Genomic DNA, 115,343 nt, shown 5'->3' with positions numbered 1-115,343 from the left:
TATGCATCAAATTCCTTCATTCGACGTAATCAACACACTGCAAATTGCTGATATTGGTTATAATGTTTAGCAGCTTTTCAATAAAAGCCATTTACACTTTATTGGATCAGCGTAAGCATGCAACAACCGAATAAACGCTACCCTTTAGGGGCTCACCTCATCGTAAAGCATCTCGGCTATAGCCATCATGGTATATATGCAGGGAGAGGTCGAGTTATCCATTATTCCGGCTTAGCTCATTTCGTCAAAAAACGCCCGATTGAAATCACCTCAATAGATGCGTTCTCACATGGCAAAAGAATACACGTTCGTTCTTATGATAGACCTCGTTATAAAGGAAAGATTGTCGTTCGCCGAATGCGCTCACGTATGCATGAAAATCACTATCATTTGATTATTAATAATTGCGAACATCTATGTAGTTGGGCAATTACGGGCATTGAAAGTAGCACTCAAGTTGAACGTATGATGCATCGCTTAACGACTATTGGCTATGTAAGCTCAATCATGAGCTATATGAATGGTATGATGCTGACCGTTGCAACTACATGTTTTGCTCTGGTTCTTTATATTAAAAAGAAACTGCGCGATCAGGCAAAAAGAAAAGTCCCTACTTACCAGTTTTTAAGAGAAAAATCGCAGAAAAGAAATATCGATCCTTCAGCACCCCTAGAATTTATAGATCCAGATAAAAAAGAGCCAGTCTAAATAAAAAAGCCCTCATATTTGAGGGCTTTTAAGAAAACTTATAACTTATTTTTTAGCTGCATTAGCGGCAGTTGCTTCTGTCGTAATATTTACAGTGATCTTATCACCAACGTTCGGTACATAACTTCCTAAACCAAAGTCAGAACGCTTGAATGAAGTTGTGGCATTAAAACCAATCGCTGGAACTTTAGCCATGGGATGCTCGCCCTGCTTGTTTAAAACAGCGTCAAGTACAACTGGCTTAGTTACGCCTTTAACAGTTAAGTCACCAGTAATTTTAAAGTGCTTTTTATCTTTGGTTTCAACTTTCGTACTTTTAAACGTAATATTTGGATATTTAGCAGCATAAAACCAAGCTTCTTCTTGGAACTCTTTATCTAAAGCAGGTACGTTTGTATTTACACTGCTTAAAGGAATAGTCACATTTACAGATGAGTTTGCGGGTTTAGCATTATCAACTTTAATTACACCTTGGATATCGGAGAAGTTAGCGCTTGGAGTAGAGAAACCAAAGTGATTCCATGAGAAAACAGTAGCCGTATGTGTTGAGTCAATTTTGTAGTCTACTGGCGCAGCTAAAGTAACTGAACTAGCCAATGCTACTGCCAAACCGAAGCTTAATGTTTTAAGATGCATTTTTCGTATCCTTTATTGATATAGTCGTTAGTGTATACATCAAGTAATTTAATTCACTATTCTTTATAAAACGATATGTTTCATCCATGCAACAATAAAAGCGTTACAGTTGTTATTCAAAAACAATATTATAAAGTTTAGATATTCTTCTATTCGAAGCTTCAGATTTATTAATTTTTATTACGATTTTATTGATGAATAACAAGGTAAAACATGGTTAATACAGCCCAAGCACAAAGTACTTCTACCCCATATCGAGTAACTCTTACCGATCCTTCAGGTCATCAATGGTTTGCAGATGAACCGACTGATAAAGGTGGACAAGATACAGCTCCGAACCCGGTTCAGCTTTTATTAGCCGCTTTAGGGGCTTGCACTACAATTACATTAGAAATGTATGCGAATCTTAAAGGTATTAAGCTTGATCATGTTCAAGTGGATTTAGCATTAAACCCTAATGGCGAACCTGAAAAAGGCCAAAATAATATTGAACGAAAAATTACACTCAAAGGTGAATTTACTGAAGACCAGCATAAGCGATTACTAAAAGTTGCAGAGAATTGCCCTATTCATAAGTTATTAACCTCTCAGATTAATATCCAAACAGAACTCACTATTTAACTTCTCAAATAAAAAAGCGCTCTATCTAAAGCGCTTTTTTACACTACTTTAATATTTAAGCAGTTAATTCTTTTACAGCTGCAACAACAGCTTCAGTCGTAATACCAAAGAATTGGAACAAATCTTTTGCTGGTGCTGACTCACCATAAGTTGTCATACCAATTACTTTGCCATCAAGTCCAACGAACTTCCACCAATAGTCAACATGAGCCGCTTCAACAGCAACACGCGCACGGATATGAGCTGGCAATACTGCTTCACGGTATGCGGCATCTTGCTTCATAAATTCTTCTGCACATGGCATAGAAACTACACGCACACCTTCAAGTTGTGCATAAGCTTCCATTGCTAAAGAAATTTCTGAACCAGTTGCAATAATAATCGCTTTTAATTCGCCTTTTTCTTGAGCAAGTACATAACCGCCTTTTGCAGCGTTTTGAATTTGCTCTTCAGAACGTGTTTGGAACGGCAAGTTTTGACGAGAGAAAATAAGTGCTGTAGGGCCATCTTTGCGTTCTAAAGCAGACTTCCAAGCAATTGCAGTTTCTACAGTATCCGCAGGGCGCCATGTATTTAAGTTAGGTGTACCACGTAATGAGGCAATTTGTTCAATTGGTTGGTGAGTTGGACCATCTTCACCCAGACCGATTGAGTCATGTGTATAAACATGAATTACACGTTGTTTCATCAAGGCAGACATACGTACCGCATTACGTGCATATTCCATAAACATTAAGAATGTTGCAACGTAAGGAACGAAACCGCCATGTAAAGCAACGCCATTAGCGATTGCAGTCATACCGAATTCACGTACGCCATAATATACGTAGTTACCCGCTGGGTTTTCTTGAACACCTTGGCAACCTTTCCAAAGTGTTAAGTTAGAACCTGCTAAGTCAGCGGAACCACCTAACAATTCAGGTAATAAAGGACCAAATGCTTGTAATGTATTTTGGCTTGCTTTACGAGTTGCAATTGTCTCGCCTTTCGCATTTGTTTCACGAATGAAAGCATCTGCTTGCGCTGCAAATTCTGCTGGTAAGTCACCACTGATACGACGAAGTAACTCAGCCGCTTCAGTTGGATATTTTGCTTGATATTGTGCAAATACCGCATTCCAAGCTGCTTCAGATTCACTACCTTTTGCTTTTGCATCCCATGCAGCATATACATCAGCAGGAATAACAAATGCTTCTTCGTTCCAGCCTAATGCTTCACGAGTTAAAGTAATTTCATCTTTACCTAATGGCGCACCATGACAGTCTTCTTTACCTTGCTTATTCGGTGAACCTAAACCAATAATCGTTTTACACATAATGATTGTTGGTTTCTGAGTTTCAGCTTTTGCTTCGATTGTCGCTTGACGAATCGCATCAGCATCATGACCATCTACACGAAGAACTTGCCAACCATAGGCTTTGAAACGCTCTTCTGTATCGTCGCTGAACCACCCTTCTACTTCACCATCAATTGAAATACCATTATCATCATAATAAGCAATCAATTTACCAAGTTGTAAGGTGCCAGCTAAAGAACATACTTCGTGAGAAATACCTTCCATTAAACAGCCATCACCTAAGAAACAGTAAGTGAAATGGTCAACAACTTTTAAATCATCTTTATTAAATTGAGCAGCTAATGTTTTTTCTGCTAAAGCAAAACCAACAGCATTAGCAATACCTTGACCTAAAGGACCAGTTGTCGTCTCTACACCTGGTGCATAGCCATATTCAGGATGACCAGGAGTTCTAGAATGCAATTGACGGAACTGTTTTAAATCTTCAATTGAAAGATCATAACCTGTTAAATGAAGCAAAGCGTATTGCAACATTGAGCCATGGCCATTTGATAAAACGAAACGGTCACGGTTTGCCCATTGTGGATTTGTTGGGTTGTGATTTAAAAACTCACGCCAGACGACGTCAGCAATATCTGCCATCCCCATTGGAGCACCTGGATGCCCTGAGTTTGCTTGTTGCACAGCATCCATTGCCAATACACGAATTGCATTTGCAATACGACGTTCGTTTAAAGGGGTCGTCATAGATCAGAATCCAATTTTAATAGATTGATGAAAAGAAGAAGATGAATAACCATTCAATGCCGCTATATTGTCTTAAAAAAAAGGCCTAGGGTAAACCCCAACACGGTATATTTCTTTATTTTTAACCGTTTCTTGGTTACACAAAAAACATTTGAATCTTTAAGTTATACAAAACAGTGTTCATTTTTCTGCACAACGACTAAATATAAGAACATTAATCTTGTTAGCTTTTGATATATAGATAAAATAGTTAGCCAATCCTGTATACGTTGATCATGTTTCTTTACTTTAAAATTCAAATTCTGATATTTAAGATTTTTATTAAGTTATATGTTTAAAAAATACACTAGCAACAAGTTGTTAAAATATAAATACTTTAAATTAAAGCTTTCTATATCAATTTTGCTAATACACTTATCAATTAAAACACACTATAAATGAAATAAATTCATGCTTTTTAGTCAGTATGAACTGGTCCTCAAGCTCAAGTCGATGTAACATATTATGTCTTTTGAAATAACCAAGATAGGACTTTCATGCGCGAGTACGCTGTTTTTACCTCGGAATCTGTAAGCGAAGGTCATCCCGATAAAATGGCCGACCAAATTAGCGACGCTATTTTGGATGCAATCTTAAAAGAAGACCCATACGCACGTGTTGCTTGTGAAACACTGGTAAAAACAGGCGCTGTTGTACTTGCAGGTGAAGTCACAACGACTGCTAATATTGATGTTGAAGCTGTTGTTCGTAATACTGTTAACGGTATTGGTTATCACCACTCTGATCTTGGCTTTGATGGGTCAACGTGTGCTGTAATCAATATGATTGGTAAACAATCACCTGAAATTGCTCAAGGTGTAGACCGTCAAAAACCAGAAGATCAAGGTGCTGGTGACCAAGGCCTAATGTTCGGTTATGCAAGCCGTGAAACAGACGTGCTTATGCCTGCGCCGATTTCTTATGCTCATCGCTTAATGGAGCGTCAAGCTGAACTTCGCCGTTCTGGTGCCCTGCCATGGTTACGCCCAGATGCAAAAAGCCAAGTTACTTTTGCCTATGAAAATGGCAAGCCTGTACGTCTAGATGCCGTTGTTTTATCTACTCAGCACGATCCTGAAATTTCTCAAAGCCAGCTTAAAGAAGCAGTTATTGAAGAAATTATTAAACCGATCATTCCTGCTGAAATGTTCCATGCAGCTACTAAGTTCCACATTAACCCAACAGGTATGTTCGTTATTGGCGGCCCTGTAGGTGACTGTGGTTTAACGGGTCGTAAAATTATTGTTGATACATACGGCGGTATGGCTCGTCACGGCGGTGGTGCTTTCTCTGGTAAAGATCCATCTAAAGTTGACCGTTCTGCTGCTTATGCTGGTCGTTATGTTGCAAAAAATATTGTAGCCGCTGGTCTTGCTGACAAATGTGAAATTCAAGTGAGTTACGCAATTGGTGTAGCAGAACCTACTTCGATTTCAATTAATACCTTTGGTACAGCAAAAGTTTCTGATGAGTTGATTATTCAACTTGTACGTGATCATTTCGATTTAAGACCGTTTGGTATTACTCGTATGTTGGATCTTCTTCAACCAATGTACAAACAAACTGCGGCTTATGGTCATTTTGGTCGCGAAGGTTCCGACTCTGCATTTACTTGGGAAAAAACTGATAAAGTTGATGCCCTTAAAGATGCTGCTGGCCTTTAAAATAAAATCGTAAAAAAGCCCGCCATTGAGCGGGCTTTTTTATTTATAGTTCAAATTTTATGGTATGCAGGGTTTAATCTTCTAGCAATCATCCTTGACGCCATATTATTTGTAGCTGTAATCAAAATCTATTGTCTTGTCGTTTTATCATCCTGATTTAATACATCCAGTAAAGTTGACTGCGTTGGAGTATCTTGATGGTTCTGGATATAAATATGGACAACTTTAAATACAACGACAACAGCTAGACAAGCCATCACACAAAACATCCATAAGCCATACGGGCTTCGAATATGTTGTGAACCACAATATGGACATGATTTATCAGTCGATGCCACAACTTTGTCGCAACACGCACAATGGTATTGATATAGCATAGGTAACCCTCCTTCCCTCATTTCAACCGTTGTTGTTTTAATAGGTTTGCTACATTTTTTAATTTATACATCCTTTATATTTATCCTATGTGAAATGAATAGATAATTCAATCTGGATGAACAATTGAGTCAATTAAAAAATATTAATTAAAAACATATATATAAGTTAAATATTATTTTTATAGGACTATTTTTCTTATTTTGATATTTTGCCAAATTTGTTAAAATAAGCGAATAATCTCACATTTTAGGCAAATGCATGTCACATACAAAGCTCATTAATAAAGGTGGCTTTCGCGAACGAGCCAACCGAAGCCGAGGTTATCAACAATCTGAAAATAAGCAAACAGCCTTAGCTTCAAACAAATACCAACCTCAAACAAAACCACAAGAAAGCCCAACTGAAGTGGCTCAAACAGATTCTGTTGTGACTGAACATCTAACTAAATAATTTATATCTTCTTAAAATAAAAAAGGCCTAAACTTTAGAGGTTTAGGCCTTTAGATAAGGTATTTATTAATCCCTATTTTTATGTTCAATTTTCTTATGATCTGGAGTGACTTCTCGCGCTTCTCCGTCAATAATGCTTGAATCACGGTATTGACCTTGACTGCCCCCACCTTGTTGATTCTGCATATCTTGCATTTGGCGCATTAGATCAGCAAATGGATTTTGCCCACCCATATTACCGCCCATACCACCCATCATTTTATCCATCATAGCTTGTTGGCGTTTTGCAAGAGTTCTCATGGCTATATTACGGAAAGCAGTTTGAACACCAGGGATCAAAATTAAAACCGCTAACACATCAGAAACAAGGCCTGGCAACATTAATAAGAAACCCGCAAAAGCATAAGCAAGTTTTTTAGTTACTGTTGGGTCATTACCGAGTTGGCCAGTCATCTGCATTTGCTGTAATTGAGGCATAATACCAGCAGTACTTCTGCGAATAAGCCCCAAACCAATAAAGAAAGCAAGAATGAACCAAAAGAACACATACCATCCACTGATGAACTGTGCTACACCAATCCATACGGCAATTTCAACAATCGCGCCCAGAACTACAATAAGAAGTAAATTCATGTAAAACTTTATCTATCTCAAAAAGAAAATTCATTGCAGTTTTATTTGACCCAACCCTACCTAAGTTATAAATAAGGTATAAGCGTTCCTCTTAGCTTTGATAGTTCTGTCTAATTCCTAAAAATTAACAACGCTATCGGATCAACAAGAGTCTGCAATACTGGAGTACATTTGATTTTAACTCGATAAAAACAAACATGCTTTATTATTAATGAGTGCTGTATCAAGTTTATCAAGTGCGACTTCAATTAGATTTTAATTTTTTTACTCTAGTTAAACGGAAAGTCCTTCAAGAAAGCAGTTTTTTAGTCTAGTTGAAAACTTAGGTTCTTAGAAAAATTGGATATATTTCTTTATTTATATAGTTGTTTTATAAAATTTTAAGAAGTAGTGCATAGATATAGAATTTCCTAAATAACTTACATTTTCTCTATCTAAAAGGACTTCTATTCAAGTTAAATTAAAGAATAACTCTTTTAAACCCACATAGACTCATGACTAAAAAAGCTCTTTTCTTTGCCATTGGTACGATGTTTTTATCGGCATGTTCTTTTAATACGGTAGAACAGCATCAAATACAGTCAATTTCTACCAATAAAAACTCAGAGAAAATTAAATCATTGTTTGATCAAGCACAAACTGAAGGTGTTTTAGTTATAAAACGTGGGCAAATAGAGGAAGTCTATGGCAATGATCTTAAAAGAGCATCAACCGAATATGTTCCCGCCTCTACCTTTAAAATGTTAAATGCTTTGATTGGACTTGAGCATCATAAAGCAACACCAACTGAAGTGTTTAAATGGGATGGGCAAAAGCGTTTATTTCCCGATTGGGAAAAAGACATGACATTAGGCGATGCGATGAAAGCTTCTGCTATTCCAGTTTATCAGGAACTAGCTCGACGAATTGGCCTTGATCTTATGTCTAAAGAGATAAAACGCATTAGTTTCGGTAATGCTGATATTGGTTCAACAGTAGATGATTTTTGGCTTGTTGGTCCACTTAAAATTACACCTCAACAAGAAGCCCAGTTTGCTTATGAACTAGCCCATAAAACTCTTCCTTTTAGCAAAAATGTGCAAGAACAAGTTCAATCTATGCTGTTCATAGAAGAAAAAAATGGACGGAAAATTTATGCCAAAAGTGGTTGGGGATGGGATGTGGAGCCTCAAGTGGGCTGGTTAACAGGCTGGGTCGTTCAACCTCAAGGAGAAATTGTAGCGTTCTCACTCAATTTAGAAATGAAAAAAGGCATACCTAGTTCTATTCGAAAAGAAATTGCTTATAAGGGATTAGAGCAGCTAGGTATTTTATAATTTGAACTTTATAGCCCAGCTTATATTCATCCTTATAAACTGGGTTATTTTAAAACTTGAAATTTGAAAACCTTATTATTTATCCGTCAACTGGCGTATGCGGTGTATTTAAATTTAACTGATAGAAAGCAGCATCTAACCATTGGCCAAACTTAAAACCGACTTGCTTAAAAGTACCTGCATGAATAAAGCCCATTTTTTCATGTAAACCGATACTTGCTTGGTTAGTTGCATCAATACAGCCTATCAATACATGTAAGTCTGCCTCTTGAGCACGCTTAATCAATTCTTGCATTAAAATTTTGCTTAATCCGCCGCCACGATGTTCATGATGAATATAAATACTATGTTCGACCGTATATTTATAGGCAGGAAAAGCTCTAAAAGTTCCCCAACTTGCAAAACCTAATAACTTGTTTGTCTCATCTACAATACCAATGACAGGAAAACCATTTTCCCTTTTAACCCCGAACCAATTTTTCATTGAGTCTTCAGAGCGCGGCAAATAGTCATACAAAGCAGTAGAATTGATAATTGCTTCATTCAAAATATCTAATATAGCCTTTGCATGTGTAGCTTCATGACAATCGATTAAACGTAAATTTGGATTAAGATTTTTAATCATGAAGATTCCTTAAGAATAGAGACGAGCTCATTACATACAACTAAAATATATCGAGCAGCTTTAGAAGAAGGATTGCTATATATGATCGGTTGATCTAATTGCATCGCCAAACAATCCCCCTCTTGTAAAGCATAAAAGTTTTCACCCAATTGAATATCAATTTGCCCCTCTATCACCCAAATTTGCTGTAATACAACTTTAGAATTCGTACTTGTTTCATAAGTAACTCGTGACAGAGCTGGAAATTCAATTTCAACGATTTGAAATGGAGATTTCCAATTTGGTGGCGAAACTTGACGGCGAATATATCCCGTTTCTGGATCTTTCCATTCTGCTTGTTGAGTACGCCGTACCATAGGTTGAGGCGATTGAGTATTCTGGGGGGAATCAAATAGCTGAGTCAAAGGCACCCCTAAACCATTTGCTAGCTTTTCAAGAACAACAGCTGTAGGGCTCGCTTCTCCTCTTTCAATGAGTGAAATTGCAGAACGGCTTACCTGACATCGACTAGCAAGAATATCTAGGGTATATCCACGCGCTAGACGTATTTCACGCACTTGCTGCGCAATGCGGATATTAATATCTTCCATCTACCGATAAACTTTAATTCCAAAATTATAGATAAGTATTCCATTAAAATAGAATTACATCAAATGATTTTAAAGATATAAATTGGTTCGATAAAAACCGAAAAATAACCATTCATCGCAGCATTCTTTAAATTACGCATGCAGAACCTTTTTGGCTATGTAACAATACTCTCTAAACTATTTATATAAGTATTCACATGGCATTGATTATTGGTATTGATCCGGGTTCACGCTTAACAGGTTATGGAATCATTGAAAAAGATGGTAGTAAACTACGTTTTGTTGATGCCGGTACAATCCGAACAGAAACTCAAGAAATGCCAGAACGCTTAAAACGTATTTTTGCTGGCGTTGAGCGAATTGTGAAATTCCATGGTCCAACTGAAGCTGCAGTTGAGCAAGTTTTTATGGCTCAAAACCCAGACTCTGCCTTAAAACTAGGACAAGCCCGTGGTGCTGCCATAGCCGCATTAGTGAATTTAGATTTACAAGTTGCAGAATACACTGCCCGTCAAATTAAACAGTCTGTGGTTGGTTATGGCGCTGCCGATAAAGAACAAGTTCAAATGATGGTCATGCGATTACTTAATTTGACGATTAAGCCTCAATCCGATGCAGCCGATGCTCTTGCTGCTGCCATTTGCCATGCTCATGCATCGGGAAGTATGAGCAAACTGTCTGTTTTAAATGCTTTAGGTGGTATGGCACGTGGGCGAAGTCGTTCTAGCAGTCGCAGACGTTAAAAATTTATTGATTTACGACTTGAATAATTGCCTGATTCATCTCAAAAGCCTGCAAGCCACGCATACCATTTTTAGCTAAAAGGTCTCCTGCTTGTGCATGAAGGGTAACAATCTCATGTAACGCAATATCTTGGTGGAATTGGGCTTTCAAGCTTGCAAGCATTCCTGCTAACACATCTCCCATTCCACCGGTTCCCATACCAGCATTACCTTGCGTACAGATATACAAATTATCTTCTAAAATTAAGCTACCCGCTCCTTTAAGTACCCACTGGCCTGCATATTTTTGTTGTAAGGCATAAATTGCAGCAATTCGGTCATTTTCAATTTGCGCTGTAGAGCAACCAAGTAAAGTAGCAGCTTCTCCAGGATGAGGTGTGGCATAAATATGTGTATTTAATTTTTCAGGCTGTTTAACCAGAAACCATAAAGCATCTGCATCTAAAACAACTTCTAGGCGTGTACTCTGATTTAACAAATTAAACCATTGTTGGTAAATCTGCTTTGCCCAATCGTCACGGCCTAATCCCATTCCAAAGCAGACTGCATCGACCTGAGATAGAATCTCTTTAATATTGTTTTCATCTAAAGCATTAATATCACGAAGCATAATATTAGGTGCCCGCGACAAAATGGCTTGATGATGGTTGCGATGACAAACCACTGTCACTTTGCCTGCCCCCGCATGAAAAGCAGCTTCAGCAGCCATAATAACAGCCCCGCCCATTTGCTCATGTCCACCCACCACTAAAACATGCCCATAACTTCCCTTATGGCCAAATGCCATACGCTGAGGAAGTCTAATATTTGTGGGTGACAAATAAGCTAAGGGTTTCAACTCGTGGTCTATAGGAATTAAATTAATTAAATGAACTTGTCCTGCGTACTCTTTACCTTGCCCTGTAAATAGTCCTGCTTTAAGACCTAAAACAGTAAAGGTATGATCAGTTCTTACTGAACAGGGTAAGACTTGTCCTGTATTTGCTTGTAAGCCACTCGGTATATCAATCGAAATTTTTAGGCCCACTTGTTCATTAAACTTTCGAATTACTTGTTGCCAACCTATATTTAATTCTCGGTTTAAACCTATGCCAAATAAAGCATCAATATGACAATCAAATGTTCTTTTAATATCAAAATTTGGATGAATTTGGGCTTTCATTTCTCTAGCAAATTGCGCTGCACAATGTAAATCGGTTGACTCACCCAATTGAGCTGCAAAGATTTCAACATTAAATCCAGCTTGCTTCAGATAACTTGCTATAAAGTAACCATCACCTGCGTTATTGCCTTGCCCGCACCAAACAGCAATATTCTTGATAGGCCGATCTTTAAAAAGCTCAATAAGTTGCTGGGCAATTGACCAAGCCGCTTGTTGCATTAAACCTAATGGGGAGTTTTGCGCAGCAAACCAGCGCCGCTCCCATGCTCGAATATCATCGCTATGGTAAACTACCGCCTGCATATTATTATCCTCTTGCATTTTGGTTTATGACATCTTCCGACACATCACGCATTGCAGTGCAACAAATTGATCCACATGAATTAAAAGCATGGATCAAAGCTCAAGCATTAGACTTGGGTTTTGCTGATTGTGTCATCGCAAAACCAGATGCTCAAGAGCAAATGCCACGTTTTTTAGAGTATCTTGAACGTGGTTATCATGCAGATATGACTTATTTAGAAGAAAATCTAGAAAAACGAGCTGATCCAACACTATTAGTGCCTGGCACAAAAAGTATTATTTGTGTCCGCATGAATTATCTTGTGGAATCGCCAAAACCACGATATGTACCTTTAGAGCCTAATTCTGCCATTATCGCCCGCTATGCACGTGGCCGTGATTACCATAAAGTCATGCGTGGTAGATTGAAAACCCTAGCAACACGAATTCGTGAAAAAGTTGGTGACTTTGAATCTCGTCCTTTTGCAGATTCGGCACCTATTTTTGAAAAATCATTAGCTGAAAGTGCTGGAATGGGTTGGACGGGTAAACATACTTTGCTCATTCATAAAAAGTCAGGTTCTTTTTTCGTATTAGGTGAGCTATTTACGTCACTCGATTTACCTTTCGACGAGCCTGCAACAGCACATTGTGGTTCTTGTAGCGCTTGTATTGATATTTGCCCGACGCAAGCAATTGTCGAGCCTTATATGTTAGATGCAAGACGTTGTATTGCCTATTTAACAATCGAATATAAAGGAATTATTGCTGAAGAATTACGTGCAGGTATTGGAAACCGAATATTTGGTTGTGATGACTGCCAGTTAATTTGTCCTTGGAATAGCTTTGCCAAAACAGCATCTATTTCTGATTTTAATCCTAGACATGGGTTAGATAATATTAGTCTGCTTGATATCTGGCAGTGGGATGAAGCCACTTTTTTAGCCAATACGGAAGGTAGCCCTATCCGCCGGACAGGTTATCAATCATTTAAACGTAATATTGCAATCGGATTAGGAAATGCTCCTTATTCAAAAGAAATTGTAGATCACCTACAAAATGGCAAAAATTTACATGACGAAATCGTCAATGTGCATATTGATTGGGCAATTGAACAGCAACTTAATCAACTTCAGCTATCAAATTAAAAAAATGATGTTTTTTGCCCTATAGCTTTAATACGAATTCTGTATGATTATGTATAGTGAATTAATGCCATCATCATGGATATGACAATGACTCTACGTAATGATTGGAATCGTGAAGAAATCCAAGCTTTATATGAACAACCTTTTTTGGATTTAGTTTTCAAGGCTCAGCAAGTACATCGTGAGCACTTCACTGCCAATTCAATTCAGGTCAGTACCCTTTTATCTATTAAAACGGGTAAATGTCCTGAAGATTGTAAATACTGCTCACAATCGGCACATTACGAATCAAAACTAGAAGCAGAAAAACGTATTGCTGTTGAAAAAGTGATTAGTGAAGCGAAAGCTGCAAAAGATTCAGGTTCTTCACGTTTTTGCATGGGTGCTGCTTGGCGTAACCCACATGAGCGCGATATGCCTTATGTTTTAGAAATGGTACGTGAAGTTAAAGCATTAGGTATGGAAACCTGTATGACTTTAGGGATGCTTAACCAATCTCAAGCAGAACGCCTAAAAGTTGCTGGTTTAGATTACTACAACCACAATTTAGATACATCTCGTGAGTATTATTCTCACATCATTAGTACTCGTACTTTTGATGACCGTTTAAATACCCTTGATTATGTTCGTCAAGCTGGTATGAAAGTTTGTAGTGGCGGTATTGTGGGTTTAGGCGAAAGTCGTGAAGACCGAATTGGTTTATTACATGAACTAGCTACCCTACCAATTCATCCTGAATCTGTGCCAATCAATATGCTTGTTCCTATTGAAGGAACACCTTTAGCTGATGTTGAAAAGCTTGATGTTATTGAGTGGATTCGTACTATTGCTGTGGCGCGTATTATCATGCCGCATAGTTATATCCGTCTCTCTGCTGGCCGAGAATCATTAAGTGATTCAGACCAAGCATTAGCATTTATGGCGGGGGCAAACTCATTATTTTCTGGTGATAAAATACTAACCACACCAAAAGCCGGTGAAGGTAAAGACCAAGCTTTATTTAATAAACTAGGTTTAACGGCTGAAAAACCAAAGCCAACAGTTGCTGATTTATCAGTAGATGCAATGAGTGCTTAACTCAAATTAGAAAATTTAAAAGCCCTGATTATTCAGGGCTTTTTTCATTTATATAGAAGTTACTAATATTCCGTAAGTAGCATTTAGAAAGGTTCCGACTCGAATAATATCCTTTCCTGCTGCATGCGTTACTGTGAATTCTTGGCTCAACACATCAAAATTAAAAGAATCAAAAACATCTTGATGGTGTAAAAGCCAAGTCACCGTATCTGCTACATTTTCATCCGCAATATAAGTTAAGGCCTTAAAGTCTTTACTCATAAATAACTCTTAAAAATAAATTTTATGAATTTTATATGAGTTAACTGTACCTTAAAAGAAAATCTAAGCTGCTTTAGGATTTACTAACGAATGACCTGACAATAGACTTGCCAAGGCTTGAGGTGTAAATTCTAAAGAAAGTACATGATTTTTGAGATTGACTGAATGCTTGCTAATTAATGGAAGTAAGCCATCTTCTGTTTCAAAGACATATTCATCTGCAATATTTAAGATACCTTCAAGGTTTGTCGTACTTGAAGCAAGATCATGGCTAAAGATGTCATAAATCGTTTGCAAGTTAAACGTTGTTTGCTGCTCCGTCGGATGCTTGATGAGATAATCCTTTAAAAATAAAACTAATTTATGAGCAAAGAAAAAGTAATTAGGTTTATAGCTATACTTCATAGTATTCATGGAACTGAACTCCAGATTATCTTTTATTGAATTACAACTAAAACAGTAGGAATTGAATCTTAAAAAATTCTTAAAAAATTAAATATATTTATAAGATATACACAAAATAATTTTATTTTTAAAAAACAATAACTTAATCAAATATATTAGATATTTATTATCTTAAATATTTTAAAATTACATTAATTCAATACAATACAATCACTTAGATATTACTAATTTTTAAATTCTATTTTAAACAAAAACTAACCAATTATTTTACCAACTGATAAAAAATAATTTATTTAATTTTTATTAATAAAAACAATTAATCAAAATATATATAAATATAATGTTTTCCTTGTTTTTTGATTGAAAAGTGATATATTTCCTTCGCCTTACTTAATCAGAATAAACTTACTGAAAAGTAATGGATTTTATTTTAAAAAGCTATTCTGGGGATTTTATGAAAAAATTTATTTTTGTGGCGGCAGTTTCTCTCTTAAATATAGCAAATGCACAAGCAGCAGATGGCACAATTACTATTAATGGTCTTGTCACGGATAATACTTGTACTATTGATACTGGAGATAAAAATTTAACAATCAATTTGCCTACTGTTTCATCTCAAACCTTAAAAAATGCTGGTGATGTAGCTGGTCGTACACCTTTTCAAATTAATTTAACGAACTGTACCGCTGCAGGTAAAGTCGCAACTTATTTTGAACCAGGCGCAACCGTTGACTTTAATACGGGTCGTTTGTTAAACCAAGCAACTTCTGGTGCAGCAACAAATGTAAATATTCAGTTACTTGGCAGTAATAACGCTGTAATTCCTGTACTTGCTACAAGCACAAATGAAACTCAAACGAACTCACAATGGGTAAATGTTTCAGCAGGCGGTAGTGCTGATCTTAACTATTATGCTGAATATTATGCTACAGGTGCTTCTACTGCTGGTACGGTAACATCGCAAGTAAAATACACGATCATTTATCAATAAACTTAAAAATGAAGCTTCTATTCATGAATAGAAGCTATCTCCTTCCTATTATTTGTTATTGAGAATATGACTGATGCTTTTTCGTGGTCGTAAATTTTTTTGGGGATTAGTTTGTCTGCAAGTAGCGCTCACTACTACAGGTCATGCTGAGATTGTTTTACATGGTACTCGTGTCATTTATCCTTCAAATGCCCGTGAGATCACATTACAACTGAGTAATAACGGCACGGCCCCGTCTCTTGTTCAAGCATGGATCGATGATGGAAATGCAAAGTCAACACCAGATGAAACAAATGTACCTTTCATTATTACCCCCCCAATTTCACGAGTAGAGGCAACTAAGGGGCAAACCTTAAGAATTACAGCTTTACCTACTACATCTCAACTAAGCCAACAACAAGAATCTATTTTTTGGCTTAATGTTTTAGATATCCCTCCTAAACCTGAAGGGAGAACTCAACAAGGTCAAACCACAACAACCTCTAACAATTTTTTGCAACTCGCTGTTCGTTCGCGAATTAAATTTTTTTACCGCCCTATAGATCTAAAAGAAAATATTGATCAACTAAGTGACAAAGTCGTGTGGGAAATAAATGATCAATATCTAATGATAAAAAATCCGACACCTTTTTTTCTTACTATTACCTCCATTTTTCAAGGAAGTGAAAGCCATAAAACAGACTTATTGCAACAAGGCTTAATGATTGCCCCTTTTTCAGAGGATAAAATTAAACTAAAAAATAAAAACTTAGCCGATATGAGCTTTGTATATATCAATGATTACGGTGGACGAGTTGAGCACCCAATAAAATTCTAACCTCATTGTGTTACTTAAGAAAATTTAAAACCTATCATGAATAGGCTCTAGAACTATGTCTAAATGGTTTATACCTTATATATGTTTAAAAAGCCCCTTTACTTGGTATTTCGTCTCAAGTATTACGCTATTCATGCCTGTGGCTATATATGCTGAAAATAATACTGATGCTCCACATTTTACAAAGGCTGAATTTGATAGCAATTTCTTAGTAGGTAATGCACAAAAAATTGATATAGCTCGCTTCAAATACGGAAACCCGATCTTGCCTAGTGAATATAGCTTAGATGTTTATATTAATGGTCAATGGCTGGGTAAACGGCGTATGCGATTTACTGCCTCAGCTCCTAACACAAATGCTGAAACATGTTTTACAGAGGCCATGTTGCTTGAATATGGCGTAAAAGCTGATGTTCTAAGTCAACATGACTCTAATTCATCTCTTTCATGTAAAGCTCTCGCTTCATGGATAGATAGTGCTTTTTATGTATTTGATAGTTCCCGTTTAAGAATTGATATTTCGATCCCGCAAGTCGTCTTAGAAAAAAATCCGCAAGGCTATATCGATCCACATTTGTGGGATCGTGGTATTAATGCAGCTTTTTTAAGCTATAACGCCACAGCATATCGAATAGTCAATGAACAACATGAAAATAGTTATGCTTTTATGGGAACCAATCTTGGAGCAAATTTAGCAAGTTGGCAGTTTCGCCATAATGGTCAATGGAAATGGCAAAGCCAATCTAATTCTCAATCTAATAATTCTTCTTATACCTCGACAAATACATATGTACAAAAGGCATTTCCAGATATCCATGGTGTTGTGACTTTAGGAGATTATTTTACTAATAGCGATTTTATTGACTCTCTACCCTATCGTGGAATGAATATTTCAAGTGATGACAGAATGCTTCCAAATAGTATGCTCGGTTATGCTCCAAAAGTTCGAGGTTATGCCAAAACCAATGCAAAAGTCGAAGTTAGACAACAAGGTAATTTAATTTACCAAACCACAGTCCCACCAGGAAACTTTGAAATTAATGATCTCTATCCCACAGGATTTGGAGGTGAGTTACAAGTTTCGGTACTTGAATCTAATGGAGTAGTTCAAAAATATTCTATTCCATATACTTCTGTGATTGAAATGCTACGTCCTCAAATGAGCCGATATTCATTCACCTTAGGACAATTTCGAGACCCAAACATTAAGTTAACTCCATGGCTAATACAGGGTAAATATCAACGCGGAATCAATAATTACCTTACAACTTATAGCGCAATTCAAGGAACACAGCAGTATTTCTCTGTATTGTTAGGTACAGCTTTTTCAACGCCTATTGGCGCTATTTCTTTTGATGCAACACATTCAAATGCCAATTTTTCCTATCAACCTAAAATGACAGGGCAAAGTTATCATCTAAGTTACAATAAGTTATTTTCTCCAACGCATACTAACTTAACACTAGCAACTTATCGTTATTCAACACAAAACTATCTCAAACTACGTGATGCAATTTTAATTCGGGACTTACAAGAGCAAAACATTGATAGTTTTTCGGTAGGTAAGCAAAAAAGTGAATTTCAGATTAATTTAAATCAAGCTCTTCCAAACCAATGGGGAAATTTCTATTTAGTAGGTTCGTGGACAAACTATTGGAACCAGTCTACTACTAATAAGCAATTCCAATTAGGTTATAACAACCAATTTAAAGATTTAACTTATAGTTTCTCTGCAATTAATAGTGAAACTATTGAAGCTGGTGGGCGAGCTAACCAAGATAGTCAATACCTCATTTCTCTATCCTTTCCCTTAGATTTTAAGAAAAGCTCTTTAAATTTTAATAGTCTTATAAGTGAAGATAGCCAAATTCTGAGTTTTAGCGGTTTTACAGGAAACCGGTTGAATTACGGCGCATCAATTTCCAGTCAAAACCATGGGCAAACGAATCTCAATATCAATGGTAACTATAAGACAAACTACACAACATTAGGTGCTTCATTTAGTTACGCTGACTCATATCAACAAGAAATGCTTAACTTGAGTGGCAGTATCGTTGCTCACTCCCAAGGAATTCTGTTTGGTCCAGATCAAGCTCAAACAATGGTTTTAGTTTATGCCCCAGATGCAACAGGAGCACAAGTCGGTAATACACCAGGCCTCAGCATAAACAAAAAGGGATATGCGGTTATCCCCTATGTTACGCCTTACCATATGAATGACATTAGCCTTGATCCGCAAAACATGTCCACACAGGTTGAGCTAGCTGAAAGTAGCTTACGTATTGCTCCCTATGCAGGCTCAATCACTAAAGTTCAATTCACAACAAAAAAAGGTTACGCACTTTTTATCAGCCCAACCACTTTAGATGGCTCACATTTACCTTTTGCCGCACAGGTATATAACCAAAATAACGAAGTGATAGGTATTGTTGCGCAAGGCAGCCGTATTTATTTACGAACCCCCTTAACCCATGACCTTTTATATGTGAAATGGGGAGAAAGGAGTACTGAAAAATGCGAACTTGAATACGATATCACGGATCAAATAAAGCATAACAATCAATCAATTATTATGACAAAGGCAGTCTGTAAATGAATAAGATTTTAAAAAAAATTGGATTTTTGGCAGTGAGTCTATTTGCTTATAGCCATACAAATGCAAATTGTAATTTAAGTAAGGGATTTACCACCGTCGATATCCCGATGAACATTGGTAAAATCGTCGTAAAACCGACTGACCCTATAGGGACTATCTTACAAAGGAATACTTTTACGATTTCTCCCAATAATTCTACTGCAACATGTAGTCGTGCTAGTGATCAAATTATTGCGGCTCTCCCCTTAAATTATCCAGTTAGCCCAATAGGTAATAATGTATATGCAACCAATATTCCCGGTATTGGTATTCGTCTTTATCGTGAAGCAGCAGATGCTTCAGATTTTTCTGGGTATTACCCATATAGACGTACTTTAACCCCAAATACTGCATATACCCTTTCACCGGGATATTTTGTTATGGAAGTCATTAAAACATCCATGACTACAGGTTCAGGAGCATTAGTAGCAGGACGTTACAGCACCTATTATGTATCAGGTCAACAAAATCGTCCATTTTTAACTACCACAGTATTAAGTAATGCTCCTATTCTGATCGCGTCTTCATCGTGTGAAATTCAAAATGGTGTAGATATACCTATTCAACTCCCGACTGTTACAAAGTCAGGTTTTAAAGCGATTGGTTCAACACAAGGTGAGCAGAGTTTTAATCTATCGATTTTATGTAACGGCGGTGAAAATAACTCGGGTATAGCAACAAGTAACACCATCAGCTTAAGTTTTGACTACAATTCTGATCCCCAAAATAATCAGGTCATTAATAATAGTGCCGCGAACTCAACCAAAGCCAATGGCGTAGGTGTAGAACTATTATGGAATATGAATGGTGCCAATAACCCAATTCAAAAAACAATAAAACAAAATATAGGCATAGTCAGCTCTAATCAGACTATAGAGTACGATATCCCCTTAACTGCTCGTTACTATCAAACAGCGGCTAATGTAAGCGCGGGTGAGGTTACGGCAACAGCAACTGTAACTATTCAATATGATTAATTTATCTCTTAAAATTTATTAAAAATAATTAAGCTTAGCTCAGCTAAATAATCTTAAAATTTAACGCTTCAAAAATTTTGTAGTTATATTAAAAAGTCACATAAAAAAATGCTCATAAGCAAAATAGCAAATGAGCATTAGTGATAACCACTTAACCTGAAATACAAATTGTGGGAAATAGATCACAATTTGCATAACTATAATTCCAAAATTTAGCTTAAAAATCAAGTCTTTTTTTTAACGAAAAATTAAATAAGCACAGTAAACTATTGTTTTATATTAATTAAAAAATTAAATTTATTTTTTACATTCCTATTTTATAGTGTTTCTAAAGAATTATCATTCTATTAATTAATAAAAACTTAATTTTAAGAAAAAATGAAAGAAATTGATTTATATGACCTAAAAATAATTTATTTATTTTTCAAAAGCTTAATAAAAAACGAATTTTATGAAATTATAAAGAATTACATAATCTATAATAAAAAAAACATAAATAAATTTAGAAATCCCCTTCAATTACAAACAATATTCTTAGGCTTTTATCAGAACGTAACATGCTCATTTTTTGGAAAATATTATGTATTGTTTTACTAGGTCTAGGAGCTGCAAGTATAGGTTACGCGATCAGTAAAATTGATCTTTTTCTTTTCCTCATAGGGCTACTTTTACTAATATCTTTTATTTTAGCTTTAAAACAGGCACGTGAAGATGCAGGCTTTTTTTCTGATAACTAGATGAAACCACTTGGGTGTAACTATCAATAACTACCTTGTTTATTAAAGAAAATTTATATTTTGAAAGGTTCGAAGCAGCTTACTAGAAAATCCATTACTGCACGTATTGCAGGGCTATGCCGTAAATCTTCGTGTGTGACTAACCATATTTCAGCACTCATCGGATAATCATCTTGTAATCTGACCAAATTGCTAATAGCTCCTAAAAAATCAGGTAAGACCGCTAAACCAATTTCTCCACATGCAGCTCTCCACTGTAACTCTGGATTATTGGTAACCATTATAGGTTCTTTATGATTTAACCTTTCTTTTAACTTTTTTTGTTTTTGACCATGCACTCCCCCCACTTCTACACTAATCCACTCATAATTTTCAGGATCTGTTGAAGCTAAATAATTTGGACCTCCATATATTCCAAAAGGTATTTCACCTACTTTGCGAGCAACTAAATTTTCATCTTTGGGACGTCCAAATCGTACCGCAATATCAGCCTCACTATGCTGTAAAGAAACATAATGAACATCACCGAGCACCCGTAATTTTAATTGCGGATAATGGCGATAAAATTTACCCAAATGAGGCATGATGAGATGTGCAGCAGTTAAGGGAGGCATACTAATAGAGACACTTCCCATTACTTCTTGCTGACCTGCTTGAGTTAAACGCTCGATAGAAAAAGTTTCTTCCATCATACGAGCAACTACTTGTGCAAGACGCTCTCCGTCAGGAGTCAGAATGTATGTCCGTGGTCTACGATCAACTAATTTAAGTTTTAAATTTTGTTCTAGCTGGGCAATTCTTCTAGATACAGTTGCATGATCTACTCCCAATTTTCTGGCAGCAGCAGAAAGTGACTTTTCTTCGTTAAAAACTGAAAAGTAATGCAAATTTTCCCAATCAATCATTGTGCAAATTTTCACATTAGAAGTGTATTAATATGGAATTGTACACCTTTATAGATTCGTCGAGAATAAAACCTTTCTTAATGGGAGCCTGTCCATGAACAGAACGGTGGCTTATGCCTATGCTGGTGTTGTCTTAACGATGTTTTTTTGGGGATCAGCATTTAATGCAATGTCTTATATTATTCAACATATGCCCCCGTTATCTGCTGCGTCTGAACGTTTTTTTATTGCAAGTCTAGGCTTACTCTTAATCTTTTCAATAACAGGCCAGCTTAGATGGACAGCCTTAAGACAGAATCTAGCTATCTATCTGATTATTGGTATTATCGGAATTGCGGGATTTAACATTGGCTGTTTTTATGGACTTCAAACCACATCAGCTGTTAACGGTGCTTTAATTATGGCAACCACGCCATTAATGACTCTATTAATGACAATCCTTTTAGATGGTGAAAAACTTACTACTAATAAATTCTTAGGCGTTTTATTTGGCTTAAGTGGCGTGTTACTAGTGATTAGTCAGGGACATATAACGACTTTGCTGCACCTCAAAATAGACATTGGAGATCTATTTATATTATTGGGTGCATTTGGGTTTTGTCTTGCAAATGTACTGTCTCGCCGTTATGTAAAAAATGCTACTCCCTTAGAAACAACAACTTTTTCTATGCTGTTCGGGGCAATAACACTTGGTTTGTTGAGTGTGATATTTGAAGATCCTCTTACAGCGATTACATCTGCCCCTATAAATGCGCACTTAGCCATGGGATATGTTGTTATCTGCTCTACCATGATTGCTTATCTATTCTGGTTTAATGGCATACAAAAGTTAGGTGCTGGTCGTGCTTCTGTCTTTTTTAACTTTGTGCCAGTGTTCAGTATGATAATTGCTCTACTTACTGGACAAGCCCTCAATATCTGGCAATTAGTAGGAACAGTTTTAGTAATGCTTGGTGTAATGAGTAGCGGAGGATTTTTTAAAATTAAAAGCACTCCACTTATGGCAAAACATTGTACAAAATAAGAAATATGCTGCTACATTAAAAATCTATACTTAATATGTAGCAGCATTTCAAGTATATAAATTATTTCTCAACAATTTCTTTAAATTCTTATATTTTCAAAATATTTTTTACATTTGTGATGGTTTATACAAAAGCTCATCTTAATTATTCCGTTGTAACAAATACTGTATGTTTCTTTAAAACTTAATAAAAGATTGCCATATATAGTTTTAAAACAACCAAAGGAGATATTAAAATGAAGCTGGATTTTACAACAATTGAAAAGCAAGCCAAATTGCTACAAGAAGAGCAAGAAAAGATCGAGCAACGAGATCATGAATTTCAAGTTGCCTTAGATAAACACAGAGAATCCCTTAAGAATTTATTTAAAGATCTTTTCTCTGACAGAGAAATTAAGACAGAAAATGGAGGCCACTTCTGTGTAACCTTCGGAGATTTCAAAATTTCCTTATTGATTGAAACTGCTAAATTTGAAAATGGCGTTCCTGTAAAATTAAACTCCGTAAATCCTGTTATTATTAAATGCAAGAAAGATAAGCCTATTGCAAAAGCACAGTTTACAGATGCAACCCAATATCTAGATAACCATTTAGACACTCCAAATTATCAGTATTATTTTAAGCAAGAAGATAAGACCCAACTGGTACAATTTTCTGAACTTCCCACTTATTTCCAACTAGTTTTAGACGCAAATGCATAAAATCGAGCCCTCTGTAGAGGGCTTTTTCATATATTATTTTTTTATCATTTAACTTTTAAAAAATAAAATCAGTCAAATACTTTTTCTATTTATCTATGAATTATTTAACTCAATTTTAACGTCCAATACTTCAAAAATATTTGATTCTTCTTAAATTTACTTGTATATACATGATTATATTTGCTTATACAAATATGAATAAATAAGAATAGGATGGCTCTTAAAGGATAAGGAGAGTGAAATGGACTCATCGGCTGGTAAACCTAATAGTAGTTTTATAGAAAACCGAAGCATCGACTTTATTCCTGAAAATGAAAGACATGGCGGAGTATTTGCTCAATTTACCCTATGGTTTGGTGCCAACTTACAAATCACAGCCATTGTGACTGGCGCGCTAGCCGTTGTGTTAGGCGGAGATGTTTTTTGGTCTATTATCGGCTTATTAGTAGGACAATGTTTTGGTGCTGCCGTCATGGCACTGCATGCTGCCCAAGGTCCTAAACTTGGCCTCCCTCAAATGATTTCAAGTCGTGTGCAATTTGGGGTTTATGGCGCGTGCATTCCAATCATACTTGTTTGCCTTATGTATATTGGTTTTACCGCAACTGGAGAGGTATTAGCGGGTAAAGCAATTGCACATTTGGCACATGTCAGCAACACAACTGGTATCTTAATTTATGCAAGTTTAATCATTTTATTCGCAACGATTGGATACCGTTTAATCCATTTGGTAGGCAAAGTAGCCAGTATTATTGGTTTGATTGCTTTTGTGATTATTTTGACTCAGATCTTCGCACTTTCTGATTTTTCTGAACTCTTAGCAGTACGTCATTTCAGCTGGTCTTCATTCTTGTTAGCAGTTTCCCTTTCTGCTTCTTGGCAAATCTCTTTTGGTCCCTATGTTGCAGATTATTCTCGATATCTTCCAACTAAAACATCTTCATCTCGTGTTTTTTGGGCTGTCGGCTTAGGTTCTTTAATTGGCTCACAAATTTCTATGAGCTTAGGCGTTTTAATCGCTCAGGTTGCGAACGGCAATTTTGTAGGAAATGAAGTTCAATATGTTGTTGGTATGAACCCAATTGCCCTCGTCGTGATCTTTCTATATTTTAGTATCGCTTTTGGGAAAGTTACTCTAACGACCTTAAATGCCTATGGCAGTTTTATGTGTATTGCTACGATTTGGAATAGTTTCAAATCGACAAATCAAATCTCAAAAATAACAAGATTACTGATTGTCCTTGCTATGGTTGTAGTCTCAACCTTTATTGCAATTATAGGTGAACATACTTTTTTAAGCGCCTTTAAAGCATTTATTTTGTTTTTACTCACCTTTTTTATTCCGTGGAGTGCCATTAATCTTGTTGATTACTACTTTATCTCTAAAGAAGAATGTGATGTAGATGCACTCTATGATCCAAATGGTAAGTATGGCCGTTGGAATCGGATTGGAATTACCTGCTACTTTCTAGGTATTTTGATTCAACTGCCATTTATTGATAGTAAATTTTATACGGGACAAATTGCGGCAATGCTAGGAGGAATCGATTTATCGTGGCTCGTAGGGCTTATTTCTACTGCTTTGATTTATTACATTTTCGCCAAGAAAGCTCAATTAAAGTTTTCAAAACAGTTAGTCATTGATCAAATCAAATAATGAAACTAGATAAGCTATCAACGTCGATTACCTTGATAGCTTTTTACGGTTATTCTGATAGCGCTTTAGCCTGTGCCGAAATAGGCAATCCAAATAACTTATCAAAACTCCAATTAAATATAAAAGTATAGATAGGAATAATGATAATAAAGGCCACATCTAACCAAAAAGCAGCAATCAAGGAAATATCCATCCACCATGAAATAAGAGGAATTAAAAACAGAACCAAAGTAAGCTGAAAACCGATGGCATGTCCAACTCTACGCTTAACTGTACGGATATGACTGCTTTGTTTAGCTTCCCATTTCTCATATAAAATATTGTAGATAAAATTCCAAGTTACAGCGATGGTCGTAATCATGACAGATAGTGGTCCAGTATGTTCAACACTATCACCTGCCAAAATCGCTAATCCTACTGATGAAATAACCATTCCGATTATTTCATAGGAAGAAACATATACTATTCGACGCTTTATACCTTGCATAATCACTAAACTCTGCTTAATTCCTTATATTTTAATTTCAGTCAAAATCATATATAAAGTTAATAGCTTTCAGTTTAGCTGATATCAAAATGAATTTTAACAGTGAAAATATTGAACTTTTCATAACCGTACTCGATACGGGTTCTTTCTCTGCGGCTGCTCGTAAACTAAATCGAGTCCCCTCAGCAGTAAGTATGGCCGTTGCTAATTTAGAAGCAGAATTGGGTTATATATTATTTGAACGGACTCCTCGAAAGGTCATTCCTACAGCTACAGCATTAGCCTTGGAACCTCAAGCACGGATCATTTCTGAACAACTTAGGCTATTTAGCACTCATGCACATGAACTTTCTTTAGGACTTGAAAGTAAATTGCGTATTGGCGTTGTTTCCGATGTAAATACAAAATTATTATTCCATTCAATAAAGAAACTAGCCGATAAATTCCCTTTACTGAACATAGAAGTTATTACTGCTCCCCAAGACGACATTGTTAATTTACTTTATACGGAGCAAATCAGTCTTTGCTTAGCGGGTTCAGACCTCAATATAAAAATGCGCGAGAATCTACAATTGGTAATGACTGAAACAGTGGCGGCTACGATTTCTTCTAACCATGCTCTTCTACAAGATAGAACAAAGCAGTTTTCTATTGAGGAATTAATCAATATTAGACAAATTGTTGTGGCGAGTAGTGAACATGAAATGAAAGATCCCCGTTCAATTATTGGTGCAATGCACTGGAAGACCAATAGTCTACAAACAGCAATTAATATGGTTGAAGCTGGACTTGGTTGGGGAAATTTTCCATTATCACTAGTACAAGATAAAATTGATCAAGGTCACTTAGTCCTTTTAGATTTTAAAAATACAAAAAATCATTTACCTCTATCTATTTATTTAATTTGGCTCCAAGACCGCCCTTTACCTAAAGCAGCTAGAGAGTTAATTCAAATTATTCAAGAAAATTTATAAAACTTTATAGGTTAGTTCTGAAAGTCTAAGGATTTTTATAATTTTGATTCTTGTTAAATCTAGTTTATTTAAAGCTTAAGCTCATTACTCTGTACCATATCTCTAAATACTACTAAAAACAAAAAGCCTACTTAGAAAGTAGGCCTCTTGTTGTATTTCAGGATTAAGCAATAATATTTTGTTTTGTAAAAAATACACTTATACTTTATTAAAACCAAGTGTTTTAGTCAAGAATAAAGTTTATAAGATACAAACATTTGTATTGTTGTGAAGACAATCACAATTTAGGTTTCATATAGAAAATACTTTAGAGACGGAAAGGTATTTTAATGATAAAAATTTCTATTATCACCCTTAACAGCTTCTTTAGAAAAACACAATAAACACCTTAAGAAAAAGTATTATATTTTAATTAAATTTATTTGCATCAAAAAAAAATTAATCCATTTATTCGTTAGTTTTATGTTTCATTATTAAAGTTGTTAACTTTATATCTTAATGTTTACTTTTTTAAGTTGAGTTTAAATTTCAAGCTAATCTAAAAATTAATGATGCTATTTTCTAAAGTCATTTAGCCCTAATAGTCTATGTTCTTTACTATATAGACTAGAACTTATTAAGGGAATTATTTCAACCATTATTTTTCGAAAGATATAGTTAAAAGATGATTTATTATATATCTAAAGCTTAATGACAATATGAAAATATAGAAACTTTTATATAGTATTTTTAATCTCCATTTATATTTATCTTAAATAAGTTTTTCTAATTCTATATTTTCACAATACTTAAACAGCACACCCACACTCCCTGATTATATTTTAAACAAAATTTATTTTATATAAATTAATGTCTCAAACTACAAATACAATTAAGTCATCGTCACAATAGATTGTTGGAATAAATTCTAATTGATCGATAAATAACTTTTCCCACTTTACTCTTGAACTACACATAAGCTAGAATCACTATCGCTTGAAATATTAACCAATAAGACACAATATTTTTGGGTTTAGTTTGCGTCTACTTCAGAAAATGACTTGTGTTTAATTAAAAAATTGATTAGTATTGCACGCACTGAAAAGCATTGAGATTAAAAGCTTTTCTGACTTATAGGGCCTATAGCTCAGTTGGTTAGAGCAGCGGACTCATAATCCGTTGGTCCACAGTTCAAGTCTGTGTGGGCCCACCAAATACCGAACCTCATAAACAAAAAGTTTATGGGGTTTTTTTAATATATATCCAAATAAAATATGCTTTACTCTTATAAAAAATACTCAAAATTTAAATTTATTTTATCACTAAATTTTAGATGTTTTAAAATACACTTACGTTCCGTACTAAATATCCATCTTTCATCTATTAAGCTAAGATTTGCTTTCGCATGGGCTCAGAATTCTCTAATTGTGTATCCCAAAACTTTTCCCATAAATCACAATACTCTAAGCATAATTTTTCAATATAATTATAGTCTTCTTCTGTACAAGCTTGCATCAAGACATACCATAAATCTTCTTCATGATCATCATCTGCTGCTTCAGCACTTTCATCCTCAGAAATACCATGTACATGATAATAACCACCACCCTCCACATCTAGACCAACTGCCTTAGTTGCTCTACGTAAAGGTGGACTATATAGAATGACTTCTTCCTCTGCGACTGCTAATAAGGCTGAAACAGCTTTATAGTCATCATAAGCATTTTCTAAAAATACTCTAACCTGATCTGCAATTTCAGTCGGATGATAAGTTAGCCGATCTTGTTCTGTAATACCGAAATCATTCAATATATCTTCAAATAAAGGATAATGAGCATATTCAGGGTTTCCCTGATAGTAGCCATCTTTATCCAATCCTGGACGAAATCCAAACTCATCAAAAATATTTAAACTCAAAAGAAAACGCGGGAACATTTTTGCACCAGCATGCAATCTCGGCTCTAATTGTTTAGTTTGAAATTGAGCCATGAGCAATGCATCAGTAAAAGTTTGCACAATTGCATGACGATACTCTAAATGAATTTTTTTTAAATCTTCTTTATTAATTTCGCCATTATTTAAAGTATCGATTGCAGGATGATGAGATACAGGATGTTTTGCAATCTTTGCTCTTAAATGAGTCAAAAAGTTTGAATTTTTTTCCCATAGTTCAGCTGAAATGCTTTGTTTCATCCCTGTAAGCGCTTTCTTTCTAGGATTATTAAAATTCTCAAATTTCTTAGGCATATCCGCTCTCATTAAACTTATTGAAGCATGATCGATTTTTACATATTTTATTATAAAAACAATGACTTAAATTAATATTTAAATATGTTCCTTCATCGATTAATATTAGAATTAAAATCGTACGAAATCAAATGAAAAATTAAAAAAAACTTCAATTAATGATAATCATTATCACAATCTCAACTTGAATCAAAATCAGTTTTTTATTATCATAATTTGTATTAAAAATTTAATATTTTAGATTAAGTTATAATTAGTTTTAACTATATGGAATAGTAATGTCAAAAAAAGAAGATATTATAAATACTGCTTTAAATTTATTTAATCAGATTGGGTACAATGCTACTGGTGTTGACCGTATTATTGCTGAATCAAATGTTGCAAAAATGACTTTTTATAAATATTTTCCGTCAAAGGAAAATTTAATTATGGAATGCTTGCAACATCGAAATATAAATATTCAAAACTCAATCAATGAACAATTAAGTTTACATCAAGATGCTAGTCCTCTTGAGCAAATTCATATTATTTTCAATTGGTATATTGAATGGATCAATAGCGAAACATTTAATGGCTGTTTATTTAAAAAGGCATTTATTGAAGTATCTAAACAATATACTTCAATTCGCGAACCCTTTTATGAATATACAAAATGGTTGACTAACCTATTACATGAAAAGCTTAATCAATTAGGTATAGAAAATCCAACTCCCCTTGTTCATATCATTATTTCTATTATTGATGGGATGATTATTGATGGAACGACCGATAAAAACCTTATTAACCCTGAAAAAATTTGGAAATATATTGAATATTTAATTAATGAAGAGATACCACAGCCAGTATCTTAATTTTAAAATTATCTAGGTTTATTACTTTCAGACGAAGTTTGAGAAAAATAAAAAAAGAACTTTTAAAGTATTTTAGAACTTAGATAATCCTTAACTTTTGTGCTCTACTTTAGCTTTCATAATTTTTCTAGGCTTTTTTACAAACTCATATTAGAATCCTGAAAATTTATCAATTTGCACTGATGTATGAAAAAATTTCTAGGTAACTCTATCTTTAAAGCCGTTGGTTGGACCTACAATGTAGACCCACAAATTCTTGAGAAAAAACAAGTTATTATTGGCTTTGAACATACCTCAAATCTAGATGCAGTGCTCTCGATTGCCCTCTTCCAAATGTTAGACATCAAAATTCATACTCTAATAAAGAAAGAACTTTTCAAAGGCCCCCTTAAGCCAATTTTAGAAAAATTGGGTGGCATTCCTGTTGATCGTAAAGCAAGTAAAGATATCGTTTCGCAAATGGTTGAACAATTTCAAACCCATGAAACTTTTAACTTAGTGATTGCTCCAGAAGCTACACGTGCTAAAGATGGCTCTGAACGTAAGCCTATCCGTACAGGTTTTTGGCATATTGCAAAAGCAGCCAATGTTCCTATTGTTTTAATGTATGCCAATGCTCGAAGTAAACAAGGTGGGATTTTAGGTAAAATTTACCCGACTGATTTACAAAAAGACTTGGAAACCATTAAAGAGTTATATGCTCAATTTGACATAGATGTAAAAATTAACTAAATCAAATTGGACTTGATCTGACCTAATCTCACTCATTAGGTCTTAAGCTTATTGTTCTTATTCAATTGGCTAACAAAACGCAGGGCAACAGTTTTCAACAAAACCAAGCCTATGCTAATATTCCAGCACTTTTGCATTTTCTTTTTTTGGAGTTCACGTCCATGGCGGGTCATTCTAAATGGGCCAATATTAAGCATCGTAAAGCTAAACAAGATGCAAGTCGCGGTAAGGTTTTTACTAAATATATTCGTGAAATTGTGACTGCTGCCAAACTTGGTGGTGGAGATCCTGCTAGCAACCCTCGTCTGCGTGCAGTAGTTGAAAAAGCTCTCTCAGTTAATATGACACGTGACACCATTAACCGTGCTATCCAACGTGGTGCTGGTGGTGAAGATAATGATGATCTAAAAGAAGTAACTTATGAAGGTTATGGTGTTGGCGGGGTTGCTGTTCTTGTTGAAACAATGACAGATAACTTAAACCGTACAGTACCAGACGTACGTCACTGTTTTAGTAAAACAAATGGTAACTTAGGAACTGCGGGTTCTGTATCTTATCTATTTACTAAACGTGGTGAGATTACTTTTGAAGATGTTTCTTTAGAAGATAAAATCATGGAAGTTGCTTTAGAAGCTGGCGCTGAAGATATTGAAGTTTCAGAAGATGAAATTTTGGTAATCACTTCACCAGAAACTTTCGGTGAAGTACAAGATGCCCTTACTGCTGCTGGTTTAAAATCTGATAACGCAGAAGTTGTGATGAGTCCATCTACAAAAGCTGAAATTACAGATGTTGACCAAGCAAAACAAATTCTTAAAATGATTGATATGTTTGAAGATCTTGACGATGTACAAAACGTTTATACTAACGTTGAATTCTCGGATGAGGTTTTGGCTCAACTTGATGCTTAAATCAAACATTTGAATCAAAGAAAACGCACCAAATGGTGCGTTTTTTTATAGTTTATTGAGTAAGTTATAACAATTAAACACATTATATTCTTTAATGACAAAGCTAGAATGCAAAGCAACTACATTGTCGATTTTTCCAATACGTCTTAATAAAATTTCACTGTAGTCATCCATGTTGCGTGCTACAAGCTCTAAAATAAAATCAGCACTCTGACCCGTTACCAAGAATGCATTGGTTACTTCTGGAATTGCTTCTATTTCAGCCAGAAACTTATCAAATGTTTCACTATCATGTTTACTCAATGAAACTTGCAATAAAATATGTAAAGTAAAACCAAGCTTACTAAAATTAATTTCCCTTTTGAGCTGTCCCATGATGTTGGCTTCAATCAGGTGCTTAATACGGCGATGCACAGAACTGACTGACAGATTGATCCGTTCTGAAAGTTCATTCAAATTTAAGTCTTCATGAGACAAAATTTCTAGAATTTGTTTATCAAAACGATCTAACTCCACTCTTATCTCCAGCCAGAATTTCACAGTAAAGACAGTATAACCCTATACCATCACCTCTGCATTGAAAATACAAAGGTTTATGGGTAGCAAAACTCTATTTCTTTTATAGAGCTTAAGTCTTTTATGCCTTTTAAACGTGCAAGTAGTGTCAGAGGCGGTTCATTTTAGAGAGTCAGTTTTATGCTTAAATCTGATTTATCGATGCAAAATTCTTATTCTCACTACCATTTGAGGCTAAAAAGGAAGTAATCATCAAAATTTGGCTATTTTTCAAGTTTCTTAAAGTTGGCATCATTTTTGTTATGTATTTGCAGGAAAATTTTTATCCATGTCGGGGGAGTTCCTGTGAATAAGATCAAAACACTAGTGTTAGCAATGAGTTCTTTAGGTGCAATGAGCGTGACGATGCCTGTGCATGCCGCTACAGATGCTGAAGTTAACGCCTTACGTGATGAAGTAAAGGAGTTAAAACAACTTGTCCAGAAACTATCTGATCAACAAAAAACAGCTTTAACTGTCACTGCTCCAGCAACAATTCCCGCAGCACCTGCCACCCCTATACCTCCTGCATCAAAACCAGGTTGGATGGCTATGGCCGATGGGCAAACTCAAGTCAAGCTTTATGGTAGTGTTCGCGCAGATGCAACCTATGACTTTAAAGGTTCAAATGGCAGTATTTCAAATGGTGCCAATTATCCACTGAATAAAGATGATCCAAAACAAGACTCACTCAATGTATCTGCAGCAACTTCACGAATTGGCTTAGATATTACTCGTCCAACTCAATATGGAGATTTAACAGGTAAAATTGAAGCCGATTTCATGGGTGGCAATGGAGATAATGGCAATGGTACTTTCCGTGTTCGTCATGCCTATATGTCTTTAGGAAAATGGTTAGTTGGTCAAACAACCTCACCCTTTGTAAACACAGATACATCACCAGAAACAGTAGATTTTAATGGCGCTATTGGTACAGGTACTACACGTACAGTACAGGTTCGTTACACCCAGCCAATTAATGCACAACAAAAAATATTAGTTGCCTTAGAGGGTGGCGATGTTGAAAAAGCTGGTAATGCTGCCGGTGGAAGCCGTTTTCCTGCTTTAACAGCACGATATGATTTCAAAACTACGGATAACAAAGGCCTATTACAGTTACATGGTCTTGCCCATGAAAACCGTGTAGCTCCAAAAGATAGTACTTCTGAAGAGAAATTTGGCTGGGGTGTAGGCGTTGGTGGTAAATATGATTTAACGCCTCAAGATAGCGTAGTTGCTAACTACTATCATGTTAAAGGCGATGGCCGTTATTTACTTTATAGCAATTCGGCTTATAACTATGACACAACAACACAAGATATTAATTTAGGAGAATTCGATAGCGCAGTAATTGGATATCAACGTAAATGGAGCCCTATTCTGCGTTCTACTTTTGCTGTAGGTGGTATTCAATACAAAGATGATAATGTCTATGCTAATAGCAATTTAACCAATACCAGCTATAACAAAGAAATTTATAACGCTTTAGTCAATTTAATCTGGAACCCAGTTAAAAATATTGATTTAGGAGCAGAATATACTTACGGTCAACGTGAAACTTTTGCAGGTGACAAGGGTGATTATTCACGTATTAACCTGCTAGCAAAGTATAGCTTCTAAAAATTAGATATAAAAAAAGAGCCTTTAATGGCTCTTTTTTTATTAGGGTTATTAGTGCATCGCCTGAATTTTTTCTAAGAAAAGTTTAGCACGCTCATGACGAGCTTCTAAATTATCAAAGAACTCATGGGTTGGGCAGTCTTCTAAAATTTTACCTTCATCCATAAAAATTAAACGGTTAGATACTCTTTTAGCAAAGCCCATTTCATGCGTAACACACATCATGGTCATGCCTTCATGTGCGAGCTGTACCATAACTTCAAGTACTTCCCCGACCATTTCAGGATCAAGTGCAGAAGTTGGTTCATCAAACAACATACAGATTGGGTCCATAGATAAACCACGTGCAATTGCTACACGTTGCTGCTGACCACCCGATAACTGGCCAGGAAATTTATCTTTATGAGCAAGTAAGCCTACACGCTCTAAATATTTCAGACCTTTTGCACGAGCATCTGCAACTGAACGCTTTAACACTTTAACTTGAGCAATTGTCAAATTTTCCAAAACAGTCATATGCGGAAAAAGTTCAAAGTGCTGAAAGACCATTCCTACTCTTGAACGGAATTTAGCAAGATCTGTTTTTGGATCTTTAAGCGAAATTCCATCAACAATAATGTCACCTTGTTGAAATGGTTCTAAAGCATTTACTGTTTTGATGAGTGTTGATTTTCCTGAACCAGATGGTCCGCAAACAACAACGACATCACCTTTTTCAATACTCGTCGTGCAATCTGTTAAAACCTGAAAATCACCATACCATTTAGAGATATGTTGGATGTCTATCATTGGCATTTAAAATCTCCAATTAGCGAATGATGGCAATTTTTTGCTGTAAGCGTTTGACTAAATGCGACAGCACAAACGAGCTACAGAAATACACTACAGCGACGATTAAATAGAATGTTGCTTTTGTTTCAGGTCCATAAGTATTAGCCAATGTATCTGCACGACCTAAAAAGTCAGGTGCACTAATCACATAAACTAAAGAGATGTCCTGAAATAGAATAATTGTTTGAGTTAACAATACTGGGAGCATGTTACGAAAGGCTTGAGGTAATACCACGTAGCGCATTGATTGACCATAGGTAAAACCTAGCGCATAGCCTGCATGTACCTGACCTTTTGAAATAGACTGAATTCCAGAACGTACAATTTCAGAGAAAAAAGCTGCTTCAAAAATGGCAAAAGTTACAACACTCGAAAACAACGGTCCCCAATAGGTATCAGATTGAAACTCAAATATTTTCGGCAACAAAAAGTAGAAGATAAAGATCACCTGAATCAGTGGAATACCACGAAACAGATCAACATAAAATTTTGCAAAATTACTTGCGATGGCATTGCTAGATAAACGCATCATTGCCAATGGGGTTCCAATTAGGATACCGCCCATCATTGCTAATACCGTTACGGTAAGCGTAAAAATGAAACCTTCTTTGAGTGCCGCGATCACATCAGGGTTTTGTAATAAAGAAAAATCCATGATTACTTCCCTCCTGAACCTAAGCCAGGTACAGCCATTCGTTTCTCAATCCATGCCATCACAAACTTAATGCTATAAGTGATAATCAAATAAACAGGTGTAGAGAGAATAAGAATGATAATGTCCTGAGAAGTTTCTTCACGCATGGTTTTCGTGTAAGCAAAGAAATTCAATACACTCAACGCATATAAAACAGCTGAATTTTTAAAAACGTTCATTGCTTCAGATGTAATCGTTGGCCATACGGTACGATATGCAACCGGTAAAATGACATAACGATAGCTTTGTGCAGTAGTAAAACCCATAGCGGAAGCTGCGAACTTCTGTCCACGAGAAACGGTATTAATTCCGGCACGTATGTGCTCAGATACACGGGCAGCCGTGTAGAGACCTAATGCAAAAACACCAATAACCGCAGGTTGCTGATTTAAAATATTTTTCCACCAACCACCAGCAACTACATCCCCACTACCTGCACTTAAGCTGTCCGGTAAAAACTCGGGAAAAACAAAAGCCCAGAAGAATAGTTGCACAATAAGTGGAATATTACGGAAAATTTCAACGTAACAATTGCCGATAAATGCGAGAGGTTTGTTGGGTAATGTACGAATTACCCCTAGGAGAGAACCTAATAAAAATGCGATAAGAAAGGCTATAATAGCTGTCCAAACCATAGTGAACACGCCTGAACCTAACATTTGTAACCATGTGGGTGCCTCAGCATAAGCATTGTAGCTTGAGCTACCAATAGCTTTACAAACTGATTCTGCCCATGCGGCTTTATCGACACCATATTCATTAGACTCCGCACAGAATATAGTCCAGTTTAGCGAGCCGACTGACATGTTTGCCCCTTAAATTAATATCTTTAGAAAATAGACCACTTGTGCAAATGAATCTTTACACTTACACAAGTAAATTTAGGACAAAAAGATCCAGTTAGATTCCTGCATCTGTTGGGTTAGCTTTTAATTTCTTATAAGATGAACTTTGTTGCATGTTCAAATTCGTGTTTTTTGGTGGAATTGGAGATAAGAACCACTTCTTATATAAAGCGTCCATTTTACCAGTTTTCCATAAGTTATTTACAGTACGGTCTGCAATCGCTTTAAATTTTGGATCATCTTTAGCAAGCATAATTCCATAAGGTTCAGATGAAAGTACCGGACCTACAATTGCGAAAGCTTTAGGTGTAGAAGACTTAGCAATCAAGCCTGCTAAAATATTATCATCCATTACAAATGCAGCAGCACGGCCAGATGCCATCATGGCAAAAGAGTCAGCATGATCTTTACCATAAATATTTTGAACATTAACTGCCTGACCTTTTTCATTCATCTTGATGTATTTGTCAGATGTAGTGCCTTGAGTAGTAACAACTGCTTTACCATTTAAGTCTGCCAAACTCTTAATGCCAGAGTTTGCTTTAACAGCCATGCGCACTTCTGTTGCATAGTAGTTAGTTGAGAAACCGACTTGTTGCTGACGTTGTTTAGAGTTTGTAGTGGTACCACATTCCATATCGATATTGCCTGCTAAAAGCTCAGGGATACGTGTTGATGAAGTTACTGCCTTGTACTCAACTTTTAAGCCAGGCATTTTCAATTCTTTTTTAATGTCATTTGCAAACTGGTTACAGATATCGACTGCATAACCTACTGGTTTACCTGCAACAACATATGAAATTGGATCTGAGGATTCTCGATGACCAATTACGATTTTTCCAGTACTTTTAATTTTAGCTAATGTATCTGCTGCTTGAATTTGAGAAGTAGCGCCAACCGTACAAAGCATAACTGTTGAAATAATGAGAGAGGTTGCAGAACGTTTCATAAGAACTCCTTGATGATCATTCTCTCTATTTATCCATAGAATCATTCATATAGAGCAATAGAGTGATTTTTTATTAAATTGCAATTATCGAGCCAACTTTTCCAAGTCGGACCCATCCATTTGCTTCACTTATTCTATTCAATCTGTTTTGCAGAATTAATACCTTTAAAACTGCTCACATGTTTCTACTTTAATCTATGTTTTAATCTTCTGTCTATTATTAAGCTCATCTATTTACACTTAAATGTGGCAATTATTGATTACATTGTAAACACATGCACAATAAAGTGGCTTAACTTTGGCTAAAAATAGTATTTAGAAAAAATGTATTTTCCAAAAAATCATAAAAATTAAAGTTATTAGTCATTTAGATAAAATGGAATTTATATTGTAAAAAGTAATTTTGGCATCAAAATAATATAAACAAATGGCTTAATAAAAATCATTTAGAAAATTGATAGTAATATCTACATTAATAAAATAACTAGCAAAGATAAAAATAAGCCCCGATTTTCTCAGGGCATTTTATAATTTTAAATTCCGCGCCAATCTACTCGCGCATTACGCTCAGTTTGATATATTCTTAAAACATACTGACCTAGAGGTAAATCGAGTAAATTTTGTTGATAGTTATTCCATTCTTCCGAAACACCTTCAGCCTCTTCCCGCTCCCACGGCGTACCCTTTATTTCTAATAAAGGAGCAAGCATAGAACATACAGCAATATCAGCAAGACTTAAGCGATCGCCCACCATATAACGTGCCTGATTTTCGATTAAGCAGTTATTTAGTTCATTTATGAGTTCATCCATGCGCTCTTTTGACTGGTTGACTAGCTCTTCTTCAAGTTTATAGTTCTTCTTTACCAGTGTTTTGAGGAATGGCTTCGATATTTTTTCAAACTGACGTAAATAGCCTTGTTCACCCATCATAATTTCTAAAGCATGGTCTCCATGTGCCAACGTGTGAGCTAGAGCCCAACGACGGACATGAATACCCAGCTCATCAGCCAAGCTATCTATTTTTAATGTTTGCTGCCTTAATTGTTCATCACGACGTAACAGTGAATGCTCCGGATAAGTATCATCCAGATAAAGTGCAATTTTAGTCGATTCAGCAATCCATTGATGATCATCTTTCAAAATAGGCAGTAAATTTTGGCCTGTTTTGAGTTGTGCAAAAGCACGATGAAATCCTGGAATTAAGTTATGAGCCACATAATCAAGTTCTTTATGGTCTAACAACCAGCGAGCTTTTTCACAATAATGGGACAAAGGAAACTGATACAAAACCCGCATAAAATCTCCACGTTTATTTTTATTTGACTATTTGTACAAAAATGGTCGTCGGTAAGTAGATACTTTAGAAGCTATTTTTAGTTAAAACAATGGATATTGTGCTCATTTTTCACTGACACTTAAGTCTATTTTTTTTATATCTTTTTTTACCGTACTTATTGCTCTTTTTCATATTAAAACCAATTCTATTATTATTTTTCCACATAGCAAACTTAAACTATTGTTTTTTATAATCTTTCAATATCTCTATTTTTTCATTAAAAAGCAAAAAAAATGCTTTGCACTTTATTTCATAAGCTGAGCATAAGTCCTCGTTTAGTGGAAAAATATTTCTTTTGTAAGGTAATGACAGCAATACAAGGTGTCATTATGTCTAATTCTCTATCAAAAACGACTGCATACGTCCAAATCATTCAAAATGATCAACAAGCGATTAATGCTGCTTATCAAGTGGCGGATTATGCTTTAGAGGGTCGTAATACACGTGATCAACAACGCTTATTACCGCATGAGCAAATAGAAAACTTTAGTCAAAAAGGCCTAGGTGGTATTCGCATTGCAAAAAAATACGGTGGTGCTTTTGTTTCCAATAAAACTTTGGCTCAAGTTTTCCGTATTTTGAGTAAAGGTGATGCGAATGTTGGTCAGATTCCACAAAATCAGATTAGCCTGTTAAACCTGATCGAAATCATGGGCACAGAACAACAAAAACAATTTATCTTTTCAGAAATATTAGCAGGTAAACGTCTTGCCAACGGTGGGCCAGAACGTAATACCCATGATTCAAAAACCTTAAAAACCACTCTTACTGTTGAGAACGGCAAATATATTTTAAACGGCGAAAAGTTTTATTCTACAGGTACGAGCTTTGCACACTGGCTCGCGATTAAAGCGATTCATCCTGATGGTCATGTGGTTTTAGTCATTGTTAACTCGGATGCTCAAGGCATTGAAGTCATTAATGACTGGAATGGATTTGGTCAACGTACTACAGCGAGCGGTACAGTTAAATTAAATCAAGTTGAAGTTAATCCTGAACTTATTTTTGATGAACGATTATTGACGCAAACCCCAACCTATCGCGGTGCTTATTCTCAGTTATTACAAGTTGCCATTGATGTGGGGATTGCAGAAGCTGCATTTGACGATACTTTATCGACTATTCATAAAGCACGCCCAATTATTGATGCAAAGGTTGAAAAAGCCAGCTTTGAACATTACACCCTGCAAGAGGTAGGTAAGTTAAATATTTTGCTCGATGCTGCAATTTTACTGCTTGATGAAGCTGCTGAGTATTTAGATGAACTTGATCAACTTCAAACGGTGACTGATGAACAAGTAGCTAAAGCTTCAATTTTGGTTGCTGAAGCGAAAGTCTACGCCAATGATGCGGCTCTACAAATTTCAGAAAAATTGCTGGAGCTGGGTGGTAGTCGTTCAAGCTTAAGCCAACATAATTTAGATCAACATTGGCGAAATGCCCGTGTACATACCTTACACGACCCTGTTCGCTGGAAATTACATTCCATTGGCAATTATTACCTTAATGGTCATTTCCCTGCCCGCCATGCTTGGATTTAAGGAGAAATTGTCATGACTTCATATCAATCGGTTCAAACTAAACAAACATCGGCATCGGGCCAAGCGCACATTATTCAAAATGATGTTGAAGCATTAGAAGTTGCCAAACAATTTGCTGAGCAATTTAAAAAAACTGCAGTTGAGCGAGACGCTAAACGAATTTTACCGTATACCGAAATCGATGCTTTGAGCCAATCTGGTCTCTGGGCAATTACAGTGCCAAAGCAATATGGCGGTGCCGAAGTTTCAAGCCATACAGTTGCTAAAGTGATTGCACTTTTAAGCGGTGCCGATGGTTCAATCGGACAAATTCCACAAAACCATTTTTATGCTTTAGAAGTATTGCGCAATACAGGCACAGAAGCTCAAAAACAACGTTTATATAGCGAAGTTTTAAATGGCACTCGCTTTGGTAATGCACTTGCTGAGTTTAAAACCAAAACTTCAACTCATAAACAAACCAATATTCGTCCGCATGAAAATGGCTACCTGATTCAGGGTGAAAAGTTTTACTGCACAGGAAGTTTATTTGCTCACCGTATTCCAACCTTAGTTTTAGACAATGCGGGTCGAGAGTATCTAGCCTTTGTAAAAAGTGGTTCACAAGGATTAAAACTTGTTGATGACTGGTCTGGCTTTGGACAGAAAACGACAGGCAGCGGCACGGTCAAGTTTGATCAGGTTTTTGTCGATGCAGATGATGTTATTCCTTTTGATACTGCATTTTTACAGCCAACCTTAGTGGGTCCTTTTGCGCAAATTATGCATGCATCGATTGAGGTAGGTATTGCACGTGCAGCCTTTGAAGAAAGTTTGCAAAGAGTGCATCAAGCTCGCCCATGGATTGATTCAAATGTAGAAACAGCCAACCAAGATCCTTTAACGATTTATGAGCTAGGACGCATTGCTGTAGATGTACGAGCAAGTGAAGTTTTATTAAAACAAGCAGCTCAATCAATTGATGCCGCAAAAATTGAGACCACACCTGAAAGCATTGCTAAAGCATCCATTGATGTGGCTAAAGTACGTGCTCATAGTACCGATATCGCACTCAAAGCATCGTCTAAGCTGATTGAACTTGCAGGAAGCCGTGGTAGTCAGTCACAAGATGGCCTAGATCGTTTCTGGCGTAATGCGCGAGTACATACCTTACATGATGCCGCACGATGGAAATATTACTTTATTGGGAACTATGTGCTTAACGGTGTGCTTCCACCTCGTCGGGGGACATTGTAATGGCAGATTTCAAAGCGAAAGAGATTTTACTCAATGCCTTTGACATGAACTGTGTTGGCCATATCAATCATGGCTTATGGACACATCCACGTGATGAATCACATCGTTTTAACGAACTCAGTTATTGGACAGAACAAGCCAAGACCTTAGAAAGTGGTTTATTTGATGGCTTGTTTATAGCCGATATTACCGGTGTGTATGACGTCTATCAAAATGGTATTGATCTGACTTTAAAAGAGTCCATTCAGCTTCCGAGCCATGACCCGTCTACACTCATTTCAGCAATGGCGGCAGTCACTCAAAACTTAAGTTTTGGGGTCACTGTGAACTTAAGCTATGAGCATCCGTATCAATTTGCCCGCCGCTTTGCGAGTCTCGACCATTTAACTCAAGGTCGTATTGGTTGGAATATCGTGACAGGTTATCTAGATAGTGCGGAACGCTTAATTGGTCAAAAAGGTTTAAAAGACCACGATGCTCGCTATGAACAAGCTGAAGAATTTTTAGAGCTTTGCTATAAATATTGGGAAGGTTCATGGGAAAACGACGCCGTTAAAAAAGATAAAGTACAGCGTGTTTTTACAGATCCATCTAAGGTGCATACCATTCACCACCATGGAAAGTATTACCAGAGTGAAGGTGTGTTTCAGGTATCTCCTTCTGTGCAACGCACTCCAACCCTATTTCAAGCAGGTGCTTCACCTAAAGGTATGCAGTTTGCAACACGTCATGCTGAATGTGTATTTATTGGCGGTGACAAACCCGAAAAAATTCGCGAACAAGTGAAAAAGATTCGTACTCTTGCCGAACAGCAAGGACGCTCAGCGAATGATATTAAAGTGTTTGTCGGCATAACTGTTGTTGTGGCCGAAACACATGATCTGGCTGTACAAAAACTTAATGAATATCGTCAGTATGCGAGCCCTGAAGCAGGCTTAGCGCATTATGCGAGTTCAACAGGCATTGACTTAAGTAAGTTTGCTGACGATGAAGCGATTCCTTACCAAAAAAGTAACAGCATTGTTTCGATTACCGAAAAGTTTAAAGAACAGCAAATCACAAAAAATGACTTAAAAGCTCAGCATGTTTTAGGTGGTCGTTATCCCCTTATTGTGGGTAGTGGCGAAGAGGTTGCTGAATACTTAATTCATCTTTTAGATGAGACTGATATTGATGGCTTTAATTTGACACGTACAGTTGCCCCTGAGTCTCACCATGACTTTATACGCTTGGTCATTCCAGAGCTACAACAACGTGGTCGCTATAAAACTGCATATAAAACGGGTTCACTACGGAACAAAATTTTTAATCGGGGTGATCATTTACCAGAACAGCACCCTGTTCAAGCGTTCCGATGTAGTCCCTATAACAACAGCAAAAACTTAACAAAAATTGAAGAAATAACCGCTTAAATTTGGAGATAGACATGGCTCAAACAGCCTCTAAAAAATGGCTAGGCATAGGCTTAGTCGTTGTAGTCCTTTTTGTTGCTTTGTTCCTATGGAATAAACATCGACAAAGTGGCTCAAATGAACTTGTGATTGGCATTAGTCCACCATTTGCAAAACCTTTACAAGCTGCTGCCGATGAAGCAAAGAAACAAGGTTTAAATGTAAAACTGGTCGAATTTTCTGACTGGAATACCCCAAACATTACCTTAAATCATGGGGATATTGATGCGAACTTTTTCCAGCATCAACCTTTCTTAGATAATGCAATTAAAGAAACTGGCTTTAAGTTAAAGGCATTTGCAGTAGGTGCAGCCTCACATGTGGGACTGTATTCAAAGAAATATAAAAGTCTTGATGAATTGCCACAAAACGCACGCGTAGTCATTCCAAATGATCCAGTGAATCAAGGACGTGCCCTACTTCTTTTACAACAAGCTAAGTTAATTACGCTTAAAGATTCAAATAATCACTTATCTGCACTCAAAGATGTTGTTTCAAACCCTAAAAATTTGCAATTTATTGAGGTTGAAGGACCACAGACTGCTCGTGCAATTGATGATGTTGACTTGGCTTTTGGCTATCCACATTACTTGCGCTTAGCAAAAACAGCAGACCCTAATAGTGCGCTTTTACTAGATGACAATACCAATAAACGTTATGCCATTTTGTTTGTAGTGCGTGATGACTATGAAGATAAGGGCGACAAATTAAAGAAATTTGTTGAGATCTATCAAAACTCGCCAAAAGTTAAAGCTGTGTTAGACGCTGAAATTGGGCCAAAACTTTGGTTCCCTGGCTGGAAATAATAACGGAAAGATTATGGCGATTCAGTTCAAACAGCATAAGCCTTGGTTACTCGGAATTACGATTTTAATCGTAGTTCTGGGCCCTGTCGGTTACCGTTATATTAAAAAAAAACAAGCCGATGATGTTTTAACGATTGGCATTAGCCCGCCTTATGCTGAGCTATTACAAAGCGTTGCCAATGAAGTAGAAAAGCAAGGCGTTCATGTCAAACTCGTTGAATTTTCTGATTGGCGGGCACCCAATGTTGCCGTACAAAACGGCGATATTGATGCAAACTTTTTCCAGCAAAGCGTATTTCTACGTAATGCTGTTAAAGAAACGGGTTATGACTTACATGCATTTGGTGTGGGTTCAGGAAGTCATGTGGGTTTATATTCAAAAAAATATAAATCACTTGAAGATTTACCTTTAAATGCACGTGTTGCCATTCCAAATGATCCGGTTAATTTAGCCCGTGCTTTAATTTTATTGCATCGTGCTGGCTTAATTCAGCTTAAAGATATTAATAATGAACTTTCAACAACCCAAGACATTATAGCTAATCCTAAACAGCTGAGCTTTGTTGAAGTTGAAGGCCCACAGACAGCACATGCCTATAACGATGTCGATTTAATTTTCGGCTTCCCCCACTACTTAAAAATGGCAAAGGTAACCGACCCACATAGCGCATTATTTTTAGACCCAATCGATAAAAAATATGCAATTTTGTTTGTGACTCGTCGCGATTACCAAGACAAAAACCAAAAACTTGCAACCTTTGTTAAAGCATTCCAGAACTCAAAACAAGCACAAGACATTCTGGATAAAGACTTTGGTAAAGGTATGTGGTTTCAAGGCTGGAAATAAGGAGAATGATGATGGTGAGTTTTGGATCGCAAGTTGATTTTTCTCTACCCCATATCAAAATTCGCGGTTTAAATAAGTTTTACCAATCGCAAGGTCAAAAACTGCATGCATTAAAAGATATTAACCTTGATATTCCTCAAGGTAAGATTTTAGGCATTATTGGTAAAAGTGGTGCGGGAAAATCTTCCCTACTCCGCACTTTAAATGGCTTAGAACAAGTAAATACAGGCAGTATTCATATTCATCAACAAAATATTGCTGAATTGAGCCATGCTGAACTCATTCAAACCCGTCAACGAATTGGAATGATTTTTCAACATTTCAATTTAATGTCTGCAAAAACGGTTTGGGAAAATGTGGCATTGCCTTTAAAAGTTTCCAATTACAACAAAGTAGATATCGATCAACGTGTAAATGAAGTTCTGGCACTCGTAGGTCTTGCAGATAAGTCTGGCTACTACCCATCGCAACTTTCAGGCGGACAAAAGCAACGTGTCGGTATTGCACGTGCACTTGTGCACCACCCAGAAATTTTGCTTTGTGATGAAGCCACCTCGGCACTTGACCCTGAAAGTACCGCCACTATTTTGGCTTTACTTAAAAAGATTAATCAGGAACTGGGTCTAACGATTGTACTCATCACTCATGAAATGCAGGTCATTCGAGAAATTTGTGATCAAGTGGTGGTGATTGATCAAGGTGAGATAGTAGAGGCTGGACAAGTTTGGTCTGTATTTTCACGACCAGAACAACAAATTACTCAAGAATTGTTAAACCTTGAGCAAATTACCCTGCCTTTTAAAATCAGTCCTCTACCCGATGAAGATTCGACTCATATTATTGTAAAACTGAAATATGAGGCTGAAGCACATCAGGTTCCCGATATTCAAGAATTACTTGCCAAATTTAAAGCGCCCGTCATTTTATATCAAAGTCAGGTCGATACCATTCAAGGGCATATTATTGGTTCACTTTTAGTCGGTATTCCTAACGTAGAAATTGATATTTCATCTATACGACAAGATGCATTAACTGCAATTGCACAATTTGAGGTACTTGGCTATGCACGACCAGCTCATTGATTTATTAATTACTGGAACTGTAGATACCTTACTCATGGTAGGTGCATCTGCATTTATTGCTTTTTTAATTGGCTTACCGATTGCTGTTGTTTTAGTCTGTACTTCTGAGCACGGCATTCATCCGTCACAAAAGATTAATCAGGCTTTAGGTTGGGTCATCAACATTACTCGCTCTGTACCCTTTCTTATTTTAATGGTTGCGCTTATTCCGCTTACTCGCTGGATTGTCGGGACAAGTTATGGGGTCTGGGCAGCGGTTGTTCCCTTAACGATTGCGGCCATTCCGTTTTTTGCCCGTATTGCAGAAGTCAGCCTACGTGAAGTCGATCAAGGCTTAATTGAAGCTGCACAAGCCATGGGTTGTAACCGCAAACAAATTATCTGGCACGTACTTTTACCAGAGGCTTTGCCAGGTATTGTGGCAGGCTTTACAGTGACTATAGTGACAATGATTAATTCATCTGCGATTGCTGGTGCTATTGGTGCAGGTGGCTTAGGAGACATTGCTTATCGATATGGTTATCAACGTTTTGATATGCAAATTATGTTGGCTGTTATTTTAGTATTGATTGTTTTAGTCATGTTAGTACAAGCGACTGGTGATGCATTAGCCCAGCAACTCGATAAACGTAAAGTTTAAACACAACAGAACCCTGCTCTAGCCATGACTTTGTCATGGCTTTCATGTAAAATCAGCCACAATTTTTAATTTACACATTTGTGAGTGGTTTTCATGGGTTTTAATTGCGGTATTGTTGGTCTGCCAAATGTAGGGAAATCTACCCTTTTCAATGCATTAACTAAAGCAGCGATTGCAGCGGAAAACTTCCCGTTCTGTACCATTGAGCCAAACACAGGTATTGTTCCTGTTCCAGATCCACGTTTAGATAAACTTGCTGCAATTGTTAACCCTCAGCGTGTTTTGCCGACCACTATGGAATTTGTAGACATTGCAGGTCTTGTTGCTGGTGCATCAAAAGGCGAAGGTTTGGGTAACCAGTTTCTTGCTAACATTCGTGAAACTGATGCAATTGCACACGTTGTACGTTGTTTCGAAGACGAAAACGTCATTCACGTAAATGGTAAAATTGATCCATTAGACGACATTGCAACTATCAATACTGAACTTGCACTTGCAGACCTTGAGACTGTTGCTAAAGCAATTTTACGTTTAACTAAAGTTGCTAAAGGCGGCGATAAAGAAGCTGTAGCAACTAAAGCAGTTTTAGAAAAAATCCAACCGTTACTTGACGAAGGTAAACCAGCTCGCGCGGCTGATTTGTCTGATGACGAACGCAAATTAATTCGTGGTTTTGGTTTAATGACTTTGAAACCAACCATGTACATTGCAAACGTTGCAGAAGACGGTTTTGAAAACAATCCACATTTAGAAGCTGTTAAAAAACTTGCTGCTGAAGAAAATGCGATTGTTGTGCCGCTTTGCAACCAAATCGAAGCTGAAATTTCATTATTAGAAGATGAAGATCGTGCTGAATTCCTAGAAGCAATGGGCATGGAAGAACCAGGCTTAAACGTAGTTATTCGTGCAGGTTATGCGCTTTTAGGTTTACAGACTTATTTCACTGCTGGTGTACAAGAAGTTCGTGCATGGACAGTAAAAGTTGGCGCAACCGCTCCTCAAGCCGCTGGTGTGATTCATACCGACTTCGAAAAAGGCTTCATCCGTGCTGAAGTTGTTGCATATGATGACTTCGTACAATACAACGGTGAAAACGGCGCTAAAGAAGCTGGTAAATGGCGTTTAGAAGGTAAAACTTACGTTGTTCAAGACGGCGATGTAATGCACTTCCGTTTTAACGTTTAAGTTAAAGCTCAAAAAAAGCCCCATCATATTGGGGCTTTTTTTATATTTAATGACTAAAATCCATCGCCTCTCGTTTACTGCGCGCCTCTTGTAAAATACGCGCATGCAAAGGCTTTCTAAAACCTAGCATAAATATAAATTCTGCCAATACAAATAACGGTCCTATCGCGAGTCCAATCACATCATCAACGAAGGCGGGTTTTTTCTTTTCAAAATAATGTCCCACAAACTGAAAGACCCAACCCACCACAAAGAAACCAATACTTGCTGCTAACCATTCTCCAAAAGATAACTGTGCAATTTGGCTCGCCAGTGGATACAAAGCAACCAAGATAATGAGCATGAGTAAGCCAAATACTTTATCTAAAATAAAATAATAGATCGTACTAGCTGCAATCAGGACTATGGCTAAAGTCAGTTTAAAACTACCAATATCGACTCCAGCTCTTGCGGTTAAACACAAAATTGAAAACACGATGAGCGGAATACCGATAAAGTGCGTCAAAATATTTTTATGATTTAAGTGGTAAGCCGCATATTTGCTAAGCTCTTGCTCCAGATTTGACATGAGTTATTCCCTATTCACTTACATATAGTCATACTGTACATATAAGGAAAACGTAAAGTTGTCAGCTATTTGACAAAGTAATGAATTTTTTCATGGATGACCGAATTTTGGACCTAATTTATATTAACCGACTAAAAGAAAACACATGGTTTAGTGTGCTTCCGGAAACATTCCAAAATTTTATTTTAGAACATGGCAAACAAATCACCTTTGAGAAAAATAGCTATGTTTTCCATGCTCAAGATCTATTTGATGGCATTTATACCGTACTTGAAGGCTCGATTAGCTTGGGTTATGTCGATGTAAATGGTAATGAAGCTCTTTCTGCTATTGCTGAGCCAATCATGTGGTTTGGTGAAATATCATTGATTGATCATGAACCGCGCTCACACGATGCGATTGCATTGAAAAAAAGTACAGTTCTACATATTCCTGCAAAACCATTAAATGATCTACTCAAGGAAAATCCATATTATTGGTACTATTTTGCACGTTTAACGAGCCAAAAACTCAGGTATGTTTTCTTAGAACAGATTGCTATCCAAACACGTAGTATTTCTCAAAGGCTGGCTCAGCGTCTTCTCTTCATTTTAGAAGGATATGGTAACCATATTCTTATTCAAGATCGTCAAATTCATATTTCTCAAGAACAATTGGCAAATATGCTGACTACATCTAGACAGACAATCAATCATGAGCTGAGCCTGCTCGAAAAACAGAAAATTATCAAAATTGCTTTTAGAAAAATTGAGATTCTAGATATTGAGAAATTGAAAATAGTTGCTCAAGCACAATCCTAATCTTTACACAGGAGGCTAAATAATAAAAACTTAAAATTAAATTAAAAAATTAGATAACACTGCAAATCAAAACATTGTTCAAACTCTATTTCCACAAAATAAATGTGTTAAAGCAGATATTTTCATCCTACACTCAAGCTGAGCAATAATACTCAACAAGGCGCTGATTAACATGAAAAAATTACCAACAATTCTTACAGCAGGCGTATTGGCTATGTTAAGTGTCTCGGCATTTGCATGCCCTAAAGGAACTCAACTACAAGGCGGTACAGGACCAAATCACAAAGGTGGAAAATGTGTAGCTGTACATGGAAAAACTACCGCTCAAAAAGCCAAGAAAGAGGTAACTAAAACTAAACAGGATGTTAAAAAAGACTTAAGCACTCAAAAACATGATGCAATGACCAGCGCGACACATGCTCAACATGAATCACAGCAAATGACTCATCAAATGAAACAAGATGCTGTGAAAACTGCAAACACCGCTAAAGCTGCCACAAAACCGTAATTCACATTCACTCATTATCGTTTAAAAGCAAAAAAGCGAGATTGATCATCTCGCTTTTTTATATGTATAGGCTTTATTTAGGAGATGTGTTTCCTAAATTCGGGTTTTCAATCGCTTCCTTACACTGTTGTTTATCACGCTCATAATCTGCCTGTTTCTGAGCAACCGAACTATTATTTTCAAGCGTTTCGCGCGCCCATACATCTAGACTCGTTAAAGCTTTACGGCAAAGCGCATATTTACCTTCAGTGACCGAATCTGTCATTTTCACATTGATACGCCAGTCTGTACTCAATTGGCGTAAAGGTTTACGAACTTTGTCATCAATTTGGCTGAGTTGTTTTTCATAAACTAAATGCTCAACCGTGTTAATCAATGTCCATGCTTTTTGAGCATAAACAGTTGCATCATTGGTTAGTTTCGGTGCTGGCTTAATTTCTACTTTTTTTTCTGCACCTTGATTACCATTATCACAGCCCTGTAATGTAAAAATACCTGCACTCATCATGGCGATATAAACTAAACGAATCTTTGCCTTGAACATATCAAACTGCCGATTAAACATTTCGGCACTATGCTATTAAATTCGGCTACAATACTCAATCTTTCAAGTATTTTTATCATTTGGTTTATTGCCAAGGTGTATTGTGTCCGAACAACAATTGATGCCTGCCCAAACAGCAACTTTTTGGCAAGGCGCCAAAGATAGCCAAGCTATCGTACTCACTTATTTACCCGTTTCTTTTGCCTTTGGCGTTTCTGCATCTCAGTTTGGTTTTACACCATGGGAAGCCTTTTTTCTATCTTGTTCAATGTACGCAGGCGCTAGCCAATTCTTGGTTGTCGCGCTTTTGGCTAGCGGTTCATCCATTTGGCTAACAGCATTAACAGTCATTGCACTAGATATTCGCCATGTCCTTTATGGACCTGCTCTATACAACCTGATTCCAAACAAATTAAATCTTAAGAAAACCGCAGTATGGGCTTGGGGCTTAACCGATGAAGTTTTTGCCAGTGGAATGATCCAACTTTCACAGCGCAAACAACAATGGTCCGAGTCTTGGATGCTTGGCTTAAGCCTATTTAGTTGGATGGCTTGGGCAAGTGGCTCTTTATTAGGTGGATTATTTGCCGATCAAGTTGCTCATTTACCAAAGTTTTTACAAGCAGCTTTAGACTTCTTATTACCTGCTTTATTTTTAAGTTTTTTATTAGCAGCGTTTGAACGAAAGCATAGCCTTGTTGTTGCTGTATCTTTAGTAGTTTCAGCTCTGGCGTGTTATTGGATTAACTTATCAGCCGCTATTTTTATAGGTATTTTTTCAGGAATTTTAGCTGGTCTATTTAAACATTATGTGCTGAAACAGCATGATGAGGTTGAGGCTTAATATGAACCTAGAAATTATTCTGGTCGGCATTATTGTGGGTATAGCCAATTTTGCTTCACGCTTTGGACCTTTTTTCGTAATACAAAAACTACAGGGCAGCCAACAAAGACGCGGCTCAATCTGGATCAAAATTGCCTTAGGGAGTATTGGAATATCTGCAATTAGTGCCATGCTTGTAGTTGCTACCCTTCCACCTCTCCTTGAAACTCCCAATAAGAGTTTCGCAATGCTTATCGGTTTTTTAGTTTTAGCAGGTCTTTATTTTAAATTTAAGAAAATCGTACCAGCAACTTTAACTGCCGCAATTGTTTATGGTCTGATCTATACTTATTTACCTTTATAAATAGATAAACTTATCTTCCTTATATAAAATAAAATCTGGCCAGAGGCGTTTAAGATTGAAACTTCTGGCTTGGAAAATTTAATTTTTGAATTGATTAAAAAGATAACCTTAGCTACTTATATAGAGATAAAAATGTCACAAGTTAAAATTTATGCAAATGAACAAACCATTATGCAGTACCGAGAATTACTTTCTCATGCAATCCATCAAGCGCTTATTGAAGAATTGAAATATCCTGTTGAGAAAAGATTTCAACGTTTTATTAGCCTTAAACCAGGAAATTTCATTTACCCTTCTGACAGAAGCCAGCATTACATTATTATTGAACTTTCAATGTTTGCAGGCCGCAGTGCAGCCACTAAAAAGCAGCTTATTCAAACCTTATTTCGTAATATTCAAGAACAATGTAGAATTTCTCCACAAGACATTGAAATTACTATTTTTGAAACACCTAAAGAAAATTGGGGCATCCGTGGTAAAAATGCGGATGAATTGCTTTTAAACTATCAGGTTAATATCTAAAAACCACTTTTTTAATTGTCCGACAAAATTACTTTTTTTATGCATGATAAGGCTTAACTCCACCATAAGTTCTGCTATGCTTAAAAAAATAATTTTGTCAGGATGATTCGCATGAGCGTGACACTCGGTACCCCACTTCAATCTTCTGCATTTAAAGTTTTATTGTTAGGTTCAGGAGAGCTTGGCAAAGAAGTTGTAATTTCCTTACAACGCCTTGGTGTAGAAGTACATGCGGCCGACCGTTATGATCACGCACCAGCAATGCAAGTTGCACATTTTTCTTATGTATTAAACATGGCAGATTCTGCCCAATTAAAACAACTCATCGAGAAAATTAAACCAAATTTAATTGTTCCAGAAATTGAAGCAATTGCGACAGAAGTTTTACTTGAAATTGAAGCGAGCAAAACAGCAACTGTCATCCCTTCTGCTAAAGCTGTAAACCTCACAATGAACCGTGAAGGCATCCGCCGTCTTGCGGCTGAAGAACTTGGCCTACCTACTTCTGCTTATCGTTTTGCTGATACGCTCGAAAGCTTCCGCGCCGCTTGCGATGACATTGGTTATCCAAACTTTGTAAAACCGGTCATGTCTTCTTCTGGTAAAGGACAGTCTCGTGTAAAAAGTTTCGATGAAGTCGATGCTGCATGGGAATATGCAATGCAAGGTGGCCGTGTTAACCAAGGCACAGTTATTATTGAATCTCAAATTGATTTTGATTTTGAAATTACATTACTTACCGTTCGCGCTAAAAACCCTGAAACTGGTGAAATTGAAACTCATTACTGTGATCCAATTGGTCACCGCCAAGATGCCGGTGATTATGTAGAAAGCTGGCAACCTCAGCCAATGACGGCGGTGGCACTCGAAGAAGCAAAACGTATTGCAAATAAAGTGACAACTGCACTTGGTGGCTGTGGTATTTTTGGTGTAGAACTGTTTATTAAAGGCGATAAGGTTTGGTTTAGTGAAGTCTCACCTCGCCCACATGACACCGGTCTCGTAACTTTAGCATCTCAATTTCAAAGTGAATTTGAACTGCATGCACGTGCAATTTTAGGTTTACCTGTAAATACAGCACGCCACAGTGTTGCAGCAAGTGCAGTAATTTATGCTGGAGTTGATGCTAACAATTTAAGTTATAGCAATCTCAATGTAGCTTTAACACACCCTGACACCGATTTACGCCTGTTTGGCAAACCAGAAGGTTTCAAACGTCGTCGTATGGGTGTAGCAACCGCTCGTGCTGAAAATACTGATCTTGCTCGTACTTTAGCGAAAGAAACCGCTGATCAAGTAAGCGTTCAAACAAACTCTTAATTTTTACTTATTGGTAGACCCATTTTCATGATCAATATATCGCCATTGTTGAACTATGTCTCAAGTCATCATGATATTAAAGCCATTAATCAATGGCGAACGGATGTAGAAAAGCAGTTGCAAGATTCATATGAAAATGGGCAATCTATTCGTGAAATCATTAAAGCCCGTTCAGATTTAGTAGATGAAGCACTGATCTTTTTATGGAAACATGCTGAACTCGATCAGACAGAACTGGGCCTTTTTGCTGTAGGTGGTTATGGGCGCCGTGAAATGTTGCCCTATTCCGACGTCGATATCATGATCCTATCGGAGCATGAAATTAACGAAGAAAACGAAAAACGTATCTCTACATTTATTTCTTCTTTATGGGACGTTGGAAACTTTAAACCTGGCATTAGTGTTCGCACGATTCAAAGCTGTGTTGAACAGGCCGCTACCGATTTAACCGTTGCAACAACTTTAATTGAGGCGCGGTTAATTACTGGCAATAGTCAGCTTGCGAAATGGCCTCGCCGTATTGTTTCGCAGACATGGACAGATAAAACATTTTATGACGCAAAGATGGCCGAACAAGCCAAGCGTTACCATCAACACAACAATACTGAAAGTAATTTAGAACCCGATATTAAAAATGCACCAGGCGGTATCCGTGACATTAATCAAATTGGCTGGATTGCCAAACGCCACTTCCGCGTAAACCGCATTTATGACTTAGTGCATTTAGGTTTCATTTCAGAGTTTGAATTGGCAGTTTTAGAAGAAGCTGAAAGTTTTCTTTGGGAAATTCGACATCATTTACACCGTTTAGCTAAACGTGATGAAAACCGTTTACTCTTTGACCACCAAAGGGAAATTGCCGCCAAATTTGGATATGTGCGTCAAGAAGGCCAACCTGTAAATTATGGTGTTGAGCAGTTCATGAAACGCTACTATCGTACGGCGCAGCAAGTTTCAACACTCAATGAAATGTTGCTGGCGTATTTTAGCGAGTCAGTGATTACTCCTCGACTCCCCAACTATGAACGCAAAATTGAAGTTGTTAACGATCACTTTAAAATTGTCGATAATAAACTTGCCGTACAACATCACAAAATATTCGCAGAGCATCCAAGCGCGATTTTAGAGTTGTTCTATATTTTAGCCAATCGACCAGATATTGAAGGTATTCGCGCTCGAACTTTACGCTTACTTATTCTTGCTGCGAAACGAATCAACCAAAGTTATCGCGATAATCCAGAACATCAAGCACTGTTTATGTCGATTATTCGCTCACCATATCGTTTATACGATACCTTGGTTGCGATGAAACGATATGGTGTTTTAGGAAACTATATTCCTGCTTTTGGCCAAATTATGGGCCTTATGCAATATGACTTGTTCCATATCTATACGGTCGATGCTCACACATTATTATTGCTGCGTAATTTAAATCGTTTTAGAGAACCTGAATTCGCTAAAGAATTCCCTGTAGTAAGTTCAGTTTTCCAACGTCTTGCCCGTCAAGATATTGTATTCATTGCAGCTTTATTCCATGACATCGCAAAAGGTCGCGGTGGTGACCATAGCGAACTCGGCGCAGAAGACGCGATTGAGTTTGGCCGTGCACATGGCTTTACAGAACGTGAATGCAAATTAATTGCATGGCTCATTCAAAATCATTTGCTCATGTCTTTGACCGCTCAGAAAAAAGATATTTCTGATCCTGATGTCGTGAAAGATTTCGCTGAAAAACTGGGCGATATGGAGCATCTTGATTATCTATATACCTTAACGGTTGCCGATATTAACGCGACAAATCCAAAACTATGGAACACATGGCGTGCATCACTTATGCGTCAGCTTTATACGCACGCTCGTGATGTAATCCGTACAGGTTTAGGTCGTCCCGTTGACTACCAAATGTTAATTGAAGACACCAAGTTTGCGGCAAGTGAATTATTGGTAAATAACTTCGCATTGGCAGATGTCGAAAAAGTATGGCAAGAACTTGGTGATGAATACTTCATTAAAGAATCAGCAGACGAAATTGCATGGCACACACAAGCAATCTTAAAACATGGTGATAATCCAGAGCCATTAGTCCTCTTGCGTGCTCACCGTAAAGCAGCTCAAGATGCGGTGCAAATCTTTATTTATACTCGCGATCAACCTAACCTATTTGCGACTACTGTTGCCGTTTTAGACCGAATGAACCTAGATGTTCAAGACGCAAAAATTATCACAGCAAGTACGGCGTTTAGCTTAGACACCTATGTTGTACTTGATCGTTTCGGTACTTTGCTTACTGACCCAGAACGTGAAGAAACCGTTAAGAGTGCATTAGTGAAAGCGCTTAGCCAACCAGACCAATATCCGGGACTCATGCAACGTCGTATTCCACGACAGTTACGTCACTTCGACATTGAAAACACAGTAGATGTAACATTAAATGAAGCCTTACAGCAAAATATGGTCGAAATTTCAACACTCGATCACCCCGGCCTACTTGCACGCGTGGGTGGTTTATTTATGATGCAAGGTTTAGACATCCATTCAGCCCGAATCGCAACTTTAGGTGAACGTGCCGAAGATATTTTCTTTGTCACCAAAAAAGATGGGAAACCACTGAATAACGAAGAGGTCAAACTCTTCTCGGAAAAACTGAAAGCTGCATTAGATGAAGCATCTAATCAAATTTGTCAGCACTGAAACTCAACTACTTGGTAACTGTTTAATGAACTCTAGCTTGTCGTTATTACACCCGTACCCATTTGAAAAGTTAAACCAACTTTTTAAGGATACTACTCCTGCTAACCTTCCCTTGATTCCTCTATCAATTGGCGAACCTAAGCATCCAGCACCAGAGTTTGTTAAACAGGCTATTATTGATAACTTTAACCATTTATCAACTTATCCAAACAGTAAAGGCTTACCTGAGCTTCGCCAAAGCATTGCAGATTGGTTAACTAAGCGCTTTAAACTTAACAGCATTAGTGCTGAAAACCACATCTTGCCCGTCTCTGGTACACGTGAAGGCATTTTCTCTTTTGTACAGGCATTAATTAATCGTGAAGATGCACCTTATGTGGTGATGCCGAACCCGTTTTATCAAATTTATGAAGGTGCGGCTTTACTTGCAGGTGCAAAGCCATACTTCATTAATTGCACGGAAGAAAATGGCTATTTAGGTGATTTTGATGCAGTACCAGCAGAAGTTTGGGAAAAGACAGCCCTACTTTTTGTATGTACACCGGGTAACCCAACAGGTACTGTGCTTTCCAAAGAACAATTTAAAAAGCTAATTGCCTTATCTGATCAATATAGTTTCGTTATTGCTTCTGATGAATGCTATTCAGAGCTTTGGTTTGACCAAGCACCTACTGGTCTATTAGAAGTTTGTGCTGAGCTTGGTCGTGATGACTACAAAAACTGTATCGTATTTCATTCACTTTCAAAGCGTTCAAACTTACCGGGTTTGCGCTCAGGTTTTGTAGCGGGTGATGCCGATCTGTTAAAGCCATATTTGCAATACCGCACCTATCACGGCGCTGCAATGCCAGTACAACACCAGCTTGCTTCAATCGCAGCGTGGAACGATGAAAACCATGTTGAAGAAAACCGTAAGCAATATCGTGCAAAGTTTGATTTATTCCAATCTGAGCTAGGTCATCTCCTCCCATTACAAAAACCTGATGCCGGTTTTTATTACTGGTTAAAAGTCGATAATGATGAAACTTTTGCCAAGATGCTGATGGAAAAAGCACACATTAAAGTTTTACCGGGTCGTTATCTATCTCGTGATACCGAACAAGGTAACCCTGGTGCCAATCATGTGCGTATGGCTTTAGTAGCAGATTTGGCACAATGTGAAGAAGTTGTTAAACGTTTAAAAGCGATTCTTTAAACCCAGCAAAATTGCATAGCCTTCAGTTTTATTTAGAAGGCTATGCGATCTGCTTTAACTATAGGCAACCAATAACACTGCGAAAAAAATGAAAGCCAGACTGGAGCAATAATATATTCCTCTAGCAGAGCGTTTAATCTGTGCCAATACACGCTCTTGACGCAATAAACGAACTAATAATAAATTCCACCCGAAAACCACTCCTGTCATCCATATACTCATTAGTAATTTTTGAAATAAGCTAAATTCCTGTTGAATAAGTAGCATTAAACTACTATAAAACATAATATTTTTAGGATTAAGAAGACTGGATTGCAAACCCAGAACCAAGCTTTTAGCTTTACTCTTATAACTAGACTCTTGTTCAACCAAACTATTTTCAGCAACAGTAATATTTAAGTTTGTTCCTTGAGTGGCTCTAAAACAAAGAAAACTCAAATAAGCTAAATATCCAGCCCCCAGCCATTTAAGTACTAAAAGAATCGTTGTACTTAAATTGCCAAGCACCATAAATCCAAATATACATACCATTAAGATAAGAGCATTACCCAAAGTAATTCCCAGAATAACGCCATAGGTATAACGCGCTCCTTTTTGCAAAAGACTGGTCAGAATAAGAAAAAAATCTGGTCCCGGAGATAGGAGTGCTAAAAAGTGAGTAAAGGCGATAACCAAAAAAACTTCCATAACGATTTCATCTTTAAAACTGTATGGAGTAGCTTAAAAATAGAGAAAAATAATTTCTTGTAAATTATTGCGCTGCTGCAAGTTGAAACTGTCGAGGAGTAATTCCTGTATGTGCTTTAAAAGCTTTATGAAAATGGCTTTGATCACTAAAGCCTAAATTGACAGCTAACTCTGCGAGTGAAATCCCTTGTTTTAATTGAGCTCTGGCTTGATTAATCTTTAAATTAATTTGAAAGGCATGTGGGGTTAAACCAACATTGGCCTTGAATAAACGAATGATTGCATATCGACTAAGACCAACCTGCTCTGCAAGCTCTTCAAGAGAAATAAATTGTTCTGACGATTTAATGATATGAATTAAGTCCAAAAAATCTTCATACAAATATTCAGTTTTTTGTATTTCTTCTAATACGAAATGAGGGAGTAAAAACTGGGTAAGGCAATAGATCAGCGACTGTTCTTTTTCAATAATTAATTTTTCAGGATCGAATAAAGTTTCATTCATATCAGAAAAAGCCTGATATAAATTTTCTTCTCTTATTATCAGAGGTTTATGCTGTGGCAGAAGCAAATCCAAACCATGTTCTCGAAATTCTGAATAAAGCTGATTTAACCACCTTGTATCCAAATGTAGCATCTGGTAACTCCAAGCCCGATCTGGCAAAGGGTTACATGAATGCTCAATATGTGCGGGTACGATCACCAAAGTACCAGCACCAATTTTTTGGGGCGTACCAAATGAACTTTGAAAAACGCTATTCCCCTCGTCTATAGCCCCGATAGAAAACGTTGGATGACTATGAGACTTATAACATGTTCGGCTAAAACAGGACCTTCTGGTTTCAACATACGGCATTCGAACATCTTGCCAAAACTCAAAAGGTTGAGGAATAGCGTTCATTTAAACAATTAACTCGCTAAAGCTTTTTCAATATCAGCTTCTAAAGCTTCAGGTTTAGTGGTAGGCGCATAGCGGTTTAAAACAGCGCCATCCTTACCTACCAAGAATTTGGTAAAGTTCCATTTAATGCTACTGCTGCCCAAAATACCTTTAGCTTCACGTGTTAAATATCTAAAAATTACATGGGCTTCCGGACCTTTTACATCAACTTTAGCAAACATAGGAAATTTCACCCCATAGTTACGCTGACAGAAGCTACCAATTTCTTTATTGCTTCCTGGATCTTGCCCACCAAACTGGTTGCAGGGAAAACCTAAAACTTCTAATCCTTGATCTTTATATTTTTCATAAAGTTTTTCGAGACCAGCAAATTGTGGGGTAAAACCACATTTACTGGCAGTGTTTACAATTAGTAAAACTTTACCTTTGTAATCAGCAAACTGCTTAACTTCACCCTCTAACAGCTCAGCTTCAAACTGATAAATATTACTCATGGATAGGTTTCCTCATCATTTTTTTCTTCTGTTTTAAGTTGTAATGATGCCGAGTTTACGCAATAGCGCAAACCAGTCGGCTGTGGTCCATCTTCAAATACATGCCCTAAATGAGCCTCGCAATCATGACAAACAATTTCAGTTCTGACCATACCATGCGTTAAATCTTCATGTTCATCAATGACTGCACCATTGATAGGACGGAAGAAACTTGGCCAACCACAACCGCTATCATATTTGGTATCTGATGAGAACAACTCTGCGCCGCAGCAACGGCAAACATAGGTACCATGTTGCTTAGTATTCCAGTATTGCCCCGTAAATGCAGGTTCAGTGCCTTTTTGTCGTGTAATCCGATACTCTTCTGGTGATAACTCTCTTTGCCATTCCCGGTCTGTTTTATTGACTTTTCCCATGACATACACCTTTTATTCTGAAGTAAACATTTCTGATGATCGAGTTTTATATTTACGCCATTCATCACAAAAACACTAGTCTCTGAACGTAAAATTTGTTGGAATTTAAACATATAAAGAACAAAAAGCAAAAAGTAAGCAAAATACAAAATCAAAAGTAAGCAAATTTATTACTAATTAGCTTTAAAGCAAGCAAACATAGTGCTATTCTAAGTGCGCACGGTTGTATAGGACAGAACATGTCTCAGAAAAAAAGTGTGGTTTTCCAACAACTACTACCAATTATTAAACAATATCAACAATCGGGTTTTACCCATGAAAAAATTGTTGAACTATTGAAAGATCAACATGATCTAAATTTGGTAACAGTTAAAACATTTAAAAGTTATTTATACCGATATGCAAAAGTGAATCCCGTTATGTCTAAAAATACTGCTACCCTCCATTCCATGCCATCTACTCGAGAAATCAAAAAATCATCGAAGCTTGAGCATGTTTGTTATGACATCCGTGGGCCAGTTTTAAGAGCCGCCAATGAAATGGAAGAGCAAGGACATAAGATTATCAAGTTGAATATTGGTAACCCAGCTCCCTTTGGATTTGAAGCACCACAAGAAATTATTAATGATGTTGCTTTAAACTTACCAAATGCAATTGGTTATGTTGACTCAAAAGGTATCTTCCCTGCTCGTAAAGCAATTTGTCAGTATTACCAGCAAAAAGGAATTCTCAATATGCATGTCAATGACGTGTATATTGGTAATGGCGTATCTGAACTTATCGTAATGGCTATGCAAGGCTTATTAGATGACGGAGACGAAATGCTGATTCCAATGCCGGATTATCCGCTTTGGACAGCAGCAGTTAATCTTTCAGGCGGCACGGCAATTCATTATAAATGTGATGAAGAAAATAGCTGGTACCCAGATATTGCTGATATTGAAAGTAAGATTACTCCGAATACTCGCGGTATTGTCATCATTAACCCAAACAATCCTACGGGTTCGGTATATCCACGCCACATTCTTGAACAGATTGTAGCGATTGCAAAAAAATATGATCTAATTTTATTTGCTGATGAAATTTACGACAAAATTATTTATGACGGTATTGAACATGTTTCAGTAGCATCATTAGCTGGCGACCAGCTTTGTGTATCTTTTAATGGTTTATCAAAAGCTTATCGTATTGCAGGCTTCCGTTCAGGTTGGATGGCAATTACGGGTGATAAAAGCCGTGCTGCTGACTATATCGAAGGATTAGACATGTTGGCATCAATGCGCCTATGTGCAAACGTTCAAGCTCAATATGCGATTCAAACTGCCCTAGGCGGTTATCAATCAATTAATGACTTGATTCGTCCTGGTGGCCGGTTATACGAACAGCGCAATATTGCTTGGGAAATGCTTAATGAAATTCCAGGTGTAAGCTGTGTAAAACCAGATGGAGCAATGTACTGTTTCCCTCGCCTCGACCCGAACATCTATCCAATTGAAGATGACGAAAAGTTAATGCTTGATTTGCTACGTGCAGAAAAAGTTTTATTGGTTCAAGGTACAGGCTTTAATTGGCCAACTCCAGATCATTTCCGTGTGGTTTTCCTACCTGCTGAAAATGAATTACGTGAAGCAATTACACGACTAGGGCGTTTCTTAGCCAATCGTCGTTAAAAAAATACATAATAAAAAAGGCATCTTAAACTAGGTGCTTTTTTTATAATTTTATTTTATTCATTTTTACAAAAGAAGAATTACACATTTTCACTACACTGCACTATCTAAAAATAAGACATTGAAGTTAAATTATTTTTATAAAATTTCTCATTCTTTTAATTTTAAAAATTAGTTCAAGTTTTTATTTTTATATTTTTACCATACGTTCAAAATTACTTATATTCTGTCCACTTAGCAAATTTTTATTATGCAAAAAATGCATGGATCAATATTTTTTTGCATTTCACACTGCTTCAAAATCGAGCAACAATCCATCTCCATAACAACATCGCCATATTCAATTCGGTTAAAACAGATACAAATCTAGGAAGATAACATCGTTAGAAGGACCGGACTGAACTAACAAGGAAAGCTTTCGATCATCCAACTCCCATCAAAGGATGATTGAATCAAATGGATAGAGGTTCACATGAAGCAAAAGAAATTGCTCAAGTATATTGTTGTTGCTATTTTACTTGGCATACTGACAGGTTGGATTTGTCACCACTTCTTTAATGAAGGTGAACAACTGAAGCAAATCGCTTCTTATCTCAACATACCTACAGATATCTTTTTACGCCTTATCAAAATGATTATTGCTCCATTGGTATTTGCCACAATTGTTTCAGGCATTGTCTCAATGGGGAAATCTACATCAATCGGCAGTATCACCCTTAAATCAATGACTTGGTTTATTACTGCTTCATTCGTGTCGCTTGCTATTGGTATGGGTTTGGCAAACTTTTTCCAACCTGGTGCAGCTTTAGATTTAGTATTACCAACTGCACAGCAACTGAGTAGCTCTTCTGTTCCAGCGACTACAGGTTTCACTCTACAATCATTTTTAAGCCATGTTTTCCCACGCAGTATTGCCGAAGCAATGGCAAACAATGATATTTTACAAGTGCTTGTTTTCTCTATTTTCTTTGGCTCAGCCCTTGCTTTTGTAAATCAAGGCAAAGAAAAAGATTCTGTTATCATTCGTTTGACTGATGAACTCAGCAAGATCATGTTCCGCATTACCGATTACGTCATGATGTTTGCACCTGTTGCAGTATTTGCAGCAATCGCTTCAGCAATTACAGTACAAGGTTTAGGCTTGATTGTTGACTATGGCATTTTAATCGCAGAGTTCTACTTCGGTCTTTTATTACTGTGGATCATCTTATTCTCTGTAGGTGCAATCGTACTTAAAAAAGATATTTTCCGCTTAGGTAAATTAATTCGTGAACCTGTAACCCTTGCTTTTGCTACAGCTTCAAGTGAATCAGCCTATCCTAAAGTTATGGATGCACTAAATAAATTTGGTGTGCCTAAAAAAGTAACGAGCTTTGTATTACCTTTAGGTTATTCGTTCAACCTAGATGGTTCAATGATGTACACCACATTTGCAGTGCTCTTTATTGCTCAAGCTTACAATATTGATCTTAGCTTTACTCAGCAAGTCTTAATTTTGTTAACCCTAATGGTGACAAGTAAAGGTATTGCTGGTGTTTCACGAGCTTCAATTGTGGTTATTTCAGCAACACTCACTATGTTCCATTTACCTGAAGCCGGAATTCTCTTATTACTCGGTATCGATCAATTCCTTGATATGGGCCGTACTGCAACAAACGTAGTAGGTAACAGTATTGCTACCGCAGTTGTTGCCAAGCTTGAAGGCGATAAAGTGGCTGATACTGAAGAACTACCAGAGCCAGTATTAATTAAATCAACTCAAGAACAAACGACCGCATAAGTTTCTCTTTTCTCCCACTCTCCCAACTTAAGAGCAATTTTATATGACCTTATAAAATTGCTCTTTTTTTATTCTAAAATTAAACAATAAAAATTTATCAGTATTTCTATATTAAATAGTAGGCCAATAATGTCTATTAGCCCTATTAAATTTCTTCAATCAAAACCTTAAAAATAGAATAAAATCTACACAAATAAAATTTATACCTTAAAAAATAAAAATCAAATGACTAAATTTTAATTCAGCTTACTAAGACTTATTCACATTAAACTATTGATATTATTATTCAGCTTAAATAAAAAAACATTTCCATTAATTTAAATTCAGACTATCCAATTAAAAATCAATATATTGCATATACAAAGCAATAAACAAGAATTGAAACCACTCTATTATTTTTTAATTTTATAAAGATTAATAAATCATTTTATTTATTTATCTTAAAAAATAAACAAATCGAGATAAATTAGAAAAACTTAATAGATTTTTTATTTTATTCATGTTATTTATTAGCGCTAAATAAAAGCAATGACTAAGCAATTGTTGGTGAAACAAAATGCTATTCAGGGATGCTTTTTATTCAAACAAGTTTGGAATATGTCTTACATGGTATGTATTTTGCTTAGGAAAAGCACACATATTCGACAAACTTTTACTTCGTCACTTCATAAGGATATTTTCGATGTTGACTAAAACTGTTAAATCTTTAGGTTTAGCGATGGGCTTATTAGCCTGCTCTCTCCCACTTTATGCAAAAAATAATGTTGTCGTAGTTGCCACTGGCGGTACTATCGCTGGTGCTGGCGCAAGCTCGGCAAATAGTGCAACTTATACTGCTGCAAAAGTTCCTGTTGATACCCTAATTAACGCAGTTCCACAAATCAAAGATTTGGCAAATGTAACTGGTATTCAAGCTTTACAAATCGCTTCTGAGAGTATTACTGATAAGGAATTATTAGAAATTGCTCGTCAAGTGAATGAGCTTGTTAAAAAGCCATCTGTTAATGGTGTCGTAATTACACACGGTACAGATACTTTAGAAGAAACAGCATTTTTCTTAAATTTGGTTATTCATACTGATAAACCGATTGTACTTGTTGGCTCAATGCGTCCTTCAACTGCTCTTTCAGCTGATGGTCCACTTAACCTTTATAGTGCAGTTGCTTTAGCAGCTTCAGATGATGCAAAAAATAAAGGCGTTATGGTTCTTATGAACGACTCTATTTTTGCTGCACGTGATGTAACTAAAGGTATTAATATTCATACAAATGCTTTTGTTAGCCAATGGGGCGCTTTAGGTACATTAGTTGAAGGCAAACCATACTGGTTCAGACAGTCTGTAAAACGTCATACAAATGCTTCAGAATTTAATATTGAAAATATTAAAGGCGATGCTCTTCCAACTGTACAGATCGTTTATGGTTCGGACTCTATGCTTCCAGATGCATATGAAGCTTATGCAAAAGCTGGTGCTAAAGCGATCATTAATGCAGGTACTGGTAACGGTTCTGTACCAAAATATATCGTACCAACCTTACAAAATCTTCACGACAAAAACGGTATTCAAATTATCCGTTCATCACGTGTCGCACAAGGTTTCGTATTACGTGATGCAGAACAACCTGACTCTAAATATGGTTGGGTAGCAGCACATGATTTAAACCCTCAAAAAGCGCGTCTTCTTGCAGCTTTAGCTCTTACTAAGACGAATGACACGAAAGAAATTCAGCGCATGTTCTGGCAGTACTAAGTTTTTCAACCAACCCAAACACAAAGTTTGGGTTGGCTCTATTTCTTAAAAATAAGCTCTTTCATATTAAATCTGTACAATAGATGTTCAAATGATTCTTGTTAAATAATAAAATCCATAACAGTTTGCCAAAATATTAAGCATTTCCTTTTAACTTTGCGTGCTAAACTATGCTTCGGTCGCATTAAGGATTGGTTTATGCAGTTTGTTCATCTAGGTATTTATACAGAATTTTCGATTACAGAGTCGATAGTTCGCATACCTGACTTGGTCAATGCTGCGGTTAAAGACCAAATGCCTGCGCTGGCATTAACCGATCTATCAAACCTTCATGCCGCCGTAAAATTCTATAATTCCTGTTTAAAAAAAGGAATTAAACCGCTTTTAGGTAGCACAATCCGCCTTGACGATGCTCAACATCGTGCAACTTTACTTGCAATGAGTAATGTAGGCTGGAAAAGTCTAACCGAAATCGTTTCACGCGGGTTTATTGAAGGTCAACAACTTAGTATTCCATGTGTAAAAAAAGAATGGGTACTTGAACAGCATCAAGATATTATTGTTTTACTTGGCCAACATAGTGATGTGGGTCAGATGCTTTGCTCATCTAACCCTCAAAAAGCCGCTCCCCTTTTAGAAGCATGGATCGAAAAATTTGGTAACCGTGTTTATCTGGCTTTAACACGTACCGATCGTCCCGGTGAAGAAGACTTTATTCAAGAAGCCGCTAAACTTGCAGCTCAATATAATGTGGGTGTAGTTGCGCATAATGATGTGCACTTTGTAGAAAAAGAAGATTTTGAAGCTCACGAAGCCCGTGTTTGTATTGCTGATGGCTATGTATTAGCAGATGACCGTCGTCCACGCTTATATAGTCCTGAGCAACATTTTAAAACCTCGGACGAAATGATTGAGTTGTTTTCAGATATCCCAAGTGCTATCGAAAACACCTATAACATTGCAAAACGCTGTAATGTTAGCCTACAACTTGGCACCTACTTTTTACCTGACTATCCAATTCCAGATGGCTTTACCATTGACACTTACTTTGAGCATTTGTCTAAAGTAGGTTTAGAAGAACGTTTAGATTATCTCTACCCTGTCGAAAAACGTGGCGAAGATTGGCCTGAAATTCGTAAACCTTACGATGAACGAATTGATTACGAAGTCGGCATTATCCTCAAAATGGGTTTTCCTGGTTACTTCCTTATCGTCATGGACTTCATCCAGTGGGCAAAAAATAATGGCGTTCCGGTAGGACCAGGCCGTGGTTCAGGTGCGGGTTCACTCGTTGCCTATAGCTTAAAAATTACTGACCTTGATCCTCTTCGTTACGATCTACTTTTCGAACGTTTCTTAAACCCAGAACGTGTTTCGATGCCCGACTTTGACGTCGACTTCTGTATTGCCGGACGTGACCGCGTCATTGATTATGTTTCCCGTACCTATGGACGTGAAGCCGTATCACAAATTGCAACTTTCGGTACGATGGCGGCAAAAGGTGCAATTCGTGACGTTGCCCGTGTATTGGGTAAGTCTTACGGTTTAGCTGACCGTATCTCAAAAATGGTACCGACTAAACCGCTCGGTGTGGACTTAGCCACTGCTATCGAGATGGAACCTCAGCTTAAAGATATCGTTACCAACCCATCAAACCCAGATAATGATGATGCGAGTGAAATCTGGGAAATGGCTCTAAAATTGGAAGGTATCACTCGAAATACTGGTAAACATGCCGGCGGTGTTGTTATTGCACCAGGTAAGATTACCGATTTCTCGGCTGTGCTTTGTGATGAAGACGGAACCAGCCGTGTTGCTCAATATGATAAAGACGATGTAGAAGCAGCAGGTCTCGTCAAATTCGACTTCTTGGGTTTACGTAACTTAACCGTTATTGAAGACGCAATTCAAAATATTAATAAAAATCGCGATAGTAATGATCCACTCATAATTTCGCATGTTCCACTTGATGATGCTAAAGCATATTCTGTCTTTGCTGATGCAAATACGACCGCGGTATTCCAGTTTGAATCCGTCGGCATGAAACGAATGCTTAAAGAAGCACGTCCAAGTAAATTTGAAGAGATTATTGCGTTCGTATCATTGTACCGTCCTGGTCCAATGGATCTTATTCCTGACTTTATTCACCGTATGCATGGTGGAGATTTTGAATATCTTCACCCACTTCTTGAAGGTGTATTAGAGCCAACTTACGGGATTATGGTTTACCAAGAACAGGTGATGCAGACTGCACAGATCTGTGCGGGTTATACGCTCGGTGGCGCGGACTTACTACGCCGTGCAATGGGTAAAAAGAAACCTGAGGAGATGGTTAAGCAGCGCCAAATTTTCTTGGCAGGTGCTGCAGAAAAAGGGATTGATGAAAGTACAGCCAACCATATCTTTGACTATATGGAAAAGTTCGCAGGCTATGGTTTCAACAAATCTCACGCTGCCGCTTATGCCCTCGTTGCTTACCACACTGCCTGGTTAAAAGCACATTATCCTGCTGAGTTTATGGCAGCGGTAATGTCATCAGAAATGCAGAACACCGACAGTGTTGTATTTTTAATTGATGACTGCCGAAATAATGGCCTAGAAGTTTTACCACCATCCGTCAATATGTCGACTTATCATTTCCATGCGAGCGATGATAAAACTATTGTGTATGGTTTAGGTGCAATTAAAGGCGTTGGCGAGCAAGCGATGCAGTCAGTTATTGACTCTCGTCGACAATTTGGTCCTTATACAGATCTATTCGATTTTTGCCATCGTATTGATTTGAAGAAAATCAATAAGCGTACTCTTGAAGCGTTGATCCGTGCAGGTGCACTCGATTGCTTAGGAATAGAACGTGCAAGCTTAATGGCGCAATTGCCTGAAGCTGTTCAAGCTGCTGAACAAGCTCGCAGTAACCGTGAAAGCGGTATTATGGATTTATTTGGTGAGGTTGAAGAAGTTCAGCGTAAGCCAGCTAAACCTGTTAAACCGTGGAGTGACGAGGTTCGTCTAAAAGGCGAAAAAGACACGCTTGGTCTATATCTCACTGGTCACCCAATCGATGTTTACCGCCAAGAGCTTAAAGCTTTTATTCCTGTGAAACTAAATGAAATTACGGCTACACGTCGTGGTGTTACAACAGTCTATGCAGGTTTAGTCATTGACGTCGCAAACTTCCCAAATCGCGTAGTTATTGTACTAGATGATGGTACAGCTCGTATTGAAGTAAGTTGCAACCATGAACGTTTCCAACGTTTTAAAGATATTATTCAAGTTGAACGTGTTGTTGTCTTTGAAGGCGAAATTTATGAAAGAGAAGGCTTTGAACGTCCGATGGGCCGTTTAACTAAGGCTTTTACATTAAATGAAATACGACAAAAACGTGCTAACAGTATTCAGATCAAATTAACAGAAGAGTTTATGCAAGCCACTTTGGCAAAAGATTTACAAAACATAATCTTGCCATTTTGCAATGTAGATATGCATCAACATATCACTCTACAGCTACAGATTGATCAACCTTATGCTCAAGCCGAGCTTCAACTTGGTCCGCAATGGAAAGTTGCTCCTCTCGATGAATTACTTGCTAAACTCAGAGATTATTTTGGTAAAGATAATATTTACATTGAATATCAAGTAAAGTCGAAAGCAGCTAAAGCAGCAGAACCTACTCGTCCGCAAACCGTTGCTTCCCCTCCCGCGGACATGACTATGGACGATGCATTGGATTTATACCAAAGCGAAGTTTCTCAATATTCGTAATTTCTGGAAATCTTATGAGTTCGTTTGATCACAACACTGTGTCAAAACAATTAGCACAAGTGCGTATTGTCATGGTAAATACTACGTTGCCAGCTAATATTGGCAGTGCTTTACGTGCCATGAAAACGATGGGGCTAATTAAATTAGTTCTTGTTGCACCAAAAACATATCCCCACCCAGACATACAAGCGCTTGCTGCTGGTGCCCAAGATTTATTTGAACATCTTGAGATTGTCGATACTTTAGAAGATGCTATTAAAGATTGCCATTTAGTATTTGGAACAAGTGCACGTAGCCGTACTATTCCTTGGCCTTTACTTGACGTGCGACCTGCTGCCAAAGAAGCTATTAAGGCCACTACTCAAGGGCAACAGATTGCGATTGTTTTTGGACGCGAAGACCGTGGTTTAACCAACGAAGAATTAGCGCTGGCAAATTATCATTTGACGATTCCTGTCAATCCTGACTATGGCGTATTAAATGTTGCGCAAGCGATTCAAGTTGTATGTTACGAGCTTCGCATGTCTGCTCTAGAACAACAAAACGTGGATCAAGATGCAGATGAAATGCCATTAGTGCAAGGCCAAAGCATGCAATGGGATGAGCCTCTGGTTACTCAGCAACAAATGGAAGAGTTTTATCCTCATCTAGAGAAAATGCTGACTGAAATTGAATTTTTAGATCCAGATAATCCACGTTTATTACCTTTACGCTTGCGTCGTTTATTTGGTCGTATACAATTAGATCGTATGGAATATCATTTACTTCGCGGTATTTTTAGTCGTGTACAAGCCCTAACCAGTGGTAAATGGAAAAAGACATTATCTGACAAGGAGGATCAACCCAATGCTTAAACAGCTGAAAGAAGATATAAAGGCTGTATTTGCGCGAGATCCTGCTGCCCGCAATACTCTCGAAGTTCTCACGACCTATCCTGGCATTCATGCGATCATGATGCATCGTGTTGCTCATGAATTATGGCAAAAAGATTGTAAAGGTGCTGCTCGCCTTCTTTCTTCATTTAGTCGTTTTGCAACAGGCATTGAAATTCACCCAGGTGCCAAAATCGGTAAACGTTTTTTTATTGATCATGGCATGGGTGTTGTGATTGGTGAAACTGCTGAAATTGGTGATGATGTTACGCTTTATCATGGTGTGACCTTAGGTGGTACAACATGGAAGACTGGCAAACGTCACCCAACTTTAGAAGATGGTGTGGTTGTTGGTGCTGGTGCAAAAATTTTAGGTCCATTTACAGTTGGTAAAGGCGCTAAAGTCGGTTCAAATGCTGTAGTGACTAAAGCAGTCCCTGCTGGTGTGACCGCTGTAGGAAACCCTGCTCGCTATATTTATAAAGATGCCACCGACAAGAATAAAGATGAAGAACGTCGTCGTGATTATGCACAAAGTATTGGCTTTGCCCCATATGCGACAACTGCTGATCAGTCAGACCCTATTTTAGAAGGTATGCGCGTTTTACTTGATCGTATTCAGCACAACGAAACACGTATGAATAATTTATGCCAGCGTTTATCAGAGCTAGATCCTAGCTTCAAAAAAGAAAGTCAGGATGAACAGCCTTTTAGCGATGAAGAACTAAAAATTATTGAAGAAGTTCGTCGTGAATGCGGTGCGCAAGATAAGACATCAAAAACGTAATATTCTTGATTCATACTGTAACAAGCTTACCCTTGCATGTCTGTTTAGCTTTTCCTAGACTTACCTGTACCAAATCTGACTTTACTAAAATGAACGGAAGATCCTATGAATTTTAAGCCTTTGGCATATATAATCCTTGCGACCTCAAGTTTAACTGCTTGTACAATGGCACCCGTAAAAGAACAAAAAATTGAGCCTTTTGTTTTCAAGGAACCAGAGCTTACTCCTCCTTTTTATGCGCTAAACCCTTTTAACTATGATCAGCCGCCGGCATTTGAAGTTGCATTAAAAGAAGCTGCTGCACAGCCTGTAACGAAAATGGTGGTTAATCGTCAAGATGATCCAACTAAACAGCTTACTCTTGATGTCAATAAACTGATTGTTCCGACTGTTAATAATTCACAACGTTCAATGAAATACGCAGTTTTAGCTGGTGAAAATGAAATTGACGTGACTACTATTGATGACTTTTTACAATTAGTAGAAGGTAAAGCACGTCACTACCCACCTCGCTTTACCGACCGTCAAGAACGTAAAGGCTTTGAAAGTAAACTCAAAGAAGTTACACAGCAACTTGATACACTTGCTGCAAATCCAAATGCATCTTTTGATATTCTAATTCGCGCTTTTAAAGCAAGTGTTCTTGCACGTAACCTTGATTTAGGTACTGTTCATACAACTAAATCTTTAGAATATGCTCAAAGACTTTTGAAAATTAGTCCAGATGACGCAGAAACAAATTTCTGGTTCGGTTTCGGTTTATCTGAAGGTGGTGGCCAACGTGAAGCCATTCCATATTTAGACAAAGCCATTAAAGGTAATGTTCAAGAAGCATATTTAGCTGCTGCAAATAATTATATTGCGATGGAGCAGAAGAAAAATGCGATTCAGACGCTCAAGAATTATAAAGTTAAATATCCAGATGAAGCCGAAATTGCGGATCGTTTAATTCAAGAAATTGAAAAACAAGGCCGTTGGAACGTATGGCAAGTTTTAACTAATCCAGCAATGTCAGCAACAACTTCTACAGCTACACCTAAAAAATAAACTTAATGCTATAAAAAAGGGCTGATTTGACAGCCCTTTTTTATATTTGATCATTTGAAAAATATCTTAAAATTTGTATGATCTACCTACCATTGAGCCACTATATTTTGACCATAATGTTTTCAATAAAAAGAAGCAAAATACAGTTGACGGTCATACTACTCGGTTCAATTCTGAGTGGTTGTCAAGTCGTAAATGTTAAACAGCAAGATTTGAATGTAACTATTGCTAATGAACGTAATAGTATTCTCACGCAAGACAAACTCAGCGAAGCGAGCCTGAATGTTTTATCCATGTCTGGTCAAGAAGCTAAAGTTTGTACAGATAAGCCAGAGATTTGCGTAAATCAACTCAAAAATCTTCCCCAAATTGTAGATGAGCAATTCTTATCAGCTGCAAGTGAAATGTATTTGGCAAAAGCTATGGCTTTATCAAATACATCTGATTGTAAAACAAGTAGATTTACTAAGCATAAGTCTGAAGAAGAACAAAAGAATATCCAGAATAGATATGATGATTGTTTAGATCAGCAATTGAGTTTATTGGATAAAAGTATTCGCTATAGCTACGCGTATTTGTTTTCAACAAAACGTCAGCCTAATGACCGTATTTTTGATAATAGACAAGTTCAAATACGTGACTTCTATAACCAAGCCATAGCAAAAATGGTGAGTATTTATGATTTAAGATACCCACAAAAAAATGTTGTTGAACCGCAAATTCATATTGGTAAAAGTGTTTACTCAATTGATTTTGAATTTCATAAACAACTATCAGGCCAAAAATTAGAAAAATTAATTTCGAGTTATAACTTAAATTTTTCAGGCTTAAGAACCATTAACCGCCGTGATGGTTTTGGATCTGAATTTGTTGCTGTTTTTCCTAGCTCAGGAAAAGAAGATATTAATGAATATATTTTAGATCCACTTAAATACAATTATAAAAATGGTGTTAATCCAAATATTCATCATGCACGCTACTTAGCTGCGACTATTGTCGCTGAACCCAAACATGCGACTACCATCGAAGAAATCATTAATAATCCAGAATTCGTGATCCGAGTTTATGATCCTTATCGAACAGATAATATTAATGTAGCGGGGAAACAATATCCTCTAGCTGCTAACTTTTCTGCGCCTTACGGTCTATGGTTGGCCGAAAATAATTTAGGGGTCGCAGCTTATTTAACTCTGATTGACCGCGATCAGCATTTAACTATGCCGCATCTCTACATGCTTGAACCATACAATCCTAATAAGAAAATTATTGTGTTAGTACATGGCTTAGCCAGTAGTCCCGAAGCGTGGATTGCACTCACCAATGATGTTATGGGCGATACGGTTTTAAGAGATAATTATCAAGTTTGGCAAGTTTTTTATTCGACTAACATGCCAATTTTAGAAAGCCGTTTCCAGATTTATGCTCTGCTTAAACAAGCTTTTAGTTCACTAAACCCAAGTGACCCTGCCGCACATGATGCTGTTCTTGTTGGACATAGCATGGGAGGCATTATCAGCCGTTTACTGGTCAGTGATGGAGATATTACTAAACCTGCCTTAGAGTTAATGACGATCCGTCAGCAAAACCGCTTTAAAAAACATCCAATGGTCACTGAACGATTGCAAATGCATTCGATCAATAATTTTGATCGTGCGATCTTCTTGGCTTCCCCTCATCGCGGTACAGATTATGCTGATCGCTGGTTTACTTTAGCAGCGCGTAAAATTATTCGTTTACCCGGTGCATTTTTGTCGGCTGTTGCCACGTCACTAACAACCGAAAATTTAGATGTTAAGGATTTTTTGAGTAATATTGATAATGGTTTGATTCAAAATGGACCAAGCGATTTAAGTCATCAATCTAAATTTATGGAGCTGACTAAAAATATTAATCCACACCAAGGATTAGTTTTCCATTCAATTATGGGAAATATTACTAAGAGTGACGATCCGAATGTGATTACCGATGGCATCGTCCCGTACAAAAGTGCTCACTTAGACGGAGCAAAGTCTGAGAAAGTTCTTCCAGGTGGTCATTCCATCCAGCTTACACCTCAAGCTGTATTAGAATTGCGCCGTATTTTACGAGAGCATTTAGTCGAACATGGGTTATATAAACCATAAAAAGAAAAGAGCCAAAGGTTACCCTTTGGCTCTTTTCTTTTTGGGATTAAATTTTACTGCCCAGAACGGATGATGTAATCAAACGCAGAGAGTGATGCTTTAGCACCTTCACCTGTAGCAATAATGATTTGCTTGTAAGGTACAGTCGTACAGTCCCCCGCCGCAAAGACACCTTGAACATTGGTTTCGTTGCGGTCATTCACAATAATCTCGCCACGGTTGGTTAACTCAACTTCACTGTCTTTCAAGAAGTCAGTGTTTGGCAATAAACCAATCTGGACAAAGATCCCAGCAAGCTCGACCACATGCTCTTCATCAGTCGCACGGTCTTTATATTTAAGACCAGTCACTTGTGAGCCATCACCTAACACTTCTGTACTTAAGGCATTCATAATCACCGTTGTGTTTGGCAAGCTATGCAATTTGTTTTGCAAGACTTGGTCTGCACGAAGTTTGGTATCGAACTCAACCAGAGTTACATGCTCAACAATCCCTGCAAGATCAATTGCAGCTTCTACGCCTGAGTTACCACCACCAATCACAGCAACACGTTTACCTTTGAACAATGGACCATCACAGTGTGGGCAGTACGCAACACCACGGGTACGGTATTCTTGCTCACCCGGTACATTCATCTCTCTCCAACGTGCACCTGTTGAAAGGATTACAGTTTTTGATTCAAGTTTTGCACCGTTTTCAAGTTCAACTGCAACCAAGCCATTTGCAGTCTGGTTGGCACCCGTGATTTTGCTGACACGTTGCAAGTTCATGATATCGACATCGTATTCACGGACGTGTGCTTCCATCTCGGCAGCAAACTTAGGACCTTGAGTCTTTTGCACAGACGTAAAGTTTTCAATGTCCATGGTGTCCATCACCTGACCACCGAAGCGTTCAGCGACGATACCCGTGTTAATGCCTTTACGTGCAGCATAGATCGCAGCTGTTGCACCTGCAGGACCACCACCAATCACCAATACATCAAAAGCATCTTTGGCATTGAGTGCTGCTGCATCTTTTTCAGCTGAGTTGGTATCAAGTTTTGCCACAATCTCTTCAAGGGTCATACGACCTTGACCAATGTGTTCGTTGTCTTGGAATACCATTGGTACAGCCATGATTTTGCGTTGTTCAACTTCGTCTTGGAAGAATGAACCGTCAATCATGGTTGCTGTAGTGTTCGGGTTATAAATCGCGATCAGGTTAAGCGCCTGTACCACATCCGGACAGTTATGACAGCTTAATGATACAAATACATCAAAGTTGGCTTTGAGGTTTAAACCTTTAATCTGGTTGAGCACTTCATTTGACACTTTAGGTGCATAGCCAGACACCTGTAACAGTGCCAAGATCAAAGACGTAAACTCATGGCCCATTGGTAAGCCAGCAAAGAACACACGAGGTTGTTCACCTGCTTTAGCCACACCAAAGCTTGGACGACGTGTATTGTTACCGTCAAAACGGGCAGTCACCTTGTCAGAAAGCTCAGCGATTTCACTCACCAGCTCTTTGATTTGAGCAGCTTTATCTGATTCATCTAAGGCAGCAACTAATTCGATTGGACTTTCTAGACGTTCTAAGTAAGCTTTTAATTGAGTTTTAATGTTTTGATCTAACATCTGTTTTTACTCCAATGCATCCAAATTCTTTCAATAGATGCATAGTACGTGAAAACATAAAATAGGTAAAACAGTATGTTTTTATATATTTGATCGGTTTTTTAGATTCAATTATTTACTTCATTAAAAAAAACCAACCTGAACTCATCCAGCGCAGGTCGGCAAACTGGTTAAACTAGAGTAAGACCACACCAAATACAGCCCCAGCAATCAAGACATGTAAAGGATGAACCTTTTTAATTAAAGATAATAAAGTCGCAATGACTACCATAATAATGAGTAACGTATTTATTGCCGCTGCCTCAGAAATAATCCAAGCACTAGCAAGTACAGTTCCCACAGTGACAGGTTGTAAAGCAAGCTGTAAAACACGTCTCCATTTTTTATCTTTAAATTTTGACCAGCCTCTCATCACGAATACAGTAATAAGAGATGAAGGTAAAAATTTAGCGGTAGACGTTACAAGTAGACCTGACAACCCTGCTACATGCCATCCCACCAACGGTACAATCATCATGTTCGGACCGGGTGCAGCTTGGGCCATGGCGAACAATGCACTGAATTCTTGTGCCGTCATCCAGTGATGAATATCAACTACTTGGCGTTGCATCTCAGGCAAAATCGTATTTCCACCACCAAATGCAATAAGAGACAATTGAGTAAAAATGATCGCTAAAGTAAGTAGAACTGCACCCATTACACACGTCTCCAAATGATTGCCGAGTAAAATGCCAACAAAATCAGCATAGTCACTAGTAAAGAGATTTTTAGAAAAGCAATACTGATAATTGCAGCAACCACTACGCAAATCGCTAATGGATTACGTAACAATGGCTTAAGCATTTTTAAACCTGTTGCAACTAGTAGCCCAGCCGCAGCAGCAGCTAAACCTTCAAAAAGATGCTTAACCATTAAATTATCTTGGAACTGCTCATAAACATAATGTAAAAGTACAACAATTATCGTAGGTGCAAGGATCAGACCAATGAGTGAGCTCACTGCCCCACGAACACCGCGAAACTCCATGCCAATCGCAACCGATAAATTAATAATATTGCCACCCGGTAAAAATTGACACAGACCAAGTAACTCAGTGAATTTTTCAGGGCTTAACCAATGCCTTTGCTCTACAATAACTTTACGGGCTAAAGGCAGCACGCCACCGAATCCAATTAAACCTAATGTTAAAAAACCTAAAAATAACTCTGTGCAGGTCGGGACACTCTCCTTCTGCACGGCAATCTCAACATGGTTCATTTTCGTTACTTTTCACTTTATCTGACCAAGATAGAATGATACTTTTGTGATATATCTACAAATGCTTTTATTTTCATTAACCATACCATAAAGGTATTCCTATGCTCGATTTACATAAGCTCCATGCCTTTGTTGTGGTAGTTGAAGAAAGGAATATTACACATGCTGCAAACCGATTGTTTATTCAACAGCCGCCTCTAACGCGTTTACTTAAAAAACTCGAAGAAGAACTTGGTACACAATTACTTATTCGCCAGCCTCGAGGAATTGAACCAACTGAGGCTGGTTTAGCCTTATTTAAAGAAGCACAACTTTTATTAGAACATGCCAGACATATTCCGAAATTAGTCCAAGATGTTAGCCAAGGTAAAACTGGTCAACTCAATATTGGTTTTACAAGTTCTGCGGGCTTGCATCCGCTCATTTCATTAGTATTGCGCTCATATCGAGAAATATATCCCAAGGTACAAACCAAACTTGAAGAAGCAGGCAGTCAAAAGCAACTGGACTGGTTAATTTCAGAAAAACTTGATATTGCCTTTTTAAGAGCACCGATCAGCCGTGACATCGGGTTAAAACATCTTCATATATTAGATGAGCCAATGATGGTGGCATTGCCTATAGGCCATCCACTTACACAAAAAGAAAAAATTAGCTCAAATGACTTATCAAATGAAAATTTTGTTTTATACCGTCGTTCTTCAGGACAAGGTTTATATGACAATATTTTATATAGTTGCTACCAAGCAGGTTTTAGTCCACGCATTATTCAGGAAGCACCTCGGCCAACTGCAACATTAAATTTAGTTGCTGCTGGAATTGGTATAACGATTGTGCCAGCCTCAATGCATAACTTTTGGGAACATGAAATTGTGTATCGCGATTTTGATGATTCAATAAAAATGAATGCGCCTATTTACTTGATTACAAGAGAAAATGAAAGCTCTGCCAAAGTTTCAAATTTTATTGAACTATTACAAAAACTTTTGCCCACAATGGCCTGAGTGTAAAAGCTAAGCAATAAAAAGTGCCCCGAGTGGAGCACTTTTTTATGAAACTGTTTATTTTTGATTTACTCGTTTTGACAGCTCTTCTGCTGATTCTTTGCGCTCAGAATAGCGATCTGTCAAATACTGTTTTTGCCCACGTGTTAATAAGGTGAACTTATACAATTCTTCCATAACATCAACGATTCGGTCATAGTAAGAGGATGGTTTCATACTGCCATCTTCTTCAAACTCTAAAAAAGCTTTAGCAACCGAAGACTGATTTGGGATGGTAATCATGCGCATCCAACGCCCTAAAATACGCATTTGATTGACCGCATTAAATGACTGCGAACCACCACTAACTTGCATGACTGCTAAGGTTTTACCTTGAGTTGCACGGATTGCTCCGGCTGCCAAAGGAATCCAGTCAATCTGGGCTTTTAAAATTGAACTCATTGCACCATGACGTTCAGGTGAGCACCAGACCATACCTTCTGCCCAAGCCAAAAGCGCATGTAATTCTTGAACTTTCGGATGATCAGTTCCTGCATCCTCAGGTAAAGGTAAACCTTTAGGATGAAAGATTTTGACTTCAGCACCTAGGTATTCAAGGATTCGACCAGCAGTCAGCACAGCAAAACGACTATAAGAACGTTCACGATTAGAACCATATAGCAATAAAATGCGAGGTGGATGCTCAAGCTGCTGTGCTTGCACTTGCTCAAATGTAGGCTTATCAAGAAGATCTAATGCTACATTTGATAAATCATTATTAAGACTGTTCATCTGAGAAATACTTTTTCTTTAACCAAAGAGAAACGGTAACGAGTGAAATTAAAACGGGAACTTCAACCAATGGTCCAATCACTGTGGTAAATGCCACAGGTGATGCCAAACCAAATGTTGCAATGGCAACCGCTAAAGCTAACTCAAAATTGTTACCAGCCGCAGTAAACGAAATAGCAGTGGTACGTGGATAGTTATTCCCCATACGTTTACTCATAAAGAAGCTAATGAAGAACATCACCACAAAGTAAATCGTCAGTGGGATTGCAATACGTAATACATCTAAAGGTAAGCTCACTACATCACCACCTTTTAGGCTAAACATCGCCACGATTGTAAAAAGTAAAGCAATTAAACTAATTGGACTAATTTTTGGTAAAAATTTAGTTTGATACCATTCCAACCCTTTCGACTTGACTAAAATCAAACGCGTCAAGAAGCCCATCAAAAATGGAATACCCAAGTACACCAAAACCGCATGTGTAATAGTCCAGAAATTCACATCAATGACTTGCCCTGCCACACCAAAATAAGGCGGCAAAAAGGTTAAGAACAACCATGCGTAGGTACTGAAAAATAAGATTTGGAAAATACTGTTAAATGCAACCAACGCTGCAACATATTGGTTATCACCACAAGCCAGACCATTCCACACCAAAACCATTGCAATACAACGTGCCAAACCAATCAAAATCAGGCCTGTCATGTATTCCGGATAACTATGCAGAAAAACAATCGCAAGAATGAACATTAAAACCGGTGCAATAATCCAGTTCTGTACCAACGATAAAGTTAAGGTTTTCTTATCTTTAAATACTTCTGGTAACGCAGCATAATCAACCTTTGCTAAAGGTGGATACATCATCAAAATTAAGCCGATTGCGATCGGAATATTAACGTTATCTACACTCATTCTGTTCAAAGAAACCGAGGCTTGAGGAAAGAACACCCCAATTGCTAAACCTAAAGCCATGGCAATAAAAATCCATAGCGTCAGGTTACGATCTAAAAAAGAAAGCTTTTGCTTAGTCATCTCGGCTCTCTTACTCAATATGAGAGATTTTATTAATCTCAGCAATCAAATGTGAACGGCTTAAGTTCGCAACATCAAGTGCAAACAATGCATCTAAACGACGGTTGATATGATCTACAGTCTCTTGGAATGCTTTAAGCTTTTCTTCTTTCGGCAAGTCTAAGTGAGATGGGTCACTTAAACCCCAATGTGCTTTGATTGCGCCACCTAAATAAAGTGGGCATGCTTCTTGTGCAGCAGAATCACATACTGTAATCACAACATCTGGTTGATACTGCTCGCAGTCATCAATAGTTTTACTCCATAGCCCATCTGTTGAAAGACCTAAGTTTTCAAGTGTTTCAATGGTTAATGGATGTACCTGTCCTGATGGTTTACTACCAGCGCTATAAGCTTTCCAACCTTTTGGTGCACGGCTGTTAAATAAAACTTCTGACAAAATGCTACGGCAACTGTTTCCAGTGCATAAAAATAAAAATTTCATGGCCTCACCCACAATAGGTAGAAATAGAAGAAAACTGTGAAGATGATTGATTCACTAAATTTTCATCTTGGTTTGCTATAGTTTTCAAAACTTCAACAGCCCAATTGGGTAAATCTGGATTGACGCTGTAATACACCCATTGCCCCTGTCGTGCATCAAGTAAAATGCCATGAGTTCTTAATAAGGCTAAGTGTCTAGAGATTTTCGGTTGGCTCAACTCAAGCTGTTCTGTTAGCTCACAAACACAAATATTTTGTTTATTTAGAACTAATTTAAGAATATTTAACCGAGTTTGGTCAGATAGACATTTAAAGAAATCGACTTGGTTGATCATATCTTCAACAGAATATATTCGTTATTGCAAATATACGGATATCCATATATAAATACAATATCTTAATTTGACAATAAATTTACCATGACTGAGCTAGTGAAGATTTATCATAACCCTGCTTGCGGAACCTCACGCAATACATTGGCGCTTATTCGTCATGCAGGAATTGAACCTATCGTTATTGAATATTTGCAAACACCACCAAGTAAAGATGAATTGATTCAACTCATTAAGGATTCAGGCTTAACTGTACGTGAAGCAATTCGTAAAAATGTTGATCCCTATAAAGATTTAGAGATAGAACAAGATCATTGGACCGATGAACAGTTAATTGATTTTATGGTTCAGTACCCAATTTTAATTAATCGCCCATTTGTGGTTACACCAAAAGGCACGCGACTTTGCCGCCCTTCTGAGATTGTATTGGATATTTTAGATACACAAAACTTAAGCTATTTTGCAAAAGAAGATGGCGAAGTAATCATTGATGAACAAGGCCGCCGTATAAAATAATTGAAGATATTTATTAATATAAAAAGCTAAATGGCATGGCACCATTTAGCTTTTTTGAATGAAATGGATTAAAAATAGGATTTGATAAAAGGAAGCAGTTGCTCTCCTATTACCATGCCTAATAAACCGACTAATGCAACAAGAGGTGGAGCTGGTGACTTAACATTTAAAACATAATATAAGACACCAACAAGCAACCCTACAGCCAAAGATAACAAGTACATTTTCATCGTACATACCTTAGAGAATCAAGCCATTTAATCAGCAGGTTCCCATACTGTTTTATTTAAAATGCAAAACACGAGCACCCAAGTGCGCCCCAGAAAGATTTTTTGTCCTTATCATTTACAGGAACATCAAGCATCCAAGCGTGGCTGTGTCCATGCATTCCACAGCTGCTAGCACATGCACACAATGCACTTTGTGACTGTAATGATTGATTGGAAGGAGCATTACGGTTTTCAGATAAACGCCACTGACCACCGAAGCGTTTTACCGGCGACCATGTTGGAGATGCTGGCGGTAACGGCGGATCATCTTGCTTAAACTCTGCCCCTGCGTACACCACTTTGCCGCCTAAAACAGTGAGTACAGACTCAATCCACTGGATATCTTCTGCTTCAACTTTGAAGTAATCATCTGACAACACAACTAAGTCGGCAAGTTCCCCTGCTGTTAGTGAACCTTTGACATCTTTTTCACCTGAGAACCAAGCTGAACCTTTAGTCCAGAGTTTAAGTGCTGTTTGACGGTCTAATAGATTTTTTTCATCATAGAGTGGTAAACCACCGACTGTTTTACCAGTACTTAGCCAATACAAACACACCCAAGGGTTATAAGATGCAACACGAGTCGCATCCGTTCCCGCACCCACAGGTACACCGAGTTCTAACATTTTCTTAACGGGTGGCGTTGCCTGAGCAGCCTCAGCACCGTAGCGTTTTACGAAAATCTCACCTTGATATGCCATACGGTGTTGAATAGCGATACCGCCCCCCAACGCACCAATACGTTCAATATTGCGCTCAGATACAGTTTCGGCATGGTCAATAATAAATCGTGTCGCAAATGGCTGTTTTGAATTTACTTTTTCAAATACATTCAGTAAGCGATTAATACTTTCATCATAAGTTGCATGAATACGGAATGGCCATTTCTTTTCAGCCAAGTGTTCTACAATGGCTTCGAGTTCGCCTTCCATTTTTTCTGGTAAATCTGGACGTGGCTCATAGAAATCTTCAAAGTCACCCGCTGACCACGTCAGGTTCTCACCTGCTCCATTCATTCTAAATAGCTCATCACCATCACCCGGAAATGTCATTTCTGTCCAACGGCGATAATCATCAAGCTCTTGGCCTGCTTTTTGAGCAAATAGGTTATAAGCAATACGTACGGTCATTTGATTTTGATCGTGCAATTGCTTAATCACATCATAATCTTCAGGATAGTTTTGCCCACCGCCACCTGCATCAATTGCTGAAGTAATGCCTAATCGGTTCAGTTCACGCATGAAATGACGAGTTGAATTGACTTGATCTTCAACTGGCAATTTCGGCGCTTTACCTAAAGTCGAATATAAAATCATAGCGGATGGAGTTGCGAGCAACAGACCTGTTGGCTCACCTTTTTCATTTCGTACAATCTTGCCACCTGGTGGGTCCGGTGTATCTTTGTTAAAGCCTAATACATCAAGTGCAGCTCGGTTCAACAAAGCACTGGCATATAGATGTAAAACAAATACTGGAGTATCTGGTGCAGCTTTATTAATTTCCTCTAAAGTCGGTAAACGCTTTTCGGCAAACTGGAATTCAGTCCAACCGCCTACGACACGAACCCATTGTGGAGCTGGAGTATTGTCTGCTTGTTCTTTGAGTAAGCGTAACGCATCGGCAACGGATGGCACACCTTCCCAGCGCAGCTCCATATTGTAATTTAGGCCACCACGAATAATATGCAAATGACTGTCATTTAGACCTGGTATAACGCGACGGCCATTTAAATCTACAACTTTGCTTGTTGGTGTTGCGAGCTTCATAACCTCATCATTTGTACCCGTGCGTAACACTTTACCATCTGCAATCGCAATTGCTTGTACTTCTGGACTTTTGGGGTCTAATGTTGTGATTTTACCGTTTATGAGTATGAGGTTTATTTCGGTCATTCTGAACTCCATTCTTGTGAATTATCGTTCTAAAAAATAAAGGCATATCTGTATTAATATCACTTAAATATTGAATACTAGACATGCCTTTACCTAAATCAGTAGTGTTTTATTTTGCAGGAACTGGTGCAAGTACTTCATGTTTTGATGTTGTACGCTCAGGTGCCTTATGTACCATCGTATAAGCATAATCCACACCCATACCGTAAGCACCAGAGTGTTCACGGACAATCGCCATAACTGCATCATACGTATCACGGTGTGCCCAATCACGCTGCCATTCAAGTAATACTTGTTGCCAAGTTACCGGAACAACACCAGCTTGAATCATACGTTGCATGGCATAGTCATGTGCCTCTTTCGATGTACCACCTGAAGCATCCGCGACCATATAAATCTCATAATCCCCTTCAAGCATCGCACCAAAAGCGAAGGTGTTATTACACACTTCAGTCCACAAACCTGAAACAATCACTTTTTTACGATTATTTTTTGCAAGCGAATCACGTACTTTTTGGTCATCCCACGAATTCATTGAAGTACGTTCTAGTAATGGAGCATCTGGAAATACATCTAAAAGTTCTGGATAGGTATGACCAGAGAAGCTTTCAGTTTCAACCGTTGTAATGGTGACAGGAATATTGAATGTTTTAGCTGCTTTTGCTAATCCTACAGTATTATTCTTTAATACTTGGCGATCTATTGACTGTACCCCAAAAGCCATTTGTGGCTGATGATCAATAAAAATAACCTGACAATTGGTTGGTGATAGTTGTTCTAAAAGTGATTTATTCATGGGTAAACTCCATTATTCCTTATGAGTAATGCATCAAAATTGCTTACTGGTTATTATGAAAACAGATAAAAATGTAAAAGCATAGACAGCAAATCAGCACGAATCTGTATTCTGTACGAATACAATCAAAACAATGATTGCTTTTTAATTTTTATAGTTTAATCATTGATATATATTTTTTTACCTTTCGCTTATCCATGGATCGATTAGACTGTATTTCCACTTTTGTAAGTGTTGTAGAACATGGGAATTTTAGTAGCGCAGCCAGAGCACTCGATATTTCTCGCGACTTAGTTGCCAAACGTGTTTGCTACCTCGAAAATGACCTCAGAACCACACTTTTAACTCGAACAACAAGACAGATGAACCTCACCTCTTGTGGGGAAAAGTTTTATCAACATAGCAAAGTCATTTTAAGTGAGTTCGAATGGGCTGCCTATGAAATTAGCTATAATCAGCAGTACCCTGAAGGCGAACTCAAGCTCAATACACCAATGTCTTTTAGCAACATTTTTCTTCAACATATCATTTCGGACTTTATAGAGAAATATCCCAGCATCAAAATTGATTTATTCATGACTGATCAGCTATTAGACATGAATAATAATAAATTTGATTTAACCATTCGTGTAGATGGCTCTCCTCCTAATTTGGCAAATAGTAAAATATTAAATACCTATCAACGATATTTGTATGCAACACCTGAGTATTTTAATCAGCATGGATTGCCAGATTCATTAGAAGAACTTAAAGAACATAAGTTTCTAATTTACTATCAGGATAGCCGACATAAGAAGTTGATTTTCCAAAAAGATCAAAAAGAAGTGTCCTTTAATTGCTTCCCTGTGATGACCTGTAATAATGGTGAATTATTATTAGATATGTGTTTGAAAGACCACGGCATTGTTTTTCTTCCAGAGTTTATTGCAGAGCCTTATTATAAAGAAGGTAAATTACAAAAATGTTTGGAGGACTACACCAGTCAGCCGCTTCACCTATATGTTACATGGCCAAACCGTAAGATTTTATCGAAGAAAGTAAAATTATTTATTGATTTTCTAACACGTCAAATCGTTCCTATAAAATAACCAATCCGGGCCTTTTCCATAGGAAATTGGCCCATGATTTTCAGTTAGTTTGACTGATTTCAATCTTCTTATTTTTAAATAAATTTAATAAATTTTGTTCTGCTGATGCTGTGCTGTCTTGTTCAATAAATGTGGTCGCGTAGTTTTCTAAATGCTCTTCCATCAATTGAGTGGCTCGTTTTTCATCGCCTTGTTCAATCGCATCTAAAATTGCACGGTGTTCATCTGCCGAACAATTATTATGTTTTGGAATTTCATATAAGCCAATTAATAATGAAGTCCTTGCAATAAGCGTCTGCAAATAACTGGTCATAATCGTATTTTGATTTGCTTCAATCAGCTTTAAATGAAATTGCCCCGATAGCTTAATCCACTCGGCCCAATTACCAGCTAAACGCTCATGAGACTCTTGATCTACTAAGCCTCGAAGCTCACTAAAATCTAGGTTATGTGACTTTTGAGCTAATTTTTTTACAGTGGCGATTTCAAGCATGCTGCGTGCTTCAAAGACCTCTTTTGTTTCATGAGCGCTATGTTTTGCGATGAGTGCCCCACGATTGGGCTGAATTTCGATGACCTTATCATGGGCAAGTTTCACGAAAACACGTCTTAACACTCCCCTCGTTACACCAAATGCCTCACACAAAGGTGCTTCAACTAAACGTGCGCCAAGAACGAGTTGTCGATTTAAAATAGCATCTACAATAGCGTTATATATATGGTCATCAATTTCATCATTGCTCATTTCTACGGCTTTTTTTGGTGCATTTGATGGCATTGATTTCTCCATTTTTATTAACGCCTCCTCTTTCTAAAACTTTATCTAATAACTGTAGTGTAAGTTTAACTTAAGCGTTTTGGAATATTGCTCTCATTTCCAAAACACTAATGTTGAGCTAAACAATTCAATATTAGACTTCTAAATATCCACTTATACACCTAACTTTACTTACTTTTTATAAAAAATTAAGCACTTCTCATTTTATAAATTTGTCTCTTCATATCCAAAATTCATACCAGTTTAAATAACTCATAAGCGCTACTTCTTAAATTTGGCATAACTTTTGCTCAATTAAAATTGTGCACAATATAAATATCACATTGTGCACAATTTTAATTTCATTCTTTTAGCCAGAATTTCAAGCTGCTGAAGAACGTGCCAGCCCAACATAAGGGAAGTGAGTGTTCAAGATGAATAATACCGAAGCAATAATTAAACCTTCTTATGATGCAAAACTGACAAATCAAGACTTAGCTCCTTTAAAGAAGCAAACATGGGGCGCTTATAATATTTTTGCTTTCTGGATGTCTGATGTTCATAGTGTCGGCGGTTATGTCATGGCTGGGGGCCTTTTTGCACTTGGGCTCAATAGCTGGCAGGTACTTCTCTCTTTACTCATCGGCATTGCCATAGTACAGTTTTTTACAAATCTGATTGCCAAGTCTAGCCAACAAACAGGCACGCCCTATCCTGTTATTTGTCGTGCCACTTTCGGTGTGCTTGGTGCAAATATTCCTGCTGTTATTCGGGGTCTTATCGCTGTTGCATGGTATGGCATTCAAACCTATTTGGCCTCAAGTGCATTCTTATTAGTCATTTTAAAGTTCTTTCCAGAATGGTCACCCTATGCTGATGTTTCAACTTACGGCTTTCTTGGGCTTTCCTATTTAGGATGGGTTGGCTTCATGCTGCTTTGGTTACTGCAAGCGATTGTTTTTTGGTCTGGCATGGACAGTATTCGCAAGTTTATTGACTGGGCAGGCCCAGCTGTCTACGTAGTTATGTTTGCGATGGCAGTATGGCTCATCTGGAAAGCTGGCTGGCAAAATATTGATTTAAACTTGAGTGGTGTTCAATACGACGGCTTTGCGGTTGTACCTGTCATGATTGGTGCTATTGCGCTTGTTGTCTCATATTTTTCAGGGCCGATGCTGAACTTTGGTGACTTCTCTCGTTATGGTAAAAGTTTTAACGCGATTAAAATGGGCAACTTTCTTGGCTTACCGATTAACTTCTTAGGCTTTTCTTTACTTACTGTGGTGTGTATTGCAGCAACGCTTCCAGTGTACGGCAAGCTCATTACAGACCCTGTCGAGATGGTCGGTAAACTGGATAACACATTTGTAATCATTTTAGGTAGTTTGACCTTAATGATTGCCACCATCGGGATTAATATTGTCGCTAACTTTGTTTCACCTGCCTTTGATTTTTCCAACATTTCACCGAGCAAAATTAGCTGGCGCATGGGTGGAATGATTGCAGCAGTTGGTTCGATTTTCATTACCCCATGGAATTTGTTTAATAATCCTCAAGTGATCCATTACACCATTGATATTTTAGGCGCATTTATCGGTCCACTTTTTGGCGTATTGCTCGCCGATTTTTACCTCGTTAAAAAACAAAAAATCGTGATAGATGATTTATATACTTTAGATACTAAAGGCTTGTATTGGTACAAAAATGGATATAACTACTCTGCCTTTTATGCCTTAATTCCAGCTTCATTAATTCCTATTCTCTGCGTACTTTTACCACAACTGTCTGGGCTGGCTAATTACACATGGTTTATTGGGATGGGATTCGGTTTTGTCATTTACCGATTTCTTAACCAACCGCTTGCCCATGCTAAATCAGCAATGACTAAGGTAAAAGTACAATGAAAATTAAAATTATTAATCCCAATACTACTCAAAGCATGACAGACAAAATTGCTGCATCAGCAAAGATAGTCGCAGGTTCTGGTACTCAAATTATTGCAGTGAGTCCTCAAATGGGCCCTGCAACGATTGAAAGTTATTATGATGAGGCTCTAAGTGCCTTAGGTGTGCTAGAGGAAATTCGCCAAGGTGAACAGCAAAATGTAGATGCCTATATCATTGCCTGTTTTGGTGACCCTGCACTTTATGCTGCCCGTGAAATCACTTCGGTACCTGTGATTGGGATTGCCGAAGCAGCTATGCGAACTGCAAGTTATGTCAGTACCGGTTTTAGTGTGGTCACAACCTTACAACGCACAGTGAATATGAGCTGGCATCTGGCTCATCGCTATGGGGCTACGCCATTTTGCAAAAATATTCGAGCTTGTGATATTGCAGTTGAAGAGTTGGAGCTTCCTGACTCAAATGCCTACCGAATTGTCCGAGATGAATGCAAAAAAGCACTAGCGGAAGATAAAAGCGATACGATTGTTTTGGGCTGTGCAGGTATGAGTGATTTATGTCTAAAGCTACAAAACGAGTTGGGAGTGATTGTTATTGACGGCGTTGCTGCAGCCGTTAAACAAGCTGAAATGTTAGTTCAGTTAAATTTAAAAACCAGCAAAGTTGGTGATTGGGCCTCACCTCCTGTAAAGAACTACACAGGCATATTGTCAGGATTTGGAATGAACTAAAGAGTTATTGTTTCAATTCCAACTCAAAACGCTACGTTGGAATTGAAACAAAGAATAATTAAAGGAATTAAGCCTCTGCTAACTCTGGCTGTTGTTCTTCTTTATAAAACGGCACATCGCCATTAATAGTTGCGCGGTGCATAATTCGATGGGCGTCGCCATAATCAAATAATGCTTTATGTTGTGTGCAACGGTTATCCCAAATCGCGATATCACCATCTTGCCACTTCCAACGCAAATGAAATTGCTCTTGGGTCGCATGTTCAAACAAGAAATCAAGTAATTGCTCACTTTCTTGTTCAGGTAACTCATTAATGCGAGTGGTAAAGCCCTCACTTACAAACAACAAAGGCTCACCTGTAACAGGATGGGTACGCACCACTGGGTGAACCACTGGTGGGTTACGCTTAAATGTTTGCAAAAGCTTTTCACGTTCTTCTTCGTTATGGGCAAAACGTTCAAGTGGAAAAGACTTACGAATATCGTGTGTTGCAGTTAAGCCACGTAATTTTTGCTGTAACTCAAGCGGAAGCCCTTTAAAAGCTGCTGTATTACTCGACCATAATGTATCTCCGCCTACAGGTGGAATTTTAATGGCTTGCAACACACAACCTAAAGGTGGAGTTTTACTGAAAGTCACATCTGTGTGCCAAAGTTCATTGTCACGCAAATCTTGTTTCCAACTGTCGAGCACCATCACCTCAGGTACATCTTCAATTGAAGGATAAATCGGGTGCACATGTAAGGTGCCAAAACTACGTGCCAAGTCTGCTTGTGCTTGTGGTGCTAATTGTTGCTTTCGAAAAAAAATGACCTGATGATCAAGCAAAGCCTGCTGGATTTGTTGCGTTGTCTGTTCATTTAACGCATTCAAATCAATATCGTGAATAATTGCGCCAATGGTAGGCTTGATCACTTCAATATTTAAGTTTGCTACTACTGTATTCATCTTCTTTACTACAACTGCTGACCATACCAAGGAGAAAACTGTTTTTGCAACCAACGTAAAAACAGCTCAAAACTAACTGCGACAATCGCAATCACAATAATGCCTAGAATCACCGTATCGGTAATTAAGAACTGTGCTGCCGATTGCACCATAAAACCAATACCACGGTCCGCTGCAACCAACTCTGCTGCAACTAATGTTGACCAGCCCACCCCAAGACCAATACGAATACCAGTAATAATATGAGGCAAAGCGGTTGGTAAAATGACATGCCAAAAGACTTGTGACTGACTTGCCCCTAATGACAATGCTGCACGTTCACGATTTAGCTGATGGCTTAATACACCATGCGCACTACTAATAATGACAGGTGCCAAAATCGAGAAGAAAATCAAAAGTACTTTTGTGGTCTCGCCAATACCGAACCAAATAACAAGTAAAGGCAAATAAGCTAACGGTGGAATTGGACGTAATAATTCAACTAAAGGATCTAGAACAGCACGAACCCATTTGTTCAGACCCATCCACAAGCCTAGCGGAACGCCAATCACCACGGCAGCAATCAATGCTAAAAACACACGCGAGATACTAGCGGCCAAGTGTTGCCACAAAGTCGCCTTCATAAAGCCTTCTTGGCTGACCGATATAAATTTTTGCCAGACTGCCTGTGGACTCGGCAAAAACAGTTCAGGTACAACATGCAAAGCAGTAATGAGAAACCAGAGTGCAACTACACTTCCCACACTAATTATGCTGACCGCCACAGTTCGATGCTTCTCAAAAAATGACGATAGAAATGAAGCATTTTCTGTTTGCACATCTGGCTTAAGTTTTAGCTCTGCTTTGTCATATTCATAGACGTTATCTTTAGTGTTCATGTAGGTAACGCCTCCTTACCGCTTTGTTTTTGTGCCCTTAAACTTTCAAATAACTGTTCTCTGAGCTGAATAAATTGAGGGTCCGATTTAATTGAGCGAATAGACTCGCCCTGACGATATCGTTTAGCAAAATCGAGATGTAGAGTTTCTACAATTTTGCCCGGATGCGCTGTCATCAGTACTAACTGATTGCTGAGCAATAATGCTTCTTCAATGTCATGAGTAATCAAAAAGAAGCTTTTATTTTGTTGAATCCATAAATCGAGCACTAACTGCTGCATGTTTTCACGCGTAAAAGCATCTAATGCGGCAAAAGGTTCATCTAATAAAATAAACGGCGCGTGACTGATCAAAGCTCTGGCAATACCAACACGTTGTTTCATACCACCGGAAAGTTCCCAGATATTGGCTTTTTCAACGTGACTTAAACCCACAATTTTTAAAATTGCACTCACTTGTTTCTCGATCTCTGCACGCTTTAAACCTTTTAACTGCAAAGCGAAGCCAACATTATCTGCAACATTCAACCAAGGAAGTAAGGCGTGATCCTGAAATACAACAGCGCGAGTTACATCTGGTCCAGTTACCACTTCATGATTTACAAGCACATCACCTGAACTCGGCTTTTGAAAGCCTGCCAAGATATTAAGCAAGGTTGTTTTGCCACAACCAGACTCGCCCAAAATTACGGTTAAAGAACCTTCTTCAATCGTTAGGTTAATGTCTTGTAAAACTGGCTTTTGCTGTTTAGGAAAAGTCAGATGAATATGTTTGGCTTCTAATACACTCATGACAACTCCTTAAGGCTGCAAAAATGAAGAATTCACATTGCCTTTATAATCGGCTTTAAGTTGATCGACTTTGCCCTGACCTTTTAAGAATTTCGCCGTATCAAAAATATTTTGCGCAAATTCACCATCTAACGTTTGTTTTTGCTGAGCATGATCAAGATAAATATTTCCACTTAATAAAAGCGGGATATCTTTTGGATCAGAACCTGTGAGCTGGGCAATTTTTTGCACGTTATCGGCATCTTTAACGTAAGCGGCTGGGTCTTGGTTATATTTTTCAAGCTGCTCAAGTGTGGTTTGCACAAAAGCTTTTAAAAAGTCAGGATTTTTCTCTGCAAAATCTTTACGCACAACCCATAAGTCATAAGTTGGGGCACCCCATTCACCGACTTGTTTCGAGTCAGTTAAAACCGTACCAGATGCTTTGGCTTTACTTAAAGCAGGTTCCCAAACATAGGCAGCATCAATATCACCACGTTCCCATGCAGCTGAAATTTCAGGTGGACGCAAGTTAATAATTTTTACTTTGTCTTCTGGAATGTTCCAATGTTTAAGTGCAGACAAAAGGCTGTAATGGGTTGTTGAAACAAATGGTACAGCAATGGTTTTGCCAATTAAATCTTGAGGGCTTTTTATGCCTGATTTATTACTTACCACTAATGCTTCAGACCCACCAAGTTTTGAAGTAATTAAGAATACTTCAATCGGTAAATCACGGCTTGCGGCAGCAGCAAGTGGACTTGATCCAATATTGCCCAGTACCACATCACCTGAAGCAAGTGCATTTACAACATCTGAACCCGCATCAAATTTTTTCCATTGAATGGTACGTTGACTATGTTTTTCATAGTCTCCATTCGCCTGTGCAACTTTGCTTGGGTCAACTCCGGTTTGATAAGCAATCACGACAGGTTTGTTGTCACGAACTGAAGCACCCGTATTATTATCTTTCTTATTTTGCCATACGATAAATGCAACAATTGCTACAACCACAATTGCCGTGATAATCAACGGTTTGGTTTTTGTGCTCATAATTTCATGATCTTTCAATAATATAAGCCCATGGTATGCAGCCGGCTTTATAATGAAAAATAAAAAAATATGAGTTGCTTATCTAATTTTTATAAATAACTTTTCCTTATAAGTTTTTATCTTTTGGTAAAAAGCAAATTCCAAGTAAACTTACAGATTAAAATAAAAATTAAAATACTTATATATCAATAATTAAAAACCATATTCACAAATCATATGATTAGGCAAGCCTGACAGACGACCTCTAAGTATTTTATCCTCTCATATTTGATCATTTTTATTTTTGCTTATTGCATCCAGAGTTTTGCATCTAATTAATTTTCTTTCTTTTATATAAAGTTCAGATTTTATTATCTTTTTATCTTAAAACCTCTGCAAATATTAAGATTTGAACAAATCTTTTTCTGGTTTATACATGACGCAAATTTAATTTTTATTTTTAAGAGGAGAAAAATTCTTTTGTTTAAACATTCTCAAATTTTGAAAAAAACATTAATTACAACATCTTTGCTTACATTCAGCTTTTCAAGTCATGCAGCGCTTACCTTTGGCAATGCTGAAGAAGGTGAACTTAAAGTGAGTGGTACTGTTCGGGCTAAATATATTTATGATTTTGACTCTGATCCCACTACCAGTAAATTTTCTTTTAATGACGCCGTATTATGGCTAGATTACAACTCCCCGAAATGGATTGGTCGTTTAGATTATCGGGTTTATGAATATTATGGCCGTTTAGGCGATGCCAATTGGCTTACCGATGCATGGATGGGTTATAAAATTAATGACAACAGTAAAATTATTGCTGGCTTAAACCCCGTTCCTTTTGGCTTGGGGCGCTTTTGGGGAAATACTTATTATTTAGGCATTGCCAATAGTGCTGGTTGGGAAGATGTACACAACCTTGGGGTGAAATATGATTTCAATGATGGAATCAATGAAGCACAACTCGCTTTTTATCCTACCGATGGTGGCACCTATAGAGGTAAAAGCAAAGACTCGAGTCGATTTAGTATCAACCCTGTCAATGCGGATGACTCTGTACCACAAGGCACCAATACTAAAGAAAAGAACTCGATTGTAGTTCGCGGTGCTCATACCTTTAAAAATGTCTTAGGCCAAGAAAATTTCTCTACCCAACTGGGCGCCTCTGCATGGTACTCCACCATTGAAAATAAGCGTTCAGGGCAAGATGGCGATCGCCAAGTCTATTCAGTTTTTAGCAATACCAATTATAACCAATGGAATTTACAGCTTTTGGCTGGTTATCAAGACATTGATAATGCCGACACCCAATATAAAGATCACCTGACTTTGGGCGGTTTCGATTATTCATTTAACTCTGCAACCAAAGGTCAGATTTACTCAGCCGAACTCAGCTATTTATTTCCTCAGCAGTTTGGCCCTATTACCTCTATTCGTCCTTACCTAAACTATAGTTCTTATAGAAAAGAGCAAGATGGCTTTAAAGACTCCACCCGTTTTATTCCCGGCATTGCCTTTAACTATCAAAAATTGACAGTACAAGCCGAGTTGCTGGTGGGTAAACATGATCCATATTTAGGAGACAGTGAAGGTCTTGCGGCTGGCGGAACCAATAATAAATGGAACAAAAAAGCATTTGTGATTTTTGCTTACTACTTCTAAATCCAAGAACAAAGGCCAACAGATGTTGGCCTTTATTTTATTTAGAGATTTTTTTTCACTCTAATCAATTACTGGTGAATTGTTGAGAGGAAGTTCTGTTTTATCTTCATCAATCACATCGACATCTTGGGCGGTAGGCTCAAACTTAATCAGTAGTCTAATCACAATTAAAGGAATAAATGCAAAGATAGAAATAATCAGGTAAACATCGGTTTTATATCCCGCCATCCAGATTGGTAAAACAAACAAAGCTATCGCTTGAGCAACACCTGTTACCGCACGGTTAAAGCCAACACCAACGCCACGAATCGAAGCTGGATAAGCCATGGTTGGATAAACCATCATTTGTGCCCCTGGCCCAAAGCCTTCGGCAAAAAGCCATAAACCGAGCATGCCAATTGCGGTATAGAGTAAAAAGCTATTACCGGGTTCACCAATTAATGCTAAGGCAATAAGGGCTATAAATTGGAGTAAAAAGCCTGTAAGCAACACATGACGAGATTTAAATCTGCTAGCAACAAATACGCCTAACAACCCGCCCGTAAATGCAAATAGTAAATTGAGTCCGAGCGTTGTAGTAATCGTCGTCAAGACATCGGTATGAAAGAAACGCGTTAAAATAGAAGGTAAAAAGAAAGCAATGGTCGTGTACTGAAATGCCACCGAAATGTGAATCACAATTGCCACAATCGTTCTTGGTAAATAGGTTTTATTAAATAAAACTGCAAAACCCTCGCGCTTTTTCTTTTCAGCAGTTCTTTCTACTTTTTCAACTGTAGCAACTGCATTAATTGCATAGGATTCTTGTAGAACTCGAGCAGCACCTTTTAAATCACCTTGGTTTGCAAGCCAGATTGGTGATTCAGTTAAATATTTACCGCGAATAAAAATAATGAGTAACGCTGGCACTGCTCCAAAAATTAAAGATGCTCTCCATATCCAGTTGCTATGCTCAGGGGGTAAAAGAAAATAAAGCGCCAGAACTAGGCCAAAACACACCGAAGAAGCGGCATACCACATTGGGCACCATGCGGCTAGACGCGCTGCCTTATTGCTACTACCATTAAATTTGGAAAACTCAGATAAGTATGACATTGCAACGGGTAAATCAATACCAACACTAATTCCCATAATGAATCTGGCTAAAATCAAAACCCATACATTCGGAGCAAAACCAGCGACAATTGCCGCAATGACAAACAGCACCATGTCCGCCATGAAGACCCGATAACGGCCAATTTTATCTGTCAGCCAACCACCAATCAGGTTACCCACAATGGTTCCGCAGACAATTGCTGAAGCCACCACACCAGTCATCACAGGGCTTAAAGAAAACTCTGAGATAACTTGCTCAATACCAAAGGACAGCGTTGTTAAATCGTAGGCATCAATAAACACCCCAATCAGTGCCAACCAAATAACTTTATTCGATTTACCCTTCCCTGCAAATTTGGAAATTAATTGTGAAACATCATCGGGAGATTTAATTTCATAACGATGGTTATGATCGAGTTCTTGTGTGCTCACTTAATAATTCCTGAATTTTAATAACAGGAACAAAATAATGATTATTCACATCATATAAAAACAAATTAATCTGATGTTTTAATCTAAATTATAGAATTATCTTTTCATTATTTACTCAGCAGTAAAACCGATATAAAAAGACAAAATAAAAGCTGGTATTTAACCAGCTATTTATTTAAAGGTTTTCTAAAATATTAACTCGCCTCAGCAAGTTTTAACTCTTTTAGATTACGATATTTTGCACCTCGGTGATTTTCAGGCCAATATGGCCCAGCACCAAATAGTTTTTCTCTTAATGTTCCTTGTGCATATGAGGTTTGATATACCCCACGTTTTTGCAACTCTGGCACAATAAACTCAACTACATCGGCAAAGGTTTGATGCGCCAAAATATAGGCAAGGTTGAAACCATCAATATCGGTATCTTCAACCCATTGCTGTAGAGCATCCGAAACTGTTTCTGCCGAACCCACTAACACAGGTCCATTACCACCTAAGCTGTTCCAATTTGCAATTTCTTCAATGGTCCAAACACGTTCTGGGTCCGCATTTACATAAGAATCTAATAAAGATTGAATCGCATTGGTTTGAATATATTCAACTTTATCCGTTGGTTGATATTGTGAAAAATCGACCCCAGACCAGCCAGACAGCAAGGTTAAAGCGCCGTCATAACTTCCATAGCTTTGATATTCTTTAAATTTAGCCTGAGCTTTTGCATCGGTTTCATCAGTGACAATCGACAAAAGTGCATAAATTTTAACTGAGTACGGGTCACGGCCTTCCTGAGCCAATTTCTGGCGAATGCCTTGTACCACTTTTTTAGTGGCAATTTTAGACGGCGCTGCAATAAATACACACTCGGCATTTTGACTAGCAAACTTCTGTCCGCGTGATGACGCGCCTGCTTGGTAAAGTACTGGTGTTCTTTGCGGTGATGGTTCACAAATATGGATGCCCGGTACAGTAAAGTATTTACCTTCGTGCTGAATTGGATGCACTTTTTTATGGTCAGCAAAGATACCGCTTTCACGGTCACGAAGTACCGAACCTTCTTCCCAAGAACCTTCCCAAAGTTTGTAAAGGACTTCTAAGTATTCATCAGCAATATCATAACGATTGTCATGATTGACCTGAGTTTTCAGGCCCAAGTTTTTCGAACCACTTTCCAAATAAGACGTCACGATATTCCAACCCACTCGCCCTTTGGTTAAATGGTCTAGCGTGCTAATACGCCTAGCAAAAGGATAAGGATGTTCAAAGGAAATCGAAGTTGTGACACCAAAGCCCAAATGCTTGGTGACTGCGGCCATCGCTGGCACAATCTGTAGCGGATCATTGACCGGAACTTGTACTGCACCGGTTAAGGCATGTTCAGCACTTTGATGATAAACGTCATAAATACCAAGCACATCTGCAATAAAAATACCGTCAAAAAAACCACGCTCAAGAATTTGTGCTAAATCTGTCCAATATTCTAAATCTTTATATTCAACAGATCGGTCTTGAGGATGACGCCATAATCCAGGAGATTGGTGGGCAATACAGTTCATTTCAAAAGCATTAAAACTAATTCTCTTAGTCATAAAATAACAACCAGCATTTTATTTAATTTTTATACTAAAGCAATTTTTAGGTTTTCTTTATAATATAAACCCCAAACAAAATATGATTTTATTCTAATAGGTTTTTATAATTTAATTTAAATAACCAAAATAATATTAAGCCACTAAAAATAGCAGCTTAATATCTAAAACTACAATTTATTGTTTAGCAACATTCCCTATTCGCCATTGATACGGTGGTAATGTGCCGTTCACACTAAAATCACCCACAATTCGATTTTTAAATACTCTCGGGTTGTGTGAAGATAAAGTCCGTACATTACGCCAGTATCGATCTAGGCCTAAATCTTTGTCTGTTGCAGAAGCACCTAAAGCATCAAATAAAATTGTAGAAGCATTTAAAATTAGATCGGTAATAACCGTTTGAGACTGCGCACTTTCAAGTTCGGCAAGCGCATTTTGCTCTTCTTCAAGCTGCTCATCATTTTGAAATGCAGCTAAGTAAGCACGTTGTAAGCTTTGTGCGACTTTTTCAACAATCGCCCCTGCACTGTAAGCCGCGGCACGGATTTGGCCTACTACTTGTAAAATTTGCGGATCCTGTTTTACAAATTGAGCATTCGCATGCGTGTAGTTTCGGGTACGTTTAGCAACAGCTTGAGAAACATCATAGGTTGCAGCACGTCCTAGACCTGTAATGATTGCCAGTTGGACCAGTTGATAGTAAGCCGCTGAATATTTAAAACGATCATCATCAGGTAAAATTTCAGTTTCATCGACTAATACATCATGAAAATATGCTGTACCACTTGCAGTGAGTTGCTGACCAAAGCCATTCCAGTCATCAACAATTTCGACACCTTCATCTTCACGGCGCACAACGACCGAGCCAGACTCACCCTTTAAATCTGTTACTCCCACATCTACCCAGTCTGCATATAGACTACCAGTGGTGTAATATTTTTTACCCTTAACACGAATTTTTCCGTCACTGTCTCGATACAAATGAGTTTCGAACTGATCAATTGACTCTTTCCCACCTTCAGACCATGCACTGCCTACTGTTTCCCCATTTGCAATTCGGCTAAGCCAACGCTGTTGAAACGCTTTGTCTTTACTTACTAAGACATCTTCAGTGAAACCAAAATGCACTCGCAAAGCTTGCGGTAAGTTTGAATCGGCTTCTGCAAGTTCAATGAGTAAGGCAAATAATTCAGGAATGGTTGCATCAAAGCCACCATGAGCTTTGGGAAGTCTTAGCCGTGTAAAACCAATATCCTTAAGCCACTGAAGTTGTTCATAAGGCAAAATATGCTGTTGCTCACGGATTAAAGCCCCTTCTTTAATACGGGCAAAAGTTGGTCTGAAATGTTGTGCCAACTCATCATAACGTGATGTAGGCCCTTCTCCCCACACGCGAGAAATGATTGAAGCTTGACTAAGGGCAGCGTGCGTTAATGAACCGAGATGATGCTCAAAATTTAAATTTGTCATGTAAGTAAAACCAATATTGCTTTGCTTTTACCATAAAATATTTATTTCACATGAAAACGATTATTTTTTTATAACTGTATTCATTCTTTATATAAGAACCTAAACACAAAGATAAAAAGCTCGTATCTCAAAGACTAAGACGCCTCTTTTTGCCGAACGCTCTGCTGGCTTTGGAGAAGTGTTTGTATATATTCTGAATAGACGGATAACTTTTCAAAAATATGTTCTGAATAAAACATATCATCAATTAGATGCGTCATTTGATGTGTCGTGAAAGTGTCACATAAACCAACCAACGCTGCGTTCATTTGAGCAAATTTCGCGCATAATTTGACATAAGTTTCATCTTTATTTTTGAATAATAATTTCCGCATTTCTAAGCTATTTAGGTTTTTTAAGTCATCATCTTTTGTGGTTTTAATCCAATAAATTTTGACCTTTAAAAATTGCTCCAGTGCTTTCAAATGCTCGACATCTACATCTAAACTCGTAATTAAAAAAACGGTAGAGAGATCACTTCGGCACAGTGCCTTGATTAGGCTTAAATAGATAAATTCAACTTCATTAAGCTCAGCCAATTCCAAGTCTATGTAGATTTTTAAGCTGTCTAAAACATCATCTACTTTGAATAGTGCTTTTTTCTCAGCTTGGTAATATTTATTAAGAATAGAAAGCACAGGCGTAGTCGCAGGCGTCGTATAAATAGCAGCCTTGTTTAAGTTGGCAAAAATAAATGGCGAAAATAGATAAGCCACACTACTTTGCTGTGGCTCAATATGAGATTGGATTAAATATACAGTTTCAGATTTAGAAAAGTCTCTGAGTACTTTCGCTCTTAATAAGGTAGCTTCAAAATTAACATAGGTCTGCTCTAACTGAGCCAATATAGATACAGGAATAGGCTGATTTTTAATAATTTTATGCAGGACATTGAGTTGAGAAGTAATAAACATTTTTTAACATCCAAGCTATTTTAGAAGAGCTACACTTAAATCAGGTCTTTAATAACCTACGTAACAACCAGACCTCACGCAAAACAACAAAGGAATAAAAGAGAAGAAACTATTCTGCGCTTATTACCCAAAGTCGCATTCGCTGTATTTTGGAGAGTGATTTTGGCCATTCGTAAATCTTGTTCATTTATTTTGGACTTTTGAAGAATGGATACATAGCTACAGATAATTGAAAAAAAACTATAGCACACCTCATGACTGCTCCAGACTGTTATAGTTTTATAAAAAATTTCTGTATCTACATATACAAAAATAGTAAGTGCATGATTAAGGAAACTTCTTAAGGTAGGTAGTTTTCATGAGACGATCTATTGCATATCGCCAGATATTTCATCAATGTTTCAATGCAACATGCTTTTTTACAAATGCAACATCAAGCATAAACTTTGTTAACAGATTGAGAACAATAAATCAGTCTATTCTCTTGGAATATCAAGCAATTATATTGCTTAACCCTGTTGGCATTTTACTTGCTAAGAACATTTATCACAGAAGTAAGTTTAATCGCCAAAATACTTTGTTGCCTGAAAATAAGTATTTAACTCATTTAACCATCATCAGCTAGTTCACAGGGGGAAAGTTTATGAGCCTCGGTCTAACCGCTCTAGAATTAGCGCGAATACAATTTGCTTTTACAGTATCCTTCCATATTATTTTTCCGGCCACTTCCATCGGTCTTGCCTGCTTTTTAGCAGTGTTAGAGTGGAAATGGTTAAGAACCCAAAACCCGATTTATAAAGATCTATTTAAATACTGGATTAAGATCTTTGCCGTTGCCTTTGGTATGGGTGTGGTCTCGGGCGTAGTCATGAGTTACCAGTTCGGTACGAACTGGAGTGAATTTTCACGTGTCGCCGGAAGTATTACTGGTCCTTTACTTACCTATGAAGTCTTGAGTGCCTTCTTCTTAGAAGCAGGTTTCTTAGGCATTATGCTGTTTGGTTGGGGACGTGTTGGTCCTCGAGCCCATTTCTTTGCAACACTTATGGTTGCCATCGGAACATGTATTTCCATGTTCTGGATTTTATCTTCGAATAGCTGGATGCAGACTCCTCAAGGCTTTGCTATCGAAAATGGCATTATTGTGCCAAAAGACTGGTTTGCAATTGTCTTTAACCCATCCTTCCCTTACCGCTTTGCCCACATGGGTGCAGCAGCTTTCTTAGTTTCATCATTATTGGTCGTCGGAACATCTGCATGGCATTTAGTAAAAGGCCGTCGCGATGAATTGGTGAAAAAATCGTTCTCGATGGGTCTCTGGATGGTGCTTGTGACTTCATGTTTACAAGTGGTAATTGGCGATAACCACGGTTTAAACACCCGTGAACATCAACCTGCCAAACTTGCAGCAATGGAAGGACACTGGGAAACCAATCACAATGAGCCAATGCCATTATTGCTATTTGCAATTCCCAATATGAAAGAAGAACGTAACCACTTCGAAGTAGGTGTTCCTTATTTGGGTAGCTTAATTTTAACGCATAGCTTAGATGGCCAAGTGACAGGTTTAAAAGATTTCGCACCAGAAGATCGTCCAAATTCAACCATCGTTTTCTGGAGCTTCCGTGTGATGGTGGGTCTTGGTGTACTCATGGTCACTTTGTCTTTAATTGCGCTTTGGTTACGTAAGCGTGGAAAACTCTATGAAACATCTTGGTTCCATAAATTTGCTTTAGTAATGGGGCCTTCTGGTTACGTTGCCATGCTTGCAGGTTGGGTAACAACTGAAGTCGGTCGACAACCGTGGGTTGTATACGGCATTATGCGCACAAAAGACGGGCTTTCACATACTGTTTCCGCAGATCAGGTCGGACTTAGCCTGTTTATTTTTGTGGTGGTCTATACCATCGTATTTGGTAGCGGTATCTACTACACCTTAAAACTGATTAATAAAGGCCCTGTATTTATCGATACACCAAATGTTGAAACTGGTGGCGTTGGACACTTTAAAACACCAATGCGTCCACTCAGTGCGGTCGATGAAAACATTGACGATAATCAAAAATCTGGGGAGAAACATCATGATTGATCTTTCTTTAATATGGGTCGGTATTATTGGTTTAGGTGTTTTAATTTACGTGGTCATGGACGGTTTTGACTTAGGAATAGGAATTATGTTCCCCTTCATTAAGAACAGCCAAGAACGTGACGTGATGATGAATACCGTGGCCCCTGTCTGGGATGGTAATGAAACGTGGATGGTGCTCGGCGGTGCTGGTCTATATGCTGCATTCCCACTGGTCTATTCAACAGTTTTATCAGCACTATATTTACCGATCATTTTCATGGTGATTGCCCTGATTTTCCGTGGCGTGGCGTTTGAATTCCGCTTTAAAGCTCATCGCACCAAACACCTTTGGGACTTGGCTTTTATTTGGGGTTCAGTTTTAACTAGCTTCCTGCAAGGGATTATTTTAGGTGCCTATATCCAAGGGATTAAAACCGAAAATGGTATTTATGCTGGTGGTCCATTTGACTGGTTATCTCCATTTACGATCTTTACAGGTATTGGTGTAGTTGCGATGTATGCAACTTTGGGCTGTGGATGGCTGATCTTAAAAACCGAAAAAGGTTTGCAGCAACGTATGTATGAGCTTATGCCAAAACTGATTATTGCACTGCTCATTATTTTTGGTGGCGTAAGTTTATATACACCTCTGACGCATCCTGAAATTGCAGATCGCTGGTTCTCTTTACCAAATCTGTTCTATTTTAGCCCTGTGCCTATTTTGGTCTTATTGTTTGTTGGCCTGATTTTATCGGCATGTAAAAAACAGAATCATGACCTCAAACCATTTGCATATACATTGGCTCTTGTTTTCCTTGCATTTACTGGTTTTGTGATTAGTTTATGGCCATATATTATTCCGCCATCAGTCACAATTTGGCAGGCCGCAGCACCACATTCAAGCCAAATGTTTGCTTTGGTCGGTGCGCTTATTTTGATTCCAATCATTATTGCTTACACCATTGTGTCTTACTGGGTATTTAGAGACAAAGTCCGTGTAGGTGATGAAGGCTATCATTAAGTATGGAGGGTTTTATGAAAAAGTTATCAGTTAAACTCAATCAAACCCAATGGTTTATTCTGCTATGGCTCGGTGGTTTTTTAGCCTTAGCTGTGATTGCAGGATTGTTTAAAGTGATATTGATTTATGCAGCCCCTTACTTAAAGTAATTCCAACTTTCTAAACAAATGCCGTTTGTAGATTCTACAAACGGCATTTATTATTGATTCAGTGCATCTTTTTTTATTTCGTGCAGCTCATACATGTATAAATCAGAACAACTCGCTCATAGCATTCGCCAACTCATTGAAAGTGGCACTTTAAGTGCGCATGAAAAATTACCGTCATTGAGAGATCAGGTACAACGCTCTGGCTTTAGTTTAATGACCGTAATGAATGCTTATCAAGAGCTTGAATCACAAGGTCTGATCTATTCAAAAGAAAAGTCTGGATACTTTGTTGCCGAGCAAATTGCACTAAAGCCACTCGAACAATATTCAGTTGTTTCACTGAACTCTAAAATTGAAATTAATTCCTTAGTTTTTAAATATCTTAAATCAATTCAACATGAGTCTATCGTACCTTTTGGTTCAGCTTTTCCGGACAGTCAGCTTTTAACAGCACCCAAACTCATTCAAATTATGGGACAGCTTGCGCGGCAAAGACAAAGTTATGACCAGACCACAAGCCTACCGCCAGGTAATTTAGCCTTAAGAAAACTGATTGCTCAGCGCTACTGTATGCAAGGCATACAAACTGACCCAGATGACATTGTCATTACATCGGGAGGGTTAGATGCACTCAATCTTTCGCTGCAAGCTGTTGCTCAACCCGGTGATTATATTTTATTACAGCAAACCGTGTTTTATGGCGCTTGGCAAGCTGCAGAGCGTTTAGGACTTAAAGTAATTACCATTCCTGAACATCCTCAACATGGTTTTGACCTAGAAGCTTTTGAACAAGTCATTCAAACCTATCCTATCAAGGTGTGTTGGCTGATGCTGAATGCCCATAACCCGATTGGTTTTACTGTTAGTGATGACATTAAATATAAAATTGCCAAGTTGCTTCATGAACACCAAATTTATTTGATTGAAGATGATGTCTATGAAGAGCTTTTTTATGGCGGCCAAAAACCACTCTCAATGAAGTATTTTGACCAACAAAATCTGGTACTTCACTGCTCGTCTTTTTCTAAAACATTAGGTGCCGGTTTTCGGGTCGGTTGGGTCTATGCGGGTAAATTTTCAGACCATATTCAACACTTGCAACTCATGAGCACCATTTCAGTAAATGCTCTCATTCAAAATGCATTGGTTGAGTTTTTGTCTCATCATCATTATGAAAAGCACTTGCGTACACTTAGACTTTCACTTGAGCGTTATAAAAAGCAGTTTTATCACTATTTAAAGCAGCATTTACCGAGCTCTTGCGAAGTGTATTACTACCCAAGTGGCTATTTTCTATGGGTCAAACTTCCTAGTACGCTAGATAGTATGCAAGTTTATGAAGAACTCATCCAACAAGACATTGGTGTTGCACCAAGCCCTCTGTTTAGTGTTTTACCCGCACAGCAGCATTATTTGAGAATTAACTGTTCTTTTGAATGGAACACTAAAATTCAAAGCGCATTAGATCAGGTTATCAAAACCATTCAACAAAGAGTTGAAGCAAGTCTCTAAAGAAATGCTTCGACCTAAGCACAATTTTATAGACTTTATTTTGTGGTAACTTTATAGCTCAAATCTATAGTGTTAAGGGAAACTGGTTCAAGGAATTAATATGGAAATTGATGAAGAACTCACCCTTAAAAAAATACAGATTTTTTTAGCTTTTATGCGCTGTGGGAATTTGTCTAAAACAGCCACAGAAATGCAGTTGAGTAATGTCAGTGTTCATAAAGCCTTACACTCTTTAGAAAGTGCTTTACGTTGCCCTCTTTTTAAAAATGAAGGCCGTAATCTCATTCCTTTAAAAAGTGCTTATGTCTTTGAAGAACGGGCACAAAAAATCGTACAAGACATTTTTATCACCGTAAATAAAACCAGAGAAGCCGCTGGCTTTGCAGCTAAGGTTTTACATTTAGGGTCTCTTTATTCTTTGACAGTAAATACGATTCCAAATGTGATTAGCGGTCTTAAGCTCAGACGTAGTGAGCTTGATATTCAACTGTTGCTGAGTTCAAATCAGGATCTGGTGAAAAAGCTTAAAGCAACTGAGCTTGATGCCATTATCGTGGCTTTAAATGAAACTACTCAATATGATGACTTTGAAATTTTGCCGATGTTTTCAGACGACATTTTTCTGGCAGTCAATAAAGATTCAAAATATGCCGATTTTAAAGATATTGATTTAAGCCTGCTAAAAGAAGAAACTTTTTTAACTTTAACTAAGGGTTTTGCAACTCATAACGACAGCGACATTATTTTTAAAAAAGCAGGTTTTTCACCAAAAGTTGCTTTACAGGTCAATGATATTTTTACCTTAATTAGTATGGTCAGCTCAGGTGTCGGTTTTGCTCTACTACCCGGCCGTATTTCTGCAGTTTATGAAAGTTCAGTAAAACTTATTCCACTAAAACAGCAATATCACATGCAACAAGAAATTGGCTTGGTCTTCTTAAAAAGTAAAGAGCGCGACCCTAACTTACTTGCTCTGATTGCTGAATGTCGAATGTTTGCCTCTAATTTCAAAAATAAAAAAGACCGTTGTTAATAGCAACGGCCTTTTTGACTGAATATTAAATACTGATTAACCGACTAAAGCTTTAACCGCGAAGAACAAAACAGTCGGTCCCATTAAGCAGCCAAGACCTGTATGGAACGTTGCTGTAAGCGCACCGTAAGGAACCAAACGGCGATCTGTAGCTGCTAAACCAGCCGACACACCACTCACAGTTCCAGCTAATCCACCAAAAATCATGGCAGAACGTGGATTGTCTAATCCCATAAATTTTGCTGTAAGCGGTGTTGAAACCATTACACAAATTGCTTTCACCAGTCCTGTTGCAATTGAAAGCGCCATGACATCAGAACTTGCACCAATTGCAGCTCCCGTCACTGGTCCCACAATGTAGGTCACTGCACCCGCACCAATTGTGGTAATACTTACCGCATCGCGATAGCCAAAAATCCACGCAAACATACACCCGACAATAAATGGCAAAATGGTTCCGAGAAATAAAGAGAAGGCGCCAATAAATCCGGCTTTTTTCGCCTCAGTCGCCTGTACCTCAAATGCAGTTGCGACAATGGTAAAGTCACGAAGCATTGCACCGCCCATAAGCCCGACACCGGTAAAGAGTGCAAGATCAGTAATCCCTTTTTCACCGCCTGTCATTTTTCCGCCAAACCATGCCAAGATCAAACCAATCACAATCGCAATTGCTGAAGCATGCACTCGTCCCTTGGTTAAATATTTAGATAGCTTGGTCGACAACCACATAATTAAAGCAATTAAGGCGAAAGCTGTAATTAAACCTAAATGGGTTAAGTCCTTTAATAATAATTCAACCATGAACTTTGCCTCCAATGCGGTTTAATGTAGTGTCTTCTTCCTTCGGTAAAGGGCTTGCCTTGTTATAGCGGCTTAAACCTGCAATGGTGAGTGTGCAAACAATAACTGAAACTACCGCCGCAAACAGTGCCATATGTCCACTAGATAATGCTGTAACCACATTTTGTTGTGCTGCCATGGCAACAACAACAGGAATATACATGGTGCCCCAGAATGAAACGCCTTTTTCGGTTTCAACTGTCATGACACCACGTTTTTCCATCCATAACCGTATACAAATGAGTAAAATCATGGCGATACCCACGCCACCAACATTGGACTTTACACCCAATAAAACGCCCAACAAATCGCCGACAATAACACCCACCAAGGTGCAAAGTGCGAGTAAACCAACTCCATATATAATCATGACAATCCCTCATATCCTTGGATCATTTATGCTTTTGTAAAATTTGACTCAAAAAGAAAAACTATTTGCCTGTTCTTTTTGCATTGCCATCTGAATAGTGTCTATGCGTGTCCCTTGAAATGACAATACAGTTCCTTCTTTAAACGTTCGACGTGCAAGTGTAGTAAGTACCGTTCCCGGCAAAGCTTCGATCTGTAACCTCACACCTCGCTCCCATGCAGCTTGGATGGTACTTTCCCAATCTACAGTTCGACTCATATTAAAAGCCAAGTCATCACCAATCTGTTCTGGCCTGCTAAGCGTACGAGCCGTTGTACCACTTAAATAACGTATTTTAGGCTGCTTTAAAGTCACTCCCTCCATAGACGTTGCAAGTTGCTTTGCTTGCTGACTTAATAATTCACAGTGCGATGGCACCGATACATCTAATTTTTTTGCCACCACACCTTGTTGCTTTGCCAAAACAGCAACTTGGTTCATGGCCTCAAAACTTCCTGAAATAACGATCTGGTTATGTGCATTAATATTTGCGACAAACACCTCTGGTGTTATTTCATAAATCTGTTTGACCCATACATCGACAGCTGAACGATCTGTACCAATCAGAGCTGTCATGCCATATCCAGTGGGGTAAGCGTTTTGCATAAGTTCACCTCGATAGGCAACGAAACGGACTGCATCCTCAAAGGCTAAAACTCCTGCTACAACCGCCGCCGACCATGCACCAATCGACAAACCCGCAACATAATCTGGTGTTAAGTTTTCAGCAGTTAATAGGGCTGAACTCACCACACCTGAAATAAGTAAACACAGCTGTACTGCACGTGTCGACTGCAATGCAGCCGGACTATCTAGCATCAAGACATCTTCTTTGAGTGCATCCGATGCACGCTCAAGGTATTCTTTAACCAGAGCGGTTTGAGGTAAATCGTGCAACATATTGCTTCGTTGCACCCCTTGCCCCGGATATACCCAAATTGAAGCCATGATATCTATTCCCTAATTCCATGGGTTTTCTACTAAAACAGCACCATCAGGACGTTTCAATAGAACTTTTCCACTGTTCCCAGCCCATTCTTTTAATGCCAAACCGCCTTGTGGAAGTTGAAGCTGTATATCCACATTCAGCCCTGCTTGCTGAAAATTTTCGAGTAGCTCAACCGCCTGCTTTTTGGCAAAAGACTGTTCAGCTCGAATCAACAGATCTATGTCACTTTGCTCGGTTACTGTTTTAATGCCCGTTGCCAGTTCAAACCCGAAACTTCCCGTATATCCCCAACATCCTGAAAATTTTTTCATAATGCTGGAAATGCTCTGTAAACGTTCTGCCAAGTGTGCAAACTGTTTCGTATCTATGCGAGTCAGCGCTTCTGGCTTAAGCTGATTGCTGATTGCTGATAGTCGCATTTGAGCTGCATATCGTTGATAGCGAAATTGTCCTCTTATACCCACAGCCACCTGATCTTCAGGAGTAATTTCCCGTCGAACTACAACGGGATCACCGCGTAGTAACACCTCTTTCACCCAAAGTGGGGCATCATCGACCAAGCAATCGACCGTCATACCCCATAGTAAATCATGGGCTTCAAGCTTAAATTTCATGACCATTGCTCACGCAATAATTCACGGACTTTTTTAGACATTTGACGGTTTTGGCCGTGAAGTCTTTGTCCCAGTCCTTTAGATTGATCGGCATTAATTTCTTTAAATGCTTGTGCAATTGCCTGTTTTGCTAATGAAAGATCATCATTTGTCGGTTGTTCAGGGTTTTCGACAGATAACAGTTCAGATAACAGACCAAGCGTGGCATAACTTTCAATGTCATAGGCCATTGGAGGAATGCTTGAGGCCAATTGCTCTAACTCATCAACCGAGCGCAAGGTAACGCGTGCGGCAGATTCTTTACCCATTGCATGCACCATAACACCTGAATCTTTTAAGGCAATAATACGATTGGCTTGGTATCCATGCGCCAAGAAAGCACCCGACATCGACTTACCAACCAATAAACTCACAATAGGATGACCTGCTAATCTGGCTCTAGCATAGCTATCTACTGCACCCGCTAAAGCTTGATGAATACCTAATAATTCTTCACGGCGACCATAGGCCTGACTTGGAACATCAACCAGACATAAAATACCGCGTTTAGTTTCAGCCTTTGCATCAGCTTGAATCACATCATCAACCGCTTTTGCCAAGCTCCAGCCTTCTAGCAGCCCAACTTCACCTTGTCTTGCCCGTGGGAACAGATTATTACTGTCTTGGACAACTGCAATCACACGTACCGGTTGCTGATCAATCTGACCATCAGCCACCCAAACCGAAGCTGGAAAACCTTCAATTGTCTTAAAGCCTTGTGTCAGTGCTTTAAACCAATGTGCACCACGAGTAGATGCTTTTAATGTATCAACGGCGATATTCATGCTTGCTCTCCTTGATACAAAGCTTGAACTTGTGCTGGGGTAATCTGCTCAGCAGTATCAATTTGTTGCAGCTTTTCTAAATAGAATGTGTAATTTGAACTACGATGCTGATGAGGTACGCCTTGAGTTAAATAATCGATAACTTGCTGGCGAATTTTCTGACGATCATCGTCTACAAAAGCATCTGCCAAACCACTAGTGAAGCGCTGATTACCACCCGTAATACTCCATATAAATGGACGATCTTTGGCGTTATATTCTTGTACACCAGCTTCTTGTTCTATCACTTGCGGGCCATTTAGACCTAAACGTCCTTCTTGTGTCATTACAATATAGCTACATAACCCAGCCGCAATTGACATGCCACCGAAGCACCCTACACTGCCTGCGACCACAGCAATCACGGGTTGATACTGGCGTAAGTTCACAATTGCAGCCTGAATTTCAGCAATTGCAGCCAAACCCAGATTTGCTTCCTGTAAGCGAACGCCGCCCGTTTCCAATAATAAAATTGCCGCAGTTGGAATACCTTTCAGATTGTCTTCAACTGTAAGCTCTAAGGCACCCGCAATTTTGGCACCACCCACCTCACCTAAACTTCCACCTTGAAATAAACCTTCAATTGAAATTAAAACCACCTGGCGTTCTTGAATAGATCCTTTTGCAACCACTACACCATCATCAGCTTGCGGGACAATATTTTGCTGAACCAACCAAGGCGACATAACACGGGCAAATGGGTCGAGTAACTCTCGAAAAGTCCTCTCATCTAACAATGCTTTGGCACGTTCTCTTGCGCTGAGTTCAATAAAATCTTGTTTATTTAACAAACTCTGAATATCAGTCATGAGCAATTTCCTCCAATGCTTGTTCTAGACGTAAGCGAACGACACCGGGAGTTGCACCAAAGTCATGAATATCAATATTGACCGCTGGCGGTATTTGCGCAGTAAAAATCCGTTCAAAAAGATTGTGCCAACGCGCCGCACTGCCGTCTACCGAAGTCACCACTTGAATAGAAGCTTTGCCTGTTTCACCGGGTTCCATCAAAATTTCTAAATCGCCCGAGCCAACACATCCTACCAACGCTTTTTTTATAGGCGGCTTTGTCGCCACAAATTCAAAATGAAGTGTTTCCATAATCAAAATCCTTCTTTATTTTTTGACAGATGTCTGCTCAGCACGATCTATAAACAAGGTTGCTGCCAACAAGTCTGCAGCACCACCAGCTGAAGCTTTCATCCGAAGCAGATCAATCTCTAAAAGATGCAAAGCACGTCGACCTTCCAAGCTTGAACTACCGCCCAAATCCAGTACTTGCTGAGCACCTTGTTGCATACGCTTTAAACCCGAAGTTCCAGAGCGATAAAGCACACAGGTATCGGTCAGGTCAGTCATCATGGCAAGTAAGGCATCTAAGCGAGCGAACTCTTCTTTCATTGGTTTACTACGGCTTTGATAAAGTTGCTTTAAACCCAAATTCACAATAGTTGGAAAACCTTGTTGAGCCTGTTCTTTGGCACCTAAGATGCCTAATTTCTTTTGGACTTGCTGACCATGACTTAAGGCCTGCTCTGGAATAAAACGATCTTCAAGCTGAGCAATCTGGCCTGCTAACTGGCATAGCTCAACAGCCGATAAATATTGCTGAGTCGTGCGCGCCAATGCTGCTGCCGTAACCATCAAACCTAAGGCCCAAATTGCACCGCGGTGTGTGTTGACGCCATCTGTCGCCAACATCATGGTGTTTTCACCTTGGCGACCAATTTCACCAATGTCTTCGCGTAAGGCCAAACAAACCTCACCATGATATATGGCTGCTTGAGCCATTTCTTCAAACATAGGCCCTAAACTTTTCGCAGAGCGCTCCATTAATTCCAAAGTCAGGTCATCGTGTGCACCACTGCCACGCCGATCAACCAAAGCTGGTTTAGGTGTCAGATTAACTTCATCAATTAATGCTTCGACCGCTAAACTTGCCAAAATCTGACTATCGCTGAGCGTTTGATATTTAACTTGTGCCATCATTACCAACTCCTGAATTTTGCAGGTGGTTGATATAAACCATCTGACCATGTCACCAAGTCGGCAATATTTTTTGCAGCTAAAAGTTCACGTGTTGCATCGGTGCGGCGAATACCTAAATCTTCAGGAAATACCACCAAACCTTCACGTCTTAAACGTGCTGTTGTTTTCGGGTCTTGGTTTAAACCAATGCTAGTCACACCTGCCACCGCAGCAATCATGGCTTGGCGCTCTTCTTGGCTGCTTGCTTTATATAAATAAGCAATGCCTTCTTCGGTGAGTAAATGGGTGACATCATCGCCATAAATCATGATCGGAGCTAAAGGTAGGCCTGCAGTTTTAGCAACATCAATCGCATCAAGGCGATCTACAAAAGTTGGCTTGCCACCCTCTTGGAAGGTTTCCACCATTTGCACCACCAGCTTTTTACCACGTGCCAAATAGGTTTCTGTTTCATTGGCACCTTGCAAGCGCATATCTAGCCATGCTGGCGTATCGTGACGACGGCCACGCGGATCATGCCCCATGTTTGGTGCACCACCGAAACCAGCCAAACGACCTTTGGTGACAGTCGAAGAATGTCCCATGCCATCAACTTGCAAAGTTGCGCCAATAAATAGATCAACAGCGTATTGACCTGCAAGCTGACACATCATGCGGTTGGAACGTAAAGCGCCATCACGACCTGTAAAGAAAACGTCGGGACGAGCAGCAACATATTTTTCCATACCTAGTTCGGTACCAAAACAATGGACGCTTTCAACCCAACCTGTTTCAATCGCTGGAATTAAGGTTGGATGCGGATTCAGAGTCCAGTTTCGGCAAATTTTTCCTTTTAAGCCTAAAGACTCACCATAGGTCGGTAAAATCAGTTCAATTGCCGCAGTGTTAAAACCAATACCATGGTTTAACGATTGCACATTATGCTTTTCATAAATTCCGCGAATTGCCATCATCGCCATAAGCACATGCACTGGCTTGATATGTTTTGGGTCACGAGTAAATAACGGTTCGATATAAAATGGCTGATCTGCCACCACCACATAATCAACCCAAGAAGCAGGAATATCGACACGTGGTAAATCTGAAACGTCATCGACCAGTTCATTGACCTGAACAATCACGATACCGTCACTAAAAGCAGCAGGTTCAATAAGTGCTGGAGAATCTTCGGTACTTGGACCTGTATAGATATTGCCTTGGCGGTCTGCCATAAACCCCGCCGAGAGCACCACATTTGGAATGAGGTCGACTACTAAACGTGAATATAGTTCGATATAGGTATGAATGGCACCAATCTCTAGTAAACCATCTTCAATTAACTGGCTAATGCGTAAACTTTGTGGGCCAGCAAAAGAAAAATCGAGCTTACGTGCAATGCCTTTTTCAAATAGATCAAGATGTTCTGAACGTCCAACGCTTGGCATGATCATATGTAAATCATGTAAAACATCTGGATTGGTTTGTGCTAAAGAACGCGAAAGGAAATCTGCCTGCTTTTGGTTATTCCCTTCGAGTACAACTTTGTCGCCCGGTGTAATTAAGGTTTCTAAAACTTTAATAATGTCTTGAGTTGGAATCACCACACCATCGGTATATTGATTTGCCATCTCTAATTTTAGTTGTTTGGCATGACGCCGCTTTGTCCATAATCGTTCTTTATTCTGAACTGATCCTTCCATGTGCTTACCTATATAGATCGCAGTTTTGTTCTGTATCTATAAAAACGCTTTATGGAGTTTCGATCAATCAACCTACATCAATGGTTATTAACCTCAGGTTAATGATTTATTTTAAGGTGGCTGAAAAAGAATTTGAGAAAATAGACATATTAAATGTCTTAAATAAATAGACTTATTTAGAAAACTGGTACTGCAACTGTTTTGTATCAAATTATCAGATGATAGAATATTAAGCCTGATTATTCAGCTACAATTACTTGATAAGAAATAGTTTATGCCAAAGAAATATTGTTATGCCTGCCACCAAAAAACACTTCAACATTTTCAAGCTGAGCTGTTAATACTTTCTTCCTATATAAAAACTCAGCACCCAAACTCATCAATTAACACATATAATTAAAGGCTCTCATGCTTCAAAATACGATGCATCGCCAAGTTCTTATTTTGACGAGTTCTCAGTCACTTTACCAAACCGTATCGATCATGGTTATGACGATTGGTGGTTTGGCTGGGGCAAATATTTCTAATACACCGATACTAGCAACTTTACCCATCGCATCTATGTTTTTGGGTACAGCCTTAATGATGTTCCCTGCCTCAATATTAATGGCACATATTGGACGGCGTAACGGTTTTCTTTTCGGCGCTTTTTTAGGTGTAATTGGCGGTATTATTGCCGCAATTGGTATCTTTTATAGTTCACTTATTCTCTTAGCCTTAGGCACGCTAGGTGTTGGCGCATATCAATCCTTTGCTCAGTTTTATCGTTTTGCTGCCAGTGAAGTAGCAGATGATGCATTTCGTTCACGTGCCATTTCTTGGGTTATGGCAGGTGGAGTTGTTGCAGCACTGATTGGCCCGACTTTGGCGCGCTTTGGTGGACCTTTATTCCAGCATTTGGAATATATCGGTTCATTTTTAATTATTAGCATCATTTCACTTGTCGCAATGGGCATTTTATCTAGCCTACATATTGCCAATACAGTTGAGCAAAAGTCTGACTTTTCTGCTGGTCGCCCATGGCAACAGATTGTCTTTCAGCCTACCTATTTAGTTGCTTTGTTTAGTGCCGTCACAGGTTATGGCATTATGATTTTAGGTATGACTGCAACACCCATAGCCATGCGCCATTCACATCATGAACTTGGAACGATTACAACCGTCATTCAGCTTCATGTGCTTGGTATGTTCCTACCTTCATTCTTTACTGGACATTTAATCGCCCGATTTGGTGTGCTTAAAATCATGTTTGCCGGTCTTATATTATTTGCTTGCTATATTGGTTTTTCCCTCTCGGGTATTCAGTTCGCATCGTTTGCAATCTCACTCATTTTATTAGGTGTGGGATGGAACTTTTTATTTATTGGCAGCACTTCTTTACTTACCGGAACGTATACAGCGGCTAAAAAAGCCAAGGCTAAAGCCATTAACGACATGACTGTTTTTGTTGTCGGCTTAATTTGTTCTTTTAGTGCAGGTGCTTTACTGGATTTATTTGGCTGGAAAGCAATGAATATGGCTTTAATACCATGGCTGGTGATTGCTGCAGCTTCTCTCTTCTGGCTAAGCCAAAAAAGAGAAAAACAGCTTGCTTAAAATTCCTTTTAGCGCGGTTTATTCAACATCCATTCCAGATTTTGGCGAACCGCAGGCCACTCATGCTTCAAAATGCTGTAAACGTGAGTGTCCCGTAAAATATCATCTTTTACAATTTGATGGCTTCTTAGCACACCATCTAGCTTTGCACCCAAGCGTACAATCGCGGCTTGACTTTGAACATTTAAAGAAGATGTGCGTAACTCAACCGCAATACAGTTTAAAGTCTCAAATGCGTGGGCCAGCAATAGCTTTTTAGACTCAGTATTTACAGGTGTACGCTGTGCAGACTTTCGGTACCACGTCGAACCAATTTCTACACGGCGATGTGCTTCTTCAATATGCATTAAAGTTGTCATACCCAACGCCCGACCTGTTTTTCGATCTTCAATATAAAATGGCAACATAGAACTAGAACTTTGTAAACCGAGACGTCTTTCAATTTCAGCAGCCATTTGTTCAGGTCTTGGCACACGGGTATACCAAAGATTATAGAGTTCCCCATCACAAACAGCCTCTGCCAGTGATTCAGCTTGAGTTAAGTCTAAGGGCTTTAAAATAACGTGCTCACCTACCAACTCAACAGGTGTAGTCAAAGACATCTTTATCTCCTCAATTGATATTAAAGTTTTATATTTTCAAAATTATTTATTTAACTTAGCGACACTATACATAGCGTCCGCTATAGTTTGATGACCAGATTTTGATAGGCCATCTGCTGCACCTAAAATGTCTCGGCGTTCTTTGTTTTGCCCAAGTTTTGATTTTCCTTGCAGCTTGGTAATTTCAATTTCTATTCCCACAATCGCCTTTAACATCGGTTCAAGATAGTCTTTTGGTGCATCGGACATTTTCCATGGTTCAGGTTGAGATGCCTCATGAGTACGGGTTAAACGAGCCACCACGCCACGGACAAATCGCTCATCATCTCGAATCGTCACTTTGCCATATGCATGCACAACCCTATAGTTCCATGTCGGTACTTGTCTGTGCTGTTCATGTTTGGATGGGTACCAGTTTGGTGAAATATAAGCATCGCCCGCTTGAAACACGACGAGTACCTCATCTCCATTTTTAATGTTCTGCCAGACAGGATTAACTCTTGACACATGCGCATGTAGCACACCCAAGTTCTCTTCATTTAGCAGCAATTCAAATGGAAGATGATTTGCATCTAAGCCATTACTTCCATGCGTAAAAAGCACCCCAAATGGATATTCGGTAATAAGAGAATGTAATACATCCAAACGGTTTTCTGCATAATCATCGGGGATATACATGGCTCAAAACCTCACTGTAAATATCAGGGTTATTTATATTTTGTGTTGTAAATTTTCTGGTTTATGTGGTTTATTAAAAAGAACCACTTTGTATTTTTTTAAGTAGACCAGAATTATGGCAAGAATGGCAAAAGTTGTTGAACTTCCGTCTATTGCAAAGATTAATAAAAGCCAAGGAAAGATAAGTGCTCAACTGACGCAAGCTTTGCGTGAAGCTGTACAAAGTGGTGATTTACAGCCTGGCGATCCATTGCCTTCTTCACGAGAACTGGCTCAAACACTTGGGGTCGCACGAGGAACGATTATTGAAGCTTATGATCAGCTTTTAGCTGAAGGTGTGTTTGACTCTCAACCACGAACTGGCACTTATGTGTCTCATGCTTTGGTTAAAACGTCTGGAATACAACATTCATCAAAAGAAAATAAGCCTAACTCGATACCTCTGACCAAATCAGCACGTTCTTATGCCAAAGTACTTGATGAATTTAAGCCACTTCCCCATGTTCCTTTTGCGGTATCTGTCCCCGTCGGTCGTACTCAACCAAGTGATATCTGGCGTAAATTTGGTAATAAATATAGATCACGGGGAGCAGGTGTTCCTTCAGGATATGGTGAACCTCAAGGGGTATTATCACTAAGAATTGCTATAGCCGACTATGTACGTCGATCCCGCTCTGTCCACTGCGAACCTGAACAAATTGTAATTACTCCCGGTATTCAGCAATCACTTTATATTTGCAGCCAGATTTTATTTGAAGCAAAAGATGAAGTTTGGATTGAAGATCCAGCTTATCGGGGGACAACGGCCATTTTTGAGCATACTGTACAAAACATTCGTATGGTACGTGTTCCTGTTGATGAAGAAGGCATTCAGGTTGAAACCGGAATTAGATTTTCGAAAAATGCACGTGCTGCTTTTGTGACACCGTCTCACCAATATCCACTTGGCATGCCGATGAGTCTTGCAAGACGTACAGCTTTATTGGCTTGGGCAAAACAGCAAAATGCTTGGATCATTGAAGATGACTATGACAGTGAACTTCGCTATAACGGACAGCCCTTCCCATCTTTGCAAGGCATGGCACCCGACCAAGTCATTTATCTTGGCACTTTCAGTAAAGTCCTATTTCCATCACTTAGACTTGGTTATGCAGTATTGCCTAAAGAGTTGGTAGCATCTTTTTGTGGACTCAGAGTATTAATTGATCGACACCCACCTGCTGCCGACCAGCACGTTTTGGCAGCTTTTATTCAAGAGGGTTATTTGGAACGACATATTCGACGCACTCGAAATGTCTATGCAGAAGTCCGAGAATACATTATTGGCTTGATTGAAAAATACATACCTCAAGAACTGGCTTGGTTACAGCCGGGCGATCAAGGCATGCATATGGTGTTATGGCTT

Annotated in this window: 111 protein-coding genes, 1 tRNA gene and 1 pseudogene; 59 read left to right on the top strand and 54 right to left on the bottom strand. The window is 38.1% G+C overall.

Features of this window, described 5'->3' with window-relative positions:
• Positions 1-117: 117 nt before the first annotated feature.
• Positions 118-708, top strand: coding sequence for a lecithin retinol acyltransferase family protein (locus tag J663_RS11570; protein ID WP_033849826.1), 591 nt, complete (start codon positions 118-120; stop codon positions 706-708).
• Positions 709-753: 45 nt separating this feature from the next.
• Here J663_RS11570 and J663_RS11565 read toward each other — a convergent pair whose 3' ends face one another.
• Entirely contained in the window at positions 754-1,344 is a 591-nt protein-coding gene (locus J663_RS11565) for a YceI family protein (RefSeq protein WP_033849825.1), read from the bottom strand.
• A 213-nt stretch (positions 1,345-1,557) separates the two neighbouring features.
• On the opposite strand from J663_RS11565, the gene J663_RS11560 reads away from it, so the two are divergent.
• On the top strand, positions 1,558-1,965 hold the full coding sequence (locus J663_RS11560) for an OsmC family protein (RefSeq protein WP_032057041.1): 408 nt from the start codon (positions 1,558-1,560) through the stop codon (positions 1,963-1,965).
• Between the two features lie 55 nt (positions 1,966-2,020).
• Here the strand turns inward: J663_RS11560 and tkt are convergent, their stop codons facing one another.
• Positions 2,021-4,009: a transketolase gene (gene tkt / locus J663_RS11555; protein ID WP_005076314.1), complete on the bottom strand. Its 1,989-nt coding sequence runs from the start codon at positions 4,007-4,009 to the stop codon at positions 2,021-2,023.
• A 536-nt stretch (positions 4,010-4,545) separates the two neighbouring features.
• On the opposite strand from tkt, the gene metK reads away from it, so the two are divergent.
• A complete protein-coding gene (gene metK, locus J663_RS11550; protein WP_005069601.1) occupies positions 4,546-5,712 on the top strand; it encodes a methionine adenosyltransferase in 1,167 nt (388 codons plus the stop codon).
• 128 nt (positions 5,713-5,840) lie between these two features.
• On the opposite strand, the gene J663_RS19480 is transcribed toward metK, so the two are convergent.
• The gene (locus J663_RS19480; RefSeq protein WP_002121448.1) at positions 5,841-6,089 is read right to left on the bottom strand and encodes a hypothetical protein; all 249 of its coding nucleotides are present in this window, start codon (positions 6,087-6,089) and stop codon (positions 5,841-5,843) included.
• A gap of 259 nt (positions 6,090-6,348) precedes the next feature.
• Between J663_RS19480 and J663_RS11540 the strand changes: the two genes are divergently transcribed.
• Positions 6,349-6,540, top strand: coding sequence for a hypothetical protein (locus J663_RS11540; protein WP_032034812.1), 192 nt, complete (start codon positions 6,349-6,351; stop codon positions 6,538-6,540).
• Between the two features lie 66 nt (positions 6,541-6,606).
• Here J663_RS11540 and J663_RS11535 read toward each other — a convergent pair whose 3' ends face one another.
• Complete coding sequence (locus tag J663_RS11535) at positions 6,607-7,173, bottom strand: FxsA family protein (RefSeq protein ID WP_033849823.1); 567 nt, start codon at positions 7,171-7,173, stop codon at positions 6,607-6,609.
• Positions 7,174-7,667: 494 nt separating this feature from the next.
• Between J663_RS11535 and blaOXA the strand changes: the two genes are divergently transcribed.
• Positions 7,668-8,489 carry an OXA-213 family carbapenem-hydrolyzing class D beta-lactamase gene (gene blaOXA, locus J663_RS11530; protein WP_033849821.1) on the top strand — a complete coding sequence of 274 codons (822 nt, stop codon included), beginning with the start codon at positions 7,668-7,670 and terminating at the stop codon, positions 8,487-8,489.
• Positions 8,490-8,568: 79 nt separating this feature from the next.
• On the opposite strand, the gene J663_RS11525 is transcribed toward blaOXA, so the two are convergent.
• Both J663_RS11525 and J663_RS11520 read right to left on the bottom strand, forming a co-directional pair.
• Positions 8,569-9,114: a GNAT family N-acetyltransferase gene (locus tag J663_RS11525; RefSeq protein WP_002121393.1), complete on the bottom strand. Its 546-nt coding sequence runs from the start codon at positions 9,112-9,114 to the stop codon at positions 8,569-8,571.
• A complete protein-coding gene (locus tag J663_RS11520) occupies positions 9,111-9,704 on the bottom strand; it encodes a helix-turn-helix domain-containing protein (protein ID WP_033849818.1) in 594 nt (197 codons plus the stop codon). Before J663_RS11520 ends, J663_RS11525 begins: the two co-directional genes overlap by 4 nt.
• Before the next feature lie 197 nt (positions 9,705-9,901).
• On the opposite strand from J663_RS11520, the gene ruvC reads away from it, so the two are divergent.
• Complete coding sequence (gene ruvC, locus J663_RS11515) at positions 9,902-10,447, top strand: crossover junction endodeoxyribonuclease RuvC (protein WP_002121356.1); 546 nt, start codon at positions 9,902-9,904, stop codon at positions 10,445-10,447.
• Positions 10,448-10,451: 4 nt separating this feature from the next.
• Here the strand turns inward: ruvC and J663_RS11510 are convergent, their stop codons facing one another.
• Positions 10,452-11,912 carry an NAD(P)H-hydrate dehydratase gene (locus J663_RS11510; protein WP_033849816.1) on the bottom strand — a complete coding sequence of 487 codons (1,461 nt, stop codon included), beginning with the start codon at positions 11,910-11,912 and terminating at the stop codon, positions 10,452-10,454.
• Between the two features lie 26 nt (positions 11,913-11,938).
• Here J663_RS11510 and queG point away from each other — a divergent pair, with 26 nt between their 5' ends.
• Together queG and bioB are read left to right on the top strand one after the other, a co-directional pair.
• Complete coding sequence (queG, locus tag J663_RS11505; RefSeq protein WP_033850158.1) at positions 11,939-13,039, top strand: tRNA epoxyqueuosine(34) reductase QueG; 1,101 nt, start codon at positions 11,939-11,941, stop codon at positions 13,037-13,039.
• An 87-nt stretch (positions 13,040-13,126) separates the two neighbouring features.
• Positions 13,127-14,116, top strand: coding sequence for a biotin synthase BioB (gene bioB / locus J663_RS11500; protein WP_033849814.1), 990 nt, complete (start codon positions 13,127-13,129; stop codon positions 14,114-14,116).
• Between the two features lie 48 nt (positions 14,117-14,164).
• Here the strand turns inward: bioB and J663_RS11495 are convergent, their stop codons facing one another.
• Positions 14,165-14,377: a hypothetical protein gene (locus tag J663_RS11495; RefSeq protein ID WP_002121471.1), complete on the bottom strand. Its 213-nt coding sequence runs from the start codon at positions 14,375-14,377 to the stop codon at positions 14,165-14,167.
• 63 nt (positions 14,378-14,440) lie between these two features.
• Positions 14,441-14,791, bottom strand: a complete 351-nt coding sequence (locus J663_RS11490; protein WP_017386793.1) for a hypothetical protein — start codon at positions 14,789-14,791, stop codon at positions 14,441-14,443.
• Positions 14,792-15,200: 409 nt separating this feature from the next.
• Here J663_RS11490 and J663_RS11485 point away from each other — a divergent pair, with 409 nt between their 5' ends.
• The 5 genes from J663_RS11485 (at position 15,201) to J663_RS19475 (ending at position 20,939) form a co-directional block, all read left to right on the top strand.
• Positions 15,201-15,773, top strand: coding sequence for a fimbrial protein (locus J663_RS11485; protein ID WP_014206555.1), 573 nt, complete (start codon positions 15,201-15,203; stop codon positions 15,771-15,773).
• A 73-nt stretch (positions 15,774-15,846) separates the two neighbouring features.
• Entirely contained in the window at positions 15,847-16,590 is a 744-nt protein-coding gene (locus tag J663_RS11480; RefSeq protein ID WP_033849813.1) for a molecular chaperone, read from the top strand.
• 139 nt (positions 16,591-16,729) lie between these two features.
• Positions 16,730-19,186, top strand: a complete 2,457-nt coding sequence (locus tag J663_RS11475; RefSeq protein ID WP_081404735.1) for a fimbria/pilus outer membrane usher protein — start codon at positions 16,730-16,732, stop codon at positions 19,184-19,186.
• Complete coding sequence (locus tag J663_RS11470; protein WP_033849809.1) at positions 19,183-20,202, top strand: fimbrial protein; 1,020 nt, start codon at positions 19,183-19,185, stop codon at positions 20,200-20,202. Before J663_RS11475 ends, J663_RS11470 begins: the two co-directional genes overlap by 4 nt.
• Positions 20,203-20,759: 557 nt before the next feature.
• On the top strand, positions 20,760-20,939 hold the full coding sequence (locus J663_RS19475; RefSeq protein WP_033849807.1) for a hypothetical protein: 180 nt from the start codon (positions 20,760-20,762) through the stop codon (positions 20,937-20,939).
• A 53-nt stretch (positions 20,940-20,992) separates the two neighbouring features.
• Here the strand turns inward: J663_RS19475 and J663_RS11460 are convergent, their stop codons facing one another.
• Positions 20,993-21,844, bottom strand: coding sequence for a LysR family transcriptional regulator (locus tag J663_RS11460; protein ID WP_033849805.1), 852 nt, complete (start codon positions 21,842-21,844; stop codon positions 20,993-20,995).
• 94 nt (positions 21,845-21,938) lie between these two features.
• Between J663_RS11460 and J663_RS11455 the strand changes: the two genes are divergently transcribed.
• The 3 genes from J663_RS11455 (at position 21,939) to J663_RS11445 (ending at position 25,226) form a co-directional block, all read left to right on the top strand.
• Positions 21,939-22,868, top strand: coding sequence for a DMT family transporter (locus J663_RS11455; protein WP_005076361.1), 930 nt, complete (start codon positions 21,939-21,941; stop codon positions 22,866-22,868).
• 236 nt (positions 22,869-23,104) lie between these two features.
• Positions 23,105-23,569, top strand: coding sequence for a hypothetical protein (locus J663_RS11450; RefSeq protein WP_014206549.1), 465 nt, complete (start codon positions 23,105-23,107; stop codon positions 23,567-23,569).
• 241 nt (positions 23,570-23,810) lie between these two features.
• Positions 23,811-25,226: a purine-cytosine permease family protein gene (locus J663_RS11445; RefSeq protein ID WP_033849803.1), complete on the top strand. Its 1,416-nt coding sequence runs from the start codon at positions 23,811-23,813 to the stop codon at positions 25,224-25,226.
• A 49-nt stretch (positions 25,227-25,275) separates the two neighbouring features.
• Here the strand turns inward: J663_RS11445 and J663_RS11440 are convergent, their stop codons facing one another.
• Positions 25,276-25,713, bottom strand: a complete 438-nt coding sequence (locus J663_RS11440; protein WP_032003483.1) for a PACE efflux transporter — start codon at positions 25,711-25,713, stop codon at positions 25,276-25,278.
• Between the two features lie 89 nt (positions 25,714-25,802).
• On the opposite strand from J663_RS11440, the gene J663_RS11435 reads away from it, so the two are divergent.
• Both J663_RS11435 and J663_RS11430 read left to right on the top strand, forming a co-directional pair.
• Positions 25,803-26,687: a LysR family transcriptional regulator gene (locus J663_RS11435; protein WP_033849801.1), complete on the top strand. Its 885-nt coding sequence runs from the start codon at positions 25,803-25,805 to the stop codon at positions 26,685-26,687.
• A gap of 1,115 nt (positions 26,688-27,802) precedes the next feature.
• Positions 27,803-27,879, top strand: a tRNA-Ile gene (locus tag J663_RS11430).
• 170 nt (positions 27,880-28,049) lie between these two features.
• Here J663_RS11430 and J663_RS11425 read toward each other — a convergent pair.
• Positions 28,050-28,913 (bottom strand): iron-containing redox enzyme family protein, encoded by an 864-nt coding sequence (locus J663_RS11425; protein WP_033849799.1) that lies wholly within the window; start codon positions 28,911-28,913, stop codon positions 28,050-28,052.
• A 278-nt stretch (positions 28,914-29,191) separates the two neighbouring features.
• Here J663_RS11425 and J663_RS11420 point away from each other — a divergent pair, with 278 nt between their 5' ends.
• The 3 genes from J663_RS11420 to J663_RS11410 all read left to right on the top strand — a co-directional run bounded on the left by J663_RS11420 (position 29,192) and on the right by J663_RS11410 (position 31,407).
• Positions 29,192-29,764, top strand: a complete 573-nt coding sequence (locus J663_RS11420; protein WP_005802380.1) for a TetR/AcrR family transcriptional regulator — start codon at positions 29,192-29,194, stop codon at positions 29,762-29,764.
• A gap of 186 nt (positions 29,765-29,950) precedes the next feature.
• Positions 29,951-30,496, top strand: coding sequence for a 1-acyl-sn-glycerol-3-phosphate acyltransferase (locus J663_RS11415; protein ID WP_017386783.1), 546 nt, complete (start codon positions 29,951-29,953; stop codon positions 30,494-30,496).
• A gap of 161 nt (positions 30,497-30,657) precedes the next feature.
• Positions 30,658-31,407, top strand: a complete 750-nt coding sequence (locus J663_RS11410; protein WP_002114471.1) for a YebC/PmpR family DNA-binding transcriptional regulator — start codon at positions 30,658-30,660, stop codon at positions 31,405-31,407.
• A 45-nt stretch (positions 31,408-31,452) separates the two neighbouring features.
• Here J663_RS11410 and J663_RS11405 read toward each other — a convergent pair whose 3' ends face one another.
• Complete coding sequence (locus tag J663_RS11405) at positions 31,453-31,923, bottom strand: Lrp/AsnC family transcriptional regulator (RefSeq protein WP_033849797.1); 471 nt, start codon at positions 31,921-31,923, stop codon at positions 31,453-31,455.
• Between the two features lie 345 nt (positions 31,924-32,268).
• Between J663_RS11405 and J663_RS11400 the strand changes: the two genes are divergently transcribed.
• Positions 32,269-33,582, top strand: a complete 1,314-nt coding sequence (locus J663_RS11400) for a DcaP family trimeric outer membrane transporter (protein ID WP_033849795.1) — start codon at positions 32,269-32,271, stop codon at positions 33,580-33,582.
• A 51-nt stretch (positions 33,583-33,633) separates the two neighbouring features.
• Here the strand turns inward: J663_RS11400 and J663_RS11395 are convergent, their stop codons facing one another.
• From J663_RS11395 to J663_RS11375, 5 genes are all read right to left on the bottom strand, one after another.
• Positions 33,634-34,377 carry an amino acid ABC transporter ATP-binding protein gene (locus J663_RS11395; RefSeq protein ID WP_002114298.1) on the bottom strand — a complete coding sequence of 248 codons (744 nt, stop codon included), beginning with the start codon at positions 34,375-34,377 and terminating at the stop codon, positions 33,634-33,636.
• A 13-nt stretch (positions 34,378-34,390) separates the two neighbouring features.
• Positions 34,391-35,068 (bottom strand): amino acid ABC transporter permease, encoded by a 678-nt coding sequence (locus J663_RS11390; protein WP_016145033.1) that lies wholly within the window; start codon positions 35,066-35,068, stop codon positions 34,391-34,393.
• Between the two features lie 2 nt (positions 35,069-35,070).
• Positions 35,071-35,913 (bottom strand): amino acid ABC transporter permease, encoded by an 843-nt coding sequence (locus J663_RS11385; RefSeq protein WP_002114400.1) that lies wholly within the window; start codon positions 35,911-35,913, stop codon positions 35,071-35,073.
• A gap of 94 nt (positions 35,914-36,007) precedes the next feature.
• Positions 36,008-36,901 carry an amino acid ABC transporter substrate-binding protein gene (locus J663_RS11380; RefSeq protein ID WP_014206541.1) on the bottom strand — a complete coding sequence of 298 codons (894 nt, stop codon included), beginning with the start codon at positions 36,899-36,901 and terminating at the stop codon, positions 36,008-36,010.
• A gap of 533 nt (positions 36,902-37,434) precedes the next feature.
• Complete coding sequence (locus J663_RS11375; RefSeq protein WP_033849794.1) at positions 37,435-38,199, bottom strand: glutathione S-transferase family protein; 765 nt, start codon at positions 38,197-38,199, stop codon at positions 37,435-37,437.
• A gap of 345 nt (positions 38,200-38,544) precedes the next feature.
• Between J663_RS11375 and J663_RS11370 the strand changes: the two genes are divergently transcribed.
• The 8 genes from J663_RS11370 (at position 38,545) to ychF (ending at position 47,027) form a co-directional block, all read left to right on the top strand.
• Positions 38,545-39,780 carry an SfnB family sulfur acquisition oxidoreductase gene (locus J663_RS11370; protein WP_081404712.1) on the top strand — a complete coding sequence of 412 codons (1,236 nt, stop codon included), beginning with the start codon at positions 38,545-38,547 and terminating at the stop codon, positions 39,778-39,780.
• Positions 39,781-39,792: 12 nt separating this feature from the next.
• Complete coding sequence (locus J663_RS11365) at positions 39,793-41,016, top strand: SfnB family sulfur acquisition oxidoreductase (RefSeq protein WP_033849790.1); 1,224 nt, start codon at positions 39,793-39,795, stop codon at positions 41,014-41,016.
• Complete coding sequence (locus J663_RS11360; protein ID WP_033849788.1) at positions 41,016-42,428, top strand: LLM class flavin-dependent oxidoreductase; 1,413 nt, start codon at positions 41,016-41,018, stop codon at positions 42,426-42,428. Before J663_RS11365 ends, J663_RS11360 begins: the two co-directional genes overlap by 1 nt.
• Positions 42,429-42,442: 14 nt before the next feature.
• Positions 42,443-43,273 (top strand): MetQ/NlpA family ABC transporter substrate-binding protein, encoded by an 831-nt coding sequence (locus J663_RS11355; RefSeq protein ID WP_000079412.1) that lies wholly within the window; start codon positions 42,443-42,445, stop codon positions 43,271-43,273.
• A gap of 13 nt (positions 43,274-43,286) precedes the next feature.
• Entirely contained in the window at positions 43,287-44,120 is an 834-nt protein-coding gene (locus J663_RS11350; RefSeq protein WP_033849785.1) for a MetQ/NlpA family ABC transporter substrate-binding protein, read from the top strand.
• 5 nt (positions 44,121-44,125) lie between these two features.
• Complete coding sequence (locus J663_RS11345) at positions 44,126-45,202, top strand: methionine ABC transporter ATP-binding protein (RefSeq protein WP_081404711.1); 1,077 nt, start codon at positions 44,126-44,128, stop codon at positions 45,200-45,202.
• A complete protein-coding gene (locus J663_RS11340) occupies positions 45,183-45,842 on the top strand; it encodes a methionine ABC transporter permease (RefSeq protein WP_033849781.1) in 660 nt (219 codons plus the stop codon). Before J663_RS11345 ends, J663_RS11340 begins: the two co-directional genes overlap by 20 nt.
• Before the next feature lie 93 nt (positions 45,843-45,935).
• Complete coding sequence (gene ychF / locus J663_RS11335) at positions 45,936-47,027, top strand: redox-regulated ATPase YchF (RefSeq protein ID WP_033849780.1); 1,092 nt, start codon at positions 45,936-45,938, stop codon at positions 47,025-47,027.
• A 46-nt stretch (positions 47,028-47,073) separates the two neighbouring features.
• On the opposite strand, the gene J663_RS11330 is transcribed toward ychF, so the two are convergent.
• Positions 47,074-47,595 carry a DUF962 domain-containing protein gene (locus J663_RS11330; protein ID WP_033849778.1) on the bottom strand — a complete coding sequence of 174 codons (522 nt, stop codon included), beginning with the start codon at positions 47,593-47,595 and terminating at the stop codon, positions 47,074-47,076.
• Between the two features lie 92 nt (positions 47,596-47,687).
• Here J663_RS11330 and J663_RS11325 point away from each other — a divergent pair, with 92 nt between their 5' ends.
• Together J663_RS11325 and J663_RS11320 are read left to right on the top strand one after the other, a co-directional pair.
• A complete protein-coding gene (locus J663_RS11325) occupies positions 47,688-48,395 on the top strand; it encodes a Crp/Fnr family transcriptional regulator (protein ID WP_033849776.1) in 708 nt (235 codons plus the stop codon).
• Between the two features lie 172 nt (positions 48,396-48,567).
• Positions 48,568-48,903, top strand: a complete 336-nt coding sequence (locus J663_RS11320; protein ID WP_033849775.1) for a hypothetical protein — start codon at positions 48,568-48,570, stop codon at positions 48,901-48,903.
• Between the two features lie 73 nt (positions 48,904-48,976).
• Here the strand turns inward: J663_RS11320 and J663_RS11315 are convergent, their stop codons facing one another.
• On the bottom strand, positions 48,977-49,447 hold the full coding sequence (locus tag J663_RS11315) for a hypothetical protein (RefSeq protein WP_025465550.1): 471 nt from the start codon (positions 49,445-49,447) through the stop codon (positions 48,977-48,979).
• 121 nt (positions 49,448-49,568) lie between these two features.
• On the opposite strand from J663_RS11315, the gene J663_RS11310 reads away from it, so the two are divergent.
• The 6 genes from J663_RS11310 to dapC all read left to right on the top strand — a co-directional run bounded on the left by J663_RS11310 (position 49,569) and on the right by dapC (position 56,362).
• The gene (locus J663_RS11310) at positions 49,569-50,291 is read left to right on the top strand and encodes an AzlC family ABC transporter permease (protein ID WP_001111398.1); all 723 of its coding nucleotides are present in this window, start codon (positions 49,569-49,571) and stop codon (positions 50,289-50,291) included.
• A 1-nt stretch (position 50,292) separates the two neighbouring features.
• Positions 50,293-50,634: an L-valine transporter subunit YgaH gene (ygaH, locus tag J663_RS11305; RefSeq protein WP_002133404.1), complete on the top strand. Its 342-nt coding sequence runs from the start codon at positions 50,293-50,295 to the stop codon at positions 50,632-50,634.
• A 132-nt stretch (positions 50,635-50,766) separates the two neighbouring features.
• Positions 50,767-51,156 carry a tautomerase family protein gene (locus J663_RS11300; RefSeq protein ID WP_017386770.1) on the top strand — a complete coding sequence of 130 codons (390 nt, stop codon included), beginning with the start codon at positions 50,767-50,769 and terminating at the stop codon, positions 51,154-51,156.
• A 102-nt stretch (positions 51,157-51,258) separates the two neighbouring features.
• Positions 51,259-52,476, top strand: coding sequence for a formate-dependent phosphoribosylglycinamide formyltransferase (gene purT, locus J663_RS11295; protein WP_081404710.1), 1,218 nt, complete (start codon positions 51,259-51,261; stop codon positions 52,474-52,476).
• A 27-nt stretch (positions 52,477-52,503) separates the two neighbouring features.
• Entirely contained in the window at positions 52,504-55,167 is a 2,664-nt protein-coding gene (gene glnD, locus J663_RS11290) for a [protein-PII] uridylyltransferase (RefSeq protein WP_033849770.1), read from the top strand.
• A 25-nt stretch (positions 55,168-55,192) separates the two neighbouring features.
• Complete coding sequence (gene dapC, locus J663_RS11285; protein ID WP_033850156.1) at positions 55,193-56,362, top strand: succinyldiaminopimelate transaminase; 1,170 nt, start codon at positions 55,193-55,195, stop codon at positions 56,360-56,362.
• Positions 56,363-56,416: 54 nt separating this feature from the next.
• Here dapC and J663_RS11280 read toward each other — a convergent pair whose 3' ends face one another.
• The 4 genes from J663_RS11280 to msrB all read right to left on the bottom strand — a co-directional run bounded on the left by J663_RS11280 (position 56,417) and on the right by msrB (position 58,860).
• Complete coding sequence (locus J663_RS11280) at positions 56,417-57,049, bottom strand: LysE family translocator (RefSeq protein WP_033849768.1); 633 nt, start codon at positions 57,047-57,049, stop codon at positions 56,417-56,419.
• A gap of 64 nt (positions 57,050-57,113) precedes the next feature.
• Positions 57,114-57,950: an AraC family transcriptional regulator gene (locus tag J663_RS11275; RefSeq protein WP_033849766.1), complete on the bottom strand. Its 837-nt coding sequence runs from the start codon at positions 57,948-57,950 to the stop codon at positions 57,114-57,116.
• Positions 57,951-57,958: 8 nt separating this feature from the next.
• Positions 57,959-58,444: a glutathione peroxidase gene (locus J663_RS11270; protein WP_005069704.1), complete on the bottom strand. Its 486-nt coding sequence runs from the start codon at positions 58,442-58,444 to the stop codon at positions 57,959-57,961.
• Positions 58,441-58,860 (bottom strand): peptide-methionine (R)-S-oxide reductase MsrB, encoded by a 420-nt coding sequence (gene msrB / locus J663_RS11265; protein WP_002114184.1) that lies wholly within the window; start codon positions 58,858-58,860, stop codon positions 58,441-58,443. Before msrB ends, J663_RS11270 begins: the two co-directional genes overlap by 4 nt.
• A 239-nt stretch (positions 58,861-59,099) precedes the next feature.
• Between msrB and J663_RS11260 the strand changes: the two genes are divergently transcribed.
• The 8 genes from J663_RS11260 to J663_RS11225 all read left to right on the top strand — a co-directional run bounded on the left by J663_RS11260 (position 59,100) and on the right by J663_RS11225 (position 72,651).
• Entirely contained in the window at positions 59,100-60,530 is a 1,431-nt protein-coding gene (locus J663_RS11260; protein WP_005069706.1) for a pyridoxal phosphate-dependent aminotransferase, read from the top strand.
• Positions 60,531-61,002: 472 nt separating this feature from the next.
• On the top strand, positions 61,003-62,310 hold the full coding sequence (locus J663_RS11255; protein ID WP_033849763.1) for a dicarboxylate/amino acid:cation symporter: 1,308 nt from the start codon (positions 61,003-61,005) through the stop codon (positions 62,308-62,310).
• Positions 62,311-62,992: 682 nt separating this feature from the next.
• Entirely contained in the window at positions 62,993-64,060 is a 1,068-nt protein-coding gene (locus J663_RS11250; RefSeq protein ID WP_005069712.1) for a type II asparaginase, read from the top strand.
• 198 nt (positions 64,061-64,258) lie between these two features.
• Positions 64,259-67,822: a DNA polymerase III subunit alpha gene (gene dnaE / locus J663_RS11245; protein ID WP_033849760.1), complete on the top strand. Its 3,564-nt coding sequence runs from the start codon at positions 64,259-64,261 to the stop codon at positions 67,820-67,822.
• A gap of 14 nt (positions 67,823-67,836) precedes the next feature.
• Positions 67,837-68,676: an RNA methyltransferase gene (locus J663_RS11240; protein ID WP_005069717.1), complete on the top strand. Its 840-nt coding sequence runs from the start codon at positions 67,837-67,839 to the stop codon at positions 68,674-68,676.
• Positions 68,669-69,481: a serine O-acetyltransferase gene (cysE, locus tag J663_RS11235; RefSeq protein WP_005069719.1), complete on the top strand. Its 813-nt coding sequence runs from the start codon at positions 68,669-68,671 to the stop codon at positions 69,479-69,481. The genes J663_RS11240 and cysE overlap by 8 nt, the downstream gene beginning before the upstream one ends.
• A 105-nt stretch (positions 69,482-69,586) precedes the next feature.
• Positions 69,587-70,528 carry an ABUW_2363 family tetratricopeptide repeat lipoprotein gene (locus J663_RS11230; protein ID WP_033849758.1) on the top strand — a complete coding sequence of 314 codons (942 nt, stop codon included), beginning with the start codon at positions 69,587-69,589 and terminating at the stop codon, positions 70,526-70,528.
• A gap of 116 nt (positions 70,529-70,644) precedes the next feature.
• Positions 70,645-72,651, top strand: a complete 2,007-nt coding sequence (locus J663_RS11225; protein WP_033849756.1) for an esterase/lipase family protein — start codon at positions 70,645-70,647, stop codon at positions 72,649-72,651.
• Positions 72,652-72,704: 53 nt separating this feature from the next.
• Here J663_RS11225 and ahpF read toward each other — a convergent pair whose 3' ends face one another.
• From ahpF to J663_RS11210, 3 genes are all read right to left on the bottom strand, one after another.
• On the bottom strand, positions 72,705-74,270 hold the full coding sequence (gene ahpF / locus J663_RS11220) for an alkyl hydroperoxide reductase subunit F (protein WP_033849755.1): 1,566 nt from the start codon (positions 74,268-74,270) through the stop codon (positions 72,705-72,707).
• A 175-nt stretch (positions 74,271-74,445) separates the two neighbouring features.
• Positions 74,446-74,967: a chromate transporter gene (locus J663_RS11215; protein WP_000501457.1), complete on the bottom strand. Its 522-nt coding sequence runs from the start codon at positions 74,965-74,967 to the stop codon at positions 74,446-74,448.
• A complete protein-coding gene (locus J663_RS11210; protein WP_005069729.1) occupies positions 74,967-75,527 on the bottom strand; it encodes a chromate transporter in 561 nt (186 codons plus the stop codon). The genes J663_RS11215 and J663_RS11210 overlap by 1 nt, the downstream gene beginning before the upstream one ends.
• Positions 75,528-75,628: 101 nt before the next feature.
• On the opposite strand from J663_RS11210, the gene J663_RS11205 reads away from it, so the two are divergent.
• On the top strand, positions 75,629-76,531 hold the full coding sequence (locus tag J663_RS11205) for a LysR family transcriptional regulator (protein ID WP_033849754.1): 903 nt from the start codon (positions 75,629-75,631) through the stop codon (positions 76,529-76,531).
• 57 nt (positions 76,532-76,588) lie between these two features.
• On the opposite strand, the gene arsH is transcribed toward J663_RS11205, so the two are convergent.
• The 4 genes from arsH to J663_RS11185 are packed head-to-tail and all read right to left on the bottom strand — an operon-like array spanning position 76,589 to position 79,153.
• Positions 76,589-77,302 carry an arsenical resistance protein ArsH gene (arsH, locus tag J663_RS11200; protein ID WP_005069734.1) on the bottom strand — a complete coding sequence of 238 codons (714 nt, stop codon included), beginning with the start codon at positions 77,300-77,302 and terminating at the stop codon, positions 76,589-76,591.
• The gene (gene arsB / locus J663_RS11195; RefSeq protein ID WP_033849753.1) at positions 77,289-78,335 is read right to left on the bottom strand and encodes an ACR3 family arsenite efflux transporter; all 1,047 of its coding nucleotides are present in this window, start codon (positions 78,333-78,335) and stop codon (positions 77,289-77,291) included. The genes arsH and arsB overlap by 14 nt, the downstream gene beginning before the upstream one ends.
• A 10-nt stretch (positions 78,336-78,345) precedes the next feature.
• A complete protein-coding gene (locus J663_RS11190) occupies positions 78,346-78,819 on the bottom strand; it encodes an arsenate reductase ArsC (protein ID WP_033849751.1) in 474 nt (157 codons plus the stop codon).
• A gap of 4 nt (positions 78,820-78,823) precedes the next feature.
• A complete protein-coding gene (locus tag J663_RS11185) occupies positions 78,824-79,153 on the bottom strand; it encodes a metalloregulator ArsR/SmtB family transcription factor (RefSeq protein ID WP_033849748.1) in 330 nt (109 codons plus the stop codon).
• 84 nt (positions 79,154-79,237) lie between these two features.
• On the opposite strand from J663_RS11185, the gene arsC reads away from it, so the two are divergent.
• On the top strand, positions 79,238-79,666 hold the full coding sequence (gene arsC, locus J663_RS11180) for an arsenate reductase (glutaredoxin) (protein WP_033849746.1): 429 nt from the start codon (positions 79,238-79,240) through the stop codon (positions 79,664-79,666).
• 68 nt (positions 79,667-79,734) lie between these two features.
• Here arsC and J663_RS18950 read toward each other — a convergent pair whose 3' ends face one another.
• From J663_RS18950 to J663_RS11165, 3 genes are all read right to left on the bottom strand, one after another.
• Positions 79,735-79,896 carry a DUF1427 family protein gene (locus J663_RS18950; RefSeq protein WP_000784879.1) on the bottom strand — a complete coding sequence of 54 codons (162 nt, stop codon included), beginning with the start codon at positions 79,894-79,896 and terminating at the stop codon, positions 79,735-79,737.
• A 56-nt stretch (positions 79,897-79,952) separates the two neighbouring features.
• Complete coding sequence (locus J663_RS11170; RefSeq protein ID WP_014206512.1) at positions 79,953-81,827, bottom strand: amidohydrolase; 1,875 nt, start codon at positions 81,825-81,827, stop codon at positions 79,953-79,955.
• A 109-nt stretch (positions 81,828-81,936) separates the two neighbouring features.
• Positions 81,937-82,623: a hydrolase gene (locus J663_RS11165; RefSeq protein ID WP_001043290.1), complete on the bottom strand. Its 687-nt coding sequence runs from the start codon at positions 82,621-82,623 to the stop codon at positions 81,937-81,939.
• Between the two features lie 197 nt (positions 82,624-82,820).
• Here J663_RS11165 and J663_RS11160 point away from each other — a divergent pair, with 197 nt between their 5' ends.
• The gene (locus J663_RS11160; RefSeq protein WP_005802433.1) at positions 82,821-83,711 is read left to right on the top strand and encodes a LysR family transcriptional regulator; all 891 of its coding nucleotides are present in this window, start codon (positions 82,821-82,823) and stop codon (positions 83,709-83,711) included.
• A 40-nt stretch (positions 83,712-83,751) separates the two neighbouring features.
• On the opposite strand, the gene J663_RS11155 is transcribed toward J663_RS11160, so the two are convergent.
• On the bottom strand, positions 83,752-84,501 hold the full coding sequence (locus tag J663_RS11155; protein WP_081404709.1) for a GntR family transcriptional regulator: 750 nt from the start codon (positions 84,499-84,501) through the stop codon (positions 83,752-83,754).
• Positions 84,502-84,902: 401 nt separating this feature from the next.
• Between J663_RS11155 and J663_RS11150 the strand changes: the two genes are divergently transcribed.
• Positions 84,903-86,372 (top strand): NCS1 family nucleobase:cation symporter-1, encoded by a 1,470-nt coding sequence (locus J663_RS11150; RefSeq protein ID WP_033849740.1) that lies wholly within the window; start codon positions 84,903-84,905, stop codon positions 86,370-86,372.
• Positions 86,369-87,103, top strand: coding sequence for an aspartate/glutamate racemase family protein (locus J663_RS11145; RefSeq protein WP_033849737.1), 735 nt, complete (start codon positions 86,369-86,371; stop codon positions 87,101-87,103). Before J663_RS11150 ends, J663_RS11145 begins: the two co-directional genes overlap by 4 nt.
• A gap of 67 nt (positions 87,104-87,170) precedes the next feature.
• Here the strand turns inward: J663_RS11145 and tauD are convergent, their stop codons facing one another.
• Genes tauD through tauA form a run of 4 tightly spaced genes read right to left on the bottom strand, consistent with a single transcriptional unit; the run spans position 87,171 to position 90,771 of the window.
• Positions 87,171-88,052 (bottom strand): taurine dioxygenase, encoded by an 882-nt coding sequence (gene tauD / locus J663_RS11140; protein ID WP_033849736.1) that lies wholly within the window; start codon positions 88,050-88,052, stop codon positions 87,171-87,173.
• Between the two features lie 8 nt (positions 88,053-88,060).
• Positions 88,061-88,930 (bottom strand): taurine ABC transporter permease TauC, encoded by an 870-nt coding sequence (tauC, locus tag J663_RS11135; protein WP_033849734.1) that lies wholly within the window; start codon positions 88,928-88,930, stop codon positions 88,061-88,063.
• A complete protein-coding gene (locus tag J663_RS11130) occupies positions 88,927-89,721 on the bottom strand; it encodes a taurine ABC transporter ATP-binding protein (protein WP_033849732.1) in 795 nt (264 codons plus the stop codon). Before J663_RS11130 ends, tauC begins: the two co-directional genes overlap by 4 nt.
• A 9-nt stretch (positions 89,722-89,730) precedes the next feature.
• Complete coding sequence (tauA, locus tag J663_RS11125) at positions 89,731-90,771, bottom strand: taurine ABC transporter substrate-binding protein (protein WP_025469831.1); 1,041 nt, start codon at positions 90,769-90,771, stop codon at positions 89,731-89,733.
• Between the two features lie 441 nt (positions 90,772-91,212).
• On the opposite strand from tauA, the gene J663_RS11120 reads away from it, so the two are divergent.
• Positions 91,213-92,397, top strand: a complete 1,185-nt coding sequence (locus J663_RS11120) for a hypothetical protein (protein WP_033849730.1) — start codon at positions 91,213-91,215, stop codon at positions 92,395-92,397.
• A 60-nt stretch (positions 92,398-92,457) separates the two neighbouring features.
• Here the strand turns inward: J663_RS11120 and J663_RS11115 are convergent, their stop codons facing one another.
• The 4 genes from J663_RS11115 to J663_RS11100 all read right to left on the bottom strand — a co-directional run bounded on the left by J663_RS11115 (position 92,458) and on the right by J663_RS11100 (position 97,936).
• Entirely contained in the window at positions 92,458-93,924 is a 1,467-nt protein-coding gene (locus J663_RS11115; RefSeq protein ID WP_033849728.1) for an MFS transporter, read from the bottom strand.
• A gap of 194 nt (positions 93,925-94,118) precedes the next feature.
• Entirely contained in the window at positions 94,119-95,510 is a 1,392-nt protein-coding gene (locus tag J663_RS11110; RefSeq protein ID WP_033849727.1) for an LLM class flavin-dependent oxidoreductase, read from the bottom strand.
• A gap of 177 nt (positions 95,511-95,687) precedes the next feature.
• On the bottom strand, positions 95,688-96,983 hold the full coding sequence (locus J663_RS11105; protein WP_033849726.1) for an acyl-CoA dehydrogenase family protein: 1,296 nt from the start codon (positions 96,981-96,983) through the stop codon (positions 95,688-95,690).
• 134 nt (positions 96,984-97,117) lie between these two features.
• Positions 97,118-97,936 carry a hypothetical protein gene (locus tag J663_RS11100; protein ID WP_033849723.1) on the bottom strand — a complete coding sequence of 273 codons (819 nt, stop codon included), beginning with the start codon at positions 97,934-97,936 and terminating at the stop codon, positions 97,118-97,120.
• Positions 97,937-98,579: 643 nt separating this feature from the next.
• On the opposite strand from J663_RS11100, the gene J663_RS11095 reads away from it, so the two are divergent.
• From J663_RS11095 to J663_RS11075, 5 genes are all read left to right on the top strand, one after another.
• The gene (locus J663_RS11095; protein ID WP_033849721.1) at positions 98,580-100,025 is read left to right on the top strand and encodes a cytochrome ubiquinol oxidase subunit I; all 1,446 of its coding nucleotides are present in this window, start codon (positions 98,580-98,582) and stop codon (positions 100,023-100,025) included.
• Positions 100,018-101,025 (top strand): cytochrome d ubiquinol oxidase subunit II, encoded by a 1,008-nt coding sequence (gene cydB / locus J663_RS11090; protein ID WP_033849719.1) that lies wholly within the window; start codon positions 100,018-100,020, stop codon positions 101,023-101,025. The genes J663_RS11095 and cydB overlap by 8 nt, the downstream gene beginning before the upstream one ends.
• 14 nt (positions 101,026-101,039) lie before the next feature.
• Positions 101,040-101,174: a hypothetical protein gene (locus tag J663_RS18940; protein WP_005304392.1), complete on the top strand. Its 135-nt coding sequence runs from the start codon at positions 101,040-101,042 to the stop codon at positions 101,172-101,174.
• A gap of 93 nt (positions 101,175-101,267) precedes the next feature.
• On the top strand, positions 101,268-102,686 hold the full coding sequence (locus J663_RS11080) for a PLP-dependent aminotransferase family protein (RefSeq protein WP_033849717.1): 1,419 nt from the start codon (positions 101,268-101,270) through the stop codon (positions 102,684-102,686).
• Positions 102,687-102,786: 100 nt separating this feature from the next.
• The gene (locus J663_RS11075; protein WP_033849714.1) at positions 102,787-103,719 is read left to right on the top strand and encodes a LysR family transcriptional regulator; all 933 of its coding nucleotides are present in this window, start codon (positions 102,787-102,789) and stop codon (positions 103,717-103,719) included.
• A 36-nt stretch (positions 103,720-103,755) separates the two neighbouring features.
• Here J663_RS11075 and madM read toward each other — a convergent pair whose 3' ends face one another.
• The 9 genes and pseudogenes from madM to mdcA all read right to left on the bottom strand — a co-directional run bounded on the left by madM (position 103,756) and on the right by mdcA (position 111,062).
• A complete protein-coding gene (madM, locus tag J663_RS11070) occupies positions 103,756-104,520 on the bottom strand; it encodes a malonate transporter subunit MadM (RefSeq protein ID WP_033849713.1) in 765 nt (254 codons plus the stop codon).
• Positions 104,513-104,929, bottom strand: coding sequence for a malonate transporter subunit MadL (madL, locus tag J663_RS11065; protein WP_005132242.1), 417 nt, complete (start codon positions 104,927-104,929; stop codon positions 104,513-104,515). Before madL ends, madM begins: the two co-directional genes overlap by 8 nt.
• A 48-nt stretch (positions 104,930-104,977) precedes the next feature.
• On the bottom strand, positions 104,978-105,916 hold the full coding sequence (mdcH, locus tag J663_RS11060) for a malonate decarboxylase subunit epsilon (RefSeq protein ID WP_033849709.1): 939 nt from the start codon (positions 105,914-105,916) through the stop codon (positions 104,978-104,980).
• A 12-nt stretch (positions 105,917-105,928) separates the two neighbouring features.
• Complete coding sequence (locus J663_RS11055; RefSeq protein ID WP_081404708.1) at positions 105,929-106,537, bottom strand: malonate decarboxylase holo-ACP synthase; 609 nt, start codon at positions 106,535-106,537, stop codon at positions 105,929-105,931.
• Positions 106,528-107,355, bottom strand: a complete 828-nt coding sequence (gene mdcE, locus J663_RS11050; protein ID WP_033849708.1) for a biotin-independent malonate decarboxylase subunit gamma — start codon at positions 107,353-107,355, stop codon at positions 106,528-106,530. The genes J663_RS11055 and mdcE overlap by 10 nt, the downstream gene beginning before the upstream one ends.
• Entirely contained in the window at positions 107,352-108,203 is an 852-nt protein-coding gene (locus J663_RS11045) for a biotin-independent malonate decarboxylase subunit beta (protein WP_033849706.1), read from the bottom strand. Before J663_RS11045 ends, mdcE begins: the two co-directional genes overlap by 4 nt.
• Complete coding sequence (locus J663_RS11040; RefSeq protein ID WP_032041052.1) at positions 108,196-108,495, bottom strand: malonate decarboxylase subunit delta; 300 nt, start codon at positions 108,493-108,495, stop codon at positions 108,196-108,198. Before J663_RS11040 ends, J663_RS11045 begins: the two co-directional genes overlap by 8 nt.
• 2 nt (positions 108,496-108,497) lie before the next feature.
• Positions 108,498-109,383, bottom strand: a pseudogene (locus tag J663_RS11035) (triphosphoribosyl-dephospho-CoA synthase).
• A complete protein-coding gene (gene mdcA, locus J663_RS11030) occupies positions 109,383-111,062 on the bottom strand; it encodes a malonate decarboxylase subunit alpha (protein ID WP_033849701.1) in 1,680 nt (559 codons plus the stop codon). Before mdcA ends, J663_RS11035 begins: the two are co-directional and overlap by 1 nt.
• A 408-nt stretch (positions 111,063-111,470) precedes the next feature.
• Here mdcA and J663_RS11025 point away from each other — a divergent pair, with 408 nt between their 5' ends.
• Positions 111,471-112,658, top strand: coding sequence for an MFS transporter (locus J663_RS11025; protein WP_033849699.1), 1,188 nt, complete (start codon positions 111,471-111,473; stop codon positions 112,656-112,658).
• 8 nt (positions 112,659-112,666) lie between these two features.
• Here J663_RS11025 and J663_RS11020 read toward each other — a convergent pair whose 3' ends face one another.
• Together J663_RS11020 and J663_RS11015 are read right to left on the bottom strand one after the other, a co-directional pair.
• Positions 112,667-113,260 (bottom strand): GNAT family N-acetyltransferase, encoded by a 594-nt coding sequence (locus tag J663_RS11020; protein ID WP_033849696.1) that lies wholly within the window; start codon positions 113,258-113,260, stop codon positions 112,667-112,669.
• 42 nt (positions 113,261-113,302) lie between these two features.
• Positions 113,303-113,938, bottom strand: a complete 636-nt coding sequence (locus J663_RS11015; protein ID WP_033849694.1) for an FMN-binding negative transcriptional regulator — start codon at positions 113,936-113,938, stop codon at positions 113,303-113,305.
• 115 nt (positions 113,939-114,053) lie between these two features.
• On the opposite strand from J663_RS11015, the gene J663_RS11010 reads away from it, so the two are divergent.
• The coding region (locus J663_RS11010; protein ID WP_033849692.1) for a PLP-dependent aminotransferase family protein at positions 114,054-115,343 on the top strand (1,290 nt) is incomplete at its 3' end.

Origin of the sequence: Acinetobacter sp. 826659 (genome assembly GCF_000588515.1) — a bacterium.
In the GTDB taxonomy this organism is placed as follows: Bacteria; Pseudomonadota; Gammaproteobacteria; order Pseudomonadales; family Moraxellaceae; genus Acinetobacter; species Acinetobacter pittii.
Note: the sequence above shows the minus strand (reverse complement) of the source record. Positions and strands in the feature narration are given on the sequence as shown.

What these genes read in the sequence shown, in the direction of transcription:
- glnD (WP_033849770.1), top strand. Translation starts at nt 52,504, where the DNA reads ATGATCAATATATCGCCATTGTTGAACTATGTCTCAAGTCATCATGAT.
- J663_RS11535 (WP_033849823.1), bottom strand. Translation starts at nt 7,173, where the DNA reads ATGAATTTACTTCTTATTGTAGTTCTGGGCGCGATTGTTGAAATTGCC.
- tauC (WP_033849734.1), bottom strand. Translation starts at nt 88,930, where the DNA reads ATGAACACTAAAGATAACGTCTATGAATATGACAAAGCAGAGCTAAAA.
- J663_RS11165 (WP_001043290.1), bottom strand. Translation starts at nt 82,623, where the DNA reads ATGAATAAATCACTTTTAGAACAACTATCACCAACCAATTGTCAGGTT.
- J663_RS11485 (WP_014206555.1), top strand. Translation starts at nt 15,201, where the DNA reads ATGGATTTTATTTTAAAAAGCTATTCTGGGGATTTTATGAAAAAATTT.
- J663_RS11105 (WP_033849726.1), bottom strand. Translation starts at nt 96,983, where the DNA reads ATGACAAATTTAAATTTTGAGCATCATCTCGGTTCATTAACGCACGCT.
- J663_RS11520 (WP_033849818.1), bottom strand. Translation starts at nt 9,704, where the DNA reads ATGGAAGATATTAATATCCGCATTGCGCAGCAAGTGCGTGAAATACGT.
- J663_RS11270 (WP_005069704.1), bottom strand. Translation starts at nt 58,444, where the DNA reads ATGAGTAATATTTATCAGTTTGAAGCTGAGCTGTTAGAGGGTGAAGTT.
- J663_RS11345 (WP_081404711.1), top strand. Translation starts at nt 44,126, where the DNA reads ATGATGATGGTGAGTTTTGGATCGCAAGTTGATTTTTCTCTACCCCAT.
- J663_RS11255 (WP_033849763.1), top strand. Translation starts at nt 61,003, where the DNA reads ATGAAGCAAAAGAAATTGCTCAAGTATATTGTTGTTGCTATTTTACTT.
- purT (WP_081404710.1), top strand. Translation starts at nt 51,259, where the DNA reads ATGATTCGCATGAGCGTGACACTCGGTACCCCACTTCAATCTTCTGCA.
- mdcA (WP_033849701.1), bottom strand. Translation starts at nt 111,062, where the DNA reads ATGGAAGGATCAGTTCAGAATAAAGAACGATTATGGACAAAGCGGCGT.
- madL (WP_005132242.1), bottom strand. Translation starts at nt 104,929, where the DNA reads ATGATTATATATGGAGTTGGTTTACTCGCACTTTGCACCTTGGTGGGT.
- J663_RS11540 (WP_032034812.1), top strand. Translation starts at nt 6,349, where the DNA reads ATGTCACATACAAAGCTCATTAATAAAGGTGGCTTTCGCGAACGAGCC.
- queG (WP_033850158.1), top strand. Translation starts at nt 11,939, where the DNA reads ATGACATCTTCCGACACATCACGCATTGCAGTGCAACAAATTGATCCA.
- J663_RS18940 (WP_005304392.1), top strand. Translation starts at nt 101,040, where the DNA reads ATGAAAAAGTTATCAGTTAAACTCAATCAAACCCAATGGTTTATTCTG.
- J663_RS11170 (WP_014206512.1), bottom strand. Translation starts at nt 81,827, where the DNA reads ATGACCGAAATAAACCTCATACTCATAAACGGTAAAATCACAACATTA.
- msrB (WP_002114184.1), bottom strand. Translation starts at nt 58,860, where the DNA reads ATGGGAAAAGTCAATAAAACAGACCGGGAATGGCAAAGAGAGTTATCA.
- J663_RS11250 (WP_005069712.1), top strand. Translation starts at nt 62,993, where the DNA reads ATGTTGACTAAAACTGTTAAATCTTTAGGTTTAGCGATGGGCTTATTA.
- metK (WP_005069601.1), top strand. Translation starts at nt 4,546, where the DNA reads ATGCGCGAGTACGCTGTTTTTACCTCGGAATCTGTAAGCGAAGGTCAT.
- J663_RS11365 (WP_033849790.1), top strand. Translation starts at nt 39,793, where the DNA reads ATGACTTCATATCAATCGGTTCAAACTAAACAAACATCGGCATCGGGC.
- ahpF (WP_033849755.1), bottom strand. Translation starts at nt 74,270, where the DNA reads ATGTTAGATCAAAACATTAAAACTCAATTAAAAGCTTACTTAGAACGT.
- J663_RS19475 (WP_033849807.1), top strand. Translation starts at nt 20,760, where the DNA reads ATGCTCATTTTTTGGAAAATATTATGTATTGTTTTACTAGGTCTAGGA.
- J663_RS11490 (WP_017386793.1), bottom strand. Translation starts at nt 14,791, where the DNA reads ATGAATACTATGAAGTATAGCTATAAACCTAATTACTTTTTCTTTGCT.
- J663_RS11205 (WP_033849754.1), top strand. Translation starts at nt 75,629, where the DNA reads ATGCTCGATTTACATAAGCTCCATGCCTTTGTTGTGGTAGTTGAAGAA.
- cysE (WP_005069719.1), top strand. Translation starts at nt 68,669, where the DNA reads ATGCTTAAACAGCTGAAAGAAGATATAAAGGCTGTATTTGCGCGAGAT.
- J663_RS11025 (WP_033849699.1), top strand. Translation starts at nt 111,471, where the DNA reads ATGCTTCAAAATACGATGCATCGCCAAGTTCTTATTTTGACGAGTTCT.
- J663_RS11240 (WP_005069717.1), top strand. Translation starts at nt 67,837, where the DNA reads ATGAGTTCGTTTGATCACAACACTGTGTCAAAACAATTAGCACAAGTG.
- mdcH (WP_033849709.1), bottom strand. Translation starts at nt 105,916, where the DNA reads ATGGCTTCAATTTGGGTATATCCGGGGCAAGGGGTGCAACGAAGCAAT.
- J663_RS11325 (WP_033849776.1), top strand. Translation starts at nt 47,688, where the DNA reads ATGGATGACCGAATTTTGGACCTAATTTATATTAACCGACTAAAAGAA.
- J663_RS11390 (WP_016145033.1), bottom strand. Translation starts at nt 35,068, where the DNA reads ATGGATTTTTCTTTATTACAAAACCCTGATGTGATCGCGGCACTCAAA.
- J663_RS11380 (WP_014206541.1), bottom strand. Translation starts at nt 36,901, where the DNA reads ATGAAACGTTCTGCAACCTCTCTCATTATTTCAACAGTTATGCTTTGT.
- J663_RS11230 (WP_033849758.1), top strand. Translation starts at nt 69,587, where the DNA reads ATGAATTTTAAGCCTTTGGCATATATAATCCTTGCGACCTCAAGTTTA.
- J663_RS11460 (WP_033849805.1), bottom strand. Translation starts at nt 21,844, where the DNA reads ATGATTGATTGGGAAAATTTGCATTACTTTTCAGTTTTTAACGAAGAA.
- J663_RS11190 (WP_033849751.1), bottom strand. Translation starts at nt 78,819, where the DNA reads ATGAAATTTTTATTTTTATGCACTGGAAACAGTTGCCGTAGCATTTTG.
- J663_RS11160 (WP_005802433.1), top strand. Translation starts at nt 82,821, where the DNA reads ATGGATCGATTAGACTGTATTTCCACTTTTGTAAGTGTTGTAGAACAT.
- J663_RS11525 (WP_002121393.1), bottom strand. Translation starts at nt 9,114, where the DNA reads ATGATTAAAAATCTTAATCCAAATTTACGTTTAATCGATTGTCATGAA.
- J663_RS11560 (WP_032057041.1), top strand. Translation starts at nt 1,558, where the DNA reads ATGGTTAATACAGCCCAAGCACAAAGTACTTCTACCCCATATCGAGTA.
- J663_RS11210 (WP_005069729.1), bottom strand. Translation starts at nt 75,527, where the DNA reads ATGAACCATGTTGAGATTGCCGTGCAGAAGGAGAGTGTCCCGACCTGC.
- J663_RS11420 (WP_005802380.1), top strand. Translation starts at nt 29,192, where the DNA reads ATGTCAAAAAAAGAAGATATTATAAATACTGCTTTAAATTTATTTAAT.
- J663_RS11080 (WP_033849717.1), top strand. Translation starts at nt 101,268, where the DNA reads ATGTATAAATCAGAACAACTCGCTCATAGCATTCGCCAACTCATTGAA.
- mdcE (WP_033849708.1), bottom strand. Translation starts at nt 107,355, where the DNA reads ATGAATATCGCCGTTGATACATTAAAAGCATCTACTCGTGGTGCACAT.
- bioB (WP_033849814.1), top strand. Translation starts at nt 13,127, where the DNA reads ATGACTCTACGTAATGATTGGAATCGTGAAGAAATCCAAGCTTTATAT.
- J663_RS11040 (WP_032041052.1), bottom strand. Translation starts at nt 108,495, where the DNA reads ATGGAAACACTTCATTTTGAATTTGTGGCGACAAAGCCGCCTATAAAA.
- J663_RS11395 (WP_002114298.1), bottom strand. Translation starts at nt 34,377, where the DNA reads ATGCCAATGATAGACATCCAACATATCTCTAAATGGTATGGTGATTTT.
- J663_RS11275 (WP_033849766.1), bottom strand. Translation starts at nt 57,950, where the DNA reads ATGAACGCTATTCCTCAACCTTTTGAGTTTTGGCAAGATGTTCGAATG.
- J663_RS11570 (WP_033849826.1), top strand. Translation starts at nt 118, where the DNA reads ATGCAACAACCGAATAAACGCTACCCTTTAGGGGCTCACCTCATCGTA.
- J663_RS11280 (WP_033849768.1), bottom strand. Translation starts at nt 57,049, where the DNA reads ATGGAAGTTTTTTTGGTTATCGCCTTTACTCACTTTTTAGCACTCCTA.
- tauD (WP_033849736.1), bottom strand. Translation starts at nt 88,052, where the DNA reads ATGAATACAGTAGTAGCAAACTTAAATATTGAAGTGATCAAGCCTACC.
- J663_RS11330 (WP_033849778.1), bottom strand. Translation starts at nt 47,595, where the DNA reads ATGTCAAATCTGGAGCAAGAGCTTAGCAAATATGCGGCTTACCACTTA.
- J663_RS18950 (WP_000784879.1), bottom strand. Translation starts at nt 79,896, where the DNA reads ATGAAAATGTACTTGTTATCTTTGGCTGTAGGGTTGCTTGTTGGTGTC.
- arsH (WP_005069734.1), bottom strand. Translation starts at nt 77,302, where the DNA reads ATGAACAGTCTTAATAATGATTTATCAAATGTAGCATTAGATCTTCTT.
- J663_RS11340 (WP_033849781.1), top strand. Translation starts at nt 45,183, where the DNA reads ATGCACGACCAGCTCATTGATTTATTAATTACTGGAACTGTAGATACC.
- J663_RS11480 (WP_033849813.1), top strand. Translation starts at nt 15,847, where the DNA reads ATGCTTTTTCGTGGTCGTAAATTTTTTTGGGGATTAGTTTGTCTGCAA.
- ruvC (WP_002121356.1), top strand. Translation starts at nt 9,902, where the DNA reads ATGGCATTGATTATTGGTATTGATCCGGGTTCACGCTTAACAGGTTAT.
- arsB (WP_033849753.1), bottom strand. Translation starts at nt 78,335, where the DNA reads ATGACTAAGCAAAAGCTTTCTTTTTTAGATCGTAACCTGACGCTATGG.
- J663_RS11300 (WP_017386770.1), top strand. Translation starts at nt 50,767, where the DNA reads ATGTCACAAGTTAAAATTTATGCAAATGAACAAACCATTATGCAGTAC.
- blaOXA (WP_033849821.1), top strand. Translation starts at nt 7,668, where the DNA reads ATGACTAAAAAAGCTCTTTTCTTTGCCATTGGTACGATGTTTTTATCG.
- J663_RS11450 (WP_014206549.1), top strand. Translation starts at nt 23,105, where the DNA reads ATGAAGCTGGATTTTACAACAATTGAAAAGCAAGCCAAATTGCTACAA.
- arsC (WP_033849746.1), top strand. Translation starts at nt 79,238, where the DNA reads ATGACTGAGCTAGTGAAGATTTATCATAACCCTGCTTGCGGAACCTCA.
- J663_RS11455 (WP_005076361.1), top strand. Translation starts at nt 21,939, where the DNA reads ATGAACAGAACGGTGGCTTATGCCTATGCTGGTGTTGTCTTAACGATG.
- dapC (WP_033850156.1), top strand. Translation starts at nt 55,193, where the DNA reads ATGAACTCTAGCTTGTCGTTATTACACCCGTACCCATTTGAAAAGTTA.
- J663_RS11495 (WP_002121471.1), bottom strand. Translation starts at nt 14,377, where the DNA reads ATGAGTAAAGACTTTAAGGCCTTAACTTATATTGCGGATGAAAATGTA.
- J663_RS11260 (WP_005069706.1), top strand. Translation starts at nt 59,100, where the DNA reads ATGTCTCAGAAAAAAAGTGTGGTTTTCCAACAACTACTACCAATTATT.
- J663_RS11385 (WP_002114400.1), bottom strand. Translation starts at nt 35,913, where the DNA reads ATGTCAGTCGGCTCGCTAAACTGGACTATATTCTGTGCGGAGTCTAAT.
- J663_RS11315 (WP_025465550.1), bottom strand. Translation starts at nt 49,447, where the DNA reads ATGTTCAAGGCAAAGATTCGTTTAGTTTATATCGCCATGATGAGTGCA.
- J663_RS11310 (WP_001111398.1), top strand. Translation starts at nt 49,569, where the DNA reads ATGCCTGCCCAAACAGCAACTTTTTGGCAAGGCGCCAAAGATAGCCAA.
- J663_RS11130 (WP_033849732.1), bottom strand. Translation starts at nt 89,721, where the DNA reads ATGAGTGTATTAGAAGCCAAACATATTCATCTGACTTTTCCTAAACAG.
- J663_RS11155 (WP_081404709.1), bottom strand. Translation starts at nt 84,501, where the DNA reads ATGGAGAAATCAATGCCATCAAATGCACCAAAAAAAGCCGTAGAAATG.
- J663_RS11145 (WP_033849737.1), top strand. Translation starts at nt 86,369, where the DNA reads ATGAAAATTAAAATTATTAATCCCAATACTACTCAAAGCATGACAGAC.
- J663_RS11075 (WP_033849714.1), top strand. Translation starts at nt 102,787, where the DNA reads ATGGAAATTGATGAAGAACTCACCCTTAAAAAAATACAGATTTTTTTA.
- J663_RS11100 (WP_033849723.1), bottom strand. Translation starts at nt 97,936, where the DNA reads ATGTTTATTACTTCTCAACTCAATGTCCTGCATAAAATTATTAAAAAT.
- J663_RS11470 (WP_033849809.1), top strand. Translation starts at nt 19,183, where the DNA reads ATGAATAAGATTTTAAAAAAAATTGGATTTTTGGCAGTGAGTCTATTT.
- madM (WP_033849713.1), bottom strand. Translation starts at nt 104,520, where the DNA reads ATGGTTGAATTATTATTAAAGGACTTAACCCATTTAGGTTTAATTACA.
- J663_RS11410 (WP_002114471.1), top strand. Translation starts at nt 30,658, where the DNA reads ATGGCGGGTCATTCTAAATGGGCCAATATTAAGCATCGTAAAGCTAAA.
- tkt (WP_005076314.1), bottom strand. Translation starts at nt 4,009, where the DNA reads ATGACGACCCCTTTAAACGAACGTCGTATTGCAAATGCAATTCGTGTA.
- J663_RS11370 (WP_081404712.1), top strand. Translation starts at nt 38,545, where the DNA reads ATGACAGCAATACAAGGTGTCATTATGTCTAATTCTCTATCAAAAACG.
- J663_RS11510 (WP_033849816.1), bottom strand. Translation starts at nt 11,912, where the DNA reads ATGCAGGCGGTAGTTTACCATAGCGATGATATTCGAGCATGGGAGCGG.
- J663_RS11350 (WP_033849785.1), top strand. Translation starts at nt 43,287, where the DNA reads ATGGCGATTCAGTTCAAACAGCATAAGCCTTGGTTACTCGGAATTACG.
- J663_RS11565 (WP_033849825.1), bottom strand. Translation starts at nt 1,344, where the DNA reads ATGCATCTTAAAACATTAAGCTTCGGTTTGGCAGTAGCATTGGCTAGT.
- ychF (WP_033849780.1), top strand. Translation starts at nt 45,936, where the DNA reads ATGGGTTTTAATTGCGGTATTGTTGGTCTGCCAAATGTAGGGAAATCT.
- J663_RS11110 (WP_033849727.1), bottom strand. Translation starts at nt 95,510, where the DNA reads ATGACTAAGAGAATTAGTTTTAATGCTTTTGAAATGAACTGTATTGCC.
- J663_RS11445 (WP_033849803.1), top strand. Translation starts at nt 23,811, where the DNA reads ATGGACTCATCGGCTGGTAAACCTAATAGTAGTTTTATAGAAAACCGA.
- J663_RS11045 (WP_033849706.1), bottom strand. Translation starts at nt 108,203, where the DNA reads ATGACTGATATTCAGAGTTTGTTAAATAAACAAGATTTTATTGAACTC.
- J663_RS11095 (WP_033849721.1), top strand. Translation starts at nt 98,580, where the DNA reads ATGAGCCTCGGTCTAACCGCTCTAGAATTAGCGCGAATACAATTTGCT.
- J663_RS11320 (WP_033849775.1), top strand. Translation starts at nt 48,568, where the DNA reads ATGAAAAAATTACCAACAATTCTTACAGCAGGCGTATTGGCTATGTTA.
- J663_RS11055 (WP_081404708.1), bottom strand. Translation starts at nt 106,537, where the DNA reads ATGGTCATGAAATTTAAGCTTGAAGCCCATGATTTACTATGGGGTATG.
- J663_RS11360 (WP_033849788.1), top strand. Translation starts at nt 41,016, where the DNA reads ATGGCAGATTTCAAAGCGAAAGAGATTTTACTCAATGCCTTTGACATG.
- J663_RS11185 (WP_033849748.1), bottom strand. Translation starts at nt 79,153, where the DNA reads ATGATCAACCAAGTCGATTTCTTTAAATGTCTATCTGACCAAACTCGG.
- J663_RS11355 (WP_000079412.1), top strand. Translation starts at nt 42,443, where the DNA reads ATGGCTCAAACAGCCTCTAAAAAATGGCTAGGCATAGGCTTAGTCGTT.
- J663_RS11415 (WP_017386783.1), top strand. Translation starts at nt 29,951, where the DNA reads ATGAAAAAATTTCTAGGTAACTCTATCTTTAAAGCCGTTGGTTGGACC.
- dnaE (WP_033849760.1), top strand. Translation starts at nt 64,259, where the DNA reads ATGCAGTTTGTTCATCTAGGTATTTATACAGAATTTTCGATTACAGAG.
- ygaH (WP_002133404.1), top strand. Translation starts at nt 50,293, where the DNA reads ATGAACCTAGAAATTATTCTGGTCGGCATTATTGTGGGTATAGCCAAT.
- J663_RS11020 (WP_033849696.1), bottom strand. Translation starts at nt 113,260, where the DNA reads ATGTCTTTGACTACACCTGTTGAGTTGGTAGGTGAGCACGTTATTTTA.
- J663_RS11215 (WP_000501457.1), bottom strand. Translation starts at nt 74,967, where the DNA reads ATGGGTGCAGTTCTACTTACTTTAGCGATCATTTTTACTCAATTGTCT.
- J663_RS11440 (WP_032003483.1), bottom strand. Translation starts at nt 25,713, where the DNA reads ATGCAAGGTATAAAGCGTCGAATAGTATATGTTTCTTCCTATGAAATA.
- J663_RS11375 (WP_033849794.1), bottom strand. Translation starts at nt 38,199, where the DNA reads ATGCGGGTTTTGTATCAGTTTCCTTTGTCCCATTATTGTGAAAAAGCT.
- J663_RS11435 (WP_033849801.1), top strand. Translation starts at nt 25,803, where the DNA reads ATGAATTTTAACAGTGAAAATATTGAACTTTTCATAACCGTACTCGAT.
- J663_RS11150 (WP_033849740.1), top strand. Translation starts at nt 84,903, where the DNA reads ATGAATAATACCGAAGCAATAATTAAACCTTCTTATGATGCAAAACTG.
- J663_RS11225 (WP_033849756.1), top strand. Translation starts at nt 70,645, where the DNA reads ATGTTTTCAATAAAAAGAAGCAAAATACAGTTGACGGTCATACTACTC.
- cydB (WP_033849719.1), top strand. Translation starts at nt 100,018, where the DNA reads ATGATTGATCTTTCTTTAATATGGGTCGGTATTATTGGTTTAGGTGTT.
- J663_RS11425 (WP_033849799.1), bottom strand. Translation starts at nt 28,913, where the DNA reads ATGCCTAAGAAATTTGAGAATTTTAATAATCCTAGAAAGAAAGCGCTT.
- J663_RS19480 (WP_002121448.1), bottom strand. Translation starts at nt 6,089, where the DNA reads ATGCTATATCAATACCATTGTGCGTGTTGCGACAAAGTTGTGGCATCG.
- J663_RS11015 (WP_033849694.1), bottom strand. Translation starts at nt 113,938, where the DNA reads ATGTATATCCCCGATGATTATGCAGAAAACCGTTTGGATGTATTACAT.